At 71.8% G+C, this 114,758-nt stretch carries 82 protein-coding genes; 63 read left to right on the top strand and 19 right to left on the bottom strand.

Annotation, left to right across the window (positions count from 1 at the left end):
• The 6 genes from J0911_RS05415 to J0911_RS05390 all read left to right on the top strand — a co-directional run.
• On the top strand, positions 1-1,410 hold a 1,410-nt coding region (locus tag J0911_RS05415), incomplete at its 5' end, for a GH1 family beta-glucosidase (RefSeq protein ID WP_207274442.1).
• Positions 1,411-2,149: 739 nt separating this feature from the next.
• The gene (nrdH, locus tag J0911_RS05410) at positions 2,150-2,392 is read left to right on the top strand and encodes a glutaredoxin-like protein NrdH (RefSeq protein ID WP_207274441.1); all 243 of its coding nucleotides are present in this window, start codon (positions 2,150-2,152) and stop codon (positions 2,390-2,392) included.
• Between the two features lie 26 nt (positions 2,393-2,418).
• On the top strand, positions 2,419-2,871 hold the full coding sequence (gene nrdI / locus J0911_RS05405) for a class Ib ribonucleoside-diphosphate reductase assembly flavoprotein NrdI (RefSeq protein ID WP_207274440.1): 453 nt from the start codon (positions 2,419-2,421) through the stop codon (positions 2,869-2,871).
• On the top strand, positions 2,868-5,003 hold the full coding sequence (gene nrdE, locus J0911_RS05400; protein ID WP_207274439.1) for a class 1b ribonucleoside-diphosphate reductase subunit alpha: 2,136 nt from the start codon (positions 2,868-2,870) through the stop codon (positions 5,001-5,003). The genes nrdI and nrdE overlap by 4 nt, the downstream gene beginning before the upstream one ends.
• 120 nt (positions 5,004-5,123) lie before the next feature.
• On the top strand, positions 5,124-6,104 hold the full coding sequence (nrdF, locus tag J0911_RS05395; RefSeq protein WP_207274438.1) for a class 1b ribonucleoside-diphosphate reductase subunit beta: 981 nt from the start codon (positions 5,124-5,126) through the stop codon (positions 6,102-6,104).
• Positions 6,105-6,678: 574 nt separating this feature from the next.
• Positions 6,679-7,440 (top strand): SDR family NAD(P)-dependent oxidoreductase, encoded by a 762-nt coding sequence (locus tag J0911_RS05390; RefSeq protein WP_207274437.1) that lies wholly within the window; start codon positions 6,679-6,681, stop codon positions 7,438-7,440.
• Here the strand turns inward: J0911_RS05390 and J0911_RS05385 are convergent.
• Positions 7,429-7,776, bottom strand: a complete 348-nt coding sequence (locus J0911_RS05385; RefSeq protein ID WP_207274436.1) for a YbfB/YjiJ family MFS transporter — start codon at positions 7,774-7,776, stop codon at positions 7,429-7,431. The genes J0911_RS05390 and J0911_RS05385 overlap by 12 nt on opposite strands.
• Before the next feature lie 119 nt (positions 7,777-7,895).
• On the opposite strand from J0911_RS05385, the gene J0911_RS05380 reads away from it, so the two are divergent.
• The 3 genes from J0911_RS05380 (at position 7,896) to J0911_RS05370 (ending at position 10,111) form a co-directional block, all read left to right on the top strand.
• Entirely contained in the window at positions 7,896-8,483 is a 588-nt protein-coding gene (locus J0911_RS05380; protein WP_207274435.1) for a TetR/AcrR family transcriptional regulator, read from the top strand.
• 80 nt (positions 8,484-8,563) lie between these two features.
• Complete coding sequence (locus tag J0911_RS05375) at positions 8,564-9,244, top strand: type 1 glutamine amidotransferase domain-containing protein (protein ID WP_207274434.1); 681 nt, start codon at positions 8,564-8,566, stop codon at positions 9,242-9,244.
• A 207-nt stretch (positions 9,245-9,451) separates the two neighbouring features.
• Positions 9,452-10,111, top strand: coding sequence for an SDR family oxidoreductase (locus J0911_RS05370; protein WP_207274433.1), 660 nt, complete (start codon positions 9,452-9,454; stop codon positions 10,109-10,111).
• A 57-nt stretch (positions 10,112-10,168) separates the two neighbouring features.
• Here the strand turns inward: J0911_RS05370 and J0911_RS05365 are convergent, their stop codons facing one another.
• Positions 10,169-11,203 (bottom strand): FKBP-type peptidyl-prolyl cis-trans isomerase, encoded by a 1,035-nt coding sequence (locus J0911_RS05365; RefSeq protein ID WP_207274432.1) that lies wholly within the window; start codon positions 11,201-11,203, stop codon positions 10,169-10,171.
• Positions 11,204-11,350: 147 nt separating this feature from the next.
• Here J0911_RS05365 and J0911_RS05360 point away from each other — a divergent pair, with 147 nt between their 5' ends.
• From J0911_RS05360 to J0911_RS05350, 3 genes are all read left to right on the top strand, one after another.
• Positions 11,351-11,650, top strand: a complete 300-nt coding sequence (locus J0911_RS05360) for an Rv1322 family protein (RefSeq protein WP_207274431.1) — start codon at positions 11,351-11,353, stop codon at positions 11,648-11,650.
• 36 nt (positions 11,651-11,686) lie between these two features.
• Positions 11,687-12,448, top strand: a complete 762-nt coding sequence (locus J0911_RS05355) for an alpha/beta hydrolase (RefSeq protein ID WP_207274430.1) — start codon at positions 11,687-11,689, stop codon at positions 12,446-12,448.
• A gap of 105 nt (positions 12,449-12,553) precedes the next feature.
• The gene (locus J0911_RS05350) at positions 12,554-13,360 is read left to right on the top strand and encodes an alpha/beta fold hydrolase (protein WP_207274429.1); all 807 of its coding nucleotides are present in this window, start codon (positions 12,554-12,556) and stop codon (positions 13,358-13,360) included.
• A gap of 125 nt (positions 13,361-13,485) precedes the next feature.
• On the opposite strand, the gene J0911_RS05345 is transcribed toward J0911_RS05350, so the two are convergent.
• A complete protein-coding gene (locus tag J0911_RS05345) occupies positions 13,486-14,979 on the bottom strand; it encodes a DivIVA domain-containing protein (RefSeq protein WP_207274428.1) in 1,494 nt (497 codons plus the stop codon).
• Between the two features lie 262 nt (positions 14,980-15,241).
• Between J0911_RS05345 and J0911_RS05340 the strand changes: the two genes are divergently transcribed.
• The 4 genes from J0911_RS05340 to J0911_RS05325 all read left to right on the top strand — a co-directional run bounded on the left by J0911_RS05340 (position 15,242) and on the right by J0911_RS05325 (position 19,836).
• Positions 15,242-16,711, top strand: coding sequence for a hypothetical protein (locus J0911_RS05340; RefSeq protein WP_207274427.1), 1,470 nt, complete (start codon positions 15,242-15,244; stop codon positions 16,709-16,711).
• The gene (locus J0911_RS05335) at positions 16,708-17,733 is read left to right on the top strand and encodes a DUF8094 domain-containing protein (protein WP_207274426.1); all 1,026 of its coding nucleotides are present in this window, start codon (positions 16,708-16,710) and stop codon (positions 17,731-17,733) included. The genes J0911_RS05340 and J0911_RS05335 overlap by 4 nt, the downstream gene beginning before the upstream one ends.
• Positions 17,730-18,770: a DUF8094 domain-containing protein gene (locus J0911_RS05330; RefSeq protein WP_207274425.1), complete on the top strand. Its 1,041-nt coding sequence runs from the start codon at positions 17,730-17,732 to the stop codon at positions 18,768-18,770. Before J0911_RS05335 ends, J0911_RS05330 begins: the two co-directional genes overlap by 4 nt.
• 103 nt (positions 18,771-18,873) lie before the next feature.
• Positions 18,874-19,836 carry a tetratricopeptide repeat protein gene (locus J0911_RS05325; protein WP_207274424.1) on the top strand — a complete coding sequence of 321 codons (963 nt, stop codon included), beginning with the start codon at positions 18,874-18,876 and terminating at the stop codon, positions 19,834-19,836.
• A 124-nt stretch (positions 19,837-19,960) separates the two neighbouring features.
• Here the strand turns inward: J0911_RS05325 and glgB are convergent, their stop codons facing one another.
• Positions 19,961-22,309, bottom strand: coding sequence for a 1,4-alpha-glucan branching protein GlgB (gene glgB, locus J0911_RS05320; protein WP_207274423.1), 2,349 nt, complete (start codon positions 22,307-22,309; stop codon positions 19,961-19,963).
• Positions 22,310-22,417: 108 nt separating this feature from the next.
• Here glgB and J0911_RS05315 point away from each other — a divergent pair, with 108 nt between their 5' ends.
• From J0911_RS05315 to J0911_RS05280, 8 genes are all read left to right on the top strand, one after another.
• A complete protein-coding gene (locus J0911_RS05315) occupies positions 22,418-23,434 on the top strand; it encodes a LacI family DNA-binding transcriptional regulator (protein ID WP_242636323.1) in 1,017 nt (338 codons plus the stop codon).
• Between the two features lie 212 nt (positions 23,435-23,646).
• Positions 23,647-24,954, top strand: a complete 1,308-nt coding sequence (locus J0911_RS05310; protein WP_207274422.1) for an ABC transporter substrate-binding protein — start codon at positions 23,647-23,649, stop codon at positions 24,952-24,954.
• A 7-nt stretch (positions 24,955-24,961) separates the two neighbouring features.
• Positions 24,962-25,960 carry a carbohydrate ABC transporter permease gene (locus J0911_RS05305; protein WP_207274421.1) on the top strand — a complete coding sequence of 333 codons (999 nt, stop codon included), beginning with the start codon at positions 24,962-24,964 and terminating at the stop codon, positions 25,958-25,960.
• Positions 25,957-26,913: a carbohydrate ABC transporter permease gene (locus J0911_RS05300; protein ID WP_207274420.1), complete on the top strand. Its 957-nt coding sequence runs from the start codon at positions 25,957-25,959 to the stop codon at positions 26,911-26,913. The genes J0911_RS05305 and J0911_RS05300 overlap by 4 nt, the downstream gene beginning before the upstream one ends.
• Entirely contained in the window at positions 26,910-29,654 is a 2,745-nt protein-coding gene (locus J0911_RS05295; RefSeq protein WP_207274419.1) for a glycoside hydrolase family 2 protein, read from the top strand. The genes J0911_RS05300 and J0911_RS05295 overlap by 4 nt, the downstream gene beginning before the upstream one ends.
• A 262-nt stretch (positions 29,655-29,916) precedes the next feature.
• On the top strand, positions 29,917-31,356 hold the full coding sequence (ngcE, locus tag J0911_RS05290; protein WP_207274418.1) for an N-acetylglucosamine/diacetylchitobiose ABC transporter substrate-binding protein: 1,440 nt from the start codon (positions 29,917-29,919) through the stop codon (positions 31,354-31,356).
• A gap of 4 nt (positions 31,357-31,360) precedes the next feature.
• On the top strand, positions 31,361-32,395 hold the full coding sequence (locus tag J0911_RS05285; protein WP_307864923.1) for a carbohydrate ABC transporter permease: 1,035 nt from the start codon (positions 31,361-31,363) through the stop codon (positions 32,393-32,395).
• A gap of 76 nt (positions 32,396-32,471) precedes the next feature.
• Positions 32,472-33,392 carry a carbohydrate ABC transporter permease gene (locus tag J0911_RS05280; RefSeq protein WP_207274417.1) on the top strand — a complete coding sequence of 307 codons (921 nt, stop codon included), beginning with the start codon at positions 32,472-32,474 and terminating at the stop codon, positions 33,390-33,392.
• A 59-nt stretch (positions 33,393-33,451) separates the two neighbouring features.
• On the opposite strand, the gene J0911_RS05275 is transcribed toward J0911_RS05280, so the two are convergent.
• From J0911_RS05275 to J0911_RS05255, 5 genes are all read right to left on the bottom strand, one after another.
• On the bottom strand, positions 33,452-35,080 hold the full coding sequence (locus tag J0911_RS05275) for an aminoglycoside phosphotransferase (protein ID WP_242636322.1): 1,629 nt from the start codon (positions 35,078-35,080) through the stop codon (positions 33,452-33,454).
• Entirely contained in the window at positions 35,077-36,918 is a 1,842-nt protein-coding gene (gene treS / locus J0911_RS05270; protein WP_207274416.1) for a maltose alpha-D-glucosyltransferase, read from the bottom strand. The genes J0911_RS05275 and treS overlap by 4 nt, the downstream gene beginning before the upstream one ends.
• Positions 36,915-39,116, bottom strand: coding sequence for an alpha-1,4-glucan--maltose-1-phosphate maltosyltransferase (locus J0911_RS05265; protein ID WP_307864922.1), 2,202 nt, complete (start codon positions 39,114-39,116; stop codon positions 36,915-36,917). Before J0911_RS05265 ends, treS begins: the two co-directional genes overlap by 4 nt.
• Positions 39,117-39,270: 154 nt before the next feature.
• Positions 39,271-41,856, bottom strand: coding sequence for an alpha-glucan family phosphorylase (gene glgP / locus J0911_RS05260; RefSeq protein ID WP_207274415.1), 2,586 nt, complete (start codon positions 41,854-41,856; stop codon positions 39,271-39,273).
• 66 nt (positions 41,857-41,922) lie between these two features.
• A complete protein-coding gene (locus tag J0911_RS05255) occupies positions 41,923-42,225 on the bottom strand; it encodes a hypothetical protein (protein WP_207274414.1) in 303 nt (100 codons plus the stop codon).
• A gap of 128 nt (positions 42,226-42,353) precedes the next feature.
• On the opposite strand from J0911_RS05255, the gene fdxA reads away from it, so the two are divergent.
• The 13 genes from fdxA to J0911_RS05190 all read left to right on the top strand — a co-directional run bounded on the left by fdxA (position 42,354) and on the right by J0911_RS05190 (position 62,071).
• A complete protein-coding gene (gene fdxA / locus J0911_RS05250) occupies positions 42,354-42,671 on the top strand; it encodes a ferredoxin (RefSeq protein ID WP_123813417.1) in 318 nt (105 codons plus the stop codon).
• A 14-nt stretch (positions 42,672-42,685) separates the two neighbouring features.
• Positions 42,686-43,810, top strand: coding sequence for a succinyldiaminopimelate transaminase (dapC, locus tag J0911_RS05245; RefSeq protein ID WP_207274413.1), 1,125 nt, complete (start codon positions 42,686-42,688; stop codon positions 43,808-43,810).
• Between the two features lie 113 nt (positions 43,811-43,923).
• Entirely contained in the window at positions 43,924-45,234 is a 1,311-nt protein-coding gene (locus tag J0911_RS05240; RefSeq protein WP_207274412.1) for a citrate synthase, read from the top strand.
• Between the two features lie 117 nt (positions 45,235-45,351).
• Positions 45,352-48,729, top strand: coding sequence for an FtsX-like permease family protein (locus J0911_RS05235; protein ID WP_207274411.1), 3,378 nt, complete (start codon positions 45,352-45,354; stop codon positions 48,727-48,729).
• Complete coding sequence (locus tag J0911_RS05230; protein ID WP_207274410.1) at positions 48,729-51,584, top strand: hypothetical protein; 2,856 nt, start codon at positions 48,729-48,731, stop codon at positions 51,582-51,584. The genes J0911_RS05235 and J0911_RS05230 overlap by 1 nt, the downstream gene beginning before the upstream one ends.
• A 1-nt stretch (position 51,585) precedes the next feature.
• Positions 51,586-52,611, top strand: a complete 1,026-nt coding sequence (locus tag J0911_RS05225; RefSeq protein WP_207274409.1) for an ABC transporter ATP-binding protein — start codon at positions 51,586-51,588, stop codon at positions 52,609-52,611.
• The gene (locus J0911_RS05220) at positions 52,608-53,327 is read left to right on the top strand and encodes an ABC transporter ATP-binding protein (RefSeq protein ID WP_207274408.1); all 720 of its coding nucleotides are present in this window, start codon (positions 52,608-52,610) and stop codon (positions 53,325-53,327) included. Before J0911_RS05225 ends, J0911_RS05220 begins: the two co-directional genes overlap by 4 nt.
• Positions 53,328-53,598: 271 nt before the next feature.
• On the top strand, positions 53,599-55,218 hold the full coding sequence (locus tag J0911_RS05215) for a peptide ABC transporter substrate-binding protein (protein WP_307864921.1): 1,620 nt from the start codon (positions 53,599-53,601) through the stop codon (positions 55,216-55,218).
• 153 nt (positions 55,219-55,371) lie between these two features.
• Positions 55,372-56,298 (top strand): ABC transporter permease, encoded by a 927-nt coding sequence (locus J0911_RS05210; protein ID WP_207274407.1) that lies wholly within the window; start codon positions 55,372-55,374, stop codon positions 56,296-56,298.
• Positions 56,291-57,250: an ABC transporter permease gene (locus tag J0911_RS05205; protein WP_207274406.1), complete on the top strand. Its 960-nt coding sequence runs from the start codon at positions 56,291-56,293 to the stop codon at positions 57,248-57,250. Before J0911_RS05210 ends, J0911_RS05205 begins: the two co-directional genes overlap by 8 nt.
• Positions 57,247-58,986, top strand: coding sequence for a dipeptide ABC transporter ATP-binding protein (locus J0911_RS05200; protein WP_207274405.1), 1,740 nt, complete (start codon positions 57,247-57,249; stop codon positions 58,984-58,986). The genes J0911_RS05205 and J0911_RS05200 overlap by 4 nt, the downstream gene beginning before the upstream one ends.
• A 118-nt stretch (positions 58,987-59,104) precedes the next feature.
• Positions 59,105-61,039, top strand: a complete 1,935-nt coding sequence (gene typA, locus J0911_RS05195) for a translational GTPase TypA (RefSeq protein WP_307864920.1) — start codon at positions 59,105-59,107, stop codon at positions 61,037-61,039.
• 21 nt (positions 61,040-61,060) lie between these two features.
• Positions 61,061-62,071: a PIG-L family deacetylase gene (locus J0911_RS05190; protein ID WP_207274403.1), complete on the top strand. Its 1,011-nt coding sequence runs from the start codon at positions 61,061-61,063 to the stop codon at positions 62,069-62,071.
• Between the two features lie 28 nt (positions 62,072-62,099).
• Here J0911_RS05190 and J0911_RS05185 read toward each other — a convergent pair whose 3' ends face one another.
• The gene (locus J0911_RS05185) at positions 62,100-62,678 is read right to left on the bottom strand and encodes an LURP-one-related/scramblase family protein (RefSeq protein WP_207274402.1); all 579 of its coding nucleotides are present in this window, start codon (positions 62,676-62,678) and stop codon (positions 62,100-62,102) included.
• Between the two features lie 108 nt (positions 62,679-62,786).
• On the opposite strand from J0911_RS05185, the gene J0911_RS05180 reads away from it, so the two are divergent.
• Positions 62,787-63,260, top strand: a complete 474-nt coding sequence (locus tag J0911_RS05180) for a DUF6113 family protein (protein ID WP_207274401.1) — start codon at positions 62,787-62,789, stop codon at positions 63,258-63,260.
• Positions 63,261-64,212: 952 nt separating this feature from the next.
• On the opposite strand, the gene J0911_RS05175 is transcribed toward J0911_RS05180, so the two are convergent.
• Positions 64,213-64,623 (bottom strand): hypothetical protein, encoded by a 411-nt coding sequence (locus tag J0911_RS05175; protein ID WP_207274400.1) that lies wholly within the window; start codon positions 64,621-64,623, stop codon positions 64,213-64,215.
• Between J0911_RS05175 and J0911_RS21000 the strand changes: the two genes are divergently transcribed.
• Complete coding sequence (locus tag J0911_RS21000; protein WP_207274399.1) at positions 64,613-67,147, top strand: VanW family protein; 2,535 nt, start codon at positions 64,613-64,615, stop codon at positions 67,145-67,147. The two genes, J0911_RS05175 and J0911_RS21000, sit on opposite strands and share 11 nt — an antisense overlap.
• Before the next feature lie 6 nt (positions 67,148-67,153).
• On the opposite strand, the gene J0911_RS05165 is transcribed toward J0911_RS21000, so the two are convergent.
• The 4 genes from J0911_RS05165 to J0911_RS05150 form a co-directional block, all read right to left on the bottom strand.
• Positions 67,154-68,227 (bottom strand): prephenate dehydrogenase, encoded by a 1,074-nt coding sequence (locus tag J0911_RS05165; protein WP_207274398.1) that lies wholly within the window; start codon positions 68,225-68,227, stop codon positions 67,154-67,156.
• Positions 68,224-69,228, bottom strand: a complete 1,005-nt coding sequence (locus J0911_RS05160; RefSeq protein ID WP_207274397.1) for a prephenate dehydratase — start codon at positions 69,226-69,228, stop codon at positions 68,224-68,226. Before J0911_RS05160 ends, J0911_RS05165 begins: the two co-directional genes overlap by 4 nt.
• On the bottom strand, positions 69,225-70,079 hold the full coding sequence (locus J0911_RS05155) for a hypothetical protein (RefSeq protein WP_207274396.1): 855 nt from the start codon (positions 70,077-70,079) through the stop codon (positions 69,225-69,227). The genes J0911_RS05160 and J0911_RS05155 overlap by 4 nt, the downstream gene beginning before the upstream one ends.
• An 81-nt stretch (positions 70,080-70,160) precedes the next feature.
• The gene (locus J0911_RS05150) at positions 70,161-71,930 is read right to left on the bottom strand and encodes an FAD-binding dehydrogenase (protein WP_207274395.1); all 1,770 of its coding nucleotides are present in this window, start codon (positions 71,928-71,930) and stop codon (positions 70,161-70,163) included.
• 37 nt (positions 71,931-71,967) lie between these two features.
• Between J0911_RS05150 and glgX the strand changes: the two genes are divergently transcribed.
• From glgX to J0911_RS05135, 3 genes are all read left to right on the top strand, one after another.
• Entirely contained in the window at positions 71,968-74,289 is a 2,322-nt protein-coding gene (glgX, locus tag J0911_RS05145; protein ID WP_207274394.1) for a glycogen debranching protein GlgX, read from the top strand.
• Between the two features lie 200 nt (positions 74,290-74,489).
• Complete coding sequence (locus tag J0911_RS05140) at positions 74,490-75,266, top strand: electron transfer flavoprotein subunit beta/FixA family protein (protein ID WP_207274393.1); 777 nt, start codon at positions 74,490-74,492, stop codon at positions 75,264-75,266.
• A 13-nt stretch (positions 75,267-75,279) separates the two neighbouring features.
• Positions 75,280-76,263 (top strand): electron transfer flavoprotein subunit alpha/FixB family protein, encoded by a 984-nt coding sequence (locus J0911_RS05135; RefSeq protein ID WP_207274392.1) that lies wholly within the window; start codon positions 75,280-75,282, stop codon positions 76,261-76,263.
• Positions 76,264-76,360: 97 nt separating this feature from the next.
• On the opposite strand, the gene J0911_RS05130 is transcribed toward J0911_RS05135, so the two are convergent.
• Positions 76,361-77,047, bottom strand: a complete 687-nt coding sequence (locus J0911_RS05130; RefSeq protein ID WP_207274391.1) for an SDR family NAD(P)-dependent oxidoreductase — start codon at positions 77,045-77,047, stop codon at positions 76,361-76,363.
• A gap of 139 nt (positions 77,048-77,186) precedes the next feature.
• Here J0911_RS05130 and J0911_RS05125 point away from each other — a divergent pair, with 139 nt between their 5' ends.
• The 5 genes from J0911_RS05125 to mnmA all read left to right on the top strand — a co-directional run bounded on the left by J0911_RS05125 (position 77,187) and on the right by mnmA (position 84,394).
• Positions 77,187-78,041, top strand: a complete 855-nt coding sequence (locus J0911_RS05125) for a helix-turn-helix domain-containing protein (RefSeq protein WP_207274390.1) — start codon at positions 77,187-77,189, stop codon at positions 78,039-78,041.
• Between the two features lie 79 nt (positions 78,042-78,120).
• Positions 78,121-79,311 (top strand): HesA/MoeB/ThiF family protein, encoded by a 1,191-nt coding sequence (locus J0911_RS05120; RefSeq protein WP_207274389.1) that lies wholly within the window; start codon positions 78,121-78,123, stop codon positions 79,309-79,311.
• A gap of 89 nt (positions 79,312-79,400) precedes the next feature.
• Positions 79,401-81,524, top strand: a complete 2,124-nt coding sequence (locus J0911_RS05115) for a PhoX family protein (RefSeq protein WP_207274388.1) — start codon at positions 79,401-79,403, stop codon at positions 81,522-81,524.
• A gap of 231 nt (positions 81,525-81,755) precedes the next feature.
• The gene (locus tag J0911_RS05110) at positions 81,756-83,003 is read left to right on the top strand and encodes a cysteine desulfurase family protein (RefSeq protein WP_278186746.1); all 1,248 of its coding nucleotides are present in this window, start codon (positions 81,756-81,758) and stop codon (positions 83,001-83,003) included.
• Positions 83,000-84,394, top strand: coding sequence for a tRNA 2-thiouridine(34) synthase MnmA (gene mnmA / locus J0911_RS05105; RefSeq protein WP_207274386.1), 1,395 nt, complete (start codon positions 83,000-83,002; stop codon positions 84,392-84,394). Before J0911_RS05110 ends, mnmA begins: the two co-directional genes overlap by 4 nt.
• A gap of 225 nt (positions 84,395-84,619) precedes the next feature.
• Here the strand turns inward: mnmA and J0911_RS05100 are convergent, their stop codons facing one another.
• Entirely contained in the window at positions 84,620-86,785 is a 2,166-nt protein-coding gene (locus tag J0911_RS05100; RefSeq protein ID WP_207274385.1) for a prolyl oligopeptidase family serine peptidase, read from the bottom strand.
• A gap of 245 nt (positions 86,786-87,030) precedes the next feature.
• Between J0911_RS05100 and J0911_RS05095 the strand changes: the two genes are divergently transcribed.
• From J0911_RS05095 to J0911_RS05060, 8 genes are all read left to right on the top strand, one after another.
• Positions 87,031-88,866: an ATP-binding protein gene (locus J0911_RS05095; RefSeq protein WP_207274384.1), complete on the top strand. Its 1,836-nt coding sequence runs from the start codon at positions 87,031-87,033 to the stop codon at positions 88,864-88,866.
• On the top strand, positions 88,863-89,276 hold the full coding sequence (locus J0911_RS05090; protein ID WP_207274383.1) for a roadblock/LC7 domain-containing protein: 414 nt from the start codon (positions 88,863-88,865) through the stop codon (positions 89,274-89,276). Before J0911_RS05095 ends, J0911_RS05090 begins: the two co-directional genes overlap by 4 nt.
• 28 nt (positions 89,277-89,304) lie before the next feature.
• Positions 89,305-89,661, top strand: coding sequence for a DUF742 domain-containing protein (locus J0911_RS05085; RefSeq protein ID WP_192862585.1), 357 nt, complete (start codon positions 89,305-89,307; stop codon positions 89,659-89,661).
• On the top strand, positions 89,642-90,250 hold the full coding sequence (locus J0911_RS05080; protein WP_207274382.1) for a GTP-binding protein: 609 nt from the start codon (positions 89,642-89,644) through the stop codon (positions 90,248-90,250). The genes J0911_RS05085 and J0911_RS05080 overlap by 20 nt, the downstream gene beginning before the upstream one ends.
• 22 nt (positions 90,251-90,272) lie before the next feature.
• Positions 90,273-91,529: a cytochrome P450 family protein gene (locus J0911_RS05075; RefSeq protein ID WP_207274381.1), complete on the top strand. Its 1,257-nt coding sequence runs from the start codon at positions 90,273-90,275 to the stop codon at positions 91,527-91,529.
• 141 nt (positions 91,530-91,670) lie between these two features.
• Positions 91,671-93,182, top strand: coding sequence for a flavin-containing monooxygenase (locus J0911_RS05070; RefSeq protein WP_207274380.1), 1,512 nt, complete (start codon positions 91,671-91,673; stop codon positions 93,180-93,182).
• Between the two features lie 278 nt (positions 93,183-93,460).
• A complete protein-coding gene (gene ligA, locus J0911_RS05065) occupies positions 93,461-95,854 on the top strand; it encodes an NAD-dependent DNA ligase LigA (RefSeq protein WP_307864924.1) in 2,394 nt (797 codons plus the stop codon).
• Positions 95,855-95,943: 89 nt separating this feature from the next.
• A complete protein-coding gene (locus tag J0911_RS05060; RefSeq protein ID WP_207274378.1) occupies positions 95,944-98,991 on the top strand; it encodes a 3-keto-alpha-glucoside-1,2-lyase-like domain-containing protein in 3,048 nt (1,015 codons plus the stop codon).
• Positions 98,992-99,072: 81 nt separating this feature from the next.
• Here the strand turns inward: J0911_RS05060 and J0911_RS05055 are convergent, their stop codons facing one another.
• Positions 99,073-99,744 carry a ThuA domain-containing protein gene (locus tag J0911_RS05055; protein ID WP_207274377.1) on the bottom strand — a complete coding sequence of 224 codons (672 nt, stop codon included), beginning with the start codon at positions 99,742-99,744 and terminating at the stop codon, positions 99,073-99,075.
• On the bottom strand, positions 99,741-100,889 hold the full coding sequence (locus tag J0911_RS05050; protein ID WP_242636320.1) for an ROK family protein: 1,149 nt from the start codon (positions 100,887-100,889) through the stop codon (positions 99,741-99,743). Before J0911_RS05050 ends, J0911_RS05055 begins: the two co-directional genes overlap by 4 nt.
• A gap of 179 nt (positions 100,890-101,068) precedes the next feature.
• On the opposite strand from J0911_RS05050, the gene J0911_RS05045 reads away from it, so the two are divergent.
• From J0911_RS05045 to J0911_RS05010, 8 genes are all read left to right on the top strand, one after another.
• Positions 101,069-102,589: a sugar ABC transporter ATP-binding protein gene (locus J0911_RS05045; RefSeq protein ID WP_207274376.1), complete on the top strand. Its 1,521-nt coding sequence runs from the start codon at positions 101,069-101,071 to the stop codon at positions 102,587-102,589.
• Between the two features lie 29 nt (positions 102,590-102,618).
• A complete protein-coding gene (locus J0911_RS05040; RefSeq protein ID WP_207274445.1) occupies positions 102,619-103,614 on the top strand; it encodes an ABC transporter permease in 996 nt (331 codons plus the stop codon).
• Between the two features lie 79 nt (positions 103,615-103,693).
• Entirely contained in the window at positions 103,694-104,752 is a 1,059-nt protein-coding gene (locus J0911_RS05035) for a substrate-binding domain-containing protein (protein WP_242636319.1), read from the top strand.
• A gap of 100 nt (positions 104,753-104,852) precedes the next feature.
• Positions 104,853-106,031, top strand: a complete 1,179-nt coding sequence (locus tag J0911_RS05030; RefSeq protein WP_207274375.1) for a Gfo/Idh/MocA family protein — start codon at positions 104,853-104,855, stop codon at positions 106,029-106,031.
• Positions 106,032-106,173: 142 nt separating this feature from the next.
• Positions 106,174-111,780 (top strand): ThuA domain-containing protein, encoded by a 5,607-nt coding sequence (locus J0911_RS05025; RefSeq protein WP_307864919.1) that lies wholly within the window; start codon positions 106,174-106,176, stop codon positions 111,778-111,780.
• A 256-nt stretch (positions 111,781-112,036) separates the two neighbouring features.
• Positions 112,037-112,627, top strand: coding sequence for a hypothetical protein (locus J0911_RS05020; protein ID WP_207274374.1), 591 nt, complete (start codon positions 112,037-112,039; stop codon positions 112,625-112,627).
• Between the two features lie 80 nt (positions 112,628-112,707).
• The gene (locus J0911_RS05015; RefSeq protein WP_207274373.1) at positions 112,708-113,715 is read left to right on the top strand and encodes a sugar phosphate isomerase/epimerase family protein; all 1,008 of its coding nucleotides are present in this window, start codon (positions 112,708-112,710) and stop codon (positions 113,713-113,715) included.
• A gap of 23 nt (positions 113,716-113,738) precedes the next feature.
• On the top strand, positions 113,739-114,722 hold the full coding sequence (locus tag J0911_RS05010; RefSeq protein ID WP_207274372.1) for a sugar phosphate isomerase/epimerase family protein: 984 nt from the start codon (positions 113,739-113,741) through the stop codon (positions 114,720-114,722).
• Positions 114,723-114,758 lie beyond the last annotated feature (36 nt).

Here is a 114,758-nt window from a genome sequence, read left to right as displayed (position 1 = left end):
TTCGTCTGGGGGTCGGCGACGGCGTCTTATCAGATTGAGGGGGGCGTGAGCGAGGGTGGGCGTGGCTTGTCGATCTGGGACACGTTCTCGCATACGCCGGGTAAGACGTTGAATGGGGATACGGGGGATGTGGCTGATGATCATTTCCACCGGTGGCGGGAGGATGTGGGGCATATCGCGGACCTGGGTCTGGATGCCTACCGGTTCTCGATCGCGTGGCCCAGGGTGCAGCCGGGTGGGGGTGGTGAGTTCAATGCGGAGGGGATCGGGTTCTACTCCGATCTCCTTGATGCGCTGCTGGCTGTGGGTGTCAAGCCTGTGGTCACGCTGTACCACTGGGATCTTCCGCAGGAGTTGCAGGATGCCGGTGGCTGGACGAACCGTGCGACCGCGGAGGCGTTCGCGGTCTACGCCCGCCGTATGGCCGAGGAGTTCGGTGACCGGGTGGATGTCTGGACGACGTTGAACGAGCCCTGGTGCACGGCCCTGCTGGGCTACGGCTCGGGTGTCCACGCCCCGGGGATCAGCGACCCCGTGGCCGCTCTGACCGCGATCCACCACCTGAACCTGGCCCACGGGCTGGCCGTGCGGGAGATCCGTGACGTCCTGGGCGCGGACGCGAAGGTCTCGATCACGCTGAACCTCCACGTCGTGCGGCCCGACGACCCGGCCTCGGACCTCGACCTGGACGCCAAGCGCAAGGCCGACCAGATCGCCAACGACTCCTTCCTCGGCCCGCTGCTGGAGGGCGCCTATCCCGCGGGCCTGCTCGAGCGTACGGCCGAGCTCACCGACTGGTCGTTCGTGCACGACGGGGACCTGGACCTGACCCGGCAGCCGCTGACCGTGCTCGGGGTGAACTACTACTCGACCGCTCGCGTGCGGGCGTGGTCGGGCCAGGGGCAACGGCAGCAGGCCGACGGGCACAAGGACTCCGCGGGCAACCCGTGGATCGGGGCCGAGGACGTGGAGTTCCTGCCCCAGCCGGGCCCCTGGACCGCGATGGGCTGGAACATCGAACCCGCCGGCCTGACCGACCTGCTCATGGAACTGCACGAACGCTACCCGCACCTGCCACTGATGGTCACCGAGAACGGCGCCGCGTTCGACGACGAGGTCACCCTCACCGGCGGCGTCGCCCGCGTGCACGACCCTCGCCGGGTGCAGTACCTGCACGACCACATCGAAGCACTCGCCCAGGCCCGCGACAAAGGCGCGGACGTGCGCGGCTACTTCGCCTGGTCCCTGCTGGACAACTTCGAATGGGCCTACGGATACGACCGCCGCTTCGGCATCATCCGAGTCGACTACACCACCCAGGAACGCACCTGGAAAGACTCCGCCCACTGGTACCGCCGCCTCACAACCAGCCGGACACTCCCCGCCATCACCGAAATCGACCCCGCCTGATCGGGCCGCGGCCCGTGGCTGGCGCCGTGGGGGGTGCCGGGGCGGTCTCGGGGTGCGGGGCGCCGACCTGACCCGGCGGGAGCGGGTCTGACCGGAACCCCCGGGCCTGGAGCGGCCGGGGAGCGGGGACGAGCCGGGTTCCGCCGTGCGGCGGAACCCGGCTGCGGTGCGTTCCGGGGGCTCTCGGCCTCGTTCCGGGGCTCTCGGCGTTCGGGTGTCCAGGCCGTCGGGGTGGTGGTGGCCGCCGCCGGTGGTGGGCTGTGACGTGGACCTCCGTGAGACACGCCCAAGAGGGTGCGACACGCCGTGAGTTCACCCGGTGATCGTCCGGCGTTGCCGGGTCGGTACGTCCTATTTGCGAAGGTGTCCCCGGTGTCGCGCGGGCTGCGCGACGGGTGGTCGCGCGGGGGTGGGGAAGGTCGTGGCGAGACTCGCCGCGTCGGTCGCCGAGGGTGCGTGACGGGCGCGGACGAGCGCCTCGTGCGCTGTCCGGGACGTGCCTCCGAGCCGGTTCGGGAGGTACGTGGCAGCATGGTCGGCGGGCGGAAACCGGCGATCGGGTGTACACCTCGCACGGGTTCCTGGCCGGCGTCAACCACAAGATGTCGTTGTCGGGCGAGCGTCAGACACTAGGTGTAGTGTTTTCCGTAGCGGGGCAGGCATGGCCTCGCGCAAACCACATCGGTGTAGTTCCACCGATGTTCTTCGAGGTCAACGGCATCCAAGGGGAGGGGCGGACATGAGCGTCACCGTCTACAGCAAGCCGGCGTGCGTCCAGTGCGACGCAACGTACCGCGCACTCGACCGCAAGGGCATCGAGTACTCGGTCGTCGACATCACACAGGACACCGACGCGCTCGAGATGGTCCGCGGCCTCGGGTACCTCCAGGCGCCCGTCGTGGTGGCGGGCGACGCACACTGGTCGGGCTTCCGCCCGGACCGGATCATGGAACTCGCCGCCACGCAGACGGTGGTCGCCTGACAGCTCGTGGAGGCAGGGTCGGAGACATGGGATCCCTGGTCTACTTCTCCAGCGTCTCGGAGAACACGCATCGATTCGTGCAGCGCCTCGACCTCGGGTCGCTGGACATCCCGGTGCGACGGATCCCCCTCCGCCCGGCCGACGGATTCCTGCGGGTCGACGAACCGTACGTCCTCATGGTCCCCACCTACGGCGGGGGGAACGAGGGCGGCTCGGTCCCGCGTCAGGTCCGTAAGTTCCTGAACGACGAGCACAACCGGTCGTTCATCCGCGGCGTGATCGCCGCAGGCAACACCAACTTCGGGGCTGCGTACTGCATCGCCGGGGACATCATCGCGGCCAAGTGCGACGTCCCATACCTGTACGCCTTCGAGCTCCTGGGCACAGCGCAGGACGTCACGCGCGTCCGCAACGGATTGGCACGATTTTGGCAACAGCAACCACAGCAGCAGCCCCGGCAGGTACCGCTCTCGGCGTGAGCGCGGTCGCGTCGGAGGACCTTCAGCCGGACTTCCACGCGCTCAACGCGATGCTGAACCTGTACGGCGCGGACGGGAAGATCCAGTTCGACAAGGACCGTGAGGCGGCCCGCCAGTACTTCCTGCAGCACGTCCTGCCGAACACGGTCCAGTTCGAGACGCTGGAAGCGAAGCTCGATCACCTCGTCGAGAACAAGTACTACGACCCCGAGGTGCTCGGGAAGTACTCCCGCGCGTTCGTGAAGACCTTGTTCCAGCGCGCCTACGCCAAGGAATTCCGGTTCGAGACGTTCCTCGGTGCCTTCAAGTACTACACGTCCTACACGCTCAAGACGTTCGACGGGACGAAGTACCTCGAACGCTTCGAGGACCGTGTCTCCATGGTCGCCCTCGGTCTGGCCGACGGCGACGAGGCCCTTGCCGAGCGCATCGTCGACGAGGTGATCGCCGGGCGCTTCCAGCCGGCGACGCCGACGTTCCTCAACGTGGGCAAGGCGCAGCGGGGTGAGCCGGTGTCGTGCTTCCTCCTGCGCATCGAGGACAACATGGAGTCCATCGCGCGCGGCATCAACTCCGCGCTGCAGCTCTCCAAGCGCGGCGGCGGCGTGGCGCTCCTGCTGAGCAACGTCCGCGAGCACGGCGCACCGATCAAGCACATCCAGAACCAGTCGTCCGGTGTCATCCCGGTGATGAAGCTGCTCGAGGACTCCTTCTCGTACGCGAACCAGCTCGGGGCGCGGCAGGGCGCGGGCGCGGTCTACCTGCACGCGCACCACCCGGACATCATGCGGTTCCTCGACACCAAGCGAGAGAACGCGGACGAGAAGATCCGCATCAAGACCCTCTCCCTCGGCGTCGTCATCCCGGACATCACGTTCGAGCTGGCCAAGAAGAACGCGGACATGCACCTGTTCAGCCCGTACGACGTCGAGCGCGTCCACGGCAAGCCGTTCGCGGACGTCTCGATCTCCGAGAAGTACGACGAGCTCGTCGCGGACGACCGCATCCGCAAGACCACGATCAACGCCCGCGACTTCTTCCAGACGCTCGCGGAGCTGCAGTTCGAGTCGGGCTACCCGTACATCATGTTCGAGGACACGGTGAACAAGGCGAACCCGATCGCGGGCCGCATCACCCACTCGAACCTGTGCTCCGAGATCCTCCAGGTCTCGACGCCGTCCACGTTCAACGAGGACCTGTCGTACAGCCACGTCGGCCGCGACATCTCGTGCAACCTCGGCTCCCTGAACATCGCCAAGGCGATGGACTCGCCCGATTTCGGCGCGACGATCGACACCGCGATCCGGGCGCTGACGGCCGTGAGCGACCAGACGAGCATCGACTCGGTGCCGTCGGTACGGCACGCCAACGAGCTGGGGCACGCCATCGGGCTGGGGCAGATGAACCTGCACGGCTATCTGGCGCGCGAGCGGATCTACTACGGCTCCGACGAGGGCGTCGACTTCACGAACATCTACTTCTACACGGTCGCCTACCACGCGATCGCAGCGTCCAACCGCCTCGCGATGGAACGCGGGAAGAAGTTCGGTGGGTTCGAGGAGTCGCAGTACGCCACGGGGGAGTACTTCGACAAGTACACCGACCAGGAGTGGAAGCCGGCGACCGAGCGGGTGTCACGCCTGTTCGCCGACGCCGGGGTGCAGATCCCGACGCAGGAGGACTGGAAGGCCCTCAAGGCGTCGGTGATGGAGCACGGCATCTACAACCAGAACCTGCAGGCGGTCCCGCCGACGGGCTCGATCAGCTACATCAACAACTCCACGTCGTCCATCCACCCGGTGCCGGCCAAGATCGAGATCCGCAAGGAAGGCAAGCTCGGTCGCGTCTACTACCCGGCGCCGTACATGACGAACGACAACCTGGAGTACTACCAGGACGCGTACGAGATCGGGTACGAGAAGATCATCGACACGTACGCGGCGGCGACGCAGCACGTGGACCAGGGCCTCAGCCTGACGCTGTTCTTCCCCGACACGGTCACCACGCGCGACGTGAACAAGGCGCAGATCTACGCCTGGAAGAAGGGCATCAAGACGCTGTACTACATCCGCCTGCGTCAGATGGCGCTGGAGGGTACCGAGGTGGAGAACTGCGTCAGCTGCATGCTCTGACGCGCGTGGACGGTGCGCCCGCGTCACAGCGGGCGCACCAGTACCGACCATGAACAGCCCGGCCGCCGCCGTCGCCCCTCGACGGCGCCGCGGCCGTCGTACATCGGAAGAAGAACGAAGATGTCGCCCACAGGGAAGCTCAAGCTCATCGATCGCGTGAGCGCGATCAACTGGAACCGCCTGGAGGACGAGAAGGACCTCGAGGTCTGGGACCGTCTGGTCGGGAACTTCTGGCTTCCCGAGAAGGTGCCGGTGTCGAACGACATCCAGTCGTGGCACACGCTGTCGGAGCCCGAGAAGGTCATGACCACCCGCGTGTTCACGGGCCTGACCCTGCTGGACACGATCCAGGGCACCGTCGGCGCGGTGTCGCTGATCCCGGACGCGCTCACGCCGCACGAGGAGGCGGTGTACACGAACATCGCGTTCATGGAGTCGGTACACGCGAAGAGCTACTCGTCGATCTTCTCGACGCTGCTGTCGACGCGGGAGATCGACGACGCCTTCGCCTGGTCCGAGAGCAACCCGCACCTGCAGAAGAAGGCGGAGATCGTCCTCGAGTACTACCGGGGCGACGAGCCGCTGAAGCGCAAGGTCGCCTCCACGATGCTGGAGTCGTTCCTGTTCTACTCCGGCTTCTACGCGCCGATGTACTGGTCGAGCCGGGCCAAGCTCACCAACACCGCCGACCTGATCCGCCTCATCATCCGCGACGAGGCCGTGCACGGGTACTACATCGGCTACAAGTACCAGAAGGGTCTGGCACAGCTGACGCAGCCCGAGCAGGACGATCTCAAGGCCTACACGTTCGAGCTGCTCTTCGAGCTGTACGAGAACGAGGCCGAGTACACCGAGTCGCTGTACGCCGAACTCGGCCTGGTCGACGACGTCAAGGCGTTCCTTCGGTACAACGCGAACAAGGCCCTGATGAACCTGGGTTACGAGGCGCTGTTCCCCAAGGAGGACACCGACGTCAACCCCGCCATCCTCGCGGCGCTGAGCCCGAACGCGGACGAGAACCACGACTTCTTCAGCGGATCGGGTTCGAGCTACGTCATCGGCAAGGCCGTCGAGACCGAGGACGACGACTGGGACTTCTGATCGTCTGATCGGAGCTCGGCGCCCGTAGCGGCTGACCAGAAACCCGGAACCGCAGCATCCCGCGGTTCCGGGCCTTTCTGCGTGCCGACATCCCGGGACACGGGTCCGTGATGAACCGGCGCTCGGTCACCGGGAGCACGCAGCGGGCCAACCCGTCGATGTCAGTAGCAGACGGTTCGTCTGCGTTTGGAGTAGCGCTGACGGCACGGGCGGGGTCATCGTCGAGCTGATCGGTCAGGCCCAGACCGACTCCGCGCTACGCGAGGCGTGCCTGCATGCCTACTCGCGACGCGGCGCGACCTGGCCTTGCGCGGACTTGAGACGGCGATCGAGGCCGGCCAGCTCCGTGCCGGCCCCGACTGCGGATCGGTGGTCGACCAGCTCTGGGGCTCCTGTACCACCGGCTGCTGCTGCCGGACGAACCGCTGGACACCGCCTTTGCCGACACGCTGGTCGACAACCGTGTTCCACGGCATCGCCGCCTGAGAGCGGTCGACCCGCTCGACAGGTGGCGGTGTCCAAGGTGGTTCACTTGCCCGAGGTGCATCCTGGCGAAACTGTGGAGGTAGGTCTGATGGCCAACGTTCTGGTGACGGGTGCGTCCCGGGGGATCGGGCGCGCGATCGCGGTGGCCCTTGCCGGCCGTGGTGACCGGGTCGCTGTCCACTACGGCTCCGACCGGAGGGCGGCCGAGGAGACGCTCGAGCTGCTGAGCGGCAGGGGGCACACGGTGGTGGATGGGGATCTGAGCAGACCTGAGAGCGGCGAGCGCATCGTCGCGGCGGCGACAGAGGCGCTCGGGGGAGTCGACGTCCTCGTCAACAACGCGGCGATCGCTCCCAGCGCGCGCCGTCATCATCCGATCGAGACCGTGGACTACGCGGATTGGCAGCGGATCTGGCGGGAGATGATCGACGTGGACCTCATCGCTGCGGCAAACGTGACGTATCTCGTCGCGCGGCAGATCATCGCCCGCGGAACCGGTGGGACCATCGTGAACGTCGGCTCCCGGGGTGCGTTCCGCGGCGAGCCGGAGTTCCCCGCGTACGGGGCTGCCAAAGCCGCGCTGCACGCCTTCGGGCAGTCGATGGCCGTCGCTCTCGCGCCGCACGGCATCGCGGTGGCGTCGGTCGCCCCCGGATTCGTCAGCTCTGAGCGGCAGGCGGAGAAACTGGGGAGCCCGGCGGGTGACGCCGTGCGGTCGGAGAGCCCGTTCGGGCGGGTGGGGACGCCACAGGAGGTCGCGCACGCCGTGCTGTACCTGACCTCCCCGGGGGCGGTCTGGGCCTCTGGCGCCATTCTCGACCTCAACGGCGCCTCCCACCTACGCACCTGAGCTCTCACCCGAGGGTCCGACCAGGTGTCCGACGTGGTGCGGGAAGCGGAAGCGGACCAGCGCGGCGGCGACGGCCACTGCCGCGATGACGGCCGCGCCCAGCAGAAGAGGTCCCTCGAACCCCGTGTCCAGCAGGGGTCGGGACAGCCGCGGGCCCGCGATCTGGCCGCTCGCGTAGCCCGTGGTCAGCAGCGCCACGGCTCGGGGCAGCCGCAGGTGCTCACCCAGTGCGAGGGCCAGCGAACTGATCCCGACGAAGGTTCCGCCGAACAGCGCCGCCGAGATCAGCGCGCTGGCGCTCCCGCTCGTCGGGGCGCCGCCGAGTACGGTGTCCATCGCGTTCGTGCTCGACCACCACGAAGGGCTCAAGCGTCGCTTCGCCGATGCTGCGGTCGTCGTCCTCGACCGTACTTGAATTAGTAGACGACTGGTCTACTCACTGGTATGGTTCTCGCGTGCCCGCGACGATCGATACCCGCCAGAAGATCCTTGATGCCGCCCAGGCCGTCATAGCGCACAAGGGCTGGGCCGTCGTGGGCATCAACGAGGTGCTGGGTGTCGCGGGCGTGCCGAAGGGTTCGTTCTATCACTGGTTCAGCTCCAAGGACGCCTTCGGCGAGGCGATGATGCAGAGCTACTTCACCGAGTACCTCGCCGAGATGGATGAGATCTTCGCGCGGCCGAAGGTGTCGGCGGCGGCGAGGCTCATGGCCTACTGGGAGAACTGGCGCGCGACGCAAGGGCTGGAGGACTGTCGAGGCAAGTGCCTCGCGGTCAAGCTCGGCGCGGAGGTCGCCGATCTCTCGGAGCCGATGCGCCTGGCGCTGAAGGACGGCACGACTGCGATCATTGGCCGTGTGGAGCGCATGATCGTGGCCGGCACGGCAGACGGTTCCTTGTCGGTCGTGGGTGATGCCCACGTCGTGGCGCAGACGCTCTACGACCTGTGGCTGGGCGCCAGCGTGCTGGCGAAGATCCACCGCGACCCCGCGCCGATGGACGGCGCGCTGGCGCTCACCCGGCAGGTCCTCCACCTCGCGTAACCAGTTTCCCGCATCTCGTCCAACGGTGCGGGCCCCTACTGATCGTCGAAAGACGACCGGTCTACTCCAAGGAGGAGCACATGAAGGTTCTCATCGTCCTCACCTCGCACGACGAGCTCGGCAGCACCGGCAAGAAGACCGGGTTCTGGCTCGAGGAGCTCGCTGCGCCGTACTACCGCTTCAAGGACACGGGTTACGACATCACGCTCGCCTCCCCGAAGGGCGGACAGCCGCCGCTGGACCCGAAGAGCAACGAGCCGCAGTTCCAGACCGACCAGACCCGCCGTTTCGAAGCCGACCCCGAGGCGACCGCTGCCCTGGCGAGCACGGTGCGCCTGGACTCGGTCTCCGCCGACGACTACGACACCGTCTTCTACCCGGGCGGGCACGGCCCGCTGTGGGACCTCGCCGAGGACCCCAGCTCGGCGCGTCTGATCGAGACCACGCTGCGCTCCGGCAAGCCGGTCGCGCTCGTCTGCCACGCTCCGGGCGTGCTGCGGCACGTCACCAACGAGGACGGCACCCCGCTGGTGCAGGGCAGGAAGGTCACCGGCTTCACCAACACCGAGGAGGCCGCGGTCGAGCTGGTCGACGTCGTCCCGTTCCTGGTCGAGGACGAGCTGATCAAGCTCGGCGGTGACTACTCCAAGGGCGCCGACTGGGGGTCCTACGTGGTCGAGGACGGGCTGCTCATCACCGGTCAGAACCCCGCCTCGTCGTCGGCCGCGGCCGACGCACTGATCGCCAGGCTCAAGGCATGAGCGCCTATGTCGTCATGCTTGATTCCCGACCGTCGCAGACGCTCAGACCTGGTACCACAGCCGGGCATATCAGGACGCTTTGCCGCTCCGCCCAGGCTGCGTCCGACTATCGCGTTCTGATCGTGCCGGGCCTCGACTGACTACCTCGACCACCAGAACATCGCTCTCTCGGGCTGAAACCCGGGACGAGGACAAGGAGCAGTGAAGATGAAGACCTTCATCATCGGGATCGCCGGAGGGGTCGGCGGCAGGCTCGCCCGCCTGCTGCACGACCACGGCGACGAGGTCGACGGCCTCTACCGTCGGCCGGAACAAGGCGTGGCACTCGCCGCGGACGGAATCAACGCCACCCGGGGCGACCTGAGCTCGCTCGATCCCACAGCGCTCGCGCACATGATCCGCGGCTCCGACGTCCTCGTCTTCTCCGCGGGCGCGGGCGGAGAAGGGGGAAACGCAGGGACCACCGCGATCGACGGCGACGGCCTGACCACCGCCATCACCGCCGCCCGGTCGGCCGGCGTCACCCGGTTGGTGCTCGTGTCCGTCTTCCCCGACGCGTGGCGTGGCCGCGCGGTGTCCGACACGTTCGAGCACTACATCGAGGTCAAGAAGCGAGCCGAGGTCGAACTCGTCGCCACCGAGGACCTTGACTGGTTGATCGTCCGTCCGGCCGCGCTGCTCGACGACCCCGGGGCGGGGAGGGTCGCTCTCGCGCCGGCACTGATCCACACCGAGGTCACCCGCGACGATGTCGCAGCGGTCCTCGCCGAGCTCGTCCACACCCCCGAGATTCACCGGAAGATCCTGGAGCTCACCTCAGGAGACACACCCGTCCCGGATGCCGTCAGCCACCTGTTGCGGGAGTGAGCCGACCACGCCCGGGAACCGCACGATCACGCGATTCCCGGGCCTTCCTGCGCAGGGTCAGGCGGCAGGCTCGGCCGCCAGGATGTCGACCACGAACACGAGCGTCTTGCCGCCCAGCTCGTGGGCGCTCGCGTCCTCGCCGTAGGCCTCCGCGGCCGGAGCGACGAGCAGGACCTGGCTACCGACCTTCTGCCCGGCGAGGCCGTCGGTCCAGGCGGGAATCACGCCGTTGAGCGGGAACGACGTCGGAGCCGAGCGGCTCCAGGAGGAGTCGAACGACGTACCGTCGAGGAGGCAGCCGAGGTACTGCACGGTGACCTCGTCCTCCTTGGTGACCTCGGCGCCGTCGCCCTCGATGAGGGGCTGCACGACGAGCTCGGTCGGGTCCTCGTAGCCGTCCGCGATCGTCACCGTGGGCACGCCGTCGCCGTCGAGCTCGACCGCCGGCAGGCCCTCCTCGGGCTCCACGGCGGCGCCCTCGGCGCGCTGGGGCAGCGTCTCCGACTCCATCACGTCGAGCACGTGCACCTGGGTGGTGCCGTCCATGCCCTGCATGGCGATCGTCAGGCGCGCCCCGACGTGCAGACCGGTGAGCGGCTCGTTGAGAACCTGGTAGCTCGGGTCACCGAGGGTGAACGTCTGCGGGGCCTGCCCCTCGTCCCAGGTCGACGGGTTCGTCTGCTCGCCGTCGGCACCGTTGACGATGTAGTCGTGGAACGTGATCTTGTCGCCCTCGACGAGTTCGGCACCGTCGCCCTCGTCGAGCACGTTGACGGCGAGACCCTCGACGGCGAGCGGTGTCTCGAACTCGACCTTCTCGGGCTTCTTGCCGCTCTCGCCGGTGACCTCGACGGCGTCGACGGCGTTCTGGTCGGCCTCGCTGGCCTCCGGAGCCTCCGACGGCTCCGGAGCGGCCTCCGGCTCGCAGACACCGCCCGCGACGACCGGTGCCGCGCTCGCACCCGACTCGCTCGCGGACGGGCTCGCCGAGGCGTCGGCGCTGTCGGAACTGTCGCCGTCGCCGCATCCGGTGAGCACGAGGGCGGAGCCCAGGGCGAACGCCGCCAGGCCGGCTGTGGTGCGGTGCTTCACGTTGTGTCCTTCGATAGGTGAGGTAGTGCCAGACCGGCACACTGTAACGGTCTGAGCCGGGAGAGACCTGGACCGTGGTGAAATGCCCGGTAACGTCGGAACTGGCGGGCCCCGCCGTCGTCCGACCGGTTTTGGAACAATGGCGGCATGCCGTCCAAGCGCCGATCCAGCAAGCGACCGTACGGAGCCGAGCACCGGCCGCTCGACGTCGACCGGGCCACGGGCGGCCGCCGCAGCGAGTCCGCGTCCGACGGCGAGTGGGTGGTCCAGCACGTCCGGTCGTCCGAGAAGACCTACGTCTGCCCGACCTGCCGGCAGGACGTGCCGCCCGGCACGGCGCACGTCGTCGCCTGGCGGTCGGACGCCATCGGCGGCCCCGACGCCGGGCTCGAACAGCGCCGCCACTGGCACAGCAACTGCTGGCGCCGCCGGACCAACCTGCGCTGACGCCCGGCGACCCGGGACCGGGAGAGAATGGTCCCGATGACTACCCACACCTCGCACCAGATCCGCTCCACGACGGTCCTTCCCGCCCATCGCGAGAACGTCGACCTCCACACCGCGGACGGCCTGACGCTCGTGGGCGAGCTCGCGCTCCCGGCCGGGACCGACGGTGCCCCGCGCACGCCGTCGGCCACCCTGGTCACCTTCCATCCGCTGCCGACGCACGGCGGCTTCATGGACTCGCACGTGTACCGCAAGGCCGCGTGGCGGCTCCCCGCGCTGGCGAACCTCGCCGTGCTGCGCTTCAACACGCGCGGCACCAGCTCGCCCCGCGGCACCAGCGAGGGCGAGTTCGACGGCGGTGAGGCCGAGCGGTACGACGTCGCCGCCGCCATCGAGCTGGCCGAGTTCCGCGAGCTGCCGAGCCGCTGGCTCGTCGGCTGGTCGTTCGGTACCGAACTGGTCCTGAAGCACGGCGCGGACCCGAGTATCGAGGGCGCCATCCTGCTCTCGCCGCCCCTGCACCGCGCGACCGACGTCGACCTCGACCGCTGGGCCGAGTTCGGCAAGCCGCTCGTGGTGCTCGTCCCCGAGCTCGACGACTACCTGCGTCCCGAGGAGGCGCGTCGCAGGTTCGCCCGCGTTCCGCAGGCCGAGGTGATCGGCGTCGACGGCGCCAAGCACCTCTGGGTGGGCGAGTCGGCCGTGCGCCGGGTCCTGGACGAGATCGTCGGCCACGTGCTTCCGGGTCATCCGCTCCCCCTGCCGACGCACTGGGAGGGCTCCCTCCCGGAGGCGTAGTTCCGGCTCCCCTCCTCGCGACCGCCCTACCGGGCATAACCTGGGGGAGGGGCGGGGGACGCCCCGCAGAGCGAGGGGCGTGGTCGCCCAGAAGGAGGCGCGGCAATGACTCGGACGACTCCGTTGAACACGATCGACCTGCGCGTGGGCGGCGGCCTCCCGCTCGTCCTGCTGCACGGCTTTCCCCTGGACCTGCGCATGTGGGCCGCCTGCGCCGCGGTGCTCCCGGCCGGCACCCGGGCGATCGGCGTCGACCTGCCCGGAGCCGGGCACTCCGACCTGGACGGTGCTCGGCCCTCGCTCGAGCACAGCGCCGAACGCGTGCACGACACGCTGCGCGAGGCGGGCGTCGGCAACGCCATCGTCGTCGGGCTGTCGATGGGCGGATACGTGGCCCTGGCGCTCGCCGACCTGTACCCGGGGTTCGTCGCGGGGCTGGGGCTCGTCGACACGAAATCGGTGGCGGACACCGATGAGGCGCGAGCGAACCGTCGCCGGATCGCGAACGCGGTCGAGGAGGCACAGACGGTCGACGCGGTGCTCGGCATGCCGGCAGCCCTGCTGTCCGACATCAGTGCCACCGAGCGGCGTCATCTCTTCCCGGTCCTGGAGAGCTGGATCCGTTCCCAGTCACCGGCGGGCGTGGCGTGGACGCAGCGGGCGATGGCCGCGCGGCCCGACCGGACCCGGGTGCTCGAGAAGTACGAGGCCCCCGTCGCCGTCGTCGTGGGCGCACAGGACAAGCTCGCGCCGCCCGCGGAGGCGGAACACATGGCGGCCGCGGCGAGGACCGCGGGCGGCGACGTCACCTTGACCGAGGTGCCCGACGCCGGCCACATGGCTCCGGTCGAGGATCCTCAGACGGTCGCCCGTGCCCTGGCGGATCTGCGTCGTCGGGTACGGGACACCTGAGGCGGCCCCGAGGTACCCGGGTCAGGCGCACGAAAAGAACCCCGGCCGCCGGACGAACGATCGTCCGGCGGCCGGGGCACGTCGTGTCGGGTGACGTGGCGAGCTGCCACGCGGCCGGCAGGGCCTCAGGCGTTCGCCTCGGCCTTGCTCTCCGACTTGCCGTTCTCCGTCTCGTCCTCGCCGCCGTCGACCTGCGGGATCACCACGGTGGCCGAGCTGACCTCGTCCGCCGACGGTGCGGGGTTGGGTGAGCGGGGCGGGATCGCGGCCGGAGGCTTGCCGGACGAGTCCTCGTCCTTCGCGCCCTTGCCGACACCACCGAAACGGGCCTGCTGGGCCGGGGTCAGAGGGCTGCCGCCGGTGGCCGTGGCGAGCGCCGCCGATCCGTCCTTGCCGCCCTGCTGCGGGCCGCCGAGCATGCCGCGCAGCTCGTCGAGGTAGCCGTTGATCGAGTCGTGCTGGCGGGTGAGGTCCTCGAGCTGGTTCTGGGCCGCCGTGCGCTGCTGTTCCGCCTCGGCACGGGCGTCCGCGATGGTCTGCTCGGCGAACTCGCGCGCCTCCGCGACGATCCGGTCCGCCGTCCGCCGCGAGTCCGCGACGAGGTCCTTGACGTAGACGTCGGACTCCGAGCGGACCTTCTCGGCCTGCTCGAGCGCCACGGCCACGCGCTTCTCCGCCTCGGCCGCGTGCTCCTCGGCGGCCTTGACGAGCTTGTCCGTCTCCTCCTTGGCCTTGGCGTGACGCTCGGCGAGTTCGGCCTCGACCTGTTCCTTGCGGGTGGCGATGTCCAGATCCGCCTCGGCGAGCGCGCTCCGCGCCTGTTCGCGCAGGTCCTCCAGGTCCGAGCTGACCGCGTTCGCCGCCTCGGAGGCTTCGCGCTTGGCGTCGGCCACGAGCTGCTCCGCCTCGCGCCGGGCGCGCTCCAGGAGCTCCGTGGACTCCTTCTCGGCGCTCTCGCGCTGGGCGGCCGTCTCGGCGGCGACCTTGGCGCGCAGCTGGGCGGCGTCCCGCTCCGTGTTGACCCGGAGTTCGGTGGTCTCGCGCTCGACCGTCGAGCGCAGCGTGCCGAGCTCCCGCTCCAGGCTGGCGCGGCGCTCCGACTCCTCGGTGGCGATGCCGGAGGTGATCAGGGCGGCCTCGCGCTCTGCCGAGCCGACGAGTTCCTCGGCGCGCCGCTGCGCCGCGACGAGGTGGCCGTCGGCTTCGGCAGCCATCGTCGTGCGGATCTCCTCGGCCTCGCGACGGGCGCTGGCGAGCATCTCGGCCGCCTCCGACTCGGCCCGGGAGCGGACCTGGCCGGCCGAGAGCTTGGCGCGCGCCATGATGTCCGCCGCCTGCTGGTTCGCCTGGGTGAGGATGTCCGAGGACTGCTCCTCCGCCGAGCGCAGCAGCATCTCGATGCGCGAACCGAGGCCCGCGTACGACGGCTTGTCGCTCTCCTTGAGCCGCTGCTGGGCGTCGCTGAGGTCGGCCTGGAGCTTCGAGGCGCGTGAATCGGACGACTCGACCTGTCGCCGTGCCTCCTCCAGCGCGGCGTTGAGCCGGTCGAGGTGGCTGTGCACCTGGTCGCGGTCGTAACCGCGCATGACTGTCGGGAAGAGCGATCGCTCGTCTGACACGTGCAGACCTCCGTGGCAAGACCGTGGTTCCCCGGCCAGGGATGCCGCAGATTCGCGGCTCGTCCGGCGCCCAGGATACGCGCCGCGTCGCCCGATGTGTAGCCGCTTGAAATATGGCTTTCGTGGTATTCGGGGGTGGGGCGTGAAGACAGCGGGTGAAAGAACGGTGATGATCCGCGGCCGTGCCTCCCGCTGGACGACCGTACAGCCGACCACCCTATGCTGGACCGTCGGTAGTTGGCACCTACGAAGGGAACGGGTGGTGCAACGCTTTCTGGCGATCCTCCTCATTCTCGCCGGTCTCGGCGCGGCGGGGTACGGAGTCGCGACGGCGACGGTCCTGCGCGGGTCCGACACGGTGGTCGCCACGGCGACGCCGAGCGGGGACGGGACGATGGTGGTCACCGTTCCCGGGGTGCTGGGAATGGTGGACGAGAGCGTCACCGTGCGGGCGTCGGTCCCTGAGGGGCAGAAGGTCACTCTCGCCGTCGGCACCGAGACGGACGTCCTCGGCTGGGTCGGCGACGACCCCTACGACTCGGTGACCGGGATGGCGGACTGGACGGAGCTCTCGGTCGTGCCGGGCGCGGGTGTCACCGGGGACGAGGCCGAGGAGGAGGGCTCTGCCGACGGCGAGGGTGCCTCCGGGTCGGCGGAGAAGCCGTCCACGGGGCCCGACCCGGCCGGATCCGACATGTGGATCTCCGAGGTGAGCGGTGAGACCAGCGTCACCCTGCGGTACACCGATCAGCCCGGTCCCTACGTCCTCCTCGCGGCCGGGGTCGGCAAGGGGGCCGAGGCGCCGACGGTGGAGCTGACCTGGCCTCGTCCGGCCACCACGCCGTTCCTGTGGCCGAGTGTCATCGGTGGAGGACTCCTTCTCCTGGTCGGCGTCTTCCTGCTCGTGGGCGTCCGAGGGAAGCCAGGCGCGCGCAGCGGCCGGGGGAGCGGCAAGGGCCGGAAGCCGGCCAGGACCGTCCGCGAGCCGCTCGAGCGCCGTGACGACCCGGCACAGCCCGGGGCGGCCGACGAGTCACCGTTCTCGCTCGCGCCGGGCGAGAAGCCCGACTCCCCGTTCCCGCCCGGTCCCGCCGAGAAGTCTCCCTTCCCGTTGACCGACGACGACCAGGGCAGCCCGGACTTCCCGCCTGCGGCGGCGCCGGCCTGGGGCTCCGCGCCCACACCGCCGCCGTACGGCGCGCCGTCCGAACCCGACGGCGACACCGTGCCACGCCCCGCGCCCGCGGTGCCCGCTGCCGGAGCATGGAGCACCGCCGGGTCCCGGCCGACGGCTTTGCCGTCCGGCCCGGCCGAGCTTCCCGGCCACCAGCCACCGGCCGGTCCGCCCGCGCCGGGCAGCCTGCGCCGTCGTCGTGGCCGCCGTGGCGCCCCGGACCAGCCCGGCGCGCCGTCGGCCGCGCCGATGCCTGCACCGTCCGCCCCGCGCACTCCCGTGGCTCCCGCACCGCCGCCGGTCGCCGCCCCCTCGCAGCCGGCGTCTCCCGCGTCCAGCGCATCCCCAGGAACACCGGGCAAGCTGATGACGCGCCGCGAGCGGCGCCTGGCCGAACAGGCCGCCCGCCGCGGGAACACGGGCATGCAGCCCGCCGTGGCACCGCAGCAGCCCGAGCCGCCCCAGCCGGAGCCGCCCCAGCCGGATACGCCCGCGCCCTCCAGCCGTGCGGCCGCCTGGCGCGAGGCCTGGGGGATCAAGGACGGAGAGAACTCATGACCTACCGCAGCACGCCGGCGCGCCGCGCGTCCGCAGCGGCCGCCCTCCTGCTCGCGGTCGGCCTGCTGGCCGGATGCGCGCAGGAGCTTCCGGTGCCCGAGTCGCAGCCGGCCGTGGTCGGCGCCGTGGTCACGGAGGAGCAGGAGAAGACGATCATCAGCCGGGTGGCCGAGTCGGTGGAGACGGCCACCAAGGAGAGGGACGCGGACGCGCTCGGCGACCGCATGACGGGGCCCGCCAAGAAGCTGCGCACGAGCCAGATCGAGGTGGCCAAGAAGCTCAAGAGCGACGAGCAGGTCACGGACCTGCTCATGACCATGCAGTCCGTGACGCTTCCGTCGGACCCCGAGTGGCCGCGCGTGAGCCTCGCTGTCAGCACGCAGCCGACGGACCTCACGCCGCCGACGCTCTACGCGTTCGAGCAGACCTCCGCCCGCTCGGACTACAAGCTGTGGGGCTGGGCGGACCTGCTGCCCGGTGTCACCCTGCCGCAGTTCGCCTCGACCGACGCGGGGGCCGAGGAGGTCGCGCCCGATGACGGCGAGTCGCTCACGATGTCACCGTCGAAGTCGGTCGCGGCGTACGCGGACATCCTCTCCGAGGAGAAGGACTCGAAGTTCGCCAAGAACTTCGAGGACGACGACTTCCGTGACTTCCTGCGCAAGCAGGAGTCCGCGCAGGTGAAGGCCGACGGCTGGAAGAAGTCCGAGGGGAAGTACTCCTTCAGCGCCCGGCCCGACGAGGACGCGGGGGTCCAGGCGATGCGCACCGTCGACGGCGGTGCGATCGTCATGGGCGCGATCAACTCGTCGCAGGTGATCCAGCTCCAGGAGAAGGCCGAGGCGCCGCCGTCGAACGGCTTCGTGACCCAGAAGGCCCTGTTCGGGGACCAGGAGGTGACGAACGTGCTGCGTACGAAGTACGTCGACGTGGTCGCGCTGTACGTGCCGCCCTCGGGCTCCGAGGAGAAGGTGCGGCTGGTCGGCTTCGAGCACATCGCCGTCGCGGCGACCAACGCGTGAGGGGACCGAGCAGCGCGCCGCCGGTCGCGGCGCTGCTCGCGGGGCTCCTGTCCCTCGCCCTGACGGGATGCGCCCCGGGCCCTCCCGCACCCGATCCCGGACCGGCGGTGGTCGGCGCCGTGGTGACCGAGGAGCAGGAGCGGACGATCATCGGCCGGGTGGCCGCGTCGCTGGAGAAGGCCACCGCCGAGCGCGACCCCGCCGCACTGGAGGCGCGAACCACCGGCCCGGCCCGGGAACTGCGCGCCAGCCAGCTCGAGGTGGCCAGGCTGCTCGCCGACGACGACCGCGTGACGGACCTCCCCATGACCATGCAGTCCGTGGTGCTGCCCGCGGAACCCGGGTGGCCCCGCACCAGCCTGGCGGTGAGTACGTCGCCGGGCCGCGGTGCGGCGCCCGTGCTGTACGCCTTCGAGCAGCGACTCGCCCGCGGCGACTACAAGCTGTGGGCATGGGCGAAGCTGCTGCGAGGTGAGACCCTGCCGCGGTTCGCCTCGTCGGAAGCGGGCGCCGCGCGGGTGCCGGCCGACGACGAGGAGTCGCTCACGATGTCGCCGGCCCAAGCTGTCGCCGCGTACGCGGACGTCCTGTCCGAAGGGGCGGACTCCGCCTTCGCCGACCGGATCCAGGACGACGAGTTCCGCGTCCTGCTGCGCGAGCAGGAGGCCGCGCAGCGGGAGACCGACGACTGGAGGGCCTCCGACGGCAGGTACTCCTTCAGCGCCCGGCCGGACCGGGACGCGGCGCCGCGAGCGATGCGCGTGGTCGACGGCGGCGCGATCGTCATGGGCGCGATCGACTCGTCGCAGCTGATCGAGCTCCAGGAGTGCGCCACGATCGAGAGGCGCAGCCTCACCGAGACCCAGCGCGCGCTGCACGGCGAACAGCGGGAGAGCAACGTCCTGAGAACCACGTTCCTGGACGTCGTCGCACTGTACGTACCGGCCGCGGGTTCCGAGGAGCAGGTTCGGCTCGTCGGTGTGGAGCACGTGGCCGTGGATGTCGAGTCCACCGGAGACCTGTCGGGCTGCGGATGATTCCCGGCCGGCGAGGCCGCCCCGGGTCGCGCGGCGTCCCGGACCTGGCCGCGGGTGTCCGCACGGTCCCCGTGGCGTCTCGCGTTTTCGTAGGATGAGGGCCATGACCACGTCCGACCAGCCGACCCCGGCACAGCTGAATTTCGCCGCCGCGCGCGGTGCCGTCGACCTGTCCGCCCTGACGCGCCCGCAGGCGCCGCCCCCGGGGGAGCCGGGCGGCGCGCCCGAGGCCGGCGGGTACGTGCTGGACCTGACCGACACGAACTTCGAGCAGGTGGTGCGTGACTCCGCCACGTACCCGGTGGTGATCCTGCTGTGGGCACCCACCGACGCCGCGAACGCGGAGCTCGCCACCACCCTGGCGGACCTTGCCACCGAGTACGACGGCAGGTTCCTGCTGGGCCGCGTGGACGCGCAGACGTACCCGCAGATCGCCGCCGCGTTCCAGGTGCAGGGCGTGCCGGCCGTCGTGGCGGTGCTACAGGGCCAGCCTCTGCCGCTCTTCGCGGGCAACGCCTCCGCGGAGCAGGTCCGCCAGGTGCTCGACCAGGTGCTCGCCGCCGCCGAGCAGAACGGGGTGACCGGACGGGCGCCGTCGGCCGGGGGCGACTCCGGGGAGACCCCGGAGCCGGAGCCCGAGCCCGAGAAGCCGCTGCCGCCCCTCCACCAGGAGGCGTACGACGCCATCGAGCGGGACGATCTCGCCGCCGCCGAGGAGGCCTACACCACGGCCATCAAGCAGGACCCGAAGGACACCGACGCGTCGGCCGGCCTGGCCCAGGTGCGCCTCATGCGACGTACCCGCGACGCCGATCTGGCCGCCGTGCGCGCGGCGGCCGCCGACGCGCCGTCGGACGTGACGGCGCAGCTCGCCGTGGCGGACATGGACGTGCTCGGCGGAAAGGTCGAGGACGCGTTCGGCCGGCTGCTGGACCTGCTCCCCGGACTCGACGGCGACGACAAGGAAGCCGTCCGTGTCCGCCTGCTCGAGTACTTCGAGGTGGTCGGCGTCGCCGACCCGCGGGTCAACAAGGCTCGCCAGCGCCTCGCCATCAGCCTGTACTGACACGGCGCCGGCCGCGCCCCGCCGGTGGGGCGCGGCCGGCGCCGACGCGGTCGGTCTCTCGCCGGATGACCGGCGGTTCGATCGGCCGGTCGCTGGCAGACCGACCGACCGCCCCGGTGGTCGCTCAGCGCGCGGCCGACCGCGTCGCCTCGGCGGGGTCGGCGGTCGCCTGGGCGGGGTCGGCGGTCGCCTCGGGAACCAGGATCAACGCGCCCAGCGGGGGAACACGGATGCTCGCCGACCAGTCGCGGCCGTAGTGAGGAACCGCCTCCGCCGTGACCCGGCCCAGGTTGCCCACACCTGAGCCGCCGTAGGCCTCGGCGTCCGTGTTCAGGGCCTCGCGCCAGACCGGCCCCGCCGCCCGGGCCGCTGGAGCACGACCGGTGGCTCCGGCCTCGGGGCCGGAGGCACGACTGCTCCCGGCGGCGTCGTGCCCGTGCCCCGGAACGCCGGGCAGCGGCAGCCGGTACCCCTCGTGGGGCACCCCCGCGAAGTTCACGACGACGACCACGGGATCTCCCGCCGCCGACCGCCGCACGTACGCCAGGAGGTTGCGGTCGGCGTCGTCGGCGTCCAGCCACTCGAAGCCGGAACCGTCGAAGTCTCGCTCCCACAACGCAGGGGTGGCCCGGTAGAGCGCGTTGAGGTCCCGCACGAGTCGCTGTACCCCCGCGTGCCGGCCGTCCGCCAGCACCTCCCAGCGCAGCCCCTCGCCCTCGGACCACTCCGTGTCCTGCGCGATCTCGCAGCCCATGAACAGCAGCTGCTTGCCCGGATGCGTCCACTGGTACGCGAGGAAGGCCCGCACCCCGGCCATCTGCTGCCACCGGTCGCCGGGCATCTTGCGCAGCAGGGACCCCTTGCCGTGGACGACCTCGTCATGGCTGATCGGCAGCACGAACTGCTCGGAGAACGCGTAGACCATCGAGAACGTGAGCTCGTGGTGGTGGTACCGCCGGTTGACCGGGTCCTCGGCGAGGTAGCGGAGGGTGTCGTTCATCCAGCCCATGTTCCACTTCAGGCCGAAGCCGAGCCCGCCGGACGATGTCGGCCGGGTGACACCCGGGTACGACGTCGACTCCTCGGCGATGAGCATCACGCCCGGCGTGCGCCGGTAGGCGGTGGCGTTCGCCTCCTGCAGGAACGCGATCGCCTCGAGGTTCTCCCGCCCGCCGTGCACGTTCGGGTGCCACTCACCCGGCTCCCGCGAGTAGTCGAGATAGAGCATCGACGCCACGGCGTCCACCCGCAGCCCGTCGGCATGGAACTCCTCGAACCAGTACGTGGCGTTGGCGACGAGGAAGTTGCGCACCTCGCGGCGGCCGAAGTCGAAGATGTAGGTGCCCCAGTCCTGGTGCTCGCCGCGGGTCGGATCGGGGTGCTCGTACAGGGGGGTGCCGTCGAACCGGGCGAGGGCGAACTCGTCCCGCGGGAAGTGCGCCGGCACCCAGTCGAGGATGACGCCGATCCCCGCCTGGTGGAGCCGGTCCACGAGGTGCCGGAAGTCGTCGGGCGAGCCGAACCGTGAGGTCGGGGCGTAGTACGAGGTGACCTGGTAGCCCCACGAGCCCCCGAAGGGGTGCTCCGCCACCGGGAGGAACTCCACGTGCGTGAAGCCCTGCTCGGTGACGTACGTGGTGAGGGCGTCCGCGAGCTCGCGGTAGGACAGGCCGGGCCGCCACGAACCCAGGTGCACCTCGTAGACGCTCATCGGCCCGGAGTGCGGGTCGGACGAGGCCCGGGCGGCCAGCCACGCGTCGTCGCCCCACTCGTACTCCGACTCGGTGACGATGCTCGCCGTACCGGGTGGCCGCTCGGTCGCGCGGGCCATGGGGTCGGCCTTCGCGCGCCAAACGCCGTCGGCCCCGAGCACCTCGAACTTGTAGTGCGTGCCGGAGGTGATGCCGGGCACGAACAGCTCCCACACCCCGGACGAGCCGAGCGAACGCATGGGATGGACCGGTGTCCACAGGTTGTGGTCGCCCAGCAGCCGCACGCCGCGTGCGTTCGGCGCCCACACGGCGAAGCTCGCGCCACTGATGTCGCCGGACGCGCTCGGATATCTCCGGACCGTGGCGCCGAGCACCTTCCAGAGCTCCTCGTGCCGCCCCTCGCCGATGAGGTGCAGGTCGATCTCGCCCAGGGTGGGCAGGAAGCGATACGGGTCGTCGGCCTCCTGCTCGGTGGTGCCGTAGCGGGTCCGCACGCGGTACTCGGGTGCCGACCAGCCCCCGTCCCCGGTCGAGGCGGGGACGACGGCGGCCCAGACGCCGGCGCCCTGGTGCTCGCAGGCGTGCTCGCCGTCGTCGGTGAGGATCGAGACCTCGTCGGCGAGCGGGCGCAGCGCCCGGACGACGGCGAACGGGCCGCCCTCGTCGAGCGGGTGCGGTCCGAGCACGGAGTGCGGGTCGTGGTGGGAGCCCTGTGCGACGGCGGTCAGCGCCTCGAGGTCGGCGGGAGGCAGGTCGGCCATGTCCACACCTTTCCACGTCGGGGGTGCAGGGCGCGACACCTGGGGCGCCGAGTACGCGCCACCCGGGACAGAAACCGATTTCAGCGCCTGGTTGAGATGATGTCCCGCATGGGGCGGATCACCATTGCCGACATCGCGCGCAGGGCCGGCGTCTCGACCGCCGCCGTCTCGTATGCGCTCAACGGGCGGCCGGGGGTCTCCGACGCGACGCGCGAGCACGTGCTCCAGATCGCCGCCGACCTCGGCTGGGCGCCGAGCTCGGCGGCGCGCTCCCTGTCGGGGGCGCACACCGAGACCGTCGGCCTGGTGCTGGCGCGAGCACCGGAGACCCTGGGTTTCGAGTCCTTCTACATGCAGTTCGTGGCCGGCATCGAGTCGGTGCTGTCCGAGCGGGACTACGGCCTGCTTCTCCAGGTCGTCCCGGACATCGACGCCGAGCTGCGGGCCTATCGCAAGTGGCGTGCCGCCCGGAGGGTGGACGGCGTGGTCATGGTGGATCCCCGGGTGCCCGATCCGCGGCTCGACCTGCTCGTGGGTCCCGACGCCCTGCCGGCGGTCGTCGTCGGCGATCCGAGCCTGTCCGGTGGGCTGACGAGCGTCTACACCGACGACGCGGCGGCGATGCGGTCGTGCGTGGAGTATCTCGCCGGGCTGGGGCACACCGCCGTCGGGCACGTGACCGGGACGCCGGAGTTCGGGCACACCCACATCCGTGACGAGGCGTTCGCCCGCGAGGCCGCGGCACGGTCCCTCACGGCCGGGGTGCGGCGGGGCGACTACACCCCGGACGCCGGCGCCGCGGCCACGCGGGACCTGCTCCGGCAGGGCGGCGTCACCGCGATCGTCTACGACAACGACGCGATGGCGCTCGCCGGGCTCGGCGCGGCGCACGAGGCCGGTGTGCGGGTGCCCGACGACGTGTCCCTGGTGGCCTGGGACGACTCGCCGGTGTGCCGGGCGGCGTACCCGCAGCTGACCGCACTGAGCCATGACGTGGCCGGCTACGGCGCCCACGTGGCGCGCAGGCTCTTCGAGTCCATGGCCGGCGATCCTCCGGCGTCGTACCGCGACTCGACCCCCGAGCTCCAGGTCCGCGGCTCCACGGCACCGCCGGCCGCGCCGTAGGCCACGGCCGCCACAGGCCGCGCCGTAGGCCACGGCCCGGCGGCCGCCCGGGGGTCCGCCGCGGCCCGCCCCTGCCGACCCGGTCGTGGAAGGGTTTCCACCCGCGGCACGGCGCGGTCGTCCGCCATGAGGGACAAGGTGTTGACTTACGAGAACTTAACCGCTTAATGTCCAGGCCGTCCACCAGTCAACGACGACGGATCGAGACAACAATGAGGTCGAGGAACCATCTGCGGGGCGGCGCCCCGCTCGCCGCCGTGGTGCTGACGCTGTCGGCATGCTCCGCCCAGGCCGGCGACACGTCGGGCGGCGGCGAGATCGCCGGGGAGATCACGGTGATCACCCAGCGCACGGACATCGTCGACACGGTGTTCCAGGAGTACAAGGCCGAGTTCGAGGCCGCGCACCCGGACGTCACCGTCAACTTCGAGGCCATCACCGACTACGAGGGCGAGATCGCCGTGCGCATGAACACGGACGACTACGGCGACGTCCTGCTCATCCCCAACAGCGTCAAGCCGGACCAGTTCGCCACCTTCTTCGAACCGCTCGGCTCGGTCGAGGAGATGAGCCAGGACTACCGGCTCGTCGAGGAGAAGGCCTATGACGGTCAGGTCTACGGCGTCTCCATCACGGTGAACACCCAGGGCCTCGTCTACAACAAGAAGGTCTGGGCGGACGCCGGGATCACCGACCTGCCCACCACTCCCGAGGAGTTCCTCGACGACCTGCGCGCCATCCGCGACACGACCGACGCGGTCCCCTACTACACCAACTACGCCGACGGCTGGCCGCTGAGCCAGTGGGACGGCAACCGCGGCGTGATGGGCGACCCGGCCTACCAGAACACGAACGTCGCCTACAGCGACACCCCGTGGGCCGAGGACGAGTGGCACGGCATCGCCGACGGTCTGCTCTACGACATCGTCGCCGAGGGGCTCGCCGAGGAGGATCCCACCACGACGAACTGGGAGGAGTCCAAGACCCTCCTCGGAACCGGTCAGGTGGCGACCATGCTGCTCGGCTCCTGGGCGATCACCCAGATGCAGCAGGCCGCCGAGGACGCCGGCGGCTCGGCCGACGACATCGGCTACATGCCCTTCCCGTACCAGGTGGACGGGACGTTCCACGCGCAGATCGCGGGCGACTACAAGAACGCGATCAACGTCCACAGCGAGCACAAGGCGGCGGCCCGCGCGTGGATCGACTGGTTCGCGGCGGAGTCCGGCTACGCGTACGACGAGGGCGGTATCTCACCGCTCGTCGACGGCCCGGAGCCCGAGACCCTGGGCGACTTCGAGGAGGCAGGTGTGGAGTACGTCGAGATGGAGCCCGCGCCGCCGGGCCGGGAGTCGTACGAGGCCGACGTCGTCGCGGCCGCCGAGATCGACCTGTACGGCAACATCTACCGGCAGCAGCTCGTCGACATCGCGCGCGGGGCGCAGGACGGCGACAAGGAGTCCTTCTTCGCCGACCTGAACCAGCGCTGGGCCGACGGCCGCGCGGCCGTGGGGGAGTAGCCCCGCGATGACCTCCCTCACCGAATCCCGTCCGGCGCGCCGCGCCGGCGGCAGGGGCGGTGGTGCCTGGCACGTCCGGGTGCGCGGCGGGAGCGCCGGGCGCCCGGACGGTGCCCGGCGCTCCCGGTCCGGTCGCGGCCCGGGCCACGGCCTGCCGGTCACGCCGTGGCTCTTCCTGGTGGTGCCGCTCGGCCTGCTCGTCCTGTTCACCTACGTCCCGGTCGCCAACATGGTCTGGTACGGCTTCACGTCCTGGGACGGCCTCGACCCGGTCAAGGAGCCGGTGGGTCTCGACAACTACGCACGGATCTTCACGGACCCGCGCATGTTCGAGGTCTTCTTCGTAAGCCTCTACTACCTGGCGGGTGCCGCCGTGCAGCTCGTCCTGGCCCTCTACTTCGCCACGATCCTGAGCTTCACCACGTGGTTCCGGAACGTCTTCAAGGGCGTGATCTTCTTCCCCTACCTGATCAACGGCGTCGCGATCGGCCTGGTGTTCCTGTTCTTCCTGCGTCCCGGCGGCACGCTCGACGCGATGCTCGGCCTCCTGGGTGTGGCGGAGCCGCCGCAGTGGCTCGGCGACCCGTCGCTCGTGAACGTGTCGCTCGCCGCCACGAGCGTGTGGCGGTACCTGGGACTGAACTTCGTGCTGTTCCTGGGCGCGATCCAGTCGATCCCGGGCGAGCTGTACGAGGCCGCGGACCTCGACGGAGCCACGAGCTGGCAGAAGTTCCGGTACGTCATCGCGCCCGCGATCCGCCCGATCATCGGCCTGACCACGATCCTGGCGATCTCCGGGTCGCTGTCGGTGTTCGAGATCCCGTGGATCATGACGGGAGGCGCCAACGGCTCCACCACCTTCGTGATCCAGACGGTGCAGCAGGCCTTCCAGTTCAACAAGTTCGGCCTGGCCTCGGCCATGGCCGTCGTGCTGCTGCTCGTCGTCCTGCTCGTCACCTGGATCCAGCGCAGGCTTTTCCCCGACGAGAGGGTGGACCTGACATGACCGACCACACCACCGGCCGGGCGACGGGTGCGACGGCCGGCCCGGCGAGTGACCCGACGGCCGGCCCGGCCGCCCGTCCGCACCTCGCCCGCGGCGGCCTCGCGCGCCGCTGGCGCGCCCTGCGTCCGCTGACGACACCACTCGGTATCGCCCTGAAGTACACCAGCCTCCTGATCGCCGTCGCCTGCGCGCTGATCCCGCTGGCCACCGTGTTCATGGCAGCCTTCAAGAGCCGTGAGGAGTTCGCGACGTCGGACCCGCTCGCCCCGCCGGCCGACTGGTTCAACCTCGAGAACTTCGTCGTCGCGTTCACCCGCGGCGGGATGCTGCAGGGGTTCGCGAACACGACGATCATCCTGGCGGTCTCCCTCGTGGGCACGATCCTCGTCGGGACCATGACGGCCTACGCCGTCGACCGCTTCGACTTCCGGGGCCGCCGGCTCGTGATGAGCGCCTTCCTGCTCGCCACGCTCGTGCCCGCGGTCACCACCCAGGTCGCCACCTTCCAGGTGGTGAACGGCCTCGGCCTGTTCAACACCCGCTGGGCCGCCATCGTGCTGTTCATGGGCACCGACATCGTGTCGATCTACATCTTCCTGCAGTTCATGCGGTCCATCCCACGATCCCTCGACGAGGCCGCGATGCTCGACGGGGCGAACCGCCTGACCATCTACGCCCGCATCGTCGTGCCGTTGCTGCGTCCGGCGATCGCCACCGTCGTGATCATCAAGGGCATCGCGATCTACAACGAGTACTACATCCCGTTCCTCTACATGCCCTCGCGGGACCTCGGCGTGGTCTCCACGTCGCTGTTCCGCTTCATGGGACCGTTCGGCGCGCAGTGGGAGATCATCTCCGCCGGCGCGGTGCTGGTCATCATCCCGACCCTCATCGCGTTCCTCCTGCTGCAGCGGCAGATCTACAGCGGACTGACCTCCGGAGCCACCAAGTGACCCACGCCCTCACCCGCACCACCCCTCCCCACGCACCCGCTCCGGGCGGCGCCCCGCCGCACGACGCCGCGGGCGGCACCGCTCCCGACGGCCGGAGCTCCCGGCACGTCCGTGACCTGCATGACGGCTGGACCGTGCGGTGCGCCGGGGGGCCCGTTCCCGCACACCTCGCCCAGGCGCTCGCCGCCGACGGCCCGGGCCTGCCGGCGACCGTGCCGGGCACCGTGCACACGGATCTCCTCGCGGCGGGGCTCATCCCCGACCCGTACCTGGACGACAACGAACGCCTCCTCGCCTGGATCGGCCGGTGCGACTGGGAGTACCGCGCGGTGTTCGCGTGGCCGGCCGGCGGCGGTGCGGCGCCGGAACGGCCGGCGACGCGCCAGGACCTGGTCTTCGAGGGACTCGACACCGTCTCGGTGGTCATCCTGAACGGAGCCGTGATCGGCCGGACCGCGAACCAGCACCGCGGCTACCGGTTCGACGTGACGGACGCCCTGCGCGAGGGCGACAACGAGCTCGTCGTGCGTTTCGAGTCGCCGGTGCGCTACGCCGACGCGCAGAGCCTCGCACTCGGGCAGCGTCCGCAGGTCAACCATCACCCGTTCAACGCGATCCGGAAGGCGGCCTGCAACTTCGGCTGGGACTGGGGCATCGACGCGGCGACGGCAGGCCTCTGGCGTCCCGTGCGCCTGGAGTCGTGGCCCGTGGCCCGGCTCGCGGCCGTACGGCCACTCGCCACCACCGACACGTCGGGCCCGGCGACGGCCGGAGTCCTCGACGTGCACCTCGACGTCGAGCGGCACGGCGCCCGCACCGCCCTCGAGGCAGCCGTGGACGTCCGCGGCCCGGGTGGCGGCCCGCTGCCGGGCGGGCGTGCCACCGTGACCGTCGAGCCGGGCCGGACGTCCGCCGTCGTCCACCTGCGGCTGGACGACGTCGCGCTGTGGTGGCCGCGGGGGTACGGCGACCAGCCTCTGTACGACGTCGAGGTGACGCTGACCGCCGCACGGCCGCCGTCGGACACACCGCCCGGGCTGCCGCTCGACCGCTGGACCGGTCGCACCGGCTTCCGCGACGTGACGCTCGATATGACGCCCGACGACGACGGGACGCCGTTCACCATCGTCGTGAACGGCAGGCCCGTCTGGGTCAAGGGCGCCAACTGGATCCCGGACGACGCCTTCTTCCATCGCGTGGACCGCGCGCGGTACGCGCGGCGGCTCGACCAGGCGGAGTTCGCCAACCTCAACCTCCTGCGGGTGTGGGGAGGCGGGCTCTACGAGTCCGGCGACTTCTACGCCGAGTGCGACGAGCGCGGCATCCTGGTCTGGCAGGACTTCGCGTTCGCCTGCGCCGCCTACAGCGAGGGTGAGCCGCTGCGCGGCGAGGTCGAGGCGGAGGCACGGGAGGCGGTCACCAGGCTTGCCCCCCACCCGAGCCTCGTGCTGTGGAACGGCAGCAACGAGAACATCTGGGGCTACCACGACTGGGGCTGGCAGCTGCGTCTCGACGGCAGGACGTGGGGCCTCGGGTACTACACGGACCTGCTGCCCGGGATCGTCGCCGAACTGGACGGCACGCGGCCGTACACACCCTCGAGCCCGTGGTCGGGCAGCCTCGGACGGCACCCCAACGACCCGGACCACGGCTCCATGCACTCGTGGGACCTGTGGAACCAGCTCGACTGGCCGCACTACCGCGACACGGTGCCCCGGTTCATGGCGGAGTTCGGGTGGCAGGCACCGCCCGCCTGGACCACCTTGCGGCGCTCCGTGGGTGACACCCCGCTCACGCCGGAGTCGCCCGGCATGCAGGTGCACCAGAAGGCGATGGAGGGCAACAAGAAGCTCACGGCAGGTCTCGTGCCGCACGTTCCCCTGCCGGACGACATGGAGGACTGGCACTGGGCGATGCAGTGGAACCAGGCCACGGCCGTACGGACCGCCGTCGAGCACCTGCGCTCGTGGGCGCCGCGGTGCACGGGGTCGGTCGTCTGGCAGCTGAACGACTGCTGGCCGGTGACGTCGTGGGCGGCGGTCGACGGGGACGAGCGGCCCAAACCCCTGCTGTACGCGCTGGCGCAGGCTCACGCGGACCGGCTGGTGACGATCCAGCCGAGGCCCGCGGCCGGTGTGGCCGCCGTCGTCGTCAACGACCGGGACGAACCGTGGGCCGGTGAACTGGTGCTGCGGCGCCTCGCCTACGACGGGACGGAACTCGCGGCGGCGCGGTCGTCCTTCGCGGCCACGCCGCGGGGCACCACGACCGTGCCGATCCCGGCGGCGGTCGCGACGCCCGCGAAGGCGGGGGGCGAACTGATCGTCGCGAGCGTGGGCGACGTCCGGGGGACCTGGTTCTTCACGGAACCACGGGACTCGGCGCTCGCGGCACCGGAGCTCGACACGAGGGTCGAGCCGGCGGGCGAGGGACGGCTCGTCGTCCGGGTCGCCGCACGCAACCTGGTCCGCGACCTCACCCTGCTGGCGGACAAGGCGCGCCCCGACGCGGTCGCGGACCGGGCGCTGGTCACGCTGCTGCCGGGGGAGACGACGACGTTCGGGGTGACGTTCGGGGCGTGGCCGGGTGGCGACGTCACCGCGGACGCCGGGACCGGCACGGACCGCGGACCTCTCGCGTACCCCGGGACCGGTCGGGCCGGGACCGGTGCGCCGGATCCGGCCGTCCTGACGGCTCCCCGCGTCCTGCGCTCCCTCAACCAGCTCGTCGGTGCCTCGTAGTCGCCGCGCGGGCGGGTGATGCGGCCCGCCGGCCGCCGAACGCCGGCCCGGTGCGGGCAGGTCGGTTCCGCGGAGTGCCACCGGCTCCTGAACGGTGCGTTACCGAGACGTGACGGTGCCACGCTTGCCATGCGGCATGGTGTGTGACTAGGTTCACCCTAAGTGGTAGGACGGCTAACATATTCGTCCTGCCGGGGTGACACGGCCGTCACGCGCACCTGGCACAGAGCCGTGCGACCGGGATCGACAAGAGGAGACTTGCATGTCCACGAACAAGTTCACCGAAGGTCGGCTGGCGCAGGCCGCACTGGATCGCAGGACCTTCGTGCGCGGGGCCGTCGCCACCGCTCTGCTCGCTCCGCTCGGTGGTGCGCTCGCCGGGTGCGCGGTCCCCAGCGGCGGCAGCGGCGGTGGCGAGACCGCCGCCGGTGAGATGAGCGCCGACAACCCGTTCGGCTTGGTCGAGGACGCCGACGTCGAGGCCGTCATCTTCAACGGCGGGTACGGGTTCGACTACGTCGAGTTCGCCGCGGACGAGGCCAAGAAGCAGTTCCCCGACGTCACCTTCGAGGTCTCGCCCTCCACGCAGATCGCGCAGGAGCTGCAGCCCCGCTTCGTCGGCGGCAACCCGCCGGACCTCATCGACAACTCCGGTGCGGGCTCCATCGGCTTCAACACGATCGCCGACCAGCTCGAGGAACTCGACGACGTCTTCGACGCACCCAACTACGAGGGCACCACCATCGCCGACACGCTGTATCCGTCGGTCAAGGACCCCGGCACCTACAACGGCCGGTTCGTGGCCCTGAACTACGTGATGACCGTGTACGCCGTGTGGTACTCGGCCTCGCTGTTCGACCAGAACGGCTGGACGGCACCCGCCACCTGGCAGGAGGCCATCGACCTCGGCGCCGAGGCGGAGAGCGCCGGCAAGAAGCTCTTCGTCTGGGGCAAGGAGGCCGCGACCTACTACCAGACCATGGCGCTCGACTCGGCCATCAAGGAGGGCGGCGACGAGGTCCGCCTCGCCCTGGAGAACCTGGAGCCGAACGCCTGGTCGCACGACGCGATGCAGGGCGTGCTGGAGGCCCTGCACGAGATCGTGCAGAAGGGGTACTTCGTGCCGGGCGGCGCCGGCACGCAGTTCACCGCCGCGCAGGCGCGCTGGAGCAACGACCAGGACGCGCTGCTGTACCCGTCGGGCGGCTGGATCGAGAACGAGATGAAGGACGCCACCGCCGCGGACTTCCGGATGACCGGCTTCCCGACGCCCACCGTCTCGGACAGCCCCGCCTTCCCGTACGAGGCGATCCGTGCGGGCGCGGGGGAACCGTTCATCGTGCCGAGCCAGGGTGCCAACCCGGCGGGCGGCAAGGAGATCCTGCGCGCCATGCTCTCGGCGGAGGCCGCGACGAACTTCTCCGAGACCCGGCTCGCTCCCACCATCGTCCGGGGCATCGTGCCGGAGGACGGCTTCGGGTCCACCGCGCTCGTGTCCCAGACCGGGATGCTCGACGCCGCGGGCGAGAACATCTTCAACTACCAGTTCGTCGACTACTACGGCCTGAACGCCGACCAGCTCGTCGTGTGGAACGCCTTCCTGTCGGGCGACCTGGACGTCAAGGGCGTCACCGACGGACTGCAGAAGATCAGCGACGACGTCGCCGCGGACGACTCGGTCGAGAAGATCGAGGTCAGCTGAGCCGATGTCCGCGTCAACCTCGGCGGCTCCGAGCGACGCCATGCCGCCGGCCACGGCGCGCCGGCCCGGGAACGGATCCGGGCCGGCCCGGCGTCGGCGCCGCCGCCAGATCTCCTTCGACAAGGCGAGCTTCTTCGCCGTCGCCCTGTTCCTGCCGCTCGCCGTGTACGTGGTCTTCGTGATCTCACCGTTCGCTCAGGCGGTCTACTTCTCGATGACGGACTGGAGCGGGTTCACCGCCGACATGGCGTTCGTCGGCCTCGACAACTTCGCCCGTCTCCTGGGCGACGACAAGTTCCTGCGCGCCGCCATGAACAGCGCCCTGCTCGCGGTCGTCGTGCCGACGGTGACGATCGTGATCGCGATCGCGGTGGCCACCATGGTGACCGTCGGCGGTGCCACGACGGGCGGGGTGCGCGGTGTGCGGGGCGCGGGCTTCTACCGTGTCGTCTCCTTCTTCCCGTACTGCGTGCCCGCGATCGTCATCGGCCTCGTGTGGGCACAGGTCTACGACCCGTCCCGAGGCCTGCTGAACGGTGTGCTGACCGGCATCGGGCTCGACGGCATGGCCGACTTCCCCTGGCTCGGCGACACCCGGACGGCCATGGGCGCCTCGATGTTCGTCATCGTCTGGAGCTTCGTCGGCTTCTACACCGTGCTGTTCGTGGCCGCCATCAAGGGTGTCCCCGGTGAGATCTACGAGGCCGCACGTCTCGACGGCGCGGGCCGGTTCCGCACGGCGGTCTCGATCACCGTGCCCCTCATCCGCGACAACGTGCGCACGGCATGGATCTACCTGGGCATCGCCGCCATCGACTCGTTCGTCTACATGCAGGCGATGAATCCCGGCGGCGGTCCCGGCTACTCGACGTTCGTCATCAGCCAGGACCTGTACCAGACGGCGTTCAGCAAGGGGCAGTTCGGTTACGCGACGGCGATGGGCGTCGTCCTGGCGCTCGTGACGCTGGTGTTCGCCGGTGCGGTGTTCCTCGTGGACCGGATCACGGGCGGTCGCGACGACGTGAGGGGGCACGCATGAACACCGGGGTCGTTCGCGGAGGGTACCGGCCCAGGAGCGGAGTACGTGGCCGCTGCGTGGCACGAGGAGGAGTCGTATGAGCGCCGTGGCGGAGCAGACCGGCAACCCGGCGCGCGGAGACCTCGGCGGGCCGTCCGCGGCCACGCCGCGGCGGACGCCGTCGGGCACGGTGGGCGACCGCACGGCGGTCGCCACGAGCCACGTGCTGCTGGCATTCGGCGCGGTGCTGGTCGTCGTGCCGTTCGTGTGGGTGTTCCTGTCGTCGTTCAAGACGACGCAGGAGATCCTGGCCTCGCCGTTCTCCCTGCCGGCCGACCCGAGCCTCGACAACTACGTCAACGCGTGGACCGACGCGGGCATCGGGCGGTACTTCCTCAACACGATCGTCGTGGTCGGGTGCGCACTGTTCTTCGTCATGCTGCTGGGCGCGCTGACGGCCTACGTGCTGGCGCGGTTCCGGTTCCCCGGCAACACCGTGATCTACAACCTCATGCTGGCGGGACTGACCTTCCCGGTGTTCCTCGCGATCGTGCCGCTGTTCTTCGTGCTGCGGAACGCGGGCCTGCTCAACACCCTGCCGGGGCTGATCGTCACGTACGTGGCGTTCGCGTTCCCGTTCACCGTCTTCTTCCTGTACTCGTTCTTCCGGAGTCTGCCGCACGAGGTGGCGGAGGCGGCGCAGGTCGACGGTGCGGGCGAGTGGCGTACGTTCTTCCAGATCATGCTGCCCATGGCGCGGCCGGGCATGGCGTCCGTGGCGATCTTCAACTTCCTGGGCCTGTGGAACCAGTTCCTGCTGCCCGTCGCGCTCAACACGGAGACGGACAACTACGTGCTGACGCAGGGCATGGCGCAGTTCGCCTCGCAGGCGGGATACGCGGTGGACTTCGGTGCGCTGTACGCGGGCGTCGTCATGACCGTGATCCCGGTCCTCGTGGTGTACGTGTTCTTCCAGCGGCGGCTGCAGGGCTCGGTCGCCCAGGGGACGTTCCGCTGACCGGACGCCCCGGGGCCGACGCGGTCCCGGGGCACCCTGGCCCTTCGTGGCCTGCCGCGTCAGCGGTCGAGGACGCGGGCCACCGCCCGCAGCGGGATGTACAGCCACGCGGGGCGGTGGCGCGCCTCGTACACGGCCTCGTACAGCGCCTTGTCGAGGGTGAGCGCGCGCAGGAGGAGCTCCGCCGTCGTGACGTCGAGCGCTCCGCCGGGCACCGCTGCGCCCGGTACCGCGCCGCCGTGGTCCCGCGGTGACCCGTGCCGGCCACCGGGGCCGCCGAGGGCCTGACGGTATCCCTCCAGGAACGAGAGCTGTGCCCGGGACGACCACTCCGGGTCGGCCGCCTCGCCGACGGCGGCCGCGTAGTCGAAGGAGCGCAGCAGCCCCGCGACGTCCCGCAGGGGCAGGTCCGGGGCGGTGCGCTCGGCGACCGGCCGCTGCGGCTCACCCTCGAAGTCCAGGACCTTCCATCCCGAGCGGGCATGCAGGACCTGTCCCAGGTGCAGGTCGCCGTGGATGGCCTGGAGCGGCACCGGGTGGTCCTCCGTCACCCGGGCGAGGTGCTCGCTGACCTCGTCGTAGAAGGCGGTGATACCGGCGCGGTAGGGCGCGAGCCCGGGGACGTCCGCGATCGCCTCGGCGGCCCGACGGCGGAGCACCCCCATGAAGGCGCTCGGGTCCAGGGTCGTGCCCGTGGGACGGGCGACGGCCAGCACCGTGTGCATGCGCGCGACGACGGCGCCGAGCTCGGCGGCCCGTTCGTCGAACCCGAGACCCTCCTGGGCGTGGGCACAGGCGAGCTCGAAACCGTCGTCGGCGCCCGTCACCAGCTCGGAGACGACGGCGAGATGAGCGTGGACGCCGTGGGCGTCCCGCGGTTCGGACGCGGGCGGGGCGGGCGCTCCCGCGGGCACGGCCCCCGGGACCCGGGGCAGCTCGATCGAGCCGAGATAGCGTGGGACGCCGTCCCAGCCGGCCCGCGTGAGCGCCTCCGGGATGACGACGTCGGGGTGCGGGCCCAGCGGGACGGTGCGCAGGATCTTCAGGATCACGCCGTGTACCCGTTCCCCGTCGCCCCCGGGGACCTCCACCCGGAGCTCGGGCACGAGCACGGAGGTGTTGGACTGCTCGCCGCCGAGCGGGCGGGCGTCCTCGAGCCAGCCCTGATCGCGCGGGTCGGCCCGCGGGGGGTCCGCGGCGAGAGGATGGCCGGCGGTGAGGGCGGCCTCCAGATAGGCGCGCCAGGCCGCCGGGTGCGTGCCGCCGTCGTACACCGCGACGGGCCCGTCGTCCGTGTCGACGACCCCGATCGGCGCGCCGGTACCGGCCGGCGGTGGGCGGCCGGCACCCCGGCCCGCGGATCCGCTGCCGGCCGGCTCGGCCTCCACGTGGTGCAGGACGAGGGGCACCTGGATCACGAGGGCCCCGTCGTCCCCGGCGAGGCCGGGCCCCGCGAGGTGCAGCAGCGGCACGACGACGCCGGGCGGCCGAGGTCCGCCCGAGCTCTGGCCCGGCGCTCCCGCGGGCAGTTCCACGGTCAGCCACGGCACGTGGCGCACGCCGTCACCCGGTACGGGGTACCACCGCCGGCCGGGGAGCCAGGCGTCCAGCAGGCGCAGGACGCCGTCGGGCAGGGGGCCCGCCCCCTCGTGCACGATGACGCTCCGCGCCTCGTCGATGATCGTCACGCCCCTCCCGGATGAGCCGGCGCCGCCCCTTGTGCGAGCACCAGCCAGTAGAAGTCGCGCGCGCCCCAGGTCATCGTGACGGTGCCGCCGTCGGTCACGTCGGGGAACCCGGCGCCGCCGAACACGTCCGTCAGCGTCCAGCCGGTGTACCGGGGCAGCTTCAGGGTCGCGGAGCGCGCCGTCGCGGACAGGTTGGCCGCGACCAGGACCGTCTCGGTGTCGTTCGTGAGGGTGAAGGCGATGATCGCCTCGTCGTCACAGTCGACCTGCTGGTAGGCGCCGGTGCCGAACGCCGGGTGCAGGCGCCGCACGGCGAGCATGCCGTGCACCCAGTGCAGCAGGGAGGTGGGCTGCGCGAGCTGGGCCTCGACGTTGACGTGCTGGTAGTGGTGCACCAGCGACTGCACGAGCGGCAGGTACAGCTTGCCCGGGTCCGCGTGGGAGAAGCCCGCGTTGCGGTCCGGGGTCCACTGCATCGGGGTGCGCGACGAGTCCCGGTCGGGCAGCCAGATGTTGTCGCCCATACCGATCTCGTCGCCGTAGTAGAGGCACGGCGAGCCGGGGATGGACAGCAGGAGCGCGTGCGCCAGCTCGATCTCCTTGCGCGAGTTCTCCAGCAGCGGCGCGAGCCGGCGACGGATCCCGACGTTCGCGCGCATCCGCGGGTCGGGCGCGTACCACCCGTACATCGCGGCGCGTTCCTCGGTGGAGACCATCTCGAGGGTGAGCTCGTCGTGGTTCCGCAGGAACGTGGACCACTGCGCGCCCGCCGGGATGGCCGGGGTATCCGCCAGGATCTCCTTCAGCCGGTTCGCCCGCTGGTCCCGGATGGCGTAGAAGATCCGCGGCATCACCGGGAAGTGGAAGCACATGTGGCACTCGGGCTCGTCCTCGGTGCCGAAGTACTCGACCACGTCCTGCGGCCACTGGTTCGCCTCCGCGAGAAGGATGCGGCCGGGGAACTCGGCGTCGACCATCTTGCGCACGCGCCGCAGGAAGCGGTGCGTCTCGGGCAGGTTCTCGCAGTTGGTCCCCTCGGCCTCGAACAGGTAGGGAACGGCGTCGAGCCGGAAGCCGTCCACGCCGAGCCGCAGCCAGAAGCGCGCCACGTCCAGCATCGCCTCCGCCACGTCCGGGTTGTCGAAGTTCAGGTCCGGCTGGTGGCTGAAGAACCGGTGCCAGAAGTACTGACGCCGCACCGGGTCGAAGGTCCAGTTCGAGGTCTCGGTGTCCACGAAGATGATGCGGGCGTCCTGGTACCGCTCGGGGTGGTCGCTCCACACGTAGAAGTCGCCGTAGGGCCCGTCGGGGTCGGACCGCGACGCCTGGAACCATGGGTGCTGGTCGCTCGTATGGTTCATGACCAGGTCGATCACCACGCGCATGCCGCGTTCGTGGGCCGCGGCGACCAGGTCGCGGAAGTCGTCGACGGAGCCGTACTGCGGCGCGATCGCGGTGAAGTCCGCGACGTCGTACCCGCCGTCCCGCAGCGGGGAGGGGTAGATCGGAGGGATCCACAGGGCGTCCACCCCGAGCCACTCGAGGTAGTCCAGCCGGTCGACGAGCCCGCGCAGGTCACCGATCCCGGAGTCGCCCGGGTCCGAGAACGCCCGGACGAGCACCTCGTAGAAGACCGCCTTCTTGTACCACTCGGGATCGTCGGACAGTCCGGGGCGGCGCGCCTCGACCTGGGGCTGCCGCCGGGGCGGCAGGGCCTGGACGGGAATCGGGGCGGTCACGGGCCGCGGCACGTCGCGAGCGGTGCCGGGCGACGGCTGGGGCCGCCCCGTCCCGCGATCGGGCTGCTCGGCCGGGCCTCCCGGCCCGAATGTGGTCATGAGATGCCTCCGGTGCCGCCGCGGTCGGTCCCCGCGGGAGTCACGTGCAGGACGTGCGCCACGCGATGGGCGGGGTCGAGCCGCACGTACGGCGTCGCGCCCCAGCCGTAGGTCTCGTTCGAGAGCAGGTCGTGCGCCACGTAGAACGCGGCGTCGGGGTCACCCTCCGGCGGTGTGAGGCCGAGGGCCTTCAGGTCCAGGTGCACGAGCGACTCCTGAGAGTTCCAGGGATCAAGATTCACCACGACCACGATCACGTCGTCGTGTGCGGGGGTGGTGACGGTCGCGGCGCCCACGTCGGCGCCGCGTCGATCGACCGTGCTGCCCCCTGGCACCATGGTGCTGCCCTTCGAACCGCTTCGCGCGTCGGAGAGGAATTCTGCGCCGATTCGTCGTGAGAACGCCACTACCTGGTCGTTCGTCGTAGGATGCACGGTCAGGTTGCGCAGCTGACGCAGCGCCGGATGCTCCCGGCGCAGCGTGTTGAGGCGTGTGACCAGTGCCGCGATCCCGTACTCGGTGGCGCGTTCCCACTCCCGCGGCCGGTACTCGTATTTCTCGTTGTCGATGTGCTCCTCGACGCCGGGGCGGGGTGTGTTCTCCACCAGCTCGTAGCCGGAGTACATCCCCCACGACGGCGAGCCCGTCGCGGCCAGCACCGCGCGTACCGCGTGCCCGGCGACGCCGCCGTGCTGGACGTAGGGCGTCAGGATGTCGTGGGTGGTGGGCCAGAAGTTCGGCCGCATGACCGAGCCGAGCGGGCCGGACACCTCCGCCAGGTACTCCTCGATCTCCTCCTTGGTGTTGCGCCACGTGAAGTACGTGTACGACTGGTGGAACCCGATCCGTGCGAGGGTCTGCATCATCGCCGGCCGCGTGAAGGCCTCGCTGAGGAAGATCACCTCGGGGTTCGTGGCGTGCACCTCGGCGAGCAGCCACTCCCAGAAGTCCAGGGGCTTGGTGTGCGGGTTGTCGACGCGGAACAGGGTCACGCCGCGGTCGATCCAGGTGCGGATCACGTCCAGCACGGCCGCACGCAGGCCCTCCGGGTCGGTGTCGAAGCTGAGCGGGTAGATGTCCTGGTACTTCTTCGGCGGGTTCTCCGCGTACGCGATCGACCCGTCCGCGCGCACCACGAACCACTCGGCATGCTCCGCGACCCACGGATGGTCCGGGGAGCACTGCAGGGCGATGTCGAGCGCCACCTCGAGACCCGTGTCGCGGGCCGCCCGGACGAACGCCACGAAGTCCTGCTCCGTCCCCAGTTCGGGATGGATCGCGTCGTGCCCGCCGTCCGGCGACCCGATCGCGTACGGGCTGCCCGGGTCGCCGGGCTCGGCCGCGAGCGTGTTGTTGCGCCCCTTGCGGAACGTGGTGCCGATCGGGGAGACGGGAGTGAGGTAGACGACGTCGAAGCCCATGGAGGCGATCGCGGGCAGCCGCTTCGCCGCGGTGGCGAACGTGCCCGAGACCCAGGTGCCGTCCGGCTTCCGGTAGGCGCCTTCGGAGCGCGGGAACATCTCGTACCACGCCCCGGCCAGCGCGAGCGGCCGCGAGACCCGCAGCGGGTACGTGTCGGACGCCGAGACCATCTCCCGGTGCGGCGCTCGCGCCAGGGCGTCGCGCACCTCGGGCGACGTCGCCGCGGCCAGCCGGGCGGCTGCCGGCCGGGAGTCGTCCTCCAGCGCCGTCAGCGTGGCGGCGAGCAGCTCGGAGTCGGCCGCCGTACGGTACGGCGCGATCAGCACGTCGCGCCGGGCAGGGCGCAGGACACGGCGGAACAGCCGCGCTCCCTCCGCGAGCATGAGGTCGACGTCGATACCCGCCTCGATCTTGATCGTGGCGTCGTGCGCCCAGGTCGCGTACGGGTCGCTCCACGCCTCGACGCGGAACGCCCACTCGCCACGGGCGTCGGGCTGCAGGAAGCCGCGGAAGTGGTCCAGGCCCGGCGCGACGTCGGTCATCGTCGCCCACGAGTGGTCCGTCCCGTCCGGCGCGACGAGCACGGCCGTCGCGCCGACGGCGTCGTGCCCCTCCCGGAACACGGTGGCGGTGACCGGTACCACCTCGCCGACGGCGGCCTTGGCCGGCCAGCGACCCCCTTCGACCACCGGGGACACCTGGATGACGGGAATGCGGCCGATGCCGCCGGTACTCGTGCGGCCGGGGCCGCCTGCCGAGTTGCGCACGCTGCTCACACCGCCACGCTATCGATCCCGGGTCGCCCCGTGCACGGGGGCACGCCAACGGCTCGCGCAAGGTTCACTCGTCGTCCATCGGACGGTCGCGGGTCACGGCACCAGCGGGCGCCCGGGGACGGGCCCGCCGCACGCCGGCAGGCCCGTCCCGGTGCTACGCGTTCGCCACCAGGCCGAGGTCGGCCACGTTCGGCTGGCCCGGGTGCCGGGGGACGATGCGCACCGTGTACCCGAACGGTCCCGAGGCCCCGAGGGCGACCTCGCCGGCGAACGCGTGCCGGCCCGCCTCGTAGGAGTCGGTCAGCGCCAGCGGGGCGGTGTCGAAGTCCTCGATGAGGTCGCTCTCGGAGACGCGCCCGTGCACGATCTGCACCTCGACGTCCTCCGGGGTGAGCGAGCCCAGCGAGACGTAGGCCCGGACCGTGAGCCGGTCGCCGACCCGCGCGGCGTCGGCGATCCCGGCGGACTCCACGTGATCGACGCGGACCTGTGGCCAGCTCGCGCGCACCCGTGCCTTCCAGGCGGCCAGGTCGCGGGCCCCGCCGTGGTCGCCGGCGGCGAGCACCCGCCCGGACTCGGCCGCGGGCGCGTACAGGCCGTGCACGTACTCGCCGACCATCCGCGTCGCCTGGACCTTCGGGCCGAGCGTCGCCAGGGTGTGACGCACCATCTCCAGCCACCGGCCGGGAACGCCGTCGGCGGTCCGGTCGTAGAAGAGCGGGGCGACCTGCGACTCGACGAGGTCGTACAGGGCCGCGGCCTCGAGGTCGTCGCGGCGGTCGGTGTCCTCGACGCCGTCGGCGGTCGGGATGCCCCAGCCGTTCTCGCCGTCGTACCACTCGGCCCACCAGCCGTCCTCGATCGACAGGTTGAGGCCGCCGTTCAGGGCGGACTTCATGCCGGAGGTACCGGACGCCTCCAGGGGCCGCAGCGGGTTGTTGAGCCAGACGTCGCAGCCCGGGTAGAGGGACTGTGCCATCGCGATGTCGTAGTTCGGCAGGAACACGATCCGGTGGCGGACCGCCGGGTCGTCGGCGAAGCGCACGAACTGCTGGATCAGGCGCTTGCCCTGCTCGTCCGCCGGGTGCGACTTGCCCGCCACCACCAGCTGCACGGGGCGCTCCGGGTGCAGCAGGAGGGAGCGGAGCCGGGCGGGGTCCCGCAGCATCAGCGTCAGCCGCTTGTAGGTGGGCACGCGGCGGGCGAAGCCGATGGTCAGCACGTCGGGCGAGAACACGTCGTCGACCCAGCCCAGCTCGGCCGGCGAGGCCCCGCGCTCGCGCCAGGACTTGCGCACGCGCCGCCGTACCTCCGCCACGAGCTCGCCCCGCATCTCGGCACGCGCGGCCCACAGGTCGCCGTCGGAGACGATGCCGGGGTCCAGCCAGCCGCTCGACGCCTGGGGTGCGGTCAGCTGGTCCAGCCCGAGTCGCTCCGCCTGCAGCCGTGCCAGGCGCGGTGCGACCCAGGTGGGCGAGTGCACCCCGTTGGTGACCGAGGTGATGGGCACCTCGCGCGCGTCGAACCCCGGCCACAGGCCCTCGAACATCTCGCGGGAGACCTGGCCGTGCAGGAGCGAGACGCCGTTCGCCCGCCCGCCGAGCCGCAGGCCCATGACGGCCATGTTGAACACGGTGGGGTCGCCGCCCTCGTAGTCCTCGGCGCCGAGCGCCAGGACCCGTTCGACCGGGATGCCGTCCATCTGGTTGTCACCGGAGAAGTAGCCGCTGACCAGCTCTCGGCTGAACCGGTCGATCCCGGCCGGCACGGGGGTGTGCGTCGTGAACACCGTGGCGGCTCGGACGGCCTCGAGGGCGTCGTCGATGCCGAGACCCTCGGCGACCAGCTCGCGGATGCGCTCCACCCCGAGGAACCCCGCGTGCCCCTCGTTGGTGTGGTAGACCTCCGGCCGCGGTGCGCCGGTCAGCCGGGACCACACCCGCAGGGCGCGGACACCGCCCACGCCGAGCAGCAGCTCCTGCTGCAGGCGGTGCTCGCCACCTCCGCCGTACAGCCGGTCGGTGACGGTGCGTACCGACTCGTCGTTCTCGGGGACGTTGGAGTCCAGGAGGAGCAGCGGGACGCGGCCCACGGCGGCCACCCAGATGTGCGCGTACAGGCGACGGCCGCCCGGGAGCCCGAGCGAGACCTGGGCGGGCGTGCCGTCGTCCTCGCGCAGGACCGTCAACGGCAGCTCGTCGGGGTCCAGGAGGGGATAGGTCTCCAGCTGCCAGCCGTCGCGGGTGAGGGACTGCCTGAAGTATCCCGCGCCGTACAGCAGGCCCACGCCGACGATCGGTACGCCGAGGTCCGACGCCGACTTCAGGTGGTCACCCGCCAGGATGCCCAGACCCCCGGAGTACTGCGGCAGCACCGACGTGATGCCGAACTCCGGCGAGAAGTACGCGATGCTGCGCGGCAGCTCGGCCCCGGAGGCCGACCGCTGCGCCTGGTACCAGAGCGGTTCGTGCAGGTAACGGTGCAGTTCGCTCGCGGCGGCCCGGGTGCGGCCCACGAAGCCCTCGTCCGCCGCCAGGGCGGCGAGGCGCTCGGAGCCGAGTGCCGCGAGGAACGCCACCGGATCGCCCTTCACGTCGGCCCACAGCTCGGGGTCGACCTCGGCGAAGAGCTCACGCGTGGGCGCGTGCCAGGACCAGCGCAGGTTGTGGGACAGTTCGTCGAGTGCCGCGAGGGGCTCCGGAAGGACCGTACGGACCGTGAATCGGCGGATCGCTCTCACGCGTCGAACCCTACGCACTTGTGGGCCGCGACACACCTGCCGAGGTGTGTTGCGCCCCGGCGCCCGCTACCGCCGCCGCTCCGGCCGTGGCGGGACCGGCTTCACCGACACCACGAGGTGCGCCGAAACCCAGACCTCCTCCGGCTCGCCCCGCCCGGGGCGCGGATCGGTGCGCACGCGCACGCCGTCGTCGGACGCCGTGAGCACGAACCCGAGGACATCGGTCCAGACCGCGCCCCGGCGCTCCGCCCGTGCCGCGGCCCTCTCCGCGGCCGTGAGCCGGCGGCGGACGACGACGCGCGCACCCGGGACGAGCCGCGACCAGGGCGGACCGGCCGGCGGCACGGGCCGGGATGTGTCGGAGTTCACGGACTGCCTTCGCCGAGGAGTGAGACGGTGGGCGCGACGGGGACGTCGCTCCTGGAATACTAGGGGCGGACCGGGCGCCACCCGCGCCGACGGTCCGACCCGAGTACATCCCGAGGAAGGCTCCCGCAGTGACCTACGTGATCGCTCAGCCGTGCGTCGACGTCAAGGACAAGGCGTGCATCGAGGAGTGTCCCGTGGACTGCATCTACGAGGGCAGCCGCTCCCTCTACATCCACCCGGACGAGTGCGTCGACTGCGGCGCCTGCGAGCCGGTCTGCCCGGTCGAGGCGATCTACTACGAGGACGACGTCCCCGAGGAGTGGAAGGACTACTACCGCGCCAACGTGGAGTTCTTCGACGACATCGGCTCGCCGGGCGGCGCCGCGAAGATGGGTGAGATCGACAAGGACGACCCGATGATCGCGGCCCTCCCGCCGCAGGCCTGACGGCTGGCCCCGGCATGGGCCTCGCCGACCTCTCCGGGATCACGTTCCCCTGGGACACCCTCGCCGAGCTCCAGGCCGCCGCGCGGGCGCATCCGGGCGGCATGATCGACCTCTCGATGGGTACGCCCGTCGATCCGACGCCCGCGTTCGTGCGCGAGGCGCTCGCCGGCGCCGCGGACGCCCCCGGGTACCCGACGACGGCGGGCACGCCCCTGCTGCGCGAGTCGGTCGCCGAGTGGTTCGGCCGCCGGCGGGGCGTGCGTGGTCTCGAGCCGGACCAGGTGCTTCCCACGGTGGGCTCCAAGGAACTGGTCGGCCTGCTGCCGTCGCTGCTCGGGGTGGGTCCCGGCGACGTCGTCGTCCATCCGGAGATCGCGTACCCGACTTATGCCGTCGGCGCCGCCGCCGCCGGGGCGACGGCCCTGGCCACCGACGACGTCGACGCCTGGGCCGGGCGCGACGACGTGCGCCTGGTCTGGGTGAACAGCCCCGCCAACCCGCACGGGCGCGTGCTGGACGTGGCCGAGCTGCGCCGGGTGGTGTCGGCCGCGCGGGAGATCGGTGCCGTCGTCGTGTCCGACGAGTGCTACGCCGAGCTGGGGTGGGGGCGCTGGGCGCCCGGCGGCGAGCGACCGGGCGAGGACCGGGGAGGGGTGCCGAGCATCCTCGACCCGCGTGTTTGTGACAATTCCCACGACGGGCTCCTGGCGGCGTACTCGCTGTCCAAGCAGTCGAATCTCGCGGGCTATCGCGCGGCCTTCGTCGCGGGGGACCGGGCGCTGGTCGGGCAGCTGCTGGCGCGGCGCAAGCACCTGGGACTCATCGTGCCCGCGCCGGTGCAGGCCGCGATGGTCGCCGCGCTCGGCGACGACGCGCACGTCGTCGCGCAACGGCGGATCTACGGGGCCCGGCGACGGTCGCTGGCCGGTGCGCTGGAGGCCGCGGGCCTCACCGTGGACCACTCCGAAGCCGGCCTTTACCTCTGGGTGCGGGCGGACGCCGCGTGGTTCGCCGAGCGCGGCGTTCTCGTCGCGCCAGGCGGGCTCTACGGTCCCGCCGGTGACGACCACGTGCGGATAGCGCTCACCGCGACGGACGCGCAGATCGCCGAAGTTGTGTTGCGACTCACAAATTCTTGACCCTCGGGTTGGAATGACAAAGCCTTGACACGGTACGGTTCTGCTCCAGGTCGACGCTGCCCTGATCCCCCTGACAAGGGGTAGCGCAACCGCGTGCTTCGAGGAAGGAAGTCATGACGTCCACCACGCCGGCGAACGCCAAGTCCACCGTCGAACTCGTCGTCGACGGCACTGCTCGACCGCTGTCCGTCGTCGGCGCCAGTGAGGGCGCCAGCGGATTCAAGGTCAACACCCTGCTCAGAGACACGGGGCTGGTGACGCTCGACCCCGGGTTCACGAACACGGCGTCATGCGAGTCCGCGATCACCTACATCGACGGCGATCAGGGCATCCTGCGGTACCGCGGATACCCGATCGAGCAGATTGCGGAGGGGGCGAGCTTCCTGGAGGTGGCCGCCCTCCTCATCGACGGGGAACTGCCCGACGCCGAGGCGCTGGCGGCCTTCGAGGAGAAGGTGGGCAAGAACGTCGGCCTGCCCGACGGGTTCGGAGCCTTCCTGACAGCGCTCCCGGCGGACGGGCACCCGATGGCGACGCTGGCCGCTGCCGTCAACGCCCTGGCCGCGTGGTACCCCGAGGTGGTCGACCCGCGCGACACCGCCCAGGTGGACTCCGCCACGGCGATGCTGCTCGCGAAGACCGCGACGATCACGGCCGCGCTGCACCGCCGCCGGACGGGGCAGGCTCTCGTGGCGCCCGACGCGTCGAACGGCTACGTCGCCGACTTCCTGCGCCAGACGTTCGGTTCCGAGGGCGGGGAGTACGCGGCGGAGCCGGCGATCGTCGACGCCCTCGAGAAGCTCCTCATCCTGCACGCCGACCACGAGCAGAACTGCTCGACCTCGACGGTGCGGGTGGTGGGGTCCTCGAACGCGACGCTGTTCGCCTCCGTGGCCGCCGGTGTGAACGCGCTGTCCGGCCCCGCGCACGGCGGCGCCAACGAGGCCGTGCTCGTCATGCTGGAGAAGATCCGCTCCGGCAGCGACACGGTCGAGACCTTCATGGACAAGGTCAAGAACAAGGCCGACGGCGTGCGCCTGATGGGCTTCGGCCACCGGGTGTACAAGTCCTACGACCCGCGCGCCGCCATCGTGAAGAAGTCCGCCGACGAGGTGCTGGAGAAGCTCGGGGCCAAGGACGAGCTGCTGGAGATCGCCCAGGGCCTGGAGCAGATCGCTCTCAGCGACGACTACTTCGTGGAGCGCAAGCTCTACCCGAACGTCGACTTCTACACCGGCCTCATCTACAAGGCCATGGGCTTCGACCCCGCCATGTTCACGCCGCTGTTCGCGCTGGGCCGCATGCCGGGCTGGATCGCCCAGTGGCGGGAGATGGTGAACGACCCCGCCACGAAGATCGGCCGGCCGCGCCAGGTCTACACCGGCGCCACGGAACGCGCCTTCGTCCCGGTCTCCCGGCGCTGACGTCGCCGTCCGCGGGCGCCGGGTGCCGTCGGCCGGGCCGGCGCTCCCGCGCCGCGGCGCTCCTGGGCCGGGGAAGTGTGCGCCGGGGTGTCCCAGACCTGGGCTAATCTCTCGGGCGTGAGTCGCGCCACCCTCCTCGCCCGCCGGTCCGTAGCCCATCGCGGGCTGCTTCTGCTGGTGTGGCTGCTGGTCGCCGGACTGGCCGCCAGCCTGGGCGTGACCGTCGGGTACGTGCGCGCCGCCGGCGTCGACGACGCCCGCACCGGGCTGGCCGCCGCCCCGCCCACCGGACGCGGGCTGCTCCTGATGACCCGGCTGGCCGCGGACGAGGAGTCCGCGGCCGCGCAGCACGCGGGAGTCATGGACGCGCTCGACGCGCGCCTCGCCGGCACGCCGTACGCCCTCTACCGGGAGACGCGCACGGAAGGTCTACCGGTCGCCAGGCACGGGGCGCTGCTGGAGCAGCGCTGGGTCGTCTCGACACCGGCTCTCCTCGGAGCCGGTACGGACGACGACGCCGGCGGCCCCGCCGCGGGCGGATGGCCGGCCGTGGACCGCGGGATCGCCGACACCACGGCCGGAACCTGGCCCGAGCAGACCCCGGAGGGTGAGCCGCCGCAGGCGGCGGTCCAGGCGGACGCCGCCGACGCCGCCGGCATCGAGGTGGGCGACACCCTGCTGCTCGGCGCGGACGAGGAGGATCCCGACGGCACCGGGACCCCCGTCGTCGTCTCGGGCCTGTGGCAGGTCTCCACCGGGGCGGACGCGTCCCGGTGGTTCGGCGACCCCGTCACCACGACCGGCGGCGACGGCACCGTCGCCGGCCCGATCCTCATCGCCGACGGCGCCCTGGCGGAGCTCGGCACCACGCCGTTCGCCCGCTGGCTCGTGGTCCCGGACGCGAACCGGGTGACACCCGCGGACCTGCAACGGACCGTCACCCTCGCCGACGACCTCGACACCGCCCTCGCCGACGACGACGCCGTCGCGATCCGCGGGTTCCAGGCGCTCGGCACCCTCGGCGACACCGCACGGACGACCCTCACCGCGATCCGCGCCGCGGATGCCGTGGCGCTCGTGGCGCTCGTGCTGCTCTCCCTGACAGGTCTCGTGGCGCTCGTCCAGGTCGCGCGGCTCCTCGCCGCCGTGCGGGACTCCGAGGTGGCGCTCCTCGTCTCGCGCGGGGCCGACCCCGGCACGGTCCGGGCGGCCGCGACCGCGGAGGCCGCCGTGCTGGCGGCGACGGCGTCGGCGGTGGGAGCCGTCGCCGCCGCGTTCGTGCTCCAGGCGCTCGAACCAGGGGCGTGGCGGTGGTCCGTGCTGCTCGTGACGGCGGCGGCGGTCGCCCTGGCCGCCACGGCGGTGCCCGCCGTCGTCGCCGGCTCGCAGGCTCGTGCCGCGGTCCGGCGGCGCATCACGGACCGCTCGGGCCGCGTCCGGCAGGCCGCCGCCGTGGGCACGGTCGTCCTCACCCTCGCGGCCGCGGCCGTGTGCGCGCAGTCGCTCGTCCGATACGGTTCACCGCTCGTCACCACCCCGTCGGGCACGCGCACCGACCCCCTGGCGGCAGCGGCGCCGGCCCTGCTGCTGGCCGCGCTCGCCGTCGCGGCGATGGCGGTGCTCGGCCCGGCCACCCGGGTGTGGGCCGGCCTGGCCGCTCGCGGCCGGGGCGCGGGCGGGGTGCTGGCCGCACGGCAGGTGGCGCGCCGGCTCGTGGTCTACGTCGTGCCGGTCGTCCTGCTGGCCCTCTCGGGCGGTGCGGCGACGCTCGCCGGGGCGTACGCGGGTACCGCGCGCGCCCTGTCCGAGGACGTCGCCGTACTGCGCAACGGGACCGACGTGCGGGTGGTGATCCCTCCGGGACGGGACGCCGGCACCGGGACCGTCGCGGCACTGACCCGGAGCGACGGCGTGGCGGCCGCGATGCCGGTGCTCACCGACGAGGCACAGGCGGGCGAGGTCCCGCTCACGCTCGTCGCCGCCCCCGCGGCGGACCTGGCAGAGGTGATGCGCGCACCGGAGGGCGTGGCGGACGTCGGCAGCCTGGCCGCTGCCACCGCCCCGGAGCAGGCGGCGGTTCCCCTGCCCGGCGACGCGCGGACGGTGGGCCTCGACGTGACCGCGTCCATGGAGTCCACCGTCTTCCCGGAGATCGCCCGGCCCGGGGACGAGGTCCCTGGTGAGTCCGAAGCGCGCCGCCGGCTCGAGGAGGGGATGGCGTACCGGATCTCCCTCCGGCTCGTCGCGCCGGACGGCTCCACCGCACAGGTCGAGCTGCCGTCGATGGACCTCGACCTGGACGGCGACGGCGACGGGACCAATCCCGTGGGCTCCGACACCGTGGCGTACGAGCTGGCCGCCCGGGTGCCTCCCGCGCCGGAGGCGGGGCCCTGGTCGGTGGCCGTCGTCGACGTGGCGGTGCCGACCGACTGGAGCCTGGAGACGCGCAACGAGATCGTCGTCGAAGGTCTGGCCGCCGACGGTGTCCCGCTCCGCCTGCCGGACGAGTGGCACGTCCTGGACCACACCGGTGAGATCCGGGCCGCGGCCGAGACCTCCGGAGGCGACGAGCGAGCCGCCGGGCCGACCGTCACGGTGGAGCTGACCGGCGGGGATCGTGACCTCCCGTTCCGGATCGTGCCCGGCGACTCCCCGAGCCCGCTGCCCGCCGTGGTCACCGGGCACCTCGCCCGCGCACTGAGCCTCGGCGTCGGTGACGTGTTCGAGCTGTCCCACCACGGTGCGGCGGCCGACGTCGAGATCGTGGCCACCACCGACGTCGTCCCCGGAGTCCTCGAACCGGACGTGGTGCTCGCCGACGCGGCCGCCCTGGCCGCGTGGCGACTCGGCGACACCGCCGACCCGGTCCCCGCGGACGAGATCTGGGTCGCCGCCGGCGACCGGCCCGCCCCGGCCCCGTCCTCCGGGGCGGGGACGGCGCCGGCACGGGACCTCGACGCGGTCGCCGCCACCGTGCGCCAGGCCGTCGCCGAGCTCCGCGGTGACGACGGCGACCACGCCACCGTCAGCACACCCGGCTACGCGGTCACCGTCGACGCCGCCGCACCGGTACGCGTCGCCTACTGGCTCACCGCCGTCGGCGCGACGACCCTCGCCCTCGTCGGCGTGCTCGTCGCCGCGGTCGCGATGCTCCGGCAGCGCCGGGCCGAGGTCGTCGTGCTGCGAGCCGTGGGACTCGGGCCCGCGGCACAGGCCCGGGCGCGGGCGGCAGAACTCCTGGCCGTGGGGGCGTCCGCCGTCGTGCTCGGTGCGGCGGCGGGCTGGGCGGTCGCACGGTTCGCCGTCGGCGGCCTGGCGCAGGCCACGCTGACCGGCATCGACGCGGACGTTCCCACGCGGTTCGTCGTGGAGGGCGCCGGCGTCACCGCCGTGCTCGGCGCGGCACTCGCCGGGCTCGTCGCCGTGGCCGTACTCGTCGGTTCCCGCGTCGCCGCCCAGGCCCGTGACACCACCTACCGCGAAGAGGTTCGCTGATGTTCCGGTACGCGCGGCGGCAGCTCGCCGCCTCCTGGGGCGCGGTGCTCTCACTCGCGGTCGTCGCCCTCGTCACCGCGCTCGTCCTCTCGGCCGCCCCTCGCGCCGTCGCCGGCATGCACGGCGACCACGCCGCCTGGACGGTCGGCGAGACGACACCCCTCACGCGGGACCTCATCGCGGTGACCGGCCAGCGCACCCCCGAGGACTGGGACGCCTACCTGGCCGGCCTGACGGACCTGCGCGACGACCAGCCGGAGCCGCTGCGCGGACTGCTCGGCGCACCCGACTTCCAGGTCAGCGCGTCCGACCGCGAGTCCGTCACGCCGCTGCCCGACAGCGACCTGTTCAGCATCGCCCTCATCCTCCGCGCCACCCCGCACCTCGACGAGCACGCCACCCTCCTCGAGGGCCGCTGGCCGGAGGCGACCGCGGGACCGGCGGACGAGTTCGCCGGCGCCGCCGTACGCGGCGAGGGGCGGTACCCCTACGAGGTCGCGGTCTCACGGCAGGCCGCCGAACGCTTCGGCTGGGAGGCCGGACACGAGTACGAGCTCCGGTCCACCGGCTCCAGCATGGTCCCGCTGAGCTCACGCGCCGGCGTGGGCTGGGGCCCGCTCGTCGTGACCGGCATCTACGAGCAGGACGGCGACCCGCAGGGCTCCTGGTGGCGGCAGAATCCCGTCGGCGGTACACCCAACGTCGTCCAGAACCCCAACACCGGGCTCAACGCCGAGGCCGCCGCGTACGTCGCCCCGGCCATGATTCCCGCCCTGTCCGGGGACGGCGCGGGCACGACCACCTGGATCCCCGTCGACGGCGACGGCCTGCGCGCCGACCAGGTCCCCGACCTGCTCGCCCAGCTCCGCGGCCTCGACGCCCAGCAGACCCTCGTGGACGACGGCGGCGCCACGGCCTTCACCCTCGACCTCGACACCCGCCTCACCGACGTGCTCGCCACCCTCCTCGCCCAGCGCGCGGGCGTGGACGCGATCGTCGCCGTCCTCGCCACCGGCCCCCTCGGCGCGGCGCTCGCGGTGCTGGCCCTCGGCGCCCGCCTGGTCGTCGACCGGAGACGGCCGGCGCTCACCCTGCTGCACGCGCGCGGGGCCTCCGGGACGCAGCTGCGTGCCCTCGCGGGCCTCGAAGGAGCGACCGTGGGACTCGCGGCCGCTGCCGTGGGGTTCGCCCTCGGCCTGTGGGCCGTGCCCGGGGAGGTCACCGCCGTCCAGGTCGCGCTCGCGACGGCCGCCGGGCTCGGCCCGGGCGTCGCGCTCGCCCTGGCGGCCGGTTCGCGCGGGCTGCGCGGCGGGCGGTCGGACCTGAGCCGCGCGCGGGGGCGGGCGCGCTGGATCCTCGAGGTGCTCGTGCTGGCGGGCGCCGTGGTGAGTACCGCGTTGTTGCTGCAGCGGGGTGTGGTGGCCGGCTCGGGCGCCGGTGCCGACGGCGACGGCCGCGAAACCGTCGGCGCTCTGCCCGCCGCCGGCGTGGACCCGCTGCTCGCTGCCGCGCCACTGCTGCTCTCCCTGGCCGTCACCCTGCTGGCCGTCCGGTTGTTCCCCCTGGTCACTCTCGCCGTGGAGCGAGTGCTCGCCCGGCGACGGGACCTCGTGCCGTTCCTCGGTGCCGCGCGCGCGACCCGCGACCCGGCGGGCGGTGTGGTGCCCGCGATCGCACTCGTCCTGTGCGTGTCCGTGGCCGCCACCGCGGCCGTGCTGTACTCCACCGTGACCGGGGGAGTGGCACGCGAGGCGTGGCACGACGTGGGTGCCGACCTGCGTGTGTCCGGGCCGGCCGTCACGCCGGAGGTCGCCGAGGAGCTGAGAGCGCTCGACGGCGTCGCCGCGGTCGCACCGGTGACCGACCGCGACCGGATCGTCGTCGCCGGGCCGGAGGGCAACGGCGTGCGCGCCACCCTGTTCACGACCGACGCGGCCGCGCTCGCACGTGCTCAGGAGGACGTCGCGGGCGCTCCTGCCCGCACGGGCGTCCTCGGCGGCCCGGGTGAGCCGGCTTCCGGACCCGTGCCCCTGATCGTCACCCGGACGACGGGGTACGACGTCGGCCAGGAGGTCGAGCTCCGGCTGCCGGACGTGGTCGTGCCCGCCCGGGTCGTCGAGGTGGCCGACCAGGTCGCCGGACTCCCGGGCGGTGAGGTCCTGGTCCTGGCCGACGACGCCCGGCTGGTCGCCGCCGCACGTCAGGCGCAGGAGGCGGACGAGGCGCCGTCCGGCGAGGAGCCGGTACTGCCCGCCCCGCCCACCAGGGTCGCCCTCCTGGCGCTCGACGACGCCGGCGGGCAGGGCATCGGTGAGAGGGGCGCGCCCGCGACCGCCGTCGTGAACGGCGTCCGCGAGGTGCTGCCGAACGCCGTCGTGGACGATCCCGCCGCCCAGGCCCGGGAGATCCTCCGATCGCCGGCGTCCACGGGGCTGGTCACCGCGTTCGTCGTGGCCGTCGGACTCGCCGGACTGCTGGCGGGAACCGTCCTGGTGATGACGCTCATGCTGGCCGCGCCCGCGCGGGCGCGGCTCCTCGCGGTGCTGCGGACGCTCGGCCTGTCGCCGCGACAAGGGCGCGGGCTCGTCGGATGGGAGATCGGGCCGTGGATCGCGGTCGCCGTGGCCGCGGGGGCGGCACTGGGGGGCATCGTTCCCGTGGTGCTCCGCGCGGCGGTGGACCTGACCGCCCTGACCGGCGGTACGGAACCACCAGCGGTGCGCTGGGACCCGGCCCTGACGGCGGGGCTGGCGGCCGGTCTCGTCGTCGTGGCCGCGGCGGCGGTCGGCCTGGCCGCTGCCCTCGGACGACGCCACGGGATCGCGGGGCAGCTTCGAATCGGTGAGGAGCGATGACATGACGACGGTGATCGACCTGGACGACGGCCGAGCGCCCGCGGGTTCGTGGCGAGGCGGCCCGGAGGGTGGTTCCGGGCGGGGCGGGGGCGAGATCCTGTGCCGGGACCTCGTGCGCATCTTCGCGACCGACGGCGTCGAGGTACAGGCACTGCAAGGACTGAACCTCACGGTGGAGCCCGGCGAGATCGTCGCGGTGGTGGGGGCGTCGGGATCCGGCAAGTCGACGCTCCTGACCATCCTCTCCGGGCTGGACACGCCCACGGGTGGCACCGCCACCGTGGCCGGGACGGACCTGCTGGCGATGGGGCCGAAGGCGCGGGTCGCGTACCAGCGCCACACGGTCGGCTTCGTGTGGCAGCAGACCTCCCGCAACCTGCTGCCCTACCTGACCGCCCGGGAGAACGTCCTGATGCCCCTGGAGCTGGCGGCGCCCTCCCGCCGCGAACGTGCGGCACGGGCCCGCCGTGTCGACGACCTCCTGGACCTGCTGGAGGTCGGCCATGTGGCAGAACGCAGGCCGGCGGAGATGTCCGGCGGACAGCAGCAGCGGGTCGCGATCGCGGTCGCGATGGCGAACTCCCCGCGTGTGCTGCTGGCCGACGAGCCGACAGGCGAGCTCGACGAGGCCACGAGCGCCGAGGTGCTGGAGGCGATGCGCGGGGTGAACCGTGAGACCGGCGTCACCACGCTGGTCGTGACCCATGACCCGACGGTGTCGGAGCACGTGGCGCGTACGGTGCAGATCCGGGACGGGCGGACCTCGACCGAGACGCTGCGGCGCACGGAGACCGACGAGCACGGGCAGGCACGGCACGTCTCGGAGGAGTTCGCGGTCCTCGACAGGGTGGGGCGGCTCCAGCTTCCCGAGGACTTCATGGCGTCGCTCGGACTGCGCGACCGGGTGCGTCTGGCGCTGGAACCCGACCACGTCGGGGTGTGGCCCGACACGCCGTCGCGTGCGGCGGAGACGGGACGGGACACGGGCTCGGCCGGTTCCGGCGGTTCCGGAAGGAGTGAACGATGAGCGTGGTCTCGCAGACGGGTCCGGATGCGGACGCCGGCACCGCGATCCTGCGGGCCGAGGGCCTCACGCGGGTGTTCGGCACGGGTGCCGGCCAGGTGCACGCGCTGAAGGGCGTCGACCTCACGGTGGCCCCGGGTGAACTGCTCGTCGTGCGGGGTCCGTCCGGATCCGGCAAGACGACGCTGCTCAACCTGCTCGGCGGCCTCGACCACCCGACGTCGGGACGGGTCTGGCTAAGCGAGGCGGAGGTGACCGCGATGCGTGAGCGGGAGGTCCTGGCGGCGCGGCAACGGCGCATCGGGTACGTCTTCCAGTCGTTCGGACTCGTGCCCGTGCTGTCGGCGGCGGAGAACGTCGAGGTCCCGCTGCGGCTGCGCAGGACGCCCGCGGCCGAGCGCGGCGAGCGTGTGCGCGCGGCGCTCGAAGCCGTCGGGCTCGCCGGCCACGCGAGGCAGCGACCGTACGAGCTGTCGGGCGGGCAGCAGCAGCGTGTCGGGATCGCGCGGGCCCTGGTGGCCGAGCCCGAGGTGCTCATCGCCGACGAGCCGACCGGACAGCTGGACTCCGCGACGGCGGCGGTCGTCATGGACCTGATCCGTGACGTCGTGCACGAGCGTGGCGTCGCCGCCGTGGTCTCGACCCACGATCCGATCCTCATGGAACGCGCCGACCGCGTCGTCGAGCTCCACGACGGGACGCTGGCGGCTGGCGGGTAGCCGCCACGGCGGTTGGCGGGTTGCCGCCGTGCGCCGATCACGTTCGGGTGACGAACCACCATTGGACGGGAGAATCCCTGGGGGACCGTGTTACATGGTGTTACGAAGGCATACCGAAAAGGTCACGACTGCAGGCACGTTCGTGTGAGCGACTCTCGACGGGGTCTCGAGGGCGGGTAATGTGGCGCCCCACAACCGGGCGCGACGCTGCGCCCGCTCGAGCGTCGCCAGCGATCCGCGAAGCGGCGCGACCATCGAACCAGGAGGACACGTGACACCTCGTAAGCGACTCATGGGAGTCGGGGCGGCCGTGCTGGCCGGCTCCCTGGTCCTGTCAGCGTGCGGCGGCGGCGGTGAGGACCCGGCTGAGGGCGACTCGGAAGCGATCATCACCGTCGGCAGCGGTGAGCCCCAGAACCCGCTCATCCCGGCGATGACCAACGAAGTCTTCGGCGGCCTCGTCGTGCGGAACATCTTCGCCGGCCTCGTGTACTACGACGAGAACGGCGCGGTACAGAACGAGATTGCCGAGTCGATCGAGTCCGAAGACAACGTGACGTGGACCATCACGATCGAGGACGGCTGGACGTTCACCGACGGGACGCCCGTGACCGCCGAGAGCTTCGTGAAGGCATGGGACTGGAGCGCCCAGCTCGACAACGCGACCAACCTCTCCTACTTCTACGAGCCGTTCGTGGGCTTCTCCTTCGAGGAGAACACGTCGCTCATCGACGAGGGCGGTCTGGAGGTCGTCAGCGACACCGAGTTCACGGCGACGCTGAAGCAGCCCGAGTCCGACTTCCCGGTCCGGCTGGGCTACGCGGCGTTCTTCCCGCTGCCCGAGGCGTTCTACGAGGACCCCGAGGCGTTCGGCGAGAACCCGGTGAGCAACGGCCCGTACACGCTGACCGAGTGGGAGCACGACTCCGCCATCACGGTCGAGCCGAACCCGGACTACGCCGGCGACCGCGTGCCGCAGAACGGCGGGGTCGAGTTCGTCGCCTACACCGACGAGGACTCGGCGTACAACGACCTCCTCGCCAACAACCTGGACATCGTCACCAACGTCCCGGCCTCGGCCTTCTCGACGTTCGAGGAGGAGCTGGGTGACCGTGCGGTGAACCAGCCCGCGGCCGTCACCCAGGTCATCAACGTGCCCGAGTACGTCGAGGACTTCCAGGGCGAGGCGGGCGTGCTGCGCCGCAAGGCGATCTCCATGGCCATCGACCGCGAGGGCATCACCTCGACGGTGTACGACGGCGCCCGTACCCCCGCCAGCGACTTCACCAACCCGGTGATCAACGGCTGGAGCGACGACATCCCGGGCAGCGAGGTGCTCGAGTACAACCCGGAGGAGGCCGCGGCTCTCTGGCAGGAAGCCGAGGAGATGGACCCGCTGGGCGACGACTACACCCTGTTCATCGCCTCGAACGCCGACTCGGACCACCAGTCGTGGATCGACCCGGCGTGCAACACCATCCGTGAGGCGCTGGAGATCGAGTGCGAGTTCGACCAGTACCCGGTGTTCGACGAGTTCCTCGAGGCGCGCGACGCGCGTGAGATCAAGGGGCTGTTCCGTGGCGGCTGGCAGGCCGACTACCCGGCCATGAGCAACTTCCTCGGGCCGATCTACGGCACGGGCGCGGGCTCGAACGACATGGACTACTCGTCCGAGGAGTTCGACGCGAAGATGGCCGAGGGCAACGCCGCGGAGACGCCGGAGGAGGCCACCGAGCTGTACAAGGAGGCCCAGGAGATCCTGTTCCAGGACATGCCGGGCATCCCGCTGTGGTACTACAACGTCACGGCCGGCTATGCCGAGACCGTCGACAACGTGGCGTTCGGCTGGGACAGCGACCCGATCCTGACCGAGGTGACCAAGTCGGAGTGAGCGTGATCACGTCCGGTTCGCCGGACTGACCGCATCCCTCCAGGTGAGAGGCGGGGTACGCGATCGTGCGTGCCCCGCCTCCCCCTGTGCCGCGACATGAACTCCGGGCGAGATCGTGGAGAATGAGCGGCGGAAATTGACAAGGAGACCACAATGCTCTGGTACATCGGACGCCGGCTGTTGCAGGTGATCCCTGTGTTCCTCGGCGCCACCCTGCTCATCTACGGGATGGTGTTCCTGCGCCCCGGCGATCCGGTCGCCGCGCTCGGTGGCGAGCGTGGCCTGCCCGAAGCCGTGCAGGACCAGATCCGGGAACAGTTCCACCTGAACGATCCGTTCTTCGTGCAGTACCTGTACTTCCTCAAGGGCATCTTCACGTTCGACCTCGGGCCCGACTTCTCCGGGCGGCCGGTTGCCGAGACCATCGCGAACGCCTTTCCGGTGACGTTCCAGCTGGCCCTCATGGCACTCGCCATCGAAACGATCTTCGGAATCGGCTTCGGCCTGATCGCCGGGATGCGCAAGGGCAAGTTCTTCGACTCCACCGTGCTGGTGTGGACCCTGCTGCTGATCGCCGTGCCCACCTTCGTGCTCGGCTTCGTGGCGCAGATCGTCTTCGGCGTCCAGCTCGGGTGGTTCCCCGTCACCGCGGGCCGTGACCCCGACTTCGAGAGTCTGCTGATGCCGGCAATGGTGCTGGCGGGCACGTCGATGGCATACATCCTGCGTCTGACCCGTACGTCGGTCGCGGAGAACCTCACGGCGGACCACGTCCGCACGGCACGTGCGAAGGGCCTCTCGCGGAGCCAGGTCACCAACCGGCACGTGCTGCGCAACTCTCTGATCCCCGTCGTGACCTTCATCGGTGCGGACCTGGGCAACCTGATGGCCGGGTCGATCGTCACCGAGGGCATCTTCAACATCAACGGGGTCGGCGGAACGCTCTTCGAATCCATCATCCGCGGCGAGAACGTCACCGTGGTCGCCATCGCGACCATCCTCGTGCTCGTCTACATCGCCGCCAACCTGCTCGTGGACCTGCTGTACGCGGTCCTGGACCCGAGGATCCGCTATGCCTGAGAACCGCTATGACAAGGGCCCGCGCCCGGGCCAGGATCGCTACGTGGCACCCGCGGAGGCGGTCTCGGTGGGCGTCGTCGACGCGATCGCCGAGGACGAGGCGCCGTCGAGCATGTGGCAGGACGCGTGGCGTGAGATGCGCCGCCGTCCGATGTTCTGGGTGGCACTCACGATCATGGTCGCCGCGATCGTCGTCGCTCTCTTCCCCGGCATCTTCGCCACCCAAGGCCCTCGGACGTGCGACCTGTCCGAGTCGCTCCTCCCGCCGTCGGGCGAGCACTTCTTCGGTACCACCAAGGACGGCTGCGACATCTACTCGCGCGTGATCCACGGCGCGCGTCCCTCGGTCACGGTCGGCGTTCTCGCCACGTCGTTCGTCGTCGTCCTCGGCGGTACCGTCGGAGCGATCGCCGGCTACTTCGGTGGCTGGATCGACACCATCCTGTCGCGGATCACGGACATCTTCTTCGCGATCCCGTTCTTCCTCGCCGCGCTCGTGATCCTGAGCCTGCTGCCGGACCGCAACGCGTTCGCCGTGGCGGTCGTGCTCGCGAGCTTCGGCTGGACCTCGATCGCGCGCATCACCCGCGGCTCGGTGCTCAGCGTGAAGAACAACGAGTTCGTCACGGCCGCCAAGGCGCTCGGCATGAGCCGCATCGGCATCCTCGTGAAGCACGCCCTGCCGAACGCGGCCGCCCCGATCATCGTGTACGCCACGGTCGCGCTGGGCACGTTCGTGGTCGCGGAGGCGACCCTGACGTTCCTCGGTATCGGTCTTCCCGGCTCCACCGTCTCGTGGGGTGGTGACCTCTCCCTCGGCCGGACGATCATCCGCCAGGCCCCCGAGGTCCTGATCTACCCGGCCGTGGCGCTCGGCACGACGGTGCTCGGCTTCATCATGATGGGCGACGTCGTGCGCGACGCCCTCGACCCGAAGGCACGTAAGCGATGACGACGACGATCAACCTGACCGAGAAGGCGCCGGAGGGCGCCCCCAAGCGCGACGACAACGCGCCGCTGCTCGAGATCAAGGACCTGAAGATCTCGTTCACCACGGGCGCCGGCCTCGTGGAGGCCGTCCGCGGTGTCGATCTGACCGTGTATCCGGGACAGTCCGTGGCGATCGTGGGTGAGTCCGGGTCCGGCAAGTCCACCACCGCGCACGCGGTCATCGACCTGCTGCCCGGAACCGGCAAGGTGACCGCCGGCTCCATCACCTTCGACGGGCGCGAGCTCGTCGGACTGGACCGCAAGGCGACCGAGTACCTGCGCGGGCGTGACATCGGCCTGGTTCCCCAGGACCCGATGTCGAACCTCAACCCGGTGTGGCGGATCGGCACGCAGATCGAGGAGGCCCTGGTCGCCAACGGCTTCCAGGGCACCAAGGCCGAGCGCAGGGCACGGGTCACCGAGCTGCTCGGTGAGGCGGGCCTGCCCGACGGCGACCGGCGGGCCCTGCAGTACCCGCACGAGTTCTCGGGCGGCATGCGCCAGCGCGCGCTGATCGCGATCGGCCTGGCGTCGCGGCCGAAGCTGCTGATCGCCGACGAGCCGACGTCGGCCCTCGACGTCACCGTGCAGAAGAAGATCCTCGACCACCTCGAGGGCCTCACGAGCGAACTCGGCACGGCCGTCCTGTTCATCACCCACGACCTGGGCCTGGCCGCCGAGCGTGCCGAGCACCTCGTGGTGATGTACAAGGGCAAGGTCGTGGAGTCGGGCCCCGCGCTGGACATCCTCAAGAACCCGCAGCACGAGTACACGAGGCGCCTGGTGGCCTCGGCGCCGTCGCTGGCGTCGCGCCGTATCCAGTCCGCCCACGAGGCGGGCCGGTCGGCGGAGGAGCAGATCGCCGGTCACGAGGTCAAGGTCGACGGCGCCGCGCCGAAGGACGTCGTCGTCGCCAAGGACCTCACCAAGGTGTTCCGGATCCGCGGCGCCCGGCCGGGCAGCCACACCAACTTCACCGCGGTGGACGGCATCGACTTCGTGCTGCCGCGCGGCAAGACGCTGGCCCTCGTGGGGGAGTCGGGATCCGGCAAGTCCACCGCCGCCAACATGGTGCTGGGGCTGCTGGAGCCGACATCGGGGTCCGTGGTGTTCGACGGCCAGGACACCGCCACCCTCTCCGGCCGCGAGCAGTTCGCGATGCGGCGCCGGGTGCAGCCCGTGTTCCAGAACCCGTACGGGTCGCTGGACCCCATGTACTCGGTGTTCAACTCCATCGAGGAACCCCTGCGGCTGCACAAGGTGGGCACCAGGAAGCAGCGTGAACAGCGCGTCCGTGACCTGCTCGAGATGGTGGCGCTGCCGGCGTCGACCATGCGGCGCTTCCCGAACGAGCTGTCCGGCGGACAGCGGCAGCGTATCGCCGTCGCCCGCGCGCTGGCGCTCGAGCCCGAGGTCATCGTCCTGGACGAGGCCGTGTCCGCGCTCGACGTGCTGGTGCAGGCGCAGATCCTGCAGCTGCTCGGTGACCTGCAGGGCGAGCTGGGACTGTCCTACCTGTTCATCACGCACGACCTCGCGGTCGTGCGGCAGATCGCCGACCTGGTCGCGGTCATGAAGGACGGGCGGATCGTGGAGCACGCCACCACCGACGAGGTGTTCGACGACCCGCAGCAGGACTACACGAAGGAGCTGCTCGCGGCGATCCCGGGCGGAAGCCTGGAGATCGGCGCGGCATAGGTCTGACGACGGGGCCCGGCGAAGGCCGGGCTCCGTCGGGCACGGGTAGAATGGTGCCGGCGCGTCGACGGTGTTGCGTCCGCGCCCCCACCTCGACTTTTCGGAAATGAGTTCAGCCGTGCCCAACTCCGCTGCGACGTCCCTTGCCGTCCGCTCCGACCTGCGCAACGTGGCGATCGTCGCCCACGTCGACCACGGCAAGACCACCCTGGTCGACGCCATGCTCCGGCAGGCCGGTGCCTTCGACGCGCATCAGCAGGTCGACGACCGGGTCATGGACTCGGGTGACCTGGAGCGTGAGAAGGGCATCACGATCCTCGCGAAGAACACGGCGATCCGGTACGCCGGTCCCGCCGCGGCGGCCGCCGGCGAGCCGGACGGCGTCACCATCAACGTGATCGACACCCCGGGCCACGCCGACTTCGGCGGCGAGGTCGAACGCGGCCTGTCGATGGTCGACGGCGTGGTCCTGCTGGTGGACGCGTCCGAGGGCCCGCTGCCCCAGACCCGGTTCGTGCTGCGCAAGGCGCTGGCAGCGAAGCTGCCCGTGATCGTCGTGGTGAACAAGGTCGACCGTCCCGACTCCCGCATCGAGGAGGTCGTCGGGGAGACCACGGATCTTCTGCTCGGGCTCGCCTCCGATCTTTCGGACGAGGTCCCCGACCTCGACCTGGACGCGATCCTCGACGTGCCCGTCGTCTACGCCTCCGCGAAGGCGGGTCGCGCGGACACGGAGCAGCCCGCCGACGGCGCCCTGCCCGCCAACGAGGACCTCGAGCCGCTGTTCGCCACCATCCTGGGCAAGATCCCGGCCCCCACCTATGCCGAGGACATGCCCTTGCAGGCACACGTCACGAACCTCGACGCCTCGCCGTTCCTCGGCCGCCTCGCGCTGCTGCGCATCCACAACGGCGAGCTGCGCAAGGGCGCGCAGGTCGCCTGGGCGCGACACGACGGCACCGTCGAGACCGTGAAGATCACCGAGCTGCTCGAGACGAAGGCGCTCGACCGGGTCCCGGCCGAGAAGGCGGGCCCGGGAGACATCGTCGCCGTGGCGGGCATCGCCGACATCATGATCGGCGAGACGCTGACCGACATCGACGACCCCCGTCCGCTTCCGGTGATCACCGTGGACGACCCGGCGATCTCCATGACCATCGGGATCAACACCTCGCCGCTCGCGGGCAAGGGTGGCAAGGGCCACAAGGTCACCGCGCGTCAGGTCAAGGACCGGCTCGACGCCGAGCTGATCGGCAACGTCTCGCTCCGCGTGCTGCCGACCGAGCGTCCCGACGCGTGGGAGGTACAGGGCCGCGGTGAGCTGGCGCTGGCCATCCTGGTCGAGCAGATGCGCCGCGAGGGCTTCGAGCTCACCGTCGGCAAGCCTCAGGTGGTCACCAAGGAGATCGACGGCAAGCGGCACGAGCCGATGGAGCGCATGACCATCGACGTGCCCGAGGAGTACCTGGGCGCCGTCACGCAGCTGCTCGCGGCGCGCAAGGGCCGGATGGACACCATGACGAACCACGGCACCGGCTGGGTGCGCATGGAGTTCATGGTCCCGGCACGCGGCCTCATCGGGTTCCGTACCCGCTTCCTCACCGAGACCCGCGGCACCGGCATCGCCGCGTCCATCTCGGAGGGTTACGAGCCGTGGCACGGCCCCATCGAGTCGCGCGCGACCGGATCCCTCGTGGCCGACCGCGCCGGCAAGGTGACGCCGTTCGCGATGATCAACCTGCAGGAGCGCGGGTCGTTCTTCGTCGACCCCACGCAGGAGGTCTACGAGGGCATGATCGTCGGCGAGAACTCCCGCAACGAGGACATGGACGTCAACATCACCAAGGAGAAGAAGCTGACGAACATGCGGTCGGCGACCGCGGACAGCTTCGAGAACCTGATCCCGCCGCGCAAGCTCACGCTCGAGGAGTCCCTGGAGTTCGCGCAGGAGGACGAGTGCGTCGAGGTGACGCCGGAGTTCGTCCGCATCCGCAAGGTCGTCCTGAACCAGACGGAGCGCGCCCGCGCGGCGGCGCGCGCGAAGCGGGCCTGAACGGGTTCCCCGGTTCCACGCGTGAGGCGGGGGTACAGGACGGCCACGGCCGCGGAGGACGCGACCGGCACCGCGCTCCCGCCGTCCGGCGGTGAGGGCGGACTCGTGGTGGTCCACGCACACCCGGACGACGAGACGCTGTCCACCGGTGCGCTCGTCGCCACCTGGGCGGCGGCCGGGCGGCCCGTCACGGTCGTGACGTGTACCCGGGGGGAACGCGGCGAGGTGATCGCGCTCCCCGGTACGACGTCGGAGGGCCTGGCAGCGCTCGAGGGCGACGGTCCGGCGCTGGCCGCCCGGCGTGAGCGCGAGCTCGCGCGGGCGACGGCGGCCCTCGGGGCGGACCAGGTGTTCCTGGACCAGGTCATGCCCGCGGCGGCCGATGGTGCCGTGCGCGATGCTCCTGGCGCGCCGGGCGCGCGGCGGTACGAGGACTCCGGGATGGAATGGGTCCGGCCGGGAGTGGCCGGACCGTCCGCCGACTCACCGCCGACGGCGTTCGCCCGGGTGGCGCTCGACGGACCCGCCCTGCGGCTGGCGGGTCTCGTCGAGAGGCTCCGGCCGGCGGTGGTGGCGACCTACGAGCCAGGCGGCGGGTACGGGCACCCGGACCACGTCCGCGCGCACGAGGTCACGGTCCGCGCGTTGGCGCTGCTCGCCGCCGGCGGAGCGCCCGCGGTTCCCGAGCTGTGGCAGGCGGTCGCGCCCGCGGACGAGGTCCGAGCCGCCCGGCGGGCCCTCCGCGCGAGCCGGGAGGCCCGCGCGGCCGCCGCCGGACACGGACTGACCCTGCCCGATCCCGGAGAACCCTTGCCGCCGTTCGCCAAGGAGAACCTGCCCGGGACGACGGAGCGTGTCGACGTGGCGCCCGTGCTCGACCGTGTCCTCACGGCGATGCGCGCGCACGCCACGCAGATCCAGTACGTCACCCGCGCCCGGGGAGCGGGCATCCTGGGGTTCTACGCCCTGAGCAACGGCGTGCTCGCGCCCGTCCCGGAGCGGGAGACCTACCTGGTGGCACCGCGCGCCTGAACGCCCGGGCCGGATCGGGCCGGGCCGGTCAGCGCCCCTGGAGCGCGTCCAGGGCGACCGCCATGGCGACGACCAGGCGACGGTCCAGGTTCGGATCGTGGATCTGCACCGTGTACCTGTCGCGGAGCGCCCACTGCTTCTCGACCGAGAACGCCGGCTGTCCGCCGATGGTGAAGTCGAAGTGGTAGGGCAGCCAGTCCAGGCTCTCCACGAGCCGGCGGAGCACCGACACCCACATGCTCCGCTCCTGTCCGGTCGCCTCACCGAGCCCCGGCTGCTCCAGGTACCACGTGCTGCGGAGGAACGACTTGCCGAAGTCCTTGCGGAACAGGCCGATCGGCGTACCGGAGGCGTCGGTGACGTCGTAGGTGGCGCCGAGGTCCATCACCTGGCGGGCCTTGAACCCGAGCACGGGAACGGACTTCGTGTCGTCCGTGTACAGCGTGACCTGCTCGCGCATCGCCATGCGCTTCTGCTGGGCGAAGGCGAGGAGCTCGCCTTCCGAGCCGTCGGGCCGTGCGGCGTGCACGGCGTACTGGTTGACCATGAGCCGCACGCGCTGCCGGATGTACAGCGTGGTCTGCGACTGAAGGGTCTGGGCGTTCATGGTTGCCTTCCGTTCCGGGCGCCGCTTCGTGAAGGGCCGACGCGCTTCGCGTCCGGAGTCTGGCACACCATCGAGGTACCACCCAGCAAAGTGCGCGATGATGGGCGGGTGACAGAACAGCACGAGCGTCACCCGAACCGTCCGCGCCTGGGCTCCGTCGTCGTCCGGGTGCTGCTCGCGGTCGCCCTCGGGCTCGTCATCGGCGCGCTCGGCACCGCGGTGCACCGGTACGGCGACGAGTCCTGGTACGCCGGGGCTGCCCTCGCGGTCGCGCTCACCGGGGCGGCCGCGGTCATGTGCCGGGCCTGGTCCGGGTACGGGGCGCTCCTCGCGTTCGCGGGTGGCTGGATCGTGGCGGTGCAGCTGATGTCGTTGCGCGGCTCTGGCGGGGACGTCCTCGTCCCGGCGGGGACGCTCGGGCTCGTCTGGACGTATGCCGGTGTCGTGACCCTGGGCGTGGCAGCGTTCCTGCCGGCCTCGTGGTTCCGTGAGGAGCCGCTGCGGCGATCGGCGGAGGAGTCGGCCGCCCCGGTGGCCGGTACGTCTGTGACCAGCACAGAACCTCCACTCGGAGCCGGGTGAATCCCGGTCCGGAGCGCACTGACCGGCCAGTAGGATGCGCTTCGGGGACGGCCGCGCGTGCGTGCGCGACGGTGTCTGGCGGTGCGGAGAGCCCGCGCCGCGACAGGTTGCACGGAGCAATGTGAATGGGCCAGCCGACCGACAACGACAAGCCGTCAGAGCCGACCGGTCAGAACGATGCGAACGACGCTCGGCAGCCGATGCCGCCGCTCTCGTCCAGCCGACCCGGTCCGGGTGGCGGGCCGGCGCGCCCTGACGTCCCGCCGGCGAACGAGCCCGGCGCGACGCCCGTGGACCCGGCGACCAGGCGTTCCCCCGAGGACGACGCCGGCCGGAGGCCCGGCGGCGCCCCGGTGAACACCCCTCCGCGGGCTCCCGCGCCACCCGTTCCAGGTTCGGCGCCCGCGCCCGGCTCCGCACAGGCCCCGGGGGGCGCTCCCGTTCCCTCGTCAGGGCAGAGCGACGCCTCCGGCCCTGCTCCTTCGTCAGCCGTGCCGGTTCCTCCGTCCGGGCAGAGCGGTGCTCCCGCCCCCGCACCGGGCCGGTCCGACGGACCGACGCGGCCTCCTGTGCCGGGCCAGGACGGTGTCCCCGGCCAGGGCGGGACCTCGGGCCAGGGTGGGACCCCAGGCCAAGGCGGGACCTCAGGCCAGGGTGGGACCTCCGGCGACGGCGGGACCTCGCCCCATTCGCCCTCACCCGCGACCACTCCCGCTCCGCGATCGACGCCCGAGCCGGCAGTGACTCCTGGTGCCAAGGCTCTGTCCGCGGCATCCGAGGGTGCCGCGGACGGCACGCCGCCCTCCGCGGCCTCGGCGACCTCCGCCGGCGCCGGGCCGGCACCCGCCACTCCGCCGGCTCCGGCGCCGGGCACCCCGCCGTCCGTTCCGGCGCAGGGTGCCCCGGTGCCGGCCCGGCAGCCATCGTCTTCTACGTCCTCGCAGGCTCCCGCTCAGCCGTCCGGACCGGCCGGACCGCAACCCGACGGGCCGCGGTCCTCCGCCGAACCGGCAGGGCCGGCCGCGCCGCAGGTGCCCGCCCGCCCGTCAGGCTCCGCCGCGCCACGGTCCGGCGCCGCCGCGCCGGAACCCGCCGCGCCGCGCGCGTCGTCGTCGTCCGGTCCCGCCACGTCGTCCGGTTCGGCCACGTCGCCCGGTCCCGCCACGTCATCCGGTTCGGCCACGTCATCCGGTTCGTCGTCGGGCACGGCCTCGTCGTCGGTTCCCGCCGCGCAGTCCGGGCCCACCGTGCCGGGTGGCTCGTCGTCGGCCGCGGCGCGGGCCGGGGCGGCGGCGTCCGCCGCGGCTTCCGGGGCGGACGCGGACGGCGACCAGGCCGCGGTCCTGCAGTCGGTGGTCGACAACCTGACTCCGGAACGTCCGGCGAGCCCCACCAAGCAGGTGGGGTACACGCCTCGTGTCTTCGCGTTCGAGCGGCCGGCCAAGAAGCCGCGGCCGGGCAAGGGCGCGGCTGCCGGCTCGCCGGGCGAGGGTGCGGCCCCGGGCGAGGGCGCCGCTCCCGCGGGCCGGGGCAGCGACAACCCGTTCATCCGGCCGATCACCGGCATGATCCCGAAGCTCAAGCCGCTGACGGGTGCGATCGCGCGAGTCGTGAATCCCCACGCCGTGCGGCACCCCGACGGCCCCGCGACCCCGCCGCCCGCGACCCCACCGCCCGCGACCCCGCCGACCGTGGCGGTCCCGCCGGCCGGCGGCGTCCCGCTCGCCGGCGAGACCCCTCCCGCCGGTGGTGTTCCCCCGGTCGACGCCGTCCCGCTCGCGGGGCAGGCTCAGCCGGCGGGGAACGTTCCGCCGGCGGACGCGGTCCCGCCCGTCGGCCCGGTCCCGCCCGCGGGTACCGTCCCGCCCGCCGGCACCGGCACGATGCCTCCCGGTGGCGCCGTCCCGCCCGCGGGTCCCGGCCACCCCGGCCGCACCGTTCCGGTGGGTGCCGCGGCGGCGAACGACACCCCACAGGGCTCTCCCGGCTCTCCTGACGGCGGCGGCACACGCCCGGGCCAGGTACCGCTCGGCAGTGTCGCGGGACCCGGCGGACCGGACGCGTCCGACGCGTCCGGTCCGTCCGCGCGGCCGGGCGGACTCGGGTCGAGCTGGCCGCCCGCGCCCGGGGGGCCGGGCGGATCGGGTCAGTTCCCGCCTCCGCCGGAGGGCGGCTCGTGGACCCTGGGCATCCAGGACGACCGCGCACCCCGCCGGGGCCGCAGGCTCGCGCTGGGTGTCGGTGCGGCCGTCGTGGCCCTCCTCGGTCTCTTCGCGATCATCGCGGGCGTCCAGGCAGGCGCCGTGCCGAACGGCGTCGAGGTGGCCGGGGTCGACCTCGGCGGCCAGTCGCGCGACGAGGCGGTCGCCACGCTCGACGAGGCGCTCGCGCCGCGGGCGGAGAAGCCCGTGGCACTGGTCGCAGGCCAGGCGGAGTCCACGCTCAAGCCGGCCAAGGCCGGCCTGGCGTACGACGCCGAGGCGACCGTCGACGCCCTCACCGGGTTCTCTCTCGACCCCACACGCATGTGGGAGCACTTCTTCGGCGGCGCGGAGGCGGAACTCGTCCTCGACGTCGACGAGAAGAAGCTCGGCAGCGCCGTCGACGGCCTCGAGGAGTCGATGGCGGTCAAGGCGGCGAACGGCGCGGTCGCGTTCCAGGACGGCGCACCGAAGGCCACGGACGCCAGGCGCGGCTCGACGGTGGACACGGCAGGCGCGCGAGCCGTCATCACCTCCAGCTGGTTGCGCTCCGAACCGCCGTTCACGCTCCCGACACGAGAGATCGAGCCGGAGGTCACCCAGGCCGAGGTCGACGCCGCGATGGACACGGCGAACACGGTGGTGTCCGCTCCCGTGACGGTCGAGGTCGGGGGACAGAGCGTCGAGCTCACCCCGGCGGACCTCGCGACCTTCGCGAGTTTCGAGCGGCACGACGGTGCGCTCGCCCTCCGGTTGGACCGCGAGGGCCTCGTGAACACGATCGTCGAGCGCACCGCGAACCTCCTCACCATCCCGGAGGACGCGCACTTCGTGTTCCAGGACGGCCGGCCGCAGGTGGTCGGCGGAGGCCCGGGGACGACGCTGCGGCCCAAGGAGGTCGGTGAGGCGGTCAACGCCGCGGCACGGGGCGACGACCGGGTCGCGTCGGTGGAGCTGCACGAACAGGACCCGGAGAACACCAAGGAGGCGCTCCAGCAGCTCGGCGTCAAGGAGATCGTCTCGGAGTTCTCGACGCCGCTCACCGCCGACAACGTCCGTACGCAGAACCTGGTCCGCGGCGCGGAGATGGTCACGGGCGAGCTGGTCAAGCCCGGTGAGACGTTCTCGCTGATCGACGCCCTCTCACCGATCACCGAGGCCAACGGGTACGTGGCGTCGGGCATCGTGAGCAACGGCCAGCACGTCGAGGGCGTCGGGGGCGGTCTTTCCCAGATGGCCACGACCAGCTACAACGCCGGCTACTTCGCGGGGTACGACGACGTCGAGCACCGTCAGCACAGCTTCTGGTTCCCCCGCTACCCGGCGGGACGTGAGGCGACGATCTACGTCGGCGCGCTCGACATGAAGTTCAAGAACGACACCCCGTACGGGGCCGTCCTGCAGTCGTTCGTCAGCAACGGCCAGCTGACCGTCCGCATCTGGAGCACCAAGCACTACGAGGTCGAGACCAGCGACAGCGGTCACCAGAACGTCGTGGAGACCTCCACGGTGAAGAGCAACGACTCCGAGTGCGTGGCCTACCCCGGCGGTGAGGACGGGTTCACGATCTCGAACTACCGCAAGGTCTACCTGGACGGGGACCTCGTGAAGGACGAGACGTACACGTGGACCTACAAGCCCGACAACCCGGTCGAGTGCACGGGCGGGGGCGGGAACGGCGGCTGACGCCTGTCAGGTGAGGACCGCCGTCGTCGGCTCCATCAGGACGACGACGGCGCCCGCCGCGCACCGGTCCACCAGCACCGCCGGCCAGTCGCCCTCCAGCGGGACACGCTGCTCGGGTGGCGGGTCGGTCTCGCGGAGCGGGATCTCGGCCACGCCGTTCGCGCCCCGGCCGGGCACGTGCCCGGCGCGCCGGCCGCGCAACGGCTCGGGCCGGTCGAAGAACCAGCCCGTGGGCGCGTTCGAGTCGAGCGCGTCGGCCAGCATCTCCAGGTCCCGTGCCGCGAGCCGCAGCGCGGGTCCCACCCATGCCGCGTTCTGCGTCACCATCGCCTCCGTGCGCCGGGGGTCGCCGTAGGCCACGCGCGTCCCGTCGCGGAACGACCCTGCCGCGAGGCCGAGCGCCACGTCGCGCACCGGCGCGCCGGCCACCAGGCCGAGCAGTTCGCCCGCCAGCACGTGCGGCACGTGGGACACGAGCGCCGCGGCCTCGTCGTGGGCGTCGTCGGTCAGGACGGCGGCCGTGCCGCCGAGCTGCGCGGTGATCAGGCGCAGCACGCCCGCCAGCCGGTCGGGGTCGGTCACGGTGACCGGCACCGGCCCGTCGTTCCCGGGCCGGACGGCGGCCGGCTCCGCGGTCATGTCGACGGTCACCGCCCACCGGATACCGCGCAGCAGGTCCGGGAACGAGGCGTCGAAGCCGCTGTGCTCGGTTCCCGCCATCGGGTGCGCTCCGACGTAGTGCCCGGCCAGTCCGGCGTCCCGGATCGCCTCGCGCACCGGGCCCTTCACCGAGCCGACGTCGACGACGGTGGGGTCCCAGCCCGGCTCCCGGCCGAGCGCCTCGGCCACCTCGCCGGCGACCGCCCGCATGGCCCGTAGCGGCACGGCCAGCACGACCGTCTCCGGACGGTTTCCGCACAGCGTCGCGACGTCGTCGGCGATCTGCATGCCGGCCGACCGGGCCGCCGAGCGCGCGCCGTCGGACGGGTCGGTGGCGATCACCGGGACACCGGCTCCCACGAGGGCCCGGGCGAGCGACCCGCCGATCAGGCCGAGGCCGACGACGCCCACCGAGGTCACCACAGCAGTCCCCGGCTGATCTCGTCGGTGCCCGCGTCCACGGTCACCGAGCCGACCGGGACGTGGTCGGGGTCGAGCGTGCCGTCGACGTCGAGGTCCGGCGCGGGGAACACGCCGAGGGTCTTGAGCGCGTCGCCCGCAGCCAGGAGATCGCTCAGCACGGTGCGCGCGCCGGACTCCCAGGCCGCCTCGTCCAGCGTGATGACGAAGACGTACTGGCCCTGCCGCGCCTTCAGCGGGCGGGTGATCAGGCTGGACATGTTGACGCCCGCACGGGCGAACGTCTCGGTGATCCGCGCGAGCACGCCCGGGCCCACCAGGTGGGGCGTGACCGCGAGCATCGTGCGCCACGCCGAGGTACCCCGGGCGAGCGCCGAGTCCAGGTGTCCCCGGGCGGCGTCCCGCGGGGCGAGCACGAGGAAGCGCGTGCGCCCGCCCCGGAAGTCCTCGACGGCGCGGGCATGAGTGTCCAGCCCGTACAGCTCGCCGCAGAGGGGCGGGCCGAGGGCGACGGTGTGCGGGCCGGCGTCGCGGCAGGCGGCCGCGTTGGACGACGACGGTGTCGGACGCAGCCCGCTGTCCGCGACGAACCGCGAGCACTGCGCCAGTCCGTGGGGGTGGGCGCTCACCTCACGCAGCTCGGCGTGGTCCGGGCGCACGAACGCGTCGAACGAGACGTCCAGCACGACCTCGTCGACGGCCACGACGTCGGGGCTTCCGATCAGCGCGTCCAGTGACGGCACCACGTAGCCCTCGACCGAGCTCTCGATGGCGACGACGCCGACGTCGGCGGTGCGCGCCGAGACCGCGTCGTGCACGTCCGCCACCGTGGTGCGCGGCTGGGCCGCATCGGACCGCCCGCCGGCCGCCGCAGTGCCCGACGCGGCGGACACGAGCCCTCCGTCGTCCCCCTTGGCGCGGAGCGCGAGCCACTCACGGACCGCCTGGTGCGTGAACGTGCCCTCCGGGCCGAGGTACGCGGCGCGCAGCGCGCCGCTCACAGCTCGCCCGCCCACTGCGGCGCGGCGCGGTCGGGGCCGGGCTCGAACGTCGCACCCGGCAGGACGGCGAGGGTACGGTGCGCGATCCCGCGGGTGTCGAGCTCGTCGACGAGAGCGGACAGCACCGCCGACGTCGGGCAGGAGAACGACGTGAAGAACACGTGCGGCCCGGTGAGGGACGCCTGGCTGCGCAGGTGCTGCAGGTCGATCCCGGCGTCGGCGATGACGGCGAGCGTGGGCTGGAGAGATCCGCGGTGGTCGTCGTACGGGCCGAACGCCAGCCACACCTGGGCGGGCGCGGTGAACGCGGGCACGACGTCGCGCGCCCGGAGCAGGCCGTACCAGACCGGTCCCCGGTCGGCGAGGACGGCGCTGTCCGGCAGCTCGGTGAAGCCCGCGGGCACGCGGGACCTCTCCACGACGAGCGAGCCGTCCGGCCCGGCGAGTGCGACGCGCTCGGCCACCGGGGTACGGGTGGGAACCAGGCGCGGGTGCACGCCCAGCCCGCGCAGGACGGCGGCGCAGTCACGCAGCCCGGCCTCGTCGACCACGACCTGGCCGCCGGAGCTGCCGCCGGCGCCCACCCAGACCCACTGCGGCTCGACCGGCACGGCCGCGGTCACGACGAGCGACGGGGAGCCCTCCAGCAGCGCGCGTTCCAGCCCCGGCGAGGGCTGTTCCGGGTGGCCGAGGTGCACGACCGCCGCGAGGTCGGCGATGCTCGCGACGGTGGCCAGCGTGTCGGCCGTGGTACCCAGGTCCAGCAGTTCGACGGGTTCGGTGGACCACCCCTGCGCGCGCGCCGCGAGCAGCGCGTGCGCGGAGGACTCTCGTTCGTCGCGTCCCAGCATGGCACCGAACCTACTGCGCCGGGCGGGCTTTCGCGTCATCTGTCCGCCGGTCGGCAGCGCTCGGACGAGCACGGCCACCACTCACGCGAGCTGTCCCGCCACCGCCCGTCCGGTGGTCCGCCCGGTGAACACGCACCCGCCCAGGAACGTGCCCTCCAGCGCGCGATGGCCGTGCACGCCGCCGCCGCCGAAGCCCGCCGCCTCGCCGACCGCCCACAGCCCCTCGACCACCTCACCCGCCGGGTCGAGGACCCTCCCCGCCGGGTCGCACCAGAGGCCGCCCAGCGTCTTGCGGGTCAGCACGCTCAGCCGCACGGCGAGCATGGGGCCGTCGGCCGGGTCGGTGAGCGCACGCGCCGGTGCGACGCGGATGCGCCGGTCCACCCAGAACGACCGCGCGGCCCGGGTCGCCACGACCTGCGGGTCCTTCCCGAGGCCGGACAGCACCTGCGCGTCCCGGGCCGCGACGACCCGCGCGAGCGCGGCGGCGTCGATGTGGCCCGTCGAGCCCGGCGTCGCCTCGGTGAGGGCGTTCATGCCGGCGGCGAGCTCGGCCGGCGTCGCGCCCCAGACGAACTCGGGGGACTGCTCCGCGAACGTCCGCACCGGTACCGCCTTGCCGCGCACGCGCTCGATGAGCTGCGGCACCGACTTCCCCGTCAGGTCCGGGTTCTGCTCGGAGCCCGACAGCGCGAACTCCTTCTCCATGATCGTCGTGTTCAGCACGAACCAGGAGTGGTCGTCGCCGCGGCTCGTGAGGTGCCGCAGCGCGCCCAGCGCGTCGAATCCCGGGTAGAGCGGCGCGGGCAGGCGCCCGCCGTCGGCGTCGAGCCAGAGCGACGACGGGCCCGGCAGGATCCGGATGCCGTGGTCGGTCCAGACGGGGGAGTGGTTCGCGATGCCCTCCGGGTAGTGCCACATGCGGTCCTCGTGGACCAGCGCCGCCCCGGCCTCGCGCGCGACGCCCAGCATGAGCCCGTCCGTCGAGTCGGGCACACCGGACAGCATGCGTGCGGGCAGGGTGCCCGCCTCCCGGGGCCAGCGGGCACGGGCGAGGTCGTGGTTGGCGCCGATGCCGCCCGAGGCGATCACGACGGCCTGGGCGTGCAGCTCCACCTCACCCGTGACGTCGCGCGACGACGGCGTGCCCCGCCCCGAGAACGGCGCCCCGGCCGGGGCGCCGTCGTCGGCCAGCACCTCCGCGCGCACCCCGGTCACGACACCACCGGAGCGCAGCACCTCGACGACACGGTGACGGAACCTCAGGTCGAGCAGACCGGCGCGCACCGCCTCACGGGCGGCACGCACGAACGGTTCCAGAAGGCCAGGCCCCGTGCCCCACGTGACGTGGAAGCGAGGGACGGAGTTGCCGTGCTCGACGCCCCCGTCGCCCCCGCCCGTCACGGGATAGCCGCCGCGCTCGGCCCACTGCACGAGCGGGAACCAGCGCACGCCCTTGCCGTGCAGCCACGGACGCATCTCGCCCGCCGCGAACTCGACGAAACCCTTCGCCCAGGCGTAGCCGTGCCGGTCGGGGCCCTCGCCACGGTCCGCACCAGGGGTGAACCGCGCCGAACCGAGCCAGTCGGCGAACGCGAGATCGGCGTCGTCGCGCACGCCGACACGCCGCTGCTCCGGGGAACCGACGAGGAACAGGCCGCCGAACGACCACCACGCCTGGCCGCCCAGCGAGCGGGCCGGCTCCTGGTCGACGACGACCACCCGTTTCCCGGCCGCGGCCAGCTCCGTTGCCGTGACCAGGCCGGACAGGCCCCCGCCGACCACGATGACGTCCGTGGCGACCGCGTCGTCGCTGATCGCGGGACCGTTGTTGGAGACGGCGTCAGACATGACGGAAGCGTAGCGGTAGACGTGCCACGATGGGGCCATGACCGTGACTCCGCAGCGCGTCCCCGGAGACCCCGAGCCGCGGCCGGTCGTCCGGCCCCTGAAACAGCCCACCCGGCACCGCAGCCACGTGCCGCCGCTCGGCGTCCACCCCACCCCCGACGGAGGCATCGACGTCGCCGTCCTCGCGTCCCACGCCACGGCCATGGACCTCTGCCTCATCGACGCCGACGGCTCCGGCGGTTTCCGGGAACGCCGCATCGAGCTCGAAGGGCCCGTCTACGGCGTCTGGCACACCCACGTACCCGACGTCGCCCCGGGCCAGCGCTACGGCTTCCGCGCGTACGGGCCCTGGGACCCCCGGGCCGGACTCCGCCACAACCCGGCCAAGCTCCTCGTGGACCCCTACGCCCGCGGTCTGGTCGGAGAACTCCACCACGTGCCCGAGGTGCTCGGATCACCACAGGTCGGCGACGACGGCACCCTCCGGGCAGACCCCTACGGCCCACCCGACGACCGCGACTCGATGCCGCACGTACCGCACGGCGTCGTCGTCGGACCGCTGACCCCGCCCCAGCCGCTCACCCGGCCACGGGTGCCCTGGGCCGACACCGTCATCTACGAGGCCCACGTACGCGGCCTGACCCTCCTCGACGAACGGATCCCCGAGGACCTGCGCGGCACCTACGCCGGGCTCGCCCACCCCGCCACCATCGAGCACCTCACCTCGCTCGGCGTCACCACCCTGGAACTCCTGCCGATCCACGCCTCCGCCACCGAGGCCCGCCTCGCCACGCAGGGCCTGACCAACTACTGGGGCTACAACACGCTCGGCTTCTTCGCCCCCAACAGCTCCTACGCCACCCGCGCCGCACAGGAGCGCGGCGCCGAGGCGGTGCTCGACGAGGTGCGCGGCATGGTCCACCTCCTGCACGCCGCCGGCATCGAGGTGCTGCTCGACGTCGTCTACAACCACACCTGCGAAGGCGGCGACGACGGCCTCCACCTGTCCTGGCGCGGCCTCGACAACCCCGTCTACTACCTGCACGACGGCGCCTCCCCGGCCGCGCTCGCCGACGTCACCGGCACCGGCAACTCGCTCGACTTCCGGCGGCCGCGTGTCATCCAGCTGGCCCTCGACTCCCTGCGCTACTGGGCGCAGACCATCGGCGTGGACGGGTTCCGGTTCGACCTGGCGGTGACCCTCGCCCGCGGCTCCTTCGGGTTCGACCCGGACCACCCCTTCCTCGTCGCACTGCAGACCGATCCCGTCCTGTCGGGGCTCAAGCTCGTCGCCGAGCCGTGGGACGTGGGCCCCGGAGGCTGGCAGACCGGGCAGTTCCCCCCGCCGCTCGCCGAGTGGAACGACCGGTTCCGCGACGCCGTCCGCGGGTTCTGGCTGGACGCCCCCAAGCACGGCTCGCACGGCGGCCCGATGAGCGGTCTGCGGGAACTCGCGACACGCCTGGCAGGGTCGGCCGACCTGTTCGGCCCCGGCGACCCGCCGCTGGTGCGGGGCCCGGTGGCCTCGGTGAACTACGTCACCGCCCATGACGGCTTCACCCTCGCCGACCTGGTCGCCTACGAGCACAAACGCAACCACGCCAACGGCGAGGACAACCGCGACGGCACCGACAACAACCTCTCGTGGAACCACGGCCTCGAAGGCCACTCGCCGCGGGGCGACGACGCCACCACCGAGCACTGGGAGGCGATCGTGCCGCTGCGGCGGCGCTCGCAGCGGAACCTGCTCGCGATGCTCCTGCTCGGGGCGGGCACGCCCATGATCACCGCCGGCGACGAGTCCGGGCGCTCGCAGGCAGGGAACAACAACGCGTACGTGCAGGACAACGAGGTGTCCTGGGTGTCATGGAAGCTGGACGCCGCGAGCGAGGACCTCCTCGCGACCACACGCTTCCTGGCGAACCTGCGCCAGGAGCACCCCGCCCTGCGCGCCGACTCGTTCTTCCTCGGCACCCCGCGGCCCCACGAGCCCGAACCCGACCTGCTGTGGTTCGCCGAGAGCGGTCGGCTCATGGACGTGGCCGCCTGGGACACACCGGGCCGGCGTGTGCTGCAGATGCTTCGATCGGGCCCGGGTGACGACGACGCGGACGTCCTGCTGGTGATCAACGGGGGCCTGTCCGACGTCGACGTGACCCTGCCGCCGGTCCCCGGCGCGTCGAAGGCCGCCGGCGAGGAGGGGGCCGGCTCGGAAGCCGTCCGGGAGAAGTGCTGGGACCGGGTCTGGGACTCCGCCTGGGACCGCCCCGAACCCCCGGACGAGGAGGAACGCCACTGCGACGCCACGACGACGCTCGACGCGCTGAGCGTCCAGGTGTTCCTCGCCGCACGGTCCTGACTCCTCCGCAGGACGGCCCGCACGCCGTCGCGGATGCGGTCGGTCGGTCGTCGAGCGGTCGGTCCCCTGTCCGTGCGGTCGGTCGCTCGGGGGACCGACCGCTCGACATCGGACCGACCGCTCGGCGTCCGCTCCGCCGGTGCGTCCCGACTGGCGACACCGGGCGCATGCCGTCCGGTCCGCCCGGTTAGGGTTCTGCCATGCGCATCGTCGTCACGGTCAAGTACGTCCCCGACATCAACACGGACCGGGGCTTCGAGGACTGTCGCGTCCGCCGCACGCCCGACGAGGGCACCCTCAACGAGCTCGACGAGAACGCCGTCGAGGCCGCCCTGCAGATCGTCGAGGCGGCAGGCTCCGGCGAGGTCGTCGCCCTGACGGTGGCGCCGCCCGACGGCGACCCCGCGCTGCGCAAGGCGTTCCAGCTCGGCGTCGACCGCGGCGTCCGGGTGTCCGACGACATCCTTGCCGGCGCCGACTACTTCGCGACCGCCGCGGCCCTGGCCGCCGCCGTCCGGAAGCTCGAGTCCGAGGGCCCCGTCGACCTGGTGATCACCGGCATGGCAGCGCTCGACGGCCTCGGCTCCGTGGTCCCCACGCTGCTCGGGGCAGAACTCGGCCGCCCCGCGCTCACGCTCGCCAAGAAGGTCGGCGTGTCCGACGGCGTCCTGTCCGTGACCCGCGAGCACGACGACGTCACCGAGGAGCTCTCCGCGCCGCTGCCCGCGGTGCTGTCGGTGACGGACACCGCGAACCAGCCTCGGCTGCCCAACTTCAAGCGCATCATGGCCGCGCGCGGCAAGCAGGTCGAGGCGTGGACGGCGTCGGACATCGGGCTGGACTCCGCACCCGCCGTGCGTACCCGGGCGCTGAACGCCGCTCCGCGCCCCGAGCGGCCCGAGGCGGAGCTCGTCACGGACAAGGGCGAGGGCGGCAAGGCCCTGGCCGCGTACCTGATCACGAACGACCTGGTCTGAGAGGGGACCCGAGATGACGAACCGCACGGTCCTGGTCCTGCTCGACCCGGCCACCGAGATCCGCACCAGTGCCCTGGAACTCTTCACGATCGCCCGTGCCCTCGGCACCGTCGAGGCGGTCGCCCTGGAGGGCGTAGGCGTCGAGGTGCTCGCCCAGCTCGAGGCGTACGGCGTCGAGTCCGTGCACCAGGCGGAGTTCTCCGACGCCGCCGGTCACGTGGTGACAGGTGACGAGCGCCACCTGCCCGCCGTCGTCGCGGCGGCCCTGGCCGCGGCCGTGCGCCGCGCGGACGCCGACGTCGTGCTGCTCCCGAGCAGCTTCGCGGCGAAGGAAGCCGCGGCACTGACCGCCCGCGCGCTGGACGCGGGCCTGATCATCGACGCCGCCGGGGTGTCCGAGGGCGACGACGGCCGCATCGTGGGGTCGAAGCGCGTCTTCGCCGGGTCGTGGGACACGTCGTGCGAGGTGACCACCGACGTCGCGGTGCTGACCGTGCGCGCCAACGCCGTCGTCCCCGCCCCCGCCGCGGCGCCCGTGAACACGCAGACCGAACCGCTGCCCGTCGAGGTGCCGGAGCTGGGCGTGACGCTCGCGTCGCGGGAGGTGAAGGCTCGCTCGGGCGACCGTCCCCCGCTGGAGGAGGCGGCGATCGTCGTCGCGGGCGGGCGGGGGACCGACGGCGACTTCGCGCCCGTGGTGGACCTGGCCGACGCACTCGGCGCGGCCGTCGGCGCGTCCCGCGACGCGGTCTTCGAGGGCTGGTGGGACACCTACGTGGGGCAGACCGGCGTCACCGTCGCACCGCGGGTCTACATCGGCGCCGGCATCTCCGGAGCGCCGCACCACCGGGGCGGCATGCAGGCGTCGCAGCACATCGTCGCGGTGAACAGCGACCCGGAGGCACCGATCTTCGAGATCTGCGACTTCGCGGTCATCGGCGAGCTGGCGGACGTCCTTCCCCAGGCGGCGGAAGAGATCCGCAGGCACAAGGGCTGAGCACCGGAGCGGCCCGGGGCCTTCGGCGAGGCCGCGGACGGTCATCCACGCGTCGTCGATCCGCGGCCGGGCGGCCTCGCCCGGAATTCCGGCACGGCTACCAGGGCATCACCCCGTGCTCGTCCTGGAGGGTTCCGGTCGGCCCGTCCGCGCCTCGGGTCGCCAGGCCCACGACGGTCCTCGCGCTCACCTCGGGCGGCCTCCCGATCCCGAGGCCCGCGGTCATGTCCGTGGCGGTGGTGCCGGGCTCCAGCGCGTTGAACGTGATGCCCGGATGGGCCTTGGCGTACTGCACCGTGAGCATGGTGGCGGCCGCCTTGGACGCGGCGTAGAGGGTGATGGGCAGGTGGAACTCCGGCCGGTCGGGGTTGGTCACCGCCCAGAACGACCCGGCGCTGCTCGAGACGTTGACGACGGTGGGGTTCGCGGAACGGCGCAGCAGGGGGAGCGCCGCCTCCGTGACTCGCACGATCCCCACCGCGTTGGTGTCGAAGGCGCGCAGCGCCGACGGGCCGTCGATGTCTCCGGCCGGCAGGATCCCCGCGTTGTTCACCAACACGTCCAAGCGGCCCTCGGCCGCACCGATCGTCGCCAGCGCGTCGTTCACCGACGCGTCGTCGGTCACGTCGAGGTGTACGAACCGCGCGCCGATCGCTGCCGCCGCCGACCTCCCGCGCCCGACGTCGCGCGCGCCGACGTAGACGACGTGCCCCAGCTCGAGCAACTGCTTGGCGGTCTCGAGACCGATGCCCTTGTTGGCTCCGGTGATCAGTGTGACGGTCATGGTTTTCCCTTCCTCGGTGTCTGGGCCGAGCGGCCGATGGTGACGCTAGGCCGGGCCGTCCTGTGCTCCCAGAGCCCTGTCGAGCCGGGGGTCCGGCAGGACCCTCCCTGCCGGCGTCACGGCGACCTACGCTCGTCGCATGAGCGAGAAGCCGAACGCCCTCGGCACGTACCTGCGCGCCCGGCGCGAGCTGGTGACGCCCGAACAGGCAGGCATCCCCGACCACGGCGTGCGGCGGGTGCCTGGCCTGCGGAGGGAGGAGGTCGCCATGCTCGCCGGCATCAGCGCCGACTACTACCTGCGGCTGGAGCGCGGGCGCGATCGAAAGCCGTCGGTGCAGGTGCTCGAGTCGATCGCGCGCGTGCTGCAGCTCGACGAGGATCATTTCGCCCACCTGCTGACCTTGGTGTCGGACGTGCCCCGTCGGCGCAGGCGCCGACCGCGCAAGGAGACCGTGCCATCCGGCGTGCTCACGCTTCTTGACTCCCTCGTGCAGCCTGCCTTCGTCGAAGGGAGGTACTTCGACGTCCTTGCCTCGAACACGCTCGCCAGGGCTCTCGATCCCGGTCTCGTCGTGGGCCGCAACCAGCTGAGGGACATGTTCCTGGACACTGGACAACAGGGGCTGTACCCGGAGTGGGAGAACGTCACGGAGTGCCTCGTCGCCAACCTGCGGCAGGCGGTCGGCAAGGACACCGACGATGCCCGCTTCGTCGAGCTGGTCGGAGAGCTTTCGCTGGCGAGCCCTCTGTTCCGCCGACTCTGGGCCCGCCATGAGGTCCGCGGGCAGAGCGGGACGCCGATCCGGCTCGATCACCCGCGGGTCGGAGAACTCACTCTCAACAGGGAGCGGCTGAGCGTCGGCGGGGCCGAGAGCCTGAACCTCGTCGTCTTCCACCCGGACCCCGCATCGGATGCCGCGGACAAGCTGGACCTCCTGGCCTCGGTGGACCTGCCCGCACGCGGCTCGTTGCTGCGCACGAAGCAGGGCTGAGGCCACGGGCGGGCACGTTCGTGATCGAACCGAGAAACCGAGCGGCACGGCGGGCGCCGCGGGCGCGCAGAATGGAGCCATGACGTCCCTGCCGCCGCTGGTGCCCCTCCGGGGTCCGTTGCCGCCCGAGGAGCGCCGCCGCGCCGCCCGGCACCTGCTCCTGGACGGTTTCGGGCCCGATGCGCAGGCCCGGCTCGCGGGGGCACGCGTCGTCGTGATCGGTGCCGGCGGGCTGGGGTCGCCCGTGCTCCAGTACCTGGCCGCCGCCGGCGTCGGCACGCTGGGGATCGTGGACGACGACGTGGTCGCGCCGTCGAACCTGCAACGCCAGGTGCTGCACGGGGACGGCGACGCGGACCGCCCCAAGACGACCTCGGCCGCCGACGCCCTGCGCGTGCTGCGCGGACCCGGCCTGAAGGTCACCGAGCACCGGCTGCGCCTCGACGAGGCGAACGCGCGCGAGCTCCTGGCCGGCTACGACCTGGTCGTGGACGGCTCCGACACGTTCGCCACCCGGTACGCCGTGTCCGACGCCGCCGCCGCGCTCGGCATGCCCGTCGTGTGGGGGACGGTGCTGGGTTGGGACGGCCAGGTCGCGGTCTGGTGGTCCGCCGCGCCGGACGGCCGCGCCATCACCTACCCCGACGTGTTCGGGCCGCAGCCACCCGAGGGCGAGTCCTGCGAGACGGTCGGCGTGCTCGGCCCGGCGTGCGGCGCGGTCGGCTCGGCCATGGCGGTCGAGGCGGTCAAACTTCTCACCGGTACGGGCGACGTCGCCCTCGGGCGCATCCTCGTGTACGACGCGCGCACGTCCGGCTGGGACACGATCCCGCTCACCGCGCCCGAACCGGCATCCGGGCCCCGACCGGCGTCCGCGCCGGAACCGGCTCTCGCGCCGGAACCGGCATCCGTGCCGGACGACGGCCGTCCGCCTGCCGCCACCGGCGCCGGCCGGCCCGGCCCGCCCGGGGCCGCTACCACCGGCGCCGGCACCGCTGAGGCGGCCGCCGCCGTGCGCCTGCCCGACGGCGTGCTCGTCGTCGACGTCGGACGCCTGCCCGCTCGGCTCCCCGCCGGGACCCCCGCCGTCCGGGCAGGGCTGGAGGCGCTCGCCGCCGGGGACCTGCCCACGATGCTGGCCGACCACCCGCCCGACGCCCCGATCGTCGTCGTGTGCGAGCAAGGCCTGCGGTCACGGGGCGCCGCCATGTTGCTCACCGACCTGGGCTGGCGCGACGTCACGCCCGCAGGTCACCTCCTGTTCACCTGAGCGTCCCTGCCCGGTCGGGACGAGGTCACGGCCCGCTCCTAGCGTCGGCGGCGACCGTCCCCCCTCCCCGCCAGACCGGAGTCACCACGATGACGATCGCTCCCGAGTCGCGCCCGTTGCTGCCCGTCGCGACCACACCTCACTACGCCCGCGGCAAGCGCGTCGCCGCCACCTGCTACTGGAAGTGCGCCGACCAGTGCGCACACCCGGCGCCGAACGTGAGCGCCAACGAGTACTTCCGTGACGTCGCCTCCAGGGCCCTGTCGCGCCGCGTCATGCTCGGCGGCATGGCCGTCGCGGCGGGCGCGGTGGTGGTGGGCGCCGAGGCGCTGGGCGCGGAGCCGGCCCAGGCCGCCACGCTCACGGGCCGCGGACACGGGCACGGACACGGCAAGGGCCTGTCGTTCGGCCCGATCGAGACCCAGGACCGGCTCGTCGACGATGTCGTCGTCCCCCGGGGCTACGAGTGGTCGACGATCATCCGCTGGGGCGACCCGATCCTGCCCGGCGGCCACGCCTTCGACGTGACCGCCCAGTCCGAGGCGCAGCAGAAGCTGCAGTTCGGCTACAACGTCGACTACCTCGACATCCTCCCCGAGCACCCCCGCGACATCCGGTCGATGGTCGAGACCCGCCGTGGCCGGCGCGGCCTGCTCGTGACGAACCACGAGTACACCAACCCGGACATCATGTTCGACGAGTCCTACGACGAGGCGACCAAGCGTGCGGTGCAGCGCGCCGCCCACGGCATGTCCGTGGTAGAGGTGGTCCGCCGCCGCACCGGCGATCCGTGGACCTACCTGCGCGTCGCCCCGAAGAACCGCCGTGTCCACATGGACACCGAGTTCACGATCGACGGCCCGGTGGCCGGCCACGACCTCATGAAGACGGTCGAGGACCCCACCGGTACGACGGTCCGCGGCACCCTGAACAACTGCGCCGGCGGCACGACGCCGTGGGGCACCGTGCTGTCGGGCGAGGAGAACTGGCACGGCTACTTCAAGGTGGCCGGCGGCGACCCCCGCGACGCCCGCTACGGCCTCTCCTCGAGCCCCACCCGGTACGGCTGGGAGCTGGACGACCCGCGCTTCGACACCTCGAACCCCGGCTACGAGAACGAGCACCACCGCTTCGGCTGGGTGGTCGAGATCGACCCGTACGACCCGACGGCCGCCCCGGTCAAGCACACCGCCCTCGGCCGGTTCAAGCACGAGGGCGCGAACGTCATCGTCGCGCCGGACAAGCGGGTCGTGGCCTACATGGGCGACGACGAGCAGTTCGACTACGTGTACAAGTTCGTGTCGAAGAACGCGATGCGCAACGGCCACAGCCACTGGGCGCGCGCCCACAACAAGACCCTCCTGAGCGAGGGCGACCTGTACGTCGCGAAGTTCACGGGCGACTCCCCGGCCGCGGAGATCGACGGCACCGGCGCCCTGCCCTCCGACGGCGCGTTCGACGGCACCGGTGAGTGGCTGCCGCTGGTCGTCGACGGTGCCTCGGCGGTGCCCGGCATGTCGGTCGAGGAGGTCCTCCTCTTCACGCGCGTCGCGGCGGACACCGTCGGCGCCACGAAGATGGACCGTCCGGAGGACGTGGAGCCCAACCCGTTCACCGGGAACGTCTACGTCGCCTGCACCAACAACTCGAGCCGCGGTTCGAGCGGCCGGGAGGGCGCGACCGAGCCGAACCCGCGCAACCAGAACCGCGACGGCCACGTCGTGGAGATCGTCGAGGGCGACCAGACCTCCACCGACTTCCGCTGGAACCTGCTCCTCGTCGCCGGCGACCCGAGCCAGAACGACTCCACGTACTTCTCGGGCTTCCCCGCCGACAAGGTCTCGCCCATCTCCTGCCCCGACAACGTGGCGTTCGACCAGCAGGGCAACCTCTGGATCTCCACCGACGGGCAGCCCTCGGCCATCGGGCGATGCGACGGCATCTTCCGGGTCACCCTCACGGGCCGCAAGCGCGGCAACGTGGAGCAGTTCCTCTCGGTGCCCCGCTCGGCGGAGGCCTGCGGCCCCCTGATCGACCTGCGTGACGAGATGGTCTACGTCAACGTCCAGCACCCCGGTGACGACGGCTCGTTCGCCGAGCCGACGTCGCTGTTCCCGGACTACCTCGACGCCGGAGAACGCGGGCCCGTGGGCTCGTGGCGCGGTCCCCGCCCGTCCACCGTGCAGGTCTACAAGAAGCGCGGCCGCCGCTGACATCCGGCAGCGGGTCCGCCGAGCCGGTGCCGTGGCGGGAACAGGTCCCGCCACGGCACCCACCCGGCACCACCCTCGCGCGAGCCGGCGCCGTGGCCCGTCCACGACGCCGGCTCGCGCTCCGTCCGGCCGGATGCCCGGCAGGCCGACCTCCTCGCCGGGACCGGCACCGCCGCGGGAAGCAAAAGCACTCCTTCGCGGTTCGTAGACTTGATGGACGTGACCGCCTCCCTGACCGAGCCCGTCACCGGGCACCCGGACGGCCCCGAGCCGCCGCCGGACGCCGGTGCCTACCTCGACCACGCCGCCACCACGCCGATGACCTCGGCCGCCCTGGCGGCGTTCGTCGAGCACGCCCGCCACACCGGCAACGCCTCCTCCCTGCACTCGGCCGGCCGGGCCGCCCGGCGCACCGCCGAGGAGGCCCGCGAGATCGTCGCCGGAGCCCTCGGCGCCCGCCCCAGCGAAATCATCTTCACCGCGAGCGGCACCGAGGCCGACAACCTCGCGATCAAGGGCATGTTCTGGGGGCGCCGCGCCGAGGACCGGCGCCGCACCCGCATCCTGGTGTCCGCCGTCGAACACCACGCGGTGCTCGACCCCGCCTTCTGGCTGGCCGGGCACGCCGGCGCCCAGGTGGTCCTCCTCCCGGTCGACACCGAGGGCCGGCTCGACCTCGACGCCCTGCGCGCCGAACTCGCCGCGCACCACGCCGAGACCGCACTCGTGTCGGTCATGTGGGCGAACAACGAGGTCGGAACCGTTCAGCCGATCCACGACGTCGTCCGCATCGCCCGCCACCACGGCATCCCCGTCCACGTCGACGCCGTCCAGGCCGTCGGCCAGCTTCCCGTGGACTTCACCGCGTCCGGCGCGGACGCCATGACCGTCAGCGGCCACAAGCTCGGCGGCCCCGCAGGGGTCGGCGCCCTGCTCGCCCGCCGCGACCTCCCGCTCGACGCGGTCCTGCACGGGGGCGGCCAGGAACGTGGCGTCCGCTCCGGAACGCTCGACGTGCCCGCGATCGCCTCGTTCGCCGTCGCCGTGCGCGACGCCGTCGCCAGGCGGGAGAGCCACGCCGCACGCGTCGCCGCCCTCCGCGACTCCCTCGTCGCCCACGTCCGCGACGTCGTCCCCGACGCCATGCTCTGCGGGCCCGACCCGCGCACCGATCCCGGCGGCCGCCTGCCCGGCAACGCGCACTTCGCGTTCCCCGGCGCCGAGGGCGACTCCCTGCTCTACCTCCTGGACTCCGCGGGCATCCAGGCCTCCACCGGCTCCGCCTGCCAGGCCGGCGTGCCCCAGCCCTCGCACGTCCTGCTCGCCATGGGAGTTCCCGAGACCGCCGCACGCGGCGCCCTGCGGTTCTCGCTCGGCGCCACGTCCACACCGGCCGACGTCGAACGACTCGCCGCCGCCCTCCCGCAGGTGGTCGAACGCGCCCGGGCGGCCGGGCTCGTCGGAGGTGGTCACGCATGAAGGTCCTCGCAGCGATGTCCGGCGGCGTCGACTCCGCCGTCGCCGCGGCTCTCGCGGTGGAGGCGGGGCACGACGTCGTCGGCGTGCACATGGCCCTGTCGCGCAACCGCGACCAGTTCCGCAACGGCTCGCGCGGCTGCTGCTCCATCGAGGACGCGGGCGACGCGCGACGCGCCGCCGACGTGCTCGGCATCCCGTACTACGTGTGGGACCTGTCGGAGACGTTCGAGGAGACGGTCGTGGCCGACTTCCTCAGCGAGTACGAGGCCGGCCGCACGCCCAACCCCTGCGTGCGCTGCAACGAGCACATCAAGTTCGAGGCCCTGCTCGACAAGGCGACGGCGCTCGGCTTCGACGCCGTCGCGACGGGGCACTACGCGCGGATCGAGACCCGTGAGGTCACGGCCGACACCCGCGGCCGCGTTCCCGGGCCCGCCGGCGCACACGCTCCCGACGGGCCCGGCGCGAGCCCCGCCCTCCTGGTCCGAGAGCTGCACCGCTCCCCGAACACGGCGAAGGACCAGTCCTACGTCCTCGCGGTGATGGGGCCCGAGCGCCTGGCGCGCGCCATGTTCCCGCTCGGGGGCTTCGCGTCCAAGGACGAGGTCCGCGCCGAGGCCGCGAAGCGCGGCCTGTCCGTCTCCGCCAAGCCGGACTCCTACGACATCTGCTTCGTCGCCGACGGCGACACCCGCGGCTTCCTGCGCGACCGGCTCGGTTCCCGGCCGGGCGCCGTCGTCGACACGGACGGCGAGGTCGTCGGCGAGCACGACGGCGCGTACGCGTTCACGGTGGGCCAGCGCAAGGGCCTCGGCCTCGGCCGCCCCGCCGGGGACGGGAGGGCCCGCTACGTCGTCGACGTGCAGACCTCGACCAACACGGTCGTGGTGGGACCGGCCGAGCTGTTGAGCGTGAACCGGATCGCGGGGGAGAAGGCCATCTGGTTCGACGGGGTACTGGCCACCACCCCGGGCGGCTCGTCCTCGGCGGACTCCGCCGTGCCGACCGACGCCGGCGGCTGGTTCGACGCCGAGGTTCAGGTGCGGGCCCACGGCACCCCCGTCCCCGCGCGGGTTCGCGCCCTGCCGGCGTCCGCCGGGCCGGTTCCCGCCGGGACGTCGTCGGCCGCGACGCCGTCGGACGCCCCGCGGTCGGCCGCCTCGCCGTCGGACGTCCCGCGGTCGGACGCCCTGCGGTCGGACGACTCGCCGTCGGGCACCCCGCCGTCGGCAGCGGCACCGTCGGCCGCGGCAGCGGCACCGGGCGGCGCCATGGAGATCGAGCTGACCGGTGAGCCGTTGCGCGGCGTCGCCGCGGGACAGTCGATCGTCGCCTACCGCGGCACGCGGGTCCTGGGCCAGGCCACGGTCGCCGCCGCCTGGCGCGCCTGACCCCCTCCCCGGGTCGCCGACCACGCCATCCCCTCACGACCACGCCACCCGTCACGACCACGCCATCCCGTCACCACCACGCCATCCCGTCACGACCACGCCGTTTCGGGCCGTGGAAGCGTGACCACACCGCAGGAATGGCGTGGTCGGCACATCATGGCGTGGTCGGCACGCGACGGCGTGGTCGGCACGCCAGGACGTAATCGGCAGAGGGCCGACAGCCGGTCAGGCGCCGCCCAGGCGCTTCCAGAGGAACGTCCAGTGGGTGGCCGCCATGTAGGCCGCCTGGCCGTTGTCCGCGGCGCCGCCGTGGCCTCCCTCGATGTTCTCGTAGTAGGTCACGTCCTTGCCGTGCGCGAGCATGAGCGCCGCCAGCTTGCGGGCATGGCCCGGATGCACGCGGTCGTCCTTGGTCGACGTCGTGAACAGCACGGGCGGATAGTCCCGGTCCTGCGAGAACAGGTGGTAGGGGGAGAAGCCCTGGAGGAACTCCCAGTCGTCCGTGTCGGGGTCGCCGTACTCCGCCATCCACGAGGCCCCGGCGAGCAGGTGGGAGTACCGCTTCATGTCGAGCAGCGGCACGCCCACGATCACGGCGCCGAACAGGTCCGGGTACTGCGTGAGCATGTTCCCCGCGAGCAGGCCGCCGTTCGACCGGCCCTCCATGCCCAGGCGCCCGGGCTCGGTGATCCCGGTGCGGACGATGTCGCGCGCCACGGCCGCGAAGTCCTCGTACGCCCTGTGCCGCTTCTCCCGGAGCGCGGCCTGATGCCAGGCCGGGCCGTACTCCCCGCCACCACGGATGTTCGCGACCGCGTACACGCCGCCCCGTTCGAGCCATGCCCGGCCGATCGTCCCCGAGTAGGCCGGCTGCAGCGCGATCTCGAAGCCGCCGTAGCCCCACAGCAGCGCCGGCGCCGTCGCGTCCCCGTCGAGCACGGCGGCCGGACCCACGAGGAAGTACGGCACCCGGGTGCCGTCGTCGGACGTGGTGAACCGTTGCCGTGCGGCGAGACCTCCGGCGTCGAAGCGGTCCGGCGCCGACTTGAGCGGCGCGGGCGGAGCCTGTTCGTCGCCGGGGCCGACGACGGTCCCGCGTGCGAGCGTCGGCGGGGTCAGGAAGCCCGTCGTCGTCACCCAGACGTCGTCGGAGTCGACCGCGTCGACCGCGCTCACGCCGACGGACAGCAGATCGCCCGCGACCGGGAACTCCGACCGCGCCCACGGCCTCCCCAGCACGTCGGCGGCGCCGGGGCCGTCCGGCACGTCCGGCGGCGTCAGGACGTAGGGCTGGTTGGTGACGTCGTCGAGCACGTTGACGACCAGGTGGTGCCGGGTCCACGTGGTCCCGGCGAGGGAGCGCGTGGGGGTCGGCTCGAACAGTACCGTCATCCGCCGCCGGCCGGCCAGGAACGCGTCGAGGGGTGCGGCGAGCAGAGATCCGGCCGGGTACGTCCTCGGTCCGTCGTCCCCGGTGACCTCCCAGTCCTCGCGCAGCCGTACGAGCAGCCACTCGCGATGCAGCCCGACGTTCGCCGAGCCCGGCACGTCGATCCGCACCAGCTCCTGCTCCGGTGTGCCGACGTGGCGGACCAGCCAGGTCTCGCTCGTGAAGAAGGACGGCGCCCGGACCACGAGATCGCGTTCGAACCCCGGGGTCCGGGACCGTCGCGCGGACACCGCCACATCGGTCGCCTCGCCCTCGAACACGGTCACCGCCTCCTCGGGCGGTGTCCCCCGGCGCCACAGCTTCGCGATCCGGGGGTACCCGGACGTGGTCGTCGTGCCCTCACCGAAGTCCGTCGACAGGTACACCGTGTCGGCGTCGACCCAGCCCAGGCTGCCCTTGGCGGCCGACCGGACGAACCCGCCCTCCGCGGCCGGCACGAACCGCTTGTCGACGAGGTCGAACTCCCGGGTGACGTCCGTGTCGGACCCGCCGGGGGAGAGGTCCACCAGCGCGTGACGCCACGGTTCCCCGGCGGCGAGCCGGTCGGGAGCGGGCCGCAGCACCGAGGCGCCGTGCCACACCCAGCTCTCCCCTTCCTCCTCGGCCAGGGCGTCCAGGTCGAGGACCGTCTCCCACTCGGGGTGGTCGGTCACGTACGACGACGGCGTCGTGCGCCGCCACACCCCGCGCACGTGCCGCGCGTCGCGCCAGAAGTTGTAGTAGTACTCGCCGATCTGGGAGACGTGCGGGATCTTGTCCTCCGCGTCGAGCACCTCCCGCACCTGCTTCTCGATCTCGTCGAACAGCTCGCCACCGAGCCGGGCCGACATGTCCGCGTTGCGGTCGCGGACCCAGCCCAGGGCGTCGTCGCCGGACACGTCCTCGAGCCAGGTGTACGGGTCGTCGCTCGGGGCGAGCGGAGTGCTGGGTACGGCAGTCATGAGGGAACACTAACTTTTCACACGTGGACCGGGCTTGCCTGCGCGGCGGGAGATGGCCGTTCCGGGGGAAAATTCCTGTTCACACCACGATTGAGGGGTACCGCCGGATTTCCTCCTGTGGTAGAACTCGACCCTGATGAGGGCTCCTCGCCCTCGTCGCGCCGCGCCGAGGAGGAAGGCCCTGGAGTGCCCTTCTCGTGCCGCGTGGCTCCGACGATGAATTCCAACATGGGGGGACCGGCTCTGTGAGCTCGACGTCTTCTACTCCGCCGAGCAGGCTGCGCCAGGTCGCGCCCTGGGTCAGTGTCGTCGGCGTCGCCGCCTTCGTCCTGGTGGCGCCCGCTCTCTACACGTCGCAGTGGGGCGGCAAGACCCTCGGCTGGATCGTGGGGATCGCCGCGATCCTCCTCGCCGTGGTCGCCGCGATCGTCGCGCAGCGCAGCGCCACCACCGACGTGGCCGAGAGCCGGATGTACGTGCACCGGGCGCGCGTGTTCGAGAAGATCGCCGAGGAGCGCCGCGCGGCCCTCGACGCGCTCGTGACGCAGCAGCTGCCGGCATTCCTCGCGAACGACCCGGTGCCGCCGCTCCCGCGGATCGACGACGACCAGTCGCTCAAGCGGCTGGAGGAAGCCGGGATCGCGCTGACGCAGGTCCAGGAGGAGCGCGTCGCCCGGCGCGACGCCGTCCAGGTGGCGGTGGTGTCGCTGGGGCGCAAGGTGCAGGCGTCCGCGCACCGCATCCAGGAGGAGGCGTCGCGCATGGTGCAGCGCCACCCCACCGACCCGGACATCCTGCAGACGTCGATGCGCGTCGACCACGCCGCCGCGCAGCAGGCGCGCCAGGCCCAGAGCCTTGCCGCGCTGTGCGGCGAGTGGCCCGGGCAGCAGTGGAACGAGCCGCTGGCGCTGCCCGACGTCGTACAGGGCGCGGCCGGGCGCATCACCGCCTTCCACCGTGTCGAGGTCTCGGGCGACCCCGGTGTCGCCGTGTCCGCGCGGATCGTCGAGCCGCTCATCCACCTCGTGGCCGAGCTGCTCGCGAACGCCACCCAGTCCTCCCCGCCCACCACGCAGGTGCTGGTCGCGCTGCGGCAGGTGCAGCGCGGCGCCGTCATCGAGATCGACGACTGCGGTGTCGGGCTCGACGCCAAGCAGCTCGACCAGGCGCGCGACATCGCCTCCGGCAAGAAGCAGGTCAGCATCACGGATCTCGGCGAGATCCCGCAGACCGGCCTCGCCGTCGTGGGCACCTACGCGCGCCGGCACGGCTTCCGCGTCGACATCACCGAGTCGGTCTACGGTGGTCTGCGCGCGATCGTGATGATCCCGGGAGAGCTGACGGAGCCCGTCGCGCCGTCCGACCTCGGTGGCTCCGGCGGCGGTGAGGCCGTGCGGGTCCCGTCCGTGCCCACCACCCCCAGCCTGCCGACGCGCGGGACGTCGTCGGCGGCGACCGCGATCGCGGACGTGTCGGCCCCGGCCGAGTTCTCCGACCCGGCCGAGGCCGCGGAGCCCCGCCGGAAGGCGGCCGAGCCCACGGAGCCGGTCACGCCCTTCTCGGGAGCGGTGCCGGCGGTCACCGCCGCACCGGAGGCGGCGCCGCGCGAGCGGACCGGCTCCCTCGCGGAGCCCGCCGGGCTCGCGGACGCCGTCGACGAGAAGGAGTCCACGCTGAGCGACGAACCATGGTCATCCCCGTCGACGCCGCCGTCGGCGACCGTCACCGACCGGCCGCCGCGCGGCCACGAGCGTCTGGAGGGGCCCGACACGACCACCACCACATCGCCGGGCTCCCCGGCCGCAGAGACTCGTCCGACCCGCCGCGGTCCGGACGACGACGAGTTCCCAGAGCCGATTGCCCTGCCGCAGCGGCGCTCCCGTCGTGAGGAGGCCGAAGCCATCGCTCCCACGGTGTCCGGGGAGTCCAACGGCAAGCACACCAGGTCCGTCCGGCAGCAGACGGCCGAGGAGGCCGGCCAGTGGATGGGCGCCTTCTTCAGCGTGGACAAGACGCCTGGGAACGCAATTGACAGCAGCGATCCGTCGGCGGATGCCGGCGCGACTTCGGAGGACCGATGACCACGCAGGCCGAAGGCATGACACAGGCCGACGAGAACAGCTGGATGCTCGAGCTCATCAGTGGCGTACGTGGAGTGCTCCACGTCGTGGTGCTCACATCCGACGGCCTGATGAAGGTGCGGACCGACCAGACTCCGCTGGACGTAGCGGACAAGGTCTCGGCCGCCTGCGCCGGACTAGCCGCACTGGGAATCGGTATGAGCAGGGAGTTCGGCACGAGCGACTCGATCCGCCAGATCGTCGTGGAGTTCGACGGCGGCTTCCTGTTCGTCCGCGGAGCCGGCGACGGCTCGCGGCTCGCGGTGATCACCGAGTCGAACATCGACCCGGCTCTGGTCGCACAGCAGATGCAGGCGCAGGTGCTCATGATCGGGGAACGCACCCTGGGTACCGAGGCCAGGGAGAACTGACCTCATCGAGGAGAGGCGGTAGCTCTATATGTCACAGGGGGACGAATATCGGGACCATCCGGTCCGTTCGTATGTTCTGACGTCCGGGCGCGCACACCCGACCCGCAACACCCTGCGCCCGGAGACGCTGCTGGTCGCCGTCGACGGTCGGCCCGCTCCGACCACGGCGACCCGCCAGCAGCGGGACCTGGTGCGCCTCTGCCGGGGAACGCTCGCGCTCGCCGAGGTCGCCGCCTACCTGGCCCTCCCGGTCAGTCTGGTCGCGGTGCTGGTGTCCGACCTGGTCGACTCCGGCCATCTCACGATCCGTTCCAACCACCAGGCACACGTCCTGCCCGGGCGGGACATCCTGGAGAAGGTGCTCGATGGACTCCGCAACATCTGAACCGACGGCAGGCCAGCACCTCGCGCCTTCGGTGGCGCGATCGGTGAAGGTGCTCGTGGTAGGCGCGTTCGGCGTGGGCAAGACGACCCTGATCGACTCCGTGAGCGAGATCGAGCCGCTGCGCACCGAGGAGCAGATCACGACGGCGAGCGTGGGTATCGACCCCAACCATCCGGAGAAGCAGACGACGACCGTGGCGCTCGACTTCGGGCGGCTCACGGTCTCGGAGGAGATCGCGCTGTACATGTTCGGCACGCCCGGACAGCGGCGCTTCTGGGACCTGTGGGCCGGCCTGGCCGACGGCGCCGTGGGCGCGCTCGTCATGGTGGACACCCGCAGCATCGAGGCCTCGTTCGAGGTGCTGGACCAGCTCGAACTTCGCACCAAGATGCCGTTCGCCGTGGTGATCAACCAGTTCCCCGACTCGCCGCAGTACCCGGTGGAACGCATCCGGGCCGCGCTCGACCTGCTGCCGACCACGCCGATCGTGCGGTGCGACGCGCGCAACCGGACGTCGTCGGCGCAGGCGCTGATCCAGTTGGTCGAGCACGCCCTGACCTTCCCTGCCTTCCAGAAGGCGCCCGCGTGACGCGGGCGGCCGGGAGCCGCACATGCAACCCAGGAGGCTGAACGTGGGCCCCGACCGGACCAGGCTGGAGAACGTGCCCTACCGGCCGGTGCTGCTCGGCGAGCACGACGTGCTCGACCCGTACTCCGACTACGAGCGCCTGCGCGAGAAGTGGGGCCCCGTCGCGCCCGTGGACATCGTTTCCGGCGTCCCGGCCTGGCTGGTGCTGGGTTACGAGGAGGCGGCGTCGATGCTGCGCAGCGAGATCATGTTCTCGCGCGATCCTCGCAACTGGACGTACGTGCGGCGGCGCGCGCTCCCTCCGGGGCTGCTCGCGGTCATGGCGCCGCGGGAGAACGCGTACTACGTGGACGGGCCGCGCCACCGCCGGCTGCGGGCCCCGATCGACGACGCGTTCACGACGATCGACGAGACACGCCTGCGGGTGTCGGTGGAGGTGGCCTGCGACGCGATCCTCGACGGACTGGCCAACCGGGGCGAGGCGGACCTGATCCACGACTTCACGGTGCCGCTGTGCGTGCACCTGCTCGCCGAACTGCTGGGCCTGAGCCACTCCGACGCGCAGCGGATGAGCATTCTCACCCGCGACATCTACGCGGCGACCGACGCGGCCGTGTCCGCGTCGGAGGAGATCATGCAGATCATGCTGGAGCATGTGGCCGCCCACCGGCTGGAGCCGGGGGAAGACCTGACCACGGCGATGCTCGACCACTCCGCGATGGAGAACGACGTCGAGGTGATGACCACGCTCGCCGAGATGTTCGTCATCGCCCACGACGCCGAGGTCGCCTGGGTGGCCGGTGCGCTGCACATGCTGCTCACCGACGACCGCTTCGCCGCCCGGTTGTACGGCGGGCGGCTCGACGTCACGGGCGCGGTGGACGAGGCGTCCCGGATCCGGCCGCCGGTGGTCAACGTCCTGCCGCGGTTCGCGCGTCAGGACTGCGAGCTCGGGGGCCGCGTGGTGGCGGCGGGCGACGCGCTGATCCCGGCGATCGCGGCGGCGAACGCCGACCCGGCGCTGGCCATCGACGACCCCCTGTCCGACGCGGGCGGTCGGTACCACCTGACCTGGGGCGTGGGGCCGCACAGCTGCCCCGCGCAGCGGGTGGCGTCCATCATCGGGCGGACGGCGATCTCCGCCGTGGTCCACCGTATCCCCCAGATGCGGCTCGACGTGGCGCCGGAGGACATCCGCATGGCGCGCTCGTTGTGGACCCGGTATCCGGCGGCCCTGCCCGTGCGGTTCACCGAGCCGCTCCAGGCCAGCCGCTGGTGACGCGGGACGTACTCGCTCTGGCCCGCGCCGCAGGTTGAACATTTCTCCTATACCCCCTGTTCCCGACAGGTGATGTGGCGTTAGCATTCGACCGGATTGCCACAAGGAAAATTCTTTCCAGACGAAGGAGCAGGGGAAACAGTGAGGATCGCCGTCGTCGGAGCCGGTTTCGCGGGGCTCGCCACCGCCAAGGTGCTCAAGGAACTGGGGCACGAGGTCACGATCTACGAGAAGGCACCCGATGTCGGCGGCGTGTGGAGCGTGACCCGTCGCTACACGGGCCTGCGCACGCAGAACAACCGCGACTCCTACGCGTTCTCGGATCTGCCGATGCCCAAGGAGTACCCGGAGTGGCCCACGGGGACGCAGGTCCAGGCCTACCTGGAGCAGTACGTGCGCACGTTCGACCTCAAGCCGGCGCTACGGCTGTCGACCGAGGTGGTCCGCGCCGAGCCGACTCCTGAGCAGGACGGCTGGCTCGTGACCGCGCGCCCCTCGGGCGCGCCGCTGCGCGCGCCCGAGCGCTTCGACCACCTCGTCGTCGCCAACGGCATCTTCTCCGACCCTGTCCTGCCCCGGTACGACGGATACCCCGACCTCGTGCGCGCCGGCGGGCGGCTCATCGCGTCCAGCCAGCTGAACGACGTCGAGTCGGTGCGCGGCAAGCACGTCGTCGTCGTCGGGTACGGCAAGTCGGCGTGCGACGTCGCCGCCGAGATCGGCGAGGTCGCCGCGAGCACCACGGTCGTCGCACGCCACCTGCTGTGGAAGATGCCGAAGAAGATCGCCGGCACGCTCAACATGAAATACCTTCTCCTCAACCGGCTGGGCGAGAACCTGTTCCGGTACCAGACGCAGGAGACGCGCATGGAGCGGTTCCTGCACGGCCCCGGGAACCCGGTCCGGCAGGGCATGGTCGACTCGCTCGGGAAGTTCGTGACCGCCCAGCTCGGCCTGAAGAAGCTCGGCCTCGTGCCGCACGGCGAGTTCTCCGACATCGCCAGCAGCACCATCTCCCTGTCGACCGACGGCTTCTACGAGCAGGTCGCCGCCGGCACGATCACCGTCCACCGGGACACCGAGATCGCCCGGTTCGTCACCGCCGACGACGGGCAGCCGGTCGCCGAGCTCACCGACGGCGCGAGTGTGCGGGCCGACGTCGTCGTGTGCGGCACGGGATTCCACCAGCGGATCCCGTTCCTGGACGACTCCATCGCCAAGCGGCTCCAGGACGAGGACGGCAACTTCGAGTTCTGGCACCAGATCCTGCCGCACGACGTCCCCAACCTCACCTTCGCCGGGTACAACTCGTCGCTCTTCAGCCCGCTGTCGGCCGAGGTCGGCGCGCTGTGGATCGGCGCCTACCTGGCGGGGGCGCTCGAGCTGCCGCCGCTCGAGGAGCGGCGCGTCGCGGTCGCCGAACGGGTGCGGTGGATGAAGGAGCGCACCAAGGGCAAGCACGCCCGGGGCACCAACGTCATCCCGTTCTCGCTGCACAACATCGACGAGACGCTCGCCGACATCGGCATCGACGTCTCCCGCGGCACCAAGGTCAAGCAGTGGCTCCTGCCCCTGGACCCCGGTGACTACGCCGGCCTGCTCCCGAAGCTCAAGGAGAAGATCGCGAACCGCGAGATCACCGTCGACGCCTAGCGGGACGGTTCCGCTGCGGGCGCGTGCCTCGTTCCTCGGCCCGCACCCTGCGCTGCACCTCTCGTCGATGTCGGACCGGTGGTGACAGCTCCTCGGGTTCCGCTGCGGGCGCGTGCCTCGTTCCTCGGCCCGCACCCTGCGCTGCACCTCTCGTCGATGTCAGACAGCCGGGTCATGATGGACCCGTGACCGAGCGCAACGCCAACACCCAGTCCGTCGTCCTTGAGGACGCGCCCGCCGACACCTCGTCCGACCCCGCGGTCGCGGCCGACGAGCAGGTGGCCGCCCAGCGCCGCTGGGCGGAGCTCGCCGAACTCGTCGAGGCGGCGCGCGAGGCGTACTTCGCGCGCGACGCGCCCGAGGTGTCCGACGCCGAGTACGACGGCTGGATGCGCGAGCTCACCGCCCTCGAGGCCGAGTTCCCGTCGCTGGTCACGCCCGAGTCACCCACGCAGACCGTCGGTGGTGCGGCCGCTGCGGGGTTCGCCACCGTCCCGCACGTCGAGCGGATGCTGTCGCTGGACAACGTCTTCAGCACCGACGAGCTCGCCGAGTGGGCGGCCCGGGTGCACCGCGACCTCGGCCTGGCCGAGGACGTCGCGCCGAGCTACCTGTGCGAGGTCAAGATCGACGGGCTCGCCATCTCGCTGGTCTACGAGAACGGCCGGCTCGTCCGTGGCGTGACCCGCGGGGACGGCCGCGAGGGCGAGGACGTCACACGGAACGTCCTGCGCATCGCCGGCATCCCGCAGCGGCTCGCGGGCGACGGCCATCCCGACCTCGTCGAGGTGCGCGGCGAGGTCTTCATCCCCGTCGCCACGTTCGCCCGGCTCAACGAGCTCCAGGAGCAGTTCCGCGAACGGGTCGTGGAGGAGGCACGGCAACGCGCGGGCCACGCCGTGGGCAGGTCGTTCGACGAGGACCGAGCACGCCTCGCCGCGTTGCGCCGGTTCCCGCAGTTCGCGAACCCGCGCAACGCGGCGGCGGGCGGGCTCCGCCAGCTCCTCGACCAGAAGGAGGGCCTCAACCTGGAGGCCGGGCTGGCCCGCCTGGAGGGGCTGCGGATGTACGCCCACGGCATCGGCGCACTGCAGTGGACCACGGGCGAGCACGCGGAACTCGCCAGGCAGTCGGACGCCTACACCCTCTTCGAGCAGTGGGGCATCCCGGTGTCCCCGCACAACCGCGTGGTCGACGGCCTCGACGGCGCGCGCGAGATGATCGCCTACTTCGCCGAGCACCGGCACGACATCGAGCACGAACTGGACGGCATCGTCATCAAGGTGGACAGCCGCGAGCAGCAGCGGAGCCTCGGCGCCACCAGCCGCGCGCCGCGCTGGGCCATCGCCTACAAGTATCCGCCCGAGGAGGTCAACACGCGCCTGCTCGCGATCCAGATCGGCGTCGGGCGCACCGGCCGGGCGACGCCGTACGCGGTGATGGAACCGGTCACGGTCGCCGGCTCCACCGTCCGCCAGGCCACCCTGCACAACCAGGACGTGGTACGGGCCAAGGGAGTCCGCATCGGCGACGTCGTCGTGCTGCGCAAGGCCGGAGACGTCATCCCGGAGATCCTCGGTCCCGTCACGGCCCTCGCGGACGACGGCTACCCGCGGGAGGACTTCGTCATGCCCGCCGAGTGCCCCGAGTGCGGCACACCGCTGCGCCCGATGAAGGAGGGGGACGTCGACCTCCGCTGCCCCAACGCCGAGTCGTGTCCCGCCCAGGTACGGGGACGCGTCGAGCACATCGGTTCGCGCGGCGGCCTCGACATCGAGGCGCTCGGCGAGGTGACCGCCGCCGCGCTCACCCAGCCCCGCGTGCCCGCCACCCCACCGCTGCGCACCGAGGCGGGACTGTTCTCCCTCACCCTCGACGACCTGGTCCCCATCGAGGTCGTCGTCCGCGACGCCGAGACCGGCGAACCCAAGGTGGACGACGACGGCGTGGCGCGGGTGCGCAGGCCCTTCCAGAAGACGTCGAAGGTCTACCCGCCGGGGACCGAGGACATGGACCCGGCGGAGCGCCGCCGCGCGGGCATCCGCAAGGACCACGAACTCGTGGAGCCGTCCGCACAGGCGACCAAGCTCCTCGACGAGCTCGAGCTGGCCAAGACCAAGGAGCTCTGGCGCCAGGTCGTCGCGCTGAACATCCGGCACGTCGGGCCCGTCGCCGCCCGTGCGCTCGCCGACTGGTTCGGCTCGCTGGACGCGATCCGCGCCGCGTCGCGCGAGGAGCTGGCCGCCGTCGACGGGGTGGGCCCCGTCATCGCCGACGAGCTGCTCGCCTGGTTCGACGTTCCGTGGCACCGGGAGATCGTCGAGGCGTGGAGCGCGGCCGGTGTCCGGTTCGCCACGCCGGGCCATCCGGGCCCGGCGGAGATGGCCGCGAAGGCCGCCGAGGGCGTGGAGCCGGAGGGTCCGCTGGCCGGTCTCACCGTGGTGGTCACCGGGTCACTGGTGGACTTCACGCGTGACGGCGCCAAGGAGGCGGTCATCGCCGCCGGAGGCAAGTCCGCCGGGTCCGTGTCGAAGAAGACCGACTACGTGGTCGTGGGCGAGAAGGCGGGGTCGAAGGCGGCGAAGGCCGAGGAGCTCGGGTTGCCCATCCTCGACGAGGACGGCTTCAAGGCGCTCCTGGAGGGAGGGCCGGCGGCGCTGCCCTCGGAGTAATGTCGATGAGTTGACGTCTTCTGCTTGACGATCGACAGAAGTCCTCATAGGTTCGGCTCCGAAAGGTCAAAGCCGACCGAGGAGGGCGCATGCGCTCGCGAGGATCCACTACCCGTACCAGACAGGCGGTCGCGCTCGTCGCCGCCACCGCAACGACAGGCGCCGTGCTCGCGGGGGCCGTCCCCGTCGCCGCGGCCGCCGACGACCTGCCCCCGCAGGAGCCCGGCGTCACCCTGAGAACCTATGACGTGGCGCGGGACATCAGCGAGCTGTGCACGCTCCGCTCGGGCCAGACGCCGAACGTGGACCAGCTCAAACCGACCATCGACTACGCCACCGAGGCGGACTTCGGGATGGGCGACCGCTTCATCGCCCACGCCCTGGCGAACCTGTCGGTGCCGGCTGACGGTACCTACGAGTTCCGGCTCACGAGCGACGACGGCTCGCGCCTGGTCATCGACGACAGCGTTGTCGTCGACCACGACGGCCTGCACGGGGCGGAGCCCGCCGACGGCTCGGTCGCTCTCACCTCCGGCTACCACGACCTGCGGGTGGAGTACTTCGAGAACACCGGCGACCAGGTCCTCAAGCTCGAGTGGCGCCCGCCGGGGGCCACCGGCTTCGAGGTCGTGCCCTCGACCGCGCTCAGCACGGAGGCGGGCGTGGTGCGCGTGACCGCGCCGGGCACCAAGTACTGCGAGGGGCAGGACGACACGGCGGGCGACGGTATGCGCCTGGACTCCGTCCACCCCGGTTACACGCTCACGGACCTGCGCCCGGAGGGCTTCGAACCGATGGTCGCGGCGCTCGACTGGACCGCCGACGACCGCCTCGTCGTGGCCACGTCGGGTTCGGTCAGCCCCGGTGGCTGGGTCGAGGACCCGGAACCCGGCGAGGTCTTCCTGCTGGACAACGTGACCGGCGAGACGTCGCGGGACCAGGTCACCGTCGAGAAGGTCGCCACGGACCTGTTCAACCCGATGGGTGTGGCGGTGATCGGCGACTCGATCTACGTCTCCGAGCGTGACCGCCTGACGGAGCTGACGGACCCGGACGGGGACGGCTTCTACGACGAGCACCGTACGGTGGCGCAGTGGCCCTTCGGCGAGAACTTCCACGAGTTCGCCTTCGGCCTGCTGCACGACGAGGACTACTTCTACGTCAACCTGTCGGTCGCCATCAACAACGGCGGTGCCACCACCGACCCGCAGCCCGCGCCGAACCGCGGTACCACCGTGCGGGTCGACCGGGAGACCGGCGAGGTCGAGTACGTGGCCGGCGGCCTGCGGACGCCCAACGGCATGGTCGAGGGGCCGGACGGGGAACTGTTCGTGATGGACAACCAGGGTGCCTGGCTGCCCAGCTCGAAGCTCGTCCACATCGAGGAGGGCAAGTTCTTCAACCACTTCACCAACCCCGCGGGTCCGTTCGACGAGCAGCCGGTGAGCGCCCCCGCACTGTGGGTGCCGCAGAACGAGATCGGCAACTCGCCGAGTTCCCCGGTGCGCCTCGAGGAGGGACCCTACGCGGGCCAGCTCGTGTTCGGCGACGTCACCTACGGCGGCCTGCAGCGCGGCTTCCTCGAGAAGGTCGACGGCGAGTACCAGGGTGCCGTGTTCCGGCACTCTGCCGGGCTGGAGGCCGGTGTGAACCGCACCGTCGTCGGGCCCGACGGAGCGTTGTACGTCGGCGGCATCGGTGAGGGCGGCAACTGGAGCGAGCCGGGCAAGCTCCGGTACGGCCTGCAGAAGCTGATGCCGAACGGCGAGGGCACGTTCGACATGACCGAGATGCGCGCCACCAGGAAGGGCTTCACGATCGAGTACACCGAGCCGCTGTCCGAGGAGACGGTGGCGAAGATCGCCGAGGACCCGAACCAGGCGTTCCGCATGGACCACTGGCGCTACGTGCCCACCCGCGCCTACGGCGGGCCGAAGGTCGACGAGCGACCGCTGTTCGTCTCGGACGCCCGCGTGTCGCGGAACGGCACGAAGGTGTCGCTCACCGTCGACGGCCTCGAACCGGGACGTGTGGTGCACCTGCGCAGCCCGCGCCCCTTCACCGACGCCGAGGGCCAGGAGCTGTGGAACACGGAGGCCTGGTACACGCTGAACGCCGTCCCGGGCTACCGGGCGCCAGCCGAGCGTGGCTACCACGAGGCGGAGGAGGCGACGCTCCGGGGGTCGGCGAACGTCGACACCGAGCACAGCGGCTATTCCGGTTCCGGGTTCGTGGACGGGCTCGGGGAGGTGGGCGCGTCGGCGACGTTCACCACGGACGTTCGTCACGGCGGCACGTGGCCGGTGAGTCTGCGCTACTCGAACGGGCCCAACCCGTTCGAAGGCACCAAGACGGTCTCGGTACTGGTCAACGGCGAAGAGCTCGAGCCATGGGCGCTCGAGTCGACCGGTGACTGGAAGACCTGGGCGACGGCGACCCGCGAGCTGCCGCTGGAGCGAGGCACCAACACCATCACGCTGCGTTACGACGAGGAGGACGACGGCAACGTCAACCTCGACGTCCTCACGGTCGGCCGGCACACGGACATCTGCCGCCCGGAACGGTACAAGCAGGGGTACGAGGCCCTGTTCGACGGCACCCTGGAGTCGCTGGACGGCTGGCGCCTGGCGGGTGCCGGGTCGTTCGGCAGGCAGAGCGACTGCTCGATCCGCAGCACGGGGGGCATGGGCCTGCTCTGGCACACCGGTGAGGAGCTGGGGGAGTACAGCCTCAAGCTCGACTGGAAGCTGGTGAAGGACGACAACGGCGGTGTCTTCGTCGGATTCCCCGACCCCGGCAACGACCCGTGGGTCGCGGTGAACGAGGGCTACGAGATCCAGATCGACGCCAGCGACGAGCCCGACCGCACGACCGGGTCGATCTACACCTTCCAGGGTGCGGACCAGGCCGCCGTCGACCAGGCGCTGAACCCGCCGGGGTCGTGGAACTCCTACGAGATCCGCGTCGTCGGCCAGACCATCACGGTGTTCCTCAACGGGGTGCTGGTGAACGACTTCGTCAGCACCGATCCCGCTCGTGACCTCGCTCAGGGGTACGTGGGCCTCCAGAACCACGGGGGTGGGGAGACCATCTACTACCGCGACGTGCGGGTGAAGGACCTGTCGGACGCCGGCTGACGCCTGACGCCTGACAGAGCCGAGATGACGCCCGGGACGTGCCGTCCCGGGCGTCATCGCGTCGTGCGGTGCCGGCAGCGGCTACGGTGCCGGACGCGCCGCCCAGAGGAGCCCGCGCGTGATGATCCGGCGGATCGACGGATGCTCGAGCTCGGCGGTCGAGTGGCCGACGGTGCAGGCGAAGACCCGCCCCTTGCCCCAGTTCCTGGTCCACGTCACGGGGACGGTGACGGGCTCGTGCCAGGGCGTGTCCGGCCCGGGCCGGTGCGTGGTCGTCATGAGGACGTCGCACGCCGGGTCGTGCTGCACCCAGTACTGCTCGGTGTGCAGCCGGATCGGCGACTCGAGGCCCTCGACGACCGGGTGGCCGGCGCGCTCGGGACGGACGACGATCTCGTGGTCGACGAAGTCGCCGGGGTGGGCGACGAACTGGCCGCCGACGATGTGCTGGAAGTCGGTGGCGTTGCGGAAGGCGTCGAGGATGCCGCCGTGCCAGCCGGCGAGGCCGGTGCCGTTCTCCACCGCGATCCGCAGACCGTGCATCTCCTCGACGAGGATGTCGCCCATCGTCCAGGACTGGACGACGAGGTCGGTCCTGGCCATCGCCTCCTCGTCGGCGTAGATCTCGAGCGAGTCCTCGACGGTGACGTCGAATCCGGCGTCCTCGAGGACCGGGACGAACAGGTCGGTGGTTTCCACGGGGTCGTGCCCGTCCCACCCTCCCCGGACGACGAGTGCGGTACGCGTGGTCACGAGACCTCCTTGGCGGCGATGAGCGTGTCGACCGACGATGGCGCGAGGTACTGCTCGATGACAAGGGTCGCGGCTCCGACGACGCCGGCCTGCGCGCCCGCCTCGGACGGCGTGATCCGCAGGTCTCGCGTGGCCAGTGGGAGCGACCGCTGGTAGACGACCTCCCGGATCCCGGCCATGAGATGCTCGCCGGCTCCGGCGAGGATGCCGCCGACGACGATCCGCGCGGGGTTCAGCAGGCTGACGGACGCGGCCAGCACGCTGCCGATGTCGCGCCCTGCCTGGCGGACCGCCTGTCCCGCGGCGACGTCTCCGGACCGGACGAGGTCGACGATGTCCTGGGTGGTCTCCACGGCCGCGCCCGAGTCGCGCAGCCGGGTCACGATGGCGGCGCCCCCGGCGACCGCCTCGAGGCAGCCGCTGTTGCCGCACCGGCAGGGGATGTCGCCCGCGCCGGGTACGGTGACGTGCCCGAGGTCACCGGCGGCGCCCTGCGCTCCCCGGCGCAGGTGGCCGTCCATGATGACGCCGGCCCCGATGCCGGTCGCCACCTTGACGAACAGCAGGTCGTCCGCCTCGGGCGTCATCGTGCGGTGCTCGCCGAGCGCCATGATGTTGACGTCGTTGTCCACCATCACCGGGGCCCCGAGCCGCGCGTACAGCTCGGCGGGGACGTCGGCACCGCCCCAGCCCGGCATGATCGGCGGGTTGACGGGCCGGCCCGTGCCGTGGTCGACGGGGCCGGGCAGTCCGATGCCGACGCCGGCGAGCTCGTCCATGTGACGCCCGGCCTGCGTGACGAGCTTCTTGCCGGTCTCCGCGACCCAGGTCAGCACGCGGTCGGGGCCGTCCGCGATCGCGAGCGGCTCGTCGACCTGTGCGAGCGGCTCGGCGGCGAGATCCGTGACGGCGATGCGGGCGTGCGTCGCCCCCAGGTCGACGCCCAGCGCGATCCGTGACCCGGGGTCGAAGGCGAAGGTCGACGGCGGCCGCCCTCCGGTACTGGTCGCCTCACCCGCGGGTGCCAACAGCCCGACGGACCGGAGCGCGTCGATGCGCGCGGCGACGGTCGACCGTGACTGCCCGGTCTCGGCAACGAGTGAGGCACGCGTCCGCGGTGCGCCGTTCCGGAACAGTTGGAACATGTCACCCGCTCCCGTCGGTCGCGGCGGGAATTTCGCCAGCCCTTCCATGAGCACAGTGAACCATGCCACCTTTCGTCGCCACTTTGTCGTCTGCTGATCCCGATCACGGGAAGGTAACGTTCCCAAAGTACCGGAACTTATGATTGACAGTGCGCAGAAGTCGCCCCTAGGGTCGGCGTATGGTCACTGGAGACCCAACAGCACCGCTGCTGGAGATGCAAGGCATCGTCAAGCACTTCCCGGGCGCCAAGGCGCTCGACGGCGTCGACCTCGACGTGGTGCCCGGCGAGGTGCACTGCCTCCTCGGTCAGAACGGGGCCGGGAAGTCGACCCTCATCAAGGTCCTCGCCGGTGCCCACCAGCCCACCGCCGGCACGATCCGGCTGGACGGCGAGCAGATCCGGATCCCGCACCCGGTCGCGGCCCTCGAGCACGGCATCGCGACGATGTACCAGGAGCTCGACGTCGTCGACGGGCTCACCGTCGCCGAGAACATCTACCTCGGGCACGAGCTCGCGTCGGCGGGCTTCACCCAGCGGCGACAGGCCGCGGCCCGTACCCGCCGCCTGATGGAGCGACTCGGGCACCCGGAGATCGGTCCCCACCAGGAGGTCGGTGCGCTGTCGGCGGCCGGCAAGCAGGTCGTCTCGATGGCCCGCGCCCTGTCCCGCGACGCGCGGGTGATCGTCATGGACGAACCGTCGGCGGTCCTGGACTCCGGCGAGGTGGACAACCTCTTCCGAGTGGTCGAGGAGCTCACCGCCCAGGGCATCGCGATCATCTACATCTCCCACCGCCTCGAGGAGATCCGCCGCATCGGCGACCGCATCACGGTGCTCAAGGACGGCATGACCGTGGGCCGGAACCTTCCGGTCGCCTCGACGTCCACGGACGAGCTCATCAAGCTCATGACCGGTAAGGACGTCGAGTACGCGTTCCCGGAGCGGCCAGGTGTCCCTCAGGACGCCCCGGTCCGGCTGGAGGTGGACGGGCTCGGTCTCGGGGACACCTTCCGCGACGTCTCGCTGACCGTCCGGGCCGGCGAGATCGTCGGCCTGGCCGGACTCGTGGGTTCCGGCCGCTCGGAGATCCTCGAGACGGTCTACGGCGCGCGCCGCGCCACGGCGGGGACGGTCACCCTCGACGGGCGAACCCTGCGCCGCGGATCCGTGGCCGCAGCGGTCTCCGCCGGGATCGGCCTCGCCCCGGAGGAGCGCAAGAGCCAGGGCCTGGTGCTCGACGAACCCGTCTACCGCAACGTGACCCTCGCCAGCTTCGCCCGCATGGCGCGGGCCGGCTGGCTCGACGAGCGTGCGGAGAGGAAGGCCTCGCAGGAGCAGGCCGCCGCTCTGGACCTCCGCCCCCGCGACGTCGAGCGCTCGATCCGTACGTTGTCGGGAGGCAACCAGCAGAAGGCGATGCTCGCCCGCTGGCTCGTGCACGGCTGCGACGTGCTGCTGCTCGACGAGCCCACCCGGGGCGTCGACGTCGGCGCGCGGTCGGAGATCTACGCACTCGTCCGTCGCCTTGCCGACGCGGGGACCGCCGTCCTCGTCGTCTCGAGCGAGATCCCCGAGGTGCTGGGACTGGCGGACCAGGTTCTGGTCGTGTCCGACGGACGGGTCGTGCACAGCGCACCCGCGCAGGAGATCGACGAGCACCAGGTGCTCGACCTCGTCATGGAAGGAACAAGCGCGTGACCGAACCCACGGCCGTCCCGCCGGCCGACATGGAGACCAAGAAGGAGGGCAGGACCCGGCTCCCGTCGCTGCTCTCCGGCCCCGCCGGCCGCAACGTCGGGCTCGTGCTCGCCCTGGCGCTGATCTGCGTGGTGGGCGTCATCACGGGCGGTGAACGGTTCGCCAGCATCGACAACCTCATGGTCGTCCTGCGGCTGGCGTCCGTCATCGGTGTCCTCGCGATCGGGATGACGTTCGTCATCACCTCCGGAGGCATCGACCTCTCGGTCGGCTCCGTCATGGGCCTGACGACCGTCTGGGCCACCACGTGGGCGACGCAGGCCATGGCCGACGACCTCCACTGGGTGGTGATGGTCTTCACGGCCATGGCCGTCGGTACGGTCGCGGGCCTCGTGAACGGGGCGATCATCGCCTACGGGCGAGTCGTTCCGTTCATCACCACGCTCGCGATGCTCGCGAGCGCCCGCGGGCTGGCGGAGATGATCTCGAACCGGCAGACCCAGCGGGTCCAGAGCGACGCCTTCATCGAGTTCTTCCGGCTGGAGCCGCTCGGGGTGCCGATCCTCGTGTGGATCTTCGCGGCCGTGTCGGTGGCCGGCTGGTTCCTGCTCAACCGGACCACGTTCGGGCGGCGGACCGTCGCGATCGGCGGCAACGCGGAGGCGTCGCGCCTCGCCGGCATCAAGGTGCAGCGCCACACCCTGTACATCTACGGCCTGGCCGGCCTGACCGCCGGGATCGCCGGCGCGATGATGCTCGGCCGTACCACCGCCGGCACCTCCACCCACGGCATGCTCTGGGAGCTCGAGGCCATCGCCGCCGTCGTCGTCGGCGGCACCCTGCTCATCGGCGGCCGCGGCACGATCGTCGGCACCGTGGTGGGCGTGCTCATCTTCACCGTGCTGACCAACGTGTTCACCATCAACAACATGTCGACCTCGGCGCAGCTCGTCGCCAAGGGCGCCATCATCGTGGCGGCCGTCCTTCTGCAGCAGCGTTTCGCCAACCGGTCGAAATCGACCTGACCGGCCCCACGGGGCCCACTCCCACAGCAACCTGACCTCATCCCCCCCGCAAGTACCGGACCGAATCGAGGAAGATCTCATGTCCGCTAGGAAGAACCTCCGCCGGATGCTGGGCATCCCCGCCGCGCTGGCCGCCTCCGCCCTGCTGGTCGCCGGTTGTGTCAGCAACGAACCGCCCGAGGAGGAGAACGACTCCGTGAGCCAGGACGACGGCTCCGGCGGCACCGCCAACGACGAGCCCGGAGAGACCGTGACGATCGGGTTCTCCGCCCCGGCGGCCGACCACGGCTGGATGGGTGCCATCACCCAGGCCGCGCTCGACACCGCCGAGCAGTACGAGGACGTCGAACTGCGCCAGGCCGAGGCCACCAACGACGTCAACATGCAGATCAGCCACATCGAGCAGTTCATCAACGACGGCGTCGACGCCATCGTGCTCCTCCCGTTCGACGGCGACGCGCTGACCGAGGTCGCCCTCGACGCGATGGAGGCCGGGATCCCGGTCATCAACGTGGACCGTGAGCTGTCCAGCCCGTTCGCCTCCCGTGCCACCATCCTCGGCGACAACTACGGGATGGGCGTCTCGGCCGGCACCTACATCTGCGAGCAGCTCGGCGACCAGCCCGACGCCGTCGTCGCCGAGATCCAGGGCATCGCCAACCTCCCGCTGACGCAGGACCGGTCCCAGGGCTTCGCCGACGCCCTGAGCGACTGCGGCCTGGAGGTCTCCACCCAGGTGGCCGCCGACTTCACCATCCAGGGCGGGGAGACGGCGACGTCGAACCTCCTCCAGGCGGAGCCCGAGATCGACGCCATCTGGAACCACGACGACGACCAGGGCGTCGGCGTCCTGGCGGCCATCGAGAACGCCGGCCGTGACGAGTTCTTCATGGTCGGCGGCGCCGGCTCGCTCGACGTGATGGAGCACATCCAGGCCGGCGACTCCGTCCTGCAGGCGACCGTCGTCTACCCGTCCACCCAGGCGGCCGACGGCATCAAGCTGGCCCGCCTGGTCGCCCAGGACAAGAGCATGTCCGACCTGGTCTCCGCGGGCGTGCCGCGCACCATCCAGCTCCACGCGCCGGTGGTGACGGCCGACAACGTCGACCAGTACATGGACCTCGGCTTCCGTTCCTGACGACGGACGCCACCGACGGTGGCGAGGCGGCCAGAGCCTCGCCACCGCCCTCCCGGCTGCCGCGAAGGCCGCCGGTCCCGACGACGGAAGGACCACACTCATGGGTGACGCGCCCCGCGATCAGCTAGGCGTCGGCATGGTCGGCTACTCGTTCATGGGCGCCGCTCACTCCCAGGCCTGGCGTACCGCCCCGCGCTTCTTCGACCTCCCGATGCGGCTCGACATGCGTGTCGTCGCCGGACGATCCGCGGACGGCGTCCGAGCCGCCGCCGACCGGCTCGGCTGGCAGGACTCGACCACCCAGTGGCGCACCCTGCTCGAGCGCGACGACGTCGACCTGGTCGACATCTGCACGCCGGGTGACACGCACGCCGAGATCGCCGTCGCCGCCCTGGAGGCCGGCAAGCACGTGCTGTGCGAGAAGCCGCTGGCCAACACGGTCGCCGAGGCCGAGCAGATGGCCGCGGCGGCCGAGCGGGCGGCCGAGCGGGGGGTCCTGGCGATGGTCGGCTTCACGTATCGCCGGGTCCCGGCCATCCAGCTGGCCCGCCGGCTGGTGGCCGACGGCCGCATCGGCGAGGTGCGCCACGTGCGGGCGCAGTACCTGCAGGACTGGCTGACGGACCCGGCGGCGCCGCTCTCGTGGCGGCTGGACAAGGACAAGGCCGGCTCCGGTGCCCTGGGTGACATCGGGGCGCACGTGGTCGACCTGGCCCAGTTCATCACCGGTGAGTCGGTCGTGGGGGTCAGCGGACTTCTCGAGACGTTCGTCCGTGAGCGCCCGGTGGCGTCGTCGTCGTCCGGCCTGTCCGGCCAGGCGGGCGAGGGCACCGGCGCGGTCACCGTGGACGACGCCGCGCTGTTCTTCGGTCGGCTTTCCGGCGGAGGCCTGGCGAGCTTCGAGGCCACGCGGTTCGCCGCGGGCCGCAAGAACGCCATCCGGCTCGAGATCAACGGGTCGCGCGGCTCGCTGGCGTTCGACTTCGAGGACATGAACGTGCTGCACTTCTTCGACGACGGCGAGGACGCCGGCACGGCCGGCTTCCGCCGCATCATGGTGACCGAGCCGGACCACCCGTACATCGCGGCCTGGTGGCCGCCCGGCCACGGGCTCGGCTACGAGCACGGGTTCACCCACCAGGTGGTGGACCTGGTCGGAGATCTCGCGGCCGCCCGCCAGCCGCGGCCGTCGTTCGCCGACGGCCTGGCCGTCCAGCGCGTGCTCGACGCCGTCGAGCGGAGCTGGCAGCAGGGCAGCGGCTGGGTGGAGCTGTCCTGACGGCTCCGACCCGTCCGACGAGAGGAGGAGCGGGCACGCACGGTGCCCGACAGACACGACCACACCGGTGACGATGCCGTCAGGGCCGACGGATCGGGACCCCGGAGCGCGACAGGACCGTTCGACGACGAAGGAGTTCTTGGTGAGAAACTTGCTCTGGGGAGCACCGCGTGCGGGCCGGTGGCTGATCGCCGTCGCCGCAGCGATCGCGGTCGCCGCTCCCATGACACTGGCCGGCGCGACGCCGGCGCAGGCAGCCGTGCAGGCTGCCCCCTCGACCGGACGACTCGCGGCGGCACCGGCCGAGGCCGACCCGTTCACCGTGCTCGTCTTCTCCAAGACGGCGGGATTCCGGCACGGGTCGATCCCCGCGGGGATCGCCGCCATCGAACAGCTCGGTGCCGACCACGGTTTCACCGTGGACGCCACCGAGGACGCCGCGGCGTTCACGGACGAGAACCTCGCGAACTACGACGTCGTCGCGTGGCTCTCCACGACCGGCGACGTCCTCGACGACGAGCAGCAGGCCGCGTTCGAGCGCTACATCCAGAACGGCGGCGGCTACGCCGGGATCCACGCGGCGTCCGACACGGAGTACGACTGGCCGTGGTACGGGGAGCTGGTGGGGGCCTACTTCAACTCCCACCCGCAGAACCAGGACGCCACGATCAAGGTCGAGGACCACGACCACGCCTCGACCGAGCACCTGCCGCAGCGCTGGGAGCGGTTCGACGAGTGGTACAACTACCGCGAGAACCCGCGCGACGAGGTGCACGTGCTGGCGTCCCTGGACGAGTCCACCTACGACGCCGGGACGGGCGCGATGGGCGCCGAGCACCCGATCGCCTGGTGCCAGGTGTACGACGGCGGCCGCTCCTGGTACACGGGCGGCGGGCACACCGACGAGTCCTACTCCGAGCCGGAGTTCCTCGAGCACCTGCTGGGCGGCCTGCAGACCGCGGCCGGCGTCGTCGACTCCGACTGCTCCGCGACGCAGAGCGACAGCTACGAGATGGTCTCCCTCGACGAGGACACGGCCAACCCGATGATGCTGGACGTGGCCCCCGACGGCACCGTCTTCTACGTCGAGCGGGACGGGCGCGTCCAGGTGATCGACCCCGCGTCGAACACCACCAGCACCGCGATGACGCTGTCGGTCACGCAGTCCAACGAGGACGGGCTGACCGGCGTCGTCCTCGACCCGGACTTCGCCGCCAACGGCTGGATCTATCTGTTCTGGTCCCCGGAGGACGTCGGCGACGACGGCCCGCACAACCGCGTCTCGCGCTTCGACTACGACGCGGCCTCCGGCACGATCGACCCGGCCACCGAGGAGACCGTGCTGGTCATCCCGACGCAGCGCGAGACGTGCTGCCACGCGGGCGGTGACATGGTCTTCGACGCCGACGGCAACCTCTACGTGGCCACCGGCGACAACACGAACCCGTTCGAGTCGCAGGGCTACGCGCCGCTGGACGAGCGGAACGGCCGCGCGAACTTCGACTCCCAGCGCACGTCGGCCAACAGCAACGACCTGCGGGGCAAGATCCTGCGGATCACACCGCAGGACGACGGCTCGTACACCGTCCCCGAGGGCAACATGTTCGCCCCCGGCACGGCGGACACCCTGCCCGAGATCTACGCGATGGGCTTCCGCAACCCGTTCCGGATCGGTGTCGACCCGGCGAACGGGAACGTCCTGGTCGCCGACTACGGGCCGGACGCGGGGTCGGCCGACCCGGACCGCGGTCCTGCCGGCACGGTCGAGTGGAACGTCGTCAGCGAGCCGGGCTTCTACGGCTGGCCGTACTGCACCGGCGCGAACAACGCCTACCGCGAGTACGACTTCGCCACCGGCCAGTCCGGCGCGGCGTACGACTGCGCGGGCGGCCCGGTGAACGACTCGCCGAACAACACCGGCATCACCCAGCTCCCGCCGGCCGTGGAGGCCGAGGTCTGGTACGGGTACGCGACCAACCCGCTGTTCCCGGAGATCGGCGGCGGTGGTGCGCCCATGGGAGGCCCGGTCTACACCTACGACCCGGAGCTGGAGTCCGACGTTAAGTGGCCCGCCTACTGGGACGGCAAGGCGCTGTTCGGCGAGTGGAACCAGGGGCGGATGTACTCCTTCCAGCTCGCCGGCGAGCAGCGCGACGACCTGGTGGACATCAACCGTGTCCTGCCCGGGATCTTCGACCCGGACGCCGGGTTCGACCGTCCGATGGACTTCGACTTCGGTCCGGACGGCGCGCTGTACGTCGTGGACTGGGGATCCGGGTTCGGCGGCAACAACGACAGCTCCGGCGTGTACAAGGTCAACTACGTCGAGGGCGACCCGGCGCCGATCGCCCGGGCCTCCGCCGACGTGACCGACGGCCTGGCCCCGCTGACGGTGCAGTTCTCCTCCGAGGGCACCCGGCACCCGGCCGGTGAGCCGATCTCGCTGCAGTGGACCTTCGGCGACGGCTCCGAGCCGAGCACCGAGGCGAACCCGACCCACACCTACACCGAGAACGGCCGCTACACCGCCCAGCTCGTCGCCACGGACGCCGCCGGCCAGACCGGCGTCGCCAACGTGACGATCGTGGTCGGCAACATCGCCCCGGAGGTGTCGATCACCTTCCCGGAGAACGGCGGCTTCTTCGAATGGGGCGACCAGGTCCGCTACGAGATCGACGTCGACGACCCCGACGGTGAGGTGAACTGCGACAACGTCTCCCTGTTCACGTCGCTCGGACACGACTCGCACGCCCACCCGTTCGACGAGCTGACCGGCTGCTCGGGCGTCATCCAGACCGCCCGCGACGAGGGCCACGGCATCGAGTCGAACATCTTCTGGGTCATCGAGGCGTTCTACACCGACGACGGCGGCGCGGCCGGCGTCCCGCTGACCACGACCGACCTGCAGGTGCTGCAGCCGAAGCTGGTCCAGTCGGAGTTCTTCACCGGCACGGGCCGGGTCGACGGCATCGGTGACGGCGCGGGCGACCCGGGCGTCCAGATCGAGGAGACGGGCGACAGCGCCGGCGGAGGCCAGAACATCGGCTTCATCGAGCCGGGCGACTACTGGGCCCACGAACCGGTGAGCCTCGCGTCCGTCGACGCGATCTCGCTGCGTGCCGCCTCGGCGGGCGCCGGCGGCGAGGTGTCGCTGCGCTGGGACGCGCCGGACGGCCCGGAGATCGGTCGTGTCACGGTCCCCGGCACCGGTGACTGGCAGGAGTACACCGACGTCGCGACCGAGCTGACCGATGTGCCGTCGGGCTCCGGCTCGCTGCACTTCGTGCTGCTCTCCGGCGGCATCAACGTCAACTGGATGGAGATCGACGGCCGCGGTGTCACCGACAACGAGCGGCCTCGGGTCGAGCTGTCGGTCGACCCGGTCTCGGGCGACGCCCCGCTGACCGTGACCGCGACCGCCGAGGCCACCGACCCGGACGGGTCCGGTGACCTGACCTACGCCTGGGACGCCGGTCTCGGTGACGGGTTCGTCGACGGCACCCCGGCGTTCGAGCACACCTACGACGAGCCGGGCACCTACCGTCTCCAGGTGCGCGTCACCGACGAGGGCGGCGCCTACGCCGTCGAGTACGTCATGGTCGAGGTCACCGGCACGGTGCCGGAGCCGACGCCCTGCCTGTCCGGCAGGTCGGACGACTTCCTCGGTGACGAGCTCGACCCCGAGCGCTGGACCGTGCTCGACCGCAACCAGGACCTCCGGGTCTCCGACGGCCTGCTGACGGTCCCGGCGACCGCCACGGACTTCTACGGGACGGGCAACGTCACCGTGCCGAACCTCGTCCTGCAGGACCTGCCCGACGGACCCTTCACCGCGACGGCCAAGGTCACGATCCCTGCCTACGCGCAGTACCAGCAGGCCGGCCTGCTGATCTACGGCGACGCGGACAACTACGCGAAGATGGTGATCCAGGGCCGTTCGGCGCCCGCCGACCCGGCCACGCGCATCTTCCAGTACATCCGTGAGGAGGACGGCGCGCCGAACGAGGTCGGGGACTCCAACACCGCGGCGCTCGGCGAGGCGTACCCGGACACGGTGTACGTGCGGCTGGCCAGCAGCGACGGCGAGGACCTGACGGCGTCGTACTCGTCGGACGGCGTGGACTTCACGGCCATGCCGGAGACGAAGTCGCTCACCGGCATCGACGACCCGCGGATCGGGCTCGTCGCGCTCGCCGGCACCGGTTCGGCCGCGGAGGTGGTGGACGCGCAGTTCGACTGGTTCCACATCACCCCGGACGACACGGCCGGGACGCCCGGGCCCGACGACGAGTTCGACGGGGACGCCCTCGACGGGTGCCGCTGGGACGTCGTGCGCGAGGATCCGGAGGGGTACCGGGTGACCGGTGGCGCCCTGGAGATCGACACGACCCCCACCGACATCTACACCGGCAGCAACACGGACACGCCGAACATCGTCGTCCAGGCCCTGCCGGACGAGGACTGGACCGTCGAGACACGGGTCGACGGGTCGGACTTCGACCAGCAGTACCAGCAGGCCGGCCTGATCGTCTACGGCGACGACGACAACTACGTCAAGCTCGACCTCGTGACCGACAACGCGGCGGGCGACCCCGTCGCGCAGCGCCTCGAACTGCGCAGCGAGGTCGACGCCGTCGTACAGGATCCGCAGCCGAACGTGAACGACCTCACGTCGGGCGTGTGGCACCTGCGGTTGTCGAAGGAAGGGTCGACCTTCACCGGCGAATACAGCGCGGACGGTGAGGACTGGACGCCGTTCGCGGAGTCCGTCACGCACGACGGCCTGGAGGACGCGCGGGTCGGGCTGTACGCGCTCGGCGCCTCCCAGCAGTCGGCCGCCACGGCGTCGTTCGACCACTTCCGGGTGGCGGGCACCGCCGCGCCGCTCGAGGTGGCCGGCACGATCTCGCCCGCCGACCCGGACGGGCCCGAGGGGCAGTGGCTCGGGCCGGTCACCGTGACGGTGGAGACCACGGGCGGCCCGGACGGCGCCCAGGTGTACCGGGAGGTCGACGTCGACGGCGGTGGCTGGGCCGAGTACACGGCGCCGCTGGAGATCTCGGAGCCCGGCACCCACACCGTGCAGGTACGGGCGTCGGCGGACGGCGAGACCGTCGTCGGGGAGACCCTCGAGTTCACCATCGCCGAGCCGCCGCTCACCGAGGCGACACCCGCGGTCGACGTCGTGCAGCCGACGTGCTCGTACGACACGTCCGGGTCCGAGGTCGTCACGGGAGGTGCGCTCGTCCCGGCCGAGGTCACCGGCGTGCGGTCCTACGTGGTGCGGGAGTGGACCGACGGCGGGGCCGGTGACCGGCTGTACGAGCTGGACGACCTGGCCCCGGGGGAGTACCGGGTCGCGGCCCGGCCCGCCGAGGGGTACGCCCTCGTCGGTGAGGGCGACTGGAAGGTCCGGGACAACGGGCTCGCGGTGCTCTTCGTGACGCTCGAGGAACCCGAGTGCCCGGACCCCGCGACGCCGGACGTCGTCGTCACTCCGGCGACGTGTGACGCCGGGGGATCGATCGACCCGGTGGAGCTGCCGGGCGTCCGCAGCTACGTCGTCCACCGCTGGGTCGACGGCTCGCCTCGCGGCAAGCCGCGCGACCTGGACGACCTCGCACCGGGCGACTACCGCGTGATCGCCTCCCCGGCGCCACGCACCGACCTGACCGTGACCGGGGACTGGGAACTCAGCCCGTCCGGCAAGGCGCGGGTGATCGTGACCGTCGAGGAGAGGTGCGACTGACAGACCCGGGGTGTGCACCGGCTCACCGGTGCACACCCCGTCGACCGCCGTCGGCACCATCGCGCTCGACGCCCCGCCGGCGACCTCGGCCCAGGGTCGTCACGGGGTGCGGTGGGGCCCGGCGGCAGGGTCGGTGACACCGGCCCAGCCTCGGCACGAGGTGGACGCGCTCCGGCCTCGTGCCGAGGTCCGGGGCGCTCGGCGGCTCCCGCCGGGCCGGAGAAGTACGACGATGTGGAGTGGGGAAGGAACGGACATGCGACGGTTCACACGCCTCGGCGCGGCGCTCGGGCTCGCGCTCGGGCTCGTCGTCGGGCCCGCCGCCACGGCTCCCGTGGCCGCTCACGGCGGCGCGATCGACGTCGACCTCGGCACGGACGGGGCCGGTGGCCTCTCCGTGGCGGTGACCTGGGCGGGTGACGGACATCCCGTCGAGGAGTCGGCCGTCGTGGTGGTGCGGGCGGTCTCCGACGCCGGGGAGGAAGTCGGCCCGGTCACGCTCGTCTCCGCGTCGGAAGGCGTCGGCTGGTACCGCTCGGAGACCGCACTGCTCGACGAGGGGCACTGGACGGTCACGGCCCGCGTGAAGGAACCGAGGAAGGCGACGGCGAAGACGGAGCTCGACGTGGCGGCGCCACCGGCGCCCGCACCGTCGGAACCGGAGCCGACGGCCTCCTCGGACCCGGCCACCGGCGGCACGGCGGGGACCGACCCGTCCGGCGGCCGACCCGACGTGGCCACCGGCACGGCCGTGCGAGGCCCGGGCGTGGCCGGCTGGACGGCGGGCGCGCTCGTCGTCGCCGGGGTGATCACGACCGCCGCCGTGCTCCGCAGGCGCAGGACATGACCGAAGACCGACGGCGAACCGCCGACGCCGGAGCGCCCCGTGCGGGACGCGTGCAGGACACGTAACAGGAGGAAAGCACGATGACACGACCGATCACGCTGTTCACGGGCCAGTGGGCCGACCTGCCTCTGGAGGAGGTGGCCGGGCTCGCCGCGGGCTGGGGCTACGACGGCCTGGAGCTGGCCTGCTGGGGCGACCACCTCGACCCGTGGCGATGGGACGACGACGAGTACGTGGCCGGCCGGCTCGAGCTGCTGGAACGCCACGGGCTGAAGGTCTGGGCGATCAGCAACCACCTCAAGGGACAGGCCGTCTGCGACGACCCCATCGACCAGCGGCACCGCGACATCCTCTCCGACCGCGTGTGGGGCGACGGAGATCCCGAGGGTGTCCGGCAGCGCGCGGCGGAGGAGATGAAGTGCACCGCCCGGCTCGCCGCGAAGCTGGGCGTGAAGACCGTCGTCGGGTTCACCGGGTCGTCGATCTGGAAGTACGTCGCCATGTTCCCGCCGGCCTCGGCCGCCATGATCGAGGCCGGCTACCAGGACTTCGCGGACCGCTGGAACCCGATCCTCGATGTCTTCGACGAGGTGGGCGTGCGGTTCGCGCACGAGGTGCACCCCAGCGAGATCGCCTACGACTACTGGACCACCGTCGCCGCCCTCGAAGCCATCGGGCACCGCGAGGCGTTCGGCCTCAACTGGGACCCGTCGCACATGGTGTGGCAGGACCTGGACCCCGTCTCGTTCCTGTGGGACTTCCGCGACCGCATCTATCACGTGGACTGCAAGGACACCAAGAAGCGCATGAGCAACGGGCGCAACGGCCGCCTCGGGTCCCACCTGCCGTGGGCCGACCCCCGTCGCGGCTGGGACTTCATCTCCACCGGGCACGGCGACGTGCCCTGGGAGGACGCCTTCCGGATGCTCAACACGATCGGCTACGACGGCCCGATCTCCGTGGAATGGGAGGACGCGGGCATGGACCGCCTCGTCGGCGCTCCCGAGGCGCTCGAACTGGTGCGCCGCCTCGCCTTCGACGCCCCCGACGCCGCCTTCGACGCGGCGTTCAGCAGCAGCACGGAATAGACGCCCGAGCGAAGGAGCACCTCATGACCACATCCGCTGATGTCAAGCGTCGGACCTTCATGCGGCTCGCGGCATCGAGCGTCGCCATCGGCGCGGGCGCGCTCGCCGCCGCGACCACCGCGCCCGCGGCGGCGGCGCAGGCATCCGGCCGCGGCCACGGCCGGAGGCTGGTGCCGCCCGGGCACCTGGGCATCCAGCTCTACACGATCCGTGACAAGGTGCAGTCCCTCGGCTTCCGCACCGTGTTCGAGCGGCTCTCCGAGATGGGTTACCGGGAGATCGAGTTCGCCGGCTACAGCCAGGGCACCGGGCCCATCACCCCCGAGGAGATCCGTACGCTCCTGGACGACAACGGACTGACCGCCATCGGCGCGCACCGCGGGATCGGGGACTTCGCGGCGAACATGGAGGCGGAGCTCGACATCGCCCAGACACTCGGCATGGCGCACCTCGGCACGGCCAACGCACCCACGAGCGACCGCACCGTGGACGGCTACCTCGCGGCTGCCGAGCAGTTCAACGGATTCGGCGAGGCCGCCGCCGCACGGGGCCTGAAGTTCTACCAGCACAACCACGACGGCGAGTTCGGGTTCGCCACCGACCGCCCCGACGTGCGGCTCTACGACGTGTTCCTGGAGCACACCGACCCGCGGTACGTCTTCCTCGAGATGGACGTGTACTGGGCCTTCGTCGGCAAACACCGGTACCCGGGCTTCGAGCCCGTGGACTACGTGCTCGCCAACCGGCACCGCTACCCCCTGTTCCACATCAAGGACGGCCGCGCGGAGCCGGAGACGGAGTCCGGCTACGGCATCGTCGAGTTCGGGGCGGGTGACATCGACTACCAGGCCTTCCTCGGGGCGCTCGCGGGAAGCGGCCGACACCATCCCATCTGGGAGCAGGACAACGCCGCCCAGGTGGCCGAACCGCCGCACCCGCTCGACTCGCTGGGCAATGCGGCGCGCAGCGCCGAGCGCATGCTCGACCTGCGTGCCCCGAGGTGCTGACGGGGCGTCTTCCGACCGGGCGAGGAACGGGCCGCG

The organism is Myceligenerans salitolerans (assembly GCF_017349295.1).
Lineage (GTDB): Bacteria > Actinomycetota > Actinomycetes > Actinomycetales > Cellulomonadaceae > Myceligenerans > Myceligenerans salitolerans.
This window is presented reverse-complemented; position numbering and strand designations above follow the sequence as displayed.

Excerpts from the sequence above, each read along its gene's own strand:
- nrdH (WP_207274441.1), top strand. The coding sequence starts at position 2,150 with ATGAGCGTCACCGTCTACAGCAAGCCGGCGTGCGTCCAGTGCGACGCA.
- nrdI (WP_207274440.1), top strand. The coding sequence starts at position 2,419 with ATGGGATCCCTGGTCTACTTCTCCAGCGTCTCGGAGAACACGCATCGA.
- nrdF (WP_207274438.1), top strand. The coding sequence starts at position 5,124 with ATGTCGCCCACAGGGAAGCTCAAGCTCATCGATCGCGTGAGCGCGATC.
- J0911_RS05390 (WP_207274437.1), top strand. The coding sequence starts at position 6,679 with ATGGCCAACGTTCTGGTGACGGGTGCGTCCCGGGGGATCGGGCGCGCG.
- J0911_RS05385 (WP_207274436.1), bottom strand. The coding sequence starts at position 7,776 with ATGGACACCGTACTCGGCGGCGCCCCGACGAGCGGGAGCGCCAGCGCG.
- J0911_RS05375 (WP_207274434.1), top strand. The coding sequence starts at position 8,564 with ATGAAGGTTCTCATCGTCCTCACCTCGCACGACGAGCTCGGCAGCACC.
- J0911_RS05370 (WP_207274433.1), top strand. The coding sequence starts at position 9,452 with ATGAAGACCTTCATCATCGGGATCGCCGGAGGGGTCGGCGGCAGGCTC.
- J0911_RS05360 (WP_207274431.1), top strand. The coding sequence starts at position 11,351 with ATGCCGTCCAAGCGCCGATCCAGCAAGCGACCGTACGGAGCCGAGCAC.
- J0911_RS05355 (WP_207274430.1), top strand. The coding sequence starts at position 11,687 with ATGACTACCCACACCTCGCACCAGATCCGCTCCACGACGGTCCTTCCC.
- J0911_RS05350 (WP_207274429.1), top strand. The coding sequence starts at position 12,554 with ATGACTCGGACGACTCCGTTGAACACGATCGACCTGCGCGTGGGCGGC.
- J0911_RS05335 (WP_207274426.1), top strand. The coding sequence starts at position 16,708 with ATGACCTACCGCAGCACGCCGGCGCGCCGCGCGTCCGCAGCGGCCGCC.
- J0911_RS05325 (WP_207274424.1), top strand. The coding sequence starts at position 18,874 with ATGACCACGTCCGACCAGCCGACCCCGGCACAGCTGAATTTCGCCGCC.
- glgB (WP_207274423.1), bottom strand. The coding sequence starts at position 22,309 with ATGGCCGACCTGCCTCCCGCCGACCTCGAGGCGCTGACCGCCGTCGCA.
- J0911_RS05315 (WP_242636323.1), top strand. The coding sequence starts at position 22,418 with ATGGGGCGGATCACCATTGCCGACATCGCGCGCAGGGCCGGCGTCTCG.
- J0911_RS05310 (WP_207274422.1), top strand. The coding sequence starts at position 23,647 with ATGAGGTCGAGGAACCATCTGCGGGGCGGCGCCCCGCTCGCCGCCGTG.
- J0911_RS05305 (WP_207274421.1), top strand. The coding sequence starts at position 24,962 with ATGACCTCCCTCACCGAATCCCGTCCGGCGCGCCGCGCCGGCGGCAGG.
- J0911_RS05300 (WP_207274420.1), top strand. The coding sequence starts at position 25,957 with ATGACCGACCACACCACCGGCCGGGCGACGGGTGCGACGGCCGGCCCG.
- ngcE (WP_207274418.1), top strand. The coding sequence starts at position 29,917 with ATGTCCACGAACAAGTTCACCGAAGGTCGGCTGGCGCAGGCCGCACTG.
- J0911_RS05285 (WP_307864923.1), top strand. The coding sequence starts at position 31,361 with ATGTCCGCGTCAACCTCGGCGGCTCCGAGCGACGCCATGCCGCCGGCC.
- J0911_RS05280 (WP_207274417.1), top strand. The coding sequence starts at position 32,472 with ATGAGCGCCGTGGCGGAGCAGACCGGCAACCCGGCGCGCGGAGACCTC.
- treS (WP_207274416.1), bottom strand. The coding sequence starts at position 36,918 with ATGACCACATTCGGGCCGGGAGGCCCGGCCGAGCAGCCCGATCGCGGG.
- dapC (WP_207274413.1), top strand. The coding sequence starts at position 42,686 with ATGGGCCTCGCCGACCTCTCCGGGATCACGTTCCCCTGGGACACCCTC.
- J0911_RS05240 (WP_207274412.1), top strand. The coding sequence starts at position 43,924 with ATGACGTCCACCACGCCGGCGAACGCCAAGTCCACCGTCGAACTCGTC.
- J0911_RS05230 (WP_207274410.1), top strand. The coding sequence starts at position 48,729 with ATGTTCCGGTACGCGCGGCGGCAGCTCGCCGCCTCCTGGGGCGCGGTG.
- J0911_RS05225 (WP_207274409.1), top strand. The coding sequence starts at position 51,586 with ATGACGACGGTGATCGACCTGGACGACGGCCGAGCGCCCGCGGGTTCG.
- J0911_RS05220 (WP_207274408.1), top strand. The coding sequence starts at position 52,608 with ATGAGCGTGGTCTCGCAGACGGGTCCGGATGCGGACGCCGGCACCGCG.
- J0911_RS05210 (WP_207274407.1), top strand. The coding sequence starts at position 55,372 with ATGCTCTGGTACATCGGACGCCGGCTGTTGCAGGTGATCCCTGTGTTC.
- J0911_RS05205 (WP_207274406.1), top strand. The coding sequence starts at position 56,291 with ATGCCTGAGAACCGCTATGACAAGGGCCCGCGCCCGGGCCAGGATCGC.
- J0911_RS05200 (WP_207274405.1), top strand. The coding sequence starts at position 57,247 with ATGACGACGACGATCAACCTGACCGAGAAGGCGCCGGAGGGCGCCCCC.
- J0911_RS05185 (WP_207274402.1), bottom strand. The coding sequence starts at position 62,678 with ATGAACGCCCAGACCCTTCAGTCGCAGACCACGCTGTACATCCGGCAG.
- J0911_RS05155 (WP_207274396.1), bottom strand. The coding sequence starts at position 70,079 with ATGCTGGGACGCGACGAACGAGAGTCCTCCGCGCACGCGCTGCTCGCG.
- J0911_RS05150 (WP_207274395.1), bottom strand. The coding sequence starts at position 71,930 with ATGTCTGACGCCGTCTCCAACAACGGTCCCGCGATCAGCGACGACGCG.
- glgX (WP_207274394.1), top strand. The coding sequence starts at position 71,968 with ATGACCGTGACTCCGCAGCGCGTCCCCGGAGACCCCGAGCCGCGGCCG.
- J0911_RS05140 (WP_207274393.1), top strand. The coding sequence starts at position 74,490 with ATGCGCATCGTCGTCACGGTCAAGTACGTCCCCGACATCAACACGGAC.
- J0911_RS05135 (WP_207274392.1), top strand. The coding sequence starts at position 75,280 with ATGACGAACCGCACGGTCCTGGTCCTGCTCGACCCGGCCACCGAGATC.
- J0911_RS05130 (WP_207274391.1), bottom strand. The coding sequence starts at position 77,047 with ATGACCGTCACACTGATCACCGGAGCCAACAAGGGCATCGGTCTCGAG.
- J0911_RS05125 (WP_207274390.1), top strand. The coding sequence starts at position 77,187 with ATGAGCGAGAAGCCGAACGCCCTCGGCACGTACCTGCGCGCCCGGCGC.
- J0911_RS05120 (WP_207274389.1), top strand. The coding sequence starts at position 78,121 with ATGACGTCCCTGCCGCCGCTGGTGCCCCTCCGGGGTCCGTTGCCGCCC.
- J0911_RS05115 (WP_207274388.1), top strand. The coding sequence starts at position 79,401 with ATGACGATCGCTCCCGAGTCGCGCCCGTTGCTGCCCGTCGCGACCACA.
- mnmA (WP_207274386.1), top strand. The coding sequence starts at position 83,000 with ATGAAGGTCCTCGCAGCGATGTCCGGCGGCGTCGACTCCGCCGTCGCC.
- J0911_RS05100 (WP_207274385.1), bottom strand. The coding sequence starts at position 86,785 with ATGACTGCCGTACCCAGCACTCCGCTCGCCCCGAGCGACGACCCGTAC.
- J0911_RS05090 (WP_207274383.1), top strand. The coding sequence starts at position 88,863 with ATGACCACGCAGGCCGAAGGCATGACACAGGCCGACGAGAACAGCTGG.
- J0911_RS05085 (WP_192862585.1), top strand. The coding sequence starts at position 89,305 with ATGTCACAGGGGGACGAATATCGGGACCATCCGGTCCGTTCGTATGTT.
- J0911_RS05080 (WP_207274382.1), top strand. The coding sequence starts at position 89,642 with ATGGACTCCGCAACATCTGAACCGACGGCAGGCCAGCACCTCGCGCCT.
- J0911_RS05075 (WP_207274381.1), top strand. The coding sequence starts at position 90,273 with ATGCAACCCAGGAGGCTGAACGTGGGCCCCGACCGGACCAGGCTGGAG.
- J0911_RS05060 (WP_207274378.1), top strand. The coding sequence starts at position 95,944 with ATGCGCTCGCGAGGATCCACTACCCGTACCAGACAGGCGGTCGCGCTC.
- J0911_RS05050 (WP_242636320.1), bottom strand. The coding sequence starts at position 100,889 with ATGTTCCAACTGTTCCGGAACGGCGCACCGCGGACGCGTGCCTCACTC.
- J0911_RS05045 (WP_207274376.1), top strand. The coding sequence starts at position 101,069 with ATGGTCACTGGAGACCCAACAGCACCGCTGCTGGAGATGCAAGGCATC.
- J0911_RS05040 (WP_207274445.1), top strand. The coding sequence starts at position 102,619 with ATGGAGACCAAGAAGGAGGGCAGGACCCGGCTCCCGTCGCTGCTCTCC.
- J0911_RS05035 (WP_242636319.1), top strand. The coding sequence starts at position 103,694 with ATGTCCGCTAGGAAGAACCTCCGCCGGATGCTGGGCATCCCCGCCGCG.
- J0911_RS05030 (WP_207274375.1), top strand. The coding sequence starts at position 104,853 with ATGGGTGACGCGCCCCGCGATCAGCTAGGCGTCGGCATGGTCGGCTAC.
- J0911_RS05020 (WP_207274374.1), top strand. The coding sequence starts at position 112,037 with ATGCGACGGTTCACACGCCTCGGCGCGGCGCTCGGGCTCGCGCTCGGG.
- J0911_RS05015 (WP_207274373.1), top strand. The coding sequence starts at position 112,708 with ATGACACGACCGATCACGCTGTTCACGGGCCAGTGGGCCGACCTGCCT.
- J0911_RS05010 (WP_207274372.1), top strand. The coding sequence starts at position 113,739 with ATGACCACATCCGCTGATGTCAAGCGTCGGACCTTCATGCGGCTCGCG.